The sequence below is a fragment of the Solimonas marina genome (assembly GCF_012241385.1).
Classification (GTDB): domain Bacteria; phylum Pseudomonadota; class Gammaproteobacteria; order Nevskiales; family Nevskiaceae; genus Solimonas; species Solimonas marina.
Genome location: NZ_JAAVXB010000016.1, coordinates 1 through 86,372, shown reverse-complemented (window position 1 = coordinate 86,372; position 86,372 = coordinate 1). Strand labels below are relative to the sequence as shown.

Sequence of the window (86,372 nt, the reverse complement as noted above, 5' to 3'; positions counted from 1 at the left end):
CCAGCTTGGCCATCGATCACCTCCTCGACGAATGCGTCGAATCTTGAGGTGTTGCATTGACCGGTTGAACCCACCGCCGCTTCGCGCAAAAAATCCCGCTCCTTGGTCACACGCGCCAGCTCGCGCTTCAGGCGGGTGACTTCCTCGTCTCGCGCCGTGCCGGTGCCGACGAATGCGGCCTTCGCCGGACTCGTCAGCTCGCGCTTCCAGCGCGTCAGCAAGTTGTCTCGAATGCCCAACTCGCGTGCCACCTGCGCGCAGCTCACGCCGGGCTGGCGTGCCTGCTCAACCGCCCCACGCTTGAACTCCGCGCTGAACTTCCTTCGCTTCGACATGAACACTCCTTTCGGCCATTGTCGGCCTTCTCGTAAGTGTCCGTGCTATCGGGGTAGAACCCCCCGCCTATATTTCGGATGTCCGGGTGCCATCGGGGACTAGAATGCAAGCTGGCGTGATTGGGCCGCAGCCGAACTTCGGACTCTATGTGGACAGCGGCTTTCAATATCAGTTGCTTGAGCAGATTCCGAGCTCCAGCTTCTACAACACGAGGCCCTTGGTCGGACAATGACAAAGCTCACTTCTGCGCAAGTAGACCTAATTGAAAAGCGGCTGGAGGTTGATGGGGCGCGCTCGATCGTCTTGCTTGACGTAGGCGGTAGAAAGGATGTGCCGGATCATGAATACAACGCCAACGTTTACTGCCTGGATGATCATGGCAATGTGGTCTGGCAGATTTCTGCCCCGTTATCTGCCAACCCTAGAGATTCGTTTGTTTCGCTTCGAATCGATGGCAAGAAGCTATGCGCCGACAGGTTTTTTGGTACCGAGTACGTCGTCGATTTGGACACTGGTGAGGCTTTGAAGAGTGGATGGCATAAATAGTTTTTCTAGACCCAAAAAATGGGACAGATTCTGAGGTATCCCCACGAAACCCCGAGATGAATCAGGGCATTAAGCTGGATTGAATCGAACGAGACGCGCATGACGTGGTCTGCCCTCACGGTCACCACACCAAGAGGAAGTACGCCATGCGCGCCACAGGAGTATTGCAGAAGTGCCTGTCGTCGCCGTTGCGGTCGATGCACACGGCGAGAGCACAGGTCCTGCTCCGATCAGTGGAAGCGTCGATTGCCGGTCGACGGCTGACGCTGATGGACTTGGCCCGTGCATGGCCGGGCGCGATGAAAGTCCGCGCTCCACTCAAGGCCCTGGACCGGCTGCTGACAACGCGCACCTGCATATGCCGAGCGGGCGCCGATCTATGCCGAGATGGCGCAGTGGCTTTGTACACTGTTTGTCGCAGAAGACTATTGCTTCACATCCAGCCTAGAATCGACACGCACGATCTCCAACAACTTCTCCCATATGTCTCTAAAGGTCGAGTACAAATCCTCCTTTTCTGCCTTGGAGTGAGCCCTTTCGACGGCCGCTGAAAATGTGCGGAAGCTAAGGGAGTCCAACGGCTTGGCAGAAATGAATGGCATTCCGCCAACATCATAGGGGAAAAATACTTCATCCCTGCAGGACTCCTCACCCTGTTGAAACGAAACACGAATTCTGTCGGTTAGATAGTCAAATTGTATGCTGCTGACTGGCAACCGAAGATTGTCTGTGATGATGACTGATCCGGCCATGGGAGTTATTTAAACAGAATAATTTTCGCCTGCAACTCTGGGGGTAGATTGCCTATAGAACCCTTTAAAAGATTCACGTTCTCCGGAGTGAGGAAGCGAGTATCTATAGGCACAATGTCAGCGCCGTTAACGTGATCTAGCAATGTGCTGTTGAAGCCTTCAAGGTTCTGCGAGAAATATTGATTTATACCGTTGGCTCGAGCTGCACTGTCGGGAGTTAGCAAGAAATCAACAGACTTTCCGGAATTCACTCCAGAATTACTATCGAATATAAAGTCCACGCCCGACTCACCGGGCGCTCGCTGAAGTGTTCCTCCTAGGTAATTCTCCAGTTCTGCTGCAGCTCCAGCCTCTCCTGGCCGGAGTTTTCCAATAGCCGGATCAGGGACGTTGAGGCGCGAGAAGTCTCCCAAATCAACTGCGTCCCTGGCATATATTGTGGTTGGCCCTCCCGCTACACTGTTTGCTGCGAGCGCAAGCTCTCTCTCCGCATTCGAAGTCGCGCCGACAATTCTACTGCCACCACCCACTCCGACCAACCCCAATGGATCGCCGTTAGCGACCGCCGTAGTGGTCACCGCGATCCGTGCGATACCGGAGAGCAATGTGTTTGCGGCGAGGAAACCAGCCCCGGCTGCCACAGCATCCAGCTTCGCGAGGTCACCTAAAGCCTCTCCCATCCAGTTCGGATTCAAAGACGGAAAGAGTGGCTGTTGCTCCGGAGCCGTGACCGCTCCAGTGGTCACAAACTCCGGAAATTCGTAAATCGGAGTGCCGTTGTTAGCGTGGCCAATGAGCGTTCCGGAGATATTATTTTGCTCCGTTGCTTGCGCGGCGTTGAGCGCCTCGACTTCACCATTACTCCGCAACGTTTCCGGTGAAATGTCGAGCTGCAAGCCCGCTACGTCGCTAACCAGACCGTTCACGTCGATGGACGGCGTCGCAAAGTCGCCTGCCGCCAACGGCGTGAAACTCGCGGCGTTCGAAGACGATGGGGAGCCTAGCGGCTGCTCAATTCCCTGATAGTCCTGCGCATACGTCAGGGCCTGCTGCGGCGTGTAGCCGCGTTGCAGCACATTGTCGTAGGCCTGCTTGGCACCCGCACTCAGGCTGTCGAGCCGGTTGTCGAAGTCTTGTTGCTCGAGCGCGCCTACGATGGAGTTTCCGAGCGCATTGCCAAATGCGTTCGGTACTCAAGCGACACCCTGTAGTGCATCAATAACAGTAGTTTGGGAGCGCCGCGTTGGTCGGCGTCTTCCAATGGCGCATCCGGCCACGCCGCCGGGCAGGCCGTCTGAGCGGAGCGTGGCGCAGTGTGCAGGCACGTCATGGCGCGCACAGCGCGATGCGATGCGTCCGCTGGTCGATCATCAGCACGAAACCCTGCAGCGCGTGCGCGCCGACCAGCAGTTCCGGATAGCGCTGCGAAACGCGCACCTCGACGTCGGACAGGCTGACGGCACCGATGCGGAACGGCCCATGGACCAGAGCGCTGCGGGTTTCAAGCCGCGAATTCGTCAGCGTGCCGACATGCGTGGCGCCCAGCACACGACCTGCCACCCTTGCGTAAAGCGATTGCGGCAGCACGAAGCTGACGTTCGCGCCGGTATCGAGATTGCCCTGCAGCGTTGTCGTCCCGATTGAAACCGGCACGCGAAACGCCCGTGTATAGGGCAGGACATCGGGCCCGGCGGGAAGCGTCATCTTCGTGCTGAAAGACAGTGTCTTTTTCGGGTAGTCGATCACCAATAACCCGTCGCCGAAAAACGCGCGGCCGAGAATGCCGGAAAAGCGCGCGTCGTCGGCCATCTGGCTGCCGTAATCGCGCGCAATGACATCGACGCCGTGCCGTGACAGGCCGCCAAGCGCCAACTCGTCGAGATGCACCGTGTCGACCGTCACCGTGCGGATGCCGTCGGACGTCCGTGCCGGTGCGCGTCCCCGCAACCCCAGTGCCGCGACCAGGCTCACGTCGGCGCGCCCGATGCCGCTGGCGCCAGTGTCGACCGCGAAGCGGTAGGGGCCGCGACCGTCAACCCGCACCTGCACGTAGATGCGACCGTCGACGACCGAAAACGGCACCTGCATCGCAAAGTCCGCGCGCGGGGCCTGTGCAAGCTTGCAAGCCGTGGGCAAGGGGCCGGCCTGTGCGGCGCCAGCCGCGAAGCCCAAGCCCGTAGAGAGCAACAACAGCAGCGCAGATTCGCGGATGAAATACATCATGACTCCCGTTCGTGAGCATCGGGGCAACTTGAACGAGCGCATGGCGACGAAAATCCTGCGAGAACCGGCCGGGCGCTCATGTCTTTAGATGCGCCGGGCGTAGAAAGCGGATGCATGCATAGCGCCGGCTTGCGACTGCCGGCGATCGTTCCGACAACCGGGGTTGCCCATTCCGCGAGACGCATTGTCCGATCCGGCGCGGTTTGCCCAAGGTTCATGAACATGCATCATCATGTCGGTCTCCCCCATCCCATCGGAGCCCCCCATGACCGCTGCTCTCGGCTATGCCGCTGAATCCGCCAAGGCCCCGCTGACGTCGTTCGCCTTCGAGCGCCGCACGCCCGGCGCGCACGACGTCCGCATCGAGATCGCCTATTGCGGCGTCTGCCATTCGGACTTGCATCAGGTCCGCGACGAATGGGGCGGCAGCGTGTTTCCGATGGTGCCCGGCCACGAGATCGTCGGCCGGGTCGTCGAAGTGGGCGCACACGTCAAAGGCTACAAGGTCGGCGATCTGGCCGGCGTCGGCTGCATGGTCGACTCGTGCCGTAGCTGCCCGTCCTGCGCCGAAGGCCTCGAACAGTATTGCGAACAGGGCTTCACCGGCACTTACGGCGCCAAGTCGCGCGTCGGCGACGGCATCACCTACGGCGGCTACTCGAATCACATCGTCGTCGACGAGGCCTTCGTCCTGCGCGTTTCCGACAAGCTCGACCTCGCGGCGGTCGCGCCGCTGCTGTGCGCTGGCATCACCACGTACTCGCCGCTGCGGCACTGGAAGGTCGGCCCCGGCCAGAAGGTCGGCATCGTCGGCCTCGGCGGTCTCGGCCACATGGCGGTGAAGTTCGCCAAGGCCTTCGGCGCGCATGTCGTGCTGTTCACCACGTCGCCGGGCAAGGGCGAGGACGCCAAGCGCCTCGGCGCCAGCGAGGTGGTGATCTCGAAGAACAAGGACGAAATGAAAGCGCATGCGCGCAGCTTCGACTTCATTCTCGACACGGTCTCGGCACCGCACGACATCAACGCCTATCTGGCGCTGCTCAAGCGTGATGGCGCGATGACGCTGCTCGGCGTGCCGGATACGCCGCCGATGCTGCAGTTCCAGCACCTGATCTTCTCGCGGCGCCAACTCGGCGGCTCACTGATCGGTGGCATCCAGGAGACCCAGGAAATGCTCGATTTCTGTGCCGAGCACGGCATCGTCTCGGACATCGAGCTGATCCCGATGCAGCAGATCAACGAAGCCTACGAACGCATGCTCAAAAGCGACGTGAAGTACCGCTTCGTCATCGACATCGCGACGCTGAAGCAAGCTGCCTGAGCACGCCATCGATGTTCGACGCGCTACGCCGCAACTGGCGCCTGCTCAAGCAGGCGCCAGCCGGCGAGCGTTTCCAGCGCTATCACGAGCACCGACAGCATGCGCGGCGCGGACCGGCGCGGCGCATGCTGCAACTCGGCGGCGGCGCCGTGATCACGGTGATCGGCGTCATCATGATGCCAGCGCCCGGCCCAGGCACCTTGGTCGTGATTGCCGGCGCGGCCCTGATGGCCGGCGAGTCACGCAGTGTTGCGCGTGCCCTCGACGGCACCGAGCGGCGCATCCGCCGCCTGCTCAAGCGTTGAGTAACACGGCAGGCTACGCGCGCGACACGCCGTCCGTTAGGCTGGACGCCCCAATGCCGAGCAAGGAAATGCTGCCATGACGACTCCCGTACCGGCGCCACCGTCATCGCCGCGCAGCGCGCTGCTGGTCATCGACGTGCAAAACGACTTCATGCCCGGCGGCCGGCTCGCCGTTACCGATGGCGACGCCGTCGTGCCGCTGATCAATCGCCTGGGTTCGTTGTTCACCCACATCGTCGTCACTCAGGACTGGCACCCGGCCGATCACATTTCATTCGCCAGCCAGCACGAGGGTCGCGCGCCATTCAGCACCATCACCCTGCCCTACGGTGCGCAGACGCTATGGCCGGACCACTGCGTCCAGGCATCCGCCGGCGCCGCGCTGCACGCCGATCTCGACCTGCCGCAGACGCAGCTGATCATTCGCAAGGGCTGCAATCGCACGATCGACAGCTATTCGGCCTTCGTCGAGGCCGACCGGCAGACGCGCACCGGCCTCGCCGGCTACCTGCGCGAGCGCGGCATCGACACGGTTTACGCCTGTGGTCTGGCGCTCGACTTCTGCGTGGCGTGGTCGGCGCTCGACGCACGCGCCGCCGGCTTCGCCACTGCCGTGATCGACGATGCCTGCCGCGCCATCGACCTCGATGGCTCGTGCGCGCGAGCCTGGCAGCAGATGACCGAAGCCGGCGTTCAGCGCCTGAGGAGCGCGGCGCTACTCGGCTGAGTGCCCGGCAATCAGAGCTTCAGCGCGTCGCCGAAATACTCGCGCAGCTTGTCGACCTTCGGCAGGGCGACGGCGGCGATATACGGCTGGCCCGGATGCAGTTCGGCGTAATTCTGGTGATAGTCCTCGGCCTCGAAGAACGCCTGCAGCGGCTGCAGCTGCGTGACGATCTTGGCCGAGTACACATCGGCTGCGTCGAGCTGCTGGATATACGCTTCGGCGACCTGCTTCTGCGTATCGTCGGCGTAGAAAATTGCCGAGCGATATTGCGTGCCGATGTCATTGCCCTGCCGGTTGAGCTGGGTCGGATCGTGGGCGACGGCGAAGAAAATGCGCAGCAGCGCGCCGAAGCTGGTACGCGCCGGATCATAGGCAATCTGCACAACTTCAGCGTGTTCGGTCTCGCCGGTACAGACGGTTTTGTAGTCGGCCGTCTCCTGGGAGCCGCCGGCATAGCCCGACGTCACCGACAGCACGCCGTCGAGCTCACGGTAAACCGCCTCGACGCACCAGAAGCAGCCGCCGGCGAGCACCGCAAGTTTCGGACTGCCTTCCTCGCGCGGGTCGAAGCTTGCGGCCGGAACCTGCTTCGGGCTGACCTTGAGCCCGCCGCCGAAAAAACTGCCTGCCATCTTTCGCTCTCCGGTTTCGAGGGCGGAAACGATACTCTTAATGGGCCGCCGCTGTCGCGGCATTCGCGTCCGCACGAGCGGCCTTTTCGCCCACGCTGTCCGCCCCCCTGATTTGCAGCGCACCCGTGACCGCCGAAACCAAGCTCCTGCCGACGCCCCGCCCGACATTGTTCACCGACGAGGCCTTCCTCGCTGCGCTCGAGACGAACGACTGTGCAGGCGTTGCACAGGGCTGGCTGCCACGGCATCTGCAAACGGCCGACGGCCGCGTGCCGTGTTACGAGAAATCGCACTCTTGGGGCGAGTTCGTCTTCGATTTCGAGATCGCGCGCGCCTACCGTCAGTACGGACTGAATTACTACCCCAAACTCGTCGCCTGCGTCCCGTTCACCCCGGTTCCCGGTGCGCGCCTGCTGGGCGCCGATGACCGCGCGCGCCTCGCATTGGCGTCGATGTTGCGCGAACGGGCTGCCGATGGCGGTTGTTCGAGCGCACACCTGCTGTTCGTCGACCCGGCCGAACGCGATCTGCTGACCAGCCAGGACTGGATCGCCCGTGCGCAATCGCGTTACGTCTGGCACGCGCGTGGCGCCACGGATTTCGACGGCTTCCTCGCGCGCCTGTCGAGCAAGAAGCGCAAGAACATCCGCGCCGAGCGACGCAAGCTCGGCGCGTTCGCGATCGAATGGCGCGCGGCATCGACGCTCAACGACGACGAGTGGCTGCGCGTGTTCCGCCTCTACGGCAGCACCTACGCGATGCGCGGCCAGGAGCCCTATCTGACATTGGCCTGCCTGCGCCAGTGGGCCACTCACTACGGGGAGCGCTTCTGGTTTTGCCTGGCGCGACTCGACGAGCGCATCGCGGCGATGGCGTTCTTTTTCGAGGACGGCGACACGCTGTACGGCCGCCACTGGGGCGCCGAAGCCGACTTCGACGGCCTGCACTTCGAGCTGTGCTACTACCAGGGCATCGAACGCTGCCTGCAGCGCGGGCTGCAGCATTTCGACGCCGGCGTTCAGGGCCAGCACAAGCTGGCCCGCGGCTTCGAACACGAGTCGGCGTGGTCGCTGCACTGGTTTGCGCATCCCGGCTTCCACGAGGCCATCAGCCAGGCCTACGCACAAGAGCGCGCGGCGCTCGAACGACAGATTTCAGGACCGGCCGCTGGTGAACTTGGCGCGTCGTCTGCAGACTAAGCAATAAGCCTCACACCCTTGCCCACCAGGAGTTCCCGATGCGTCTGCGCCTCGCGTTGCTCGCCAGCCCCGTTCTCGCCTGCGCCGTCGCGCACGCGGCCGATGCGCCGCCGCCGTCGAACACGGTCGTCAAATACATCCACCCGGAACACTTCGTCGACGCCGCCGACAGCGGCTTCGGCGGCACCGCCAGCCCGGTCGTGCTCGCCGAAATGACGTCGGTCTTCCAGGACCTCGGCGCCCAGTACATTTCCGCCGGCGAGCAACTGACGCTGGACGTCACCGACATCGACCTCGCCGGCCGCTACCAACCGGGGCCGAACGCCGGCGACTGGACGCGCGTGATGACCGATGCCGACTGGCCACGCATGAGTCTGCACTACACGCTGACGCAGGATGGCAAGGTGCTGTCGCAGGGCGATGCCAGCATCAGCGACATGAGCTATCTGAGTCACGCCGGCAAGCGCTCGAATTCCAGCGACGACAAGTTTTATTACGAACGGACCATGCTCGATCGCTGGTTCAAGAAAACCTTTGCATCGAAATAGAGGCGTCGACGACCTTACCGTTCAGTAGTGCGGCGGAACCTCGTCTTCCGCAGAGCCTTTGTGCACGTCCTGGCCGATACGCGCGACGCGCTCGGCCAGCTGCCGGCAAAGATTCTCCAATTCGCCGATGCGCTTGGACTGCTGGGCAATCACGTCGTTGAGATCCTGCAGCGTCGCCTCCTGATAGGCGAGCCGTGTCTCCAGGTTGATCAGGCGTTCGTCGTCCACGGCTTCAGAACGAATAGGAAACCAGCAGGGCTGTTGCCAGCGGATCGATGTCGATCTTGGTCGTGCTGTGCGACAGCCGCGTGCCGTCGGCGCTATAGATATTGATCGACGACGTGGTCTTCAGATCGACGTAAGACACCGACAGCGCGACGCCCCAGTGCTGGTCGTACGCGTAGTTCAGGCCGACGTTGGCGATCGGCGCCCAGTCCGGCGACGACTTGGCCTTGACCTTGGTGTCGTCGATCGGGAAGTTCAGGTTCGCCAGCGCCAGACTGCGGCCGAAGGTGTCCTTCAGATCGTTCTTGAAGTCCTGGTTCAGCGTCACCTGCGTGAAGAACGTATATGTGACGCCGACGCCGACGATCGGCCGCCAGCGCGCGGTCGGCTTGCCGAAGTAGTACTGCAGCAGCAGCGCCGGGCTCCACTGCCGAGAGCTGGCGATCGGGTTGTTCTCCTTGCTGCCCAGATCGACACTGAGCGAACTCAAGGCGGCGCTGGGCTGCACCACACCCTTGCCGCGCAAATAGAACTTCGGCGGAATACCGCCTTCGGATTTGATCGCCAGATGATCGGTGACGAAATACGACATCGCGACTTGCAGCGTCGTTGTATTGCTGACGGTTGCCGAGGTGCCCGGCGAATCGAAACTCTCGGGAATGCCGATCAGCGCACCGAGACCGGGCTTGAGGTCGGTGTGCAGCGGGGTACTGCTGTCCAATGTGGTGCCGTTGAGTAGGCCGACGTGCAGGACCGTCGTGCCGCGGCCTTCAGCATGGGCAGGTGCAGTCGCCAACCCGAACATCACGGGAAGCGCCGGAAGGATCCACTTGTACATCGTCTCTCCGAAATCGTTGTGGCGGCCTAGGCTCGCGTTAGTGCAGAGGGTCCGGCGCTTCCCCCGGCACGCCGCGGCGATAAATAACACTTGCAACGACAGACTGTCACGGACAAATGTGCTTGCCATCAGATTCGCAACGTTCGGTTCAGAGTGGATTCATCGCCGCGACCTAATGTGGAAATCGTTCCAGGAGGTCTGAACGATGAAAAAGCTGATTGCAGTTGCTGGTCTGGCACTCGTCGCGGTCGCCCCGCTACCGGCGCTGGCACACTCGAATGTCTCGCTGAGTATCGGCCTCGGCGTACCGGCTCCGGTCTATGTCGCACCGGCACCGGTCTACTATGCTCCACCGCCACCACCGCCACCGGTCGTGTATTACAGCCCGGCGCCCGTGGTTTACAGCTATGGCCCGTACTACCGCGGTGGGCGCGTCGTCTATCGCGACAACCACTACGACGGCCGGCGCGGATATGACCACGGTCGCAGCTATCGCGCCGATTACGACCGCCATCACCATTAAGGCATGAGGGCGTGACGACAAAAGGCCGGGCATCGCCCGGCCTTTTTCGTAACCGCCATTTCCCAAGCAAAAAAATGCCGCCTCAAAGGCGGCATTCTTGCGCTCGAAAAGCGGCGATTACTTGATCTTCGCTTCCTTGAACGCCACGTGCTTGCGCGCCACCGGATCGTACTTCTTGAACTCGAACTTATCCGGGGTGTTCTTGCGGTTCTTCGTGGTCGTGTAGAAATAACCCGTGTCGGCAGTCGACACCAGGCGAATCTTTTCGACGTCTTTCTTCTTGCCAGCCATCGTTTAGCTCCTGGGCCTTAGACCTTTTCGCCGCGAGCACGCAGCTCGGCGACAATCACATCGACGCCTTTCTTGTCGATGATGCGCATGCCCTGCGCGGAAACGCGCAGCGACACGAAACGCTTCTCGGATTCGAACCAGAAACGATGCTTGTGCAGATTCGGCTCAAAGCGGCGGCGGCGCCTGTTGTTGGCGTGCGAAACCGTGTTGCCGGTGATCGGCCGCTTACCGGTGACCTGACAGACTTTCGACATGACACAAACCCTGGAAAAAAAGGCAGCACGACCCGCAGGGGGCCGCGAAAGGGGCGCAATTGTGCCAGCACGTCCCGCCAAGGGCAAGGGGTCATGACGACACCCCCATTTAAGGGCGTTTTCGTGACCCAGTACCGGATCGGAATATTTCCGATAGGGAATACTCGGCATATGCAGCAGGAACAGATCAGGGTTCGACTGACATCGGCGGCCAGGCGCCTGGTCGACATCGGCGGCGCGCGCGTCTCGGCCGATGCCGTCGCCCAGGCGGCGGCGCTGCCGCCACGCGCCATCCATCAGACCTACGGCGGTTTCGACGAACTGCTCTACGAGCTGCTCGGCCAATTGTATGGCGAGGCCCGCGACCGCGCGCTGCGCCTGACCGCCAACATGCCGGCCGGCCGCTCGCGCCTCAAACTGGCGGTCGACGGTTACCTGCATGCGCTGTTCGAGCGACCGGGCTTGCAGGCACTGGCACTGCAACTCCGCAGCCATCCGCGGGCGATTGCCGACTACCGCCGGCATCAGCACGGCCTGACCCTGATGCTCGAGATCGAGCTGCAGGGCCTGAACTGGTCGCAGCCGGCCGCCACGGCACAGCTTTGCGCGTCGGCCATCGAAGGCATCGCCGCGGCCGAAGCTGCGGCCGGCCGGCGCCTGCCGGAGCTGCGCGACAGCCTTTACCGTTACTTCGACGCCCCCCCGTGAACGCGCGCCTGCGCCAGCAGCTGTTCGACCATGCGGAGGCGCTGGCCACTCAGCTGCGCTACGAGGAGCTGTCGATTGCCCGCCTCTGCGAACTCGGCGGCGTCCTCCCGAATGTGTTCTGCGCTGAATTCCCGGACGTCTTGAGCTATCTGTCGGCGCTGCAACAGCATTTCCTTGGCGAAATCCGCAGCCGCGTCATCAAGGTCACCGACGGCGCGCCGCTGGGCCTGCTGCGCATCCGTCTGGCATCCGAGAGTTATCTGGCGTACTGCCACGAGCATATGCATGTCCGCGACTGGCTGGTCGCCGCACGCCGCCATCCGCAGATCGAGCGCGGCTTGCAGCAGCAAAATCACAGCTACGCGCTGGTGCTCGGCTCCGAGTTCGAAGCGATCGGTCGCACCGACACCTTCTCTGCGGCACACCTTTACGTGGGCATGCTCAACGAAGTCGCCAACAGAGAGCACCGCGCCCGCGCCAAACAGCCGGCGCTACGCGAAGCGCTTTGGCATTTCCTCGAACACGTCGGCACCGCAGACGCGCCGGCCAGCCCGCAACGCCAGCGCTCATAACCAACCACGCGCGGCAAAACTGGCCGGAACCCCCTCGCCGATCACCAGGTGATCGAGGACGCGCACGTCGATGGTCGCCAGCGCCTGCCGCAAGCGTTCGGTCAGCGCCCGATCGGCCGCACTCGGTTCGACGACTCCGCTCGGATGGTTGTGCGCGAAGATCAGCGCCGCGGCGTGATGCCGCAGCGCTGCCTTGACCACTTCGCGCGGATACACGGCGGCGCCGTCGATCGTGCCGTGCGCGAGCACCTCGAAGGCCAGCACGCGATGTTGGGCATCGAGGAACAGCGCGGCAAATACTTCGTGGTCGAGATCGCGCAGCCGCGCGCGCAGGAAGCGCTCGGCGGCCAACGGATCGGATAGCGCATCGCCACGCTGCAGTTCTTCGGCCAGGTGGCGGCGCGCCAGTTCGAGCACCGCCTGCAGTTGCGCGTACTTGGCGGGCCCCAGTCCACGCGCCGCCGAGAAGCCGGCCAGATCAGCGCGCAACATCGCGCGCAGACCGCCGAAATCGGTGATCAAGTCACGCGCCAGCGCCACCGCACTTTTGCCGGCGACGCCGGTGCGCAGAAAGATCGCCAGCAGTTCGGCGTCGCTCAGGGCACCCGCGCCCTGCGCCAGCAGTTTTTCACGTGGCCGCTCGGCGGCCGGCCATTGACGGATCGACACCACGCACTCTCCGTTCATGCTCGCTCGTCCCACGGCGCGAAACTTCCGTGTCGCGGGACTAGAATGTTGCGATGAATGCAGCCCTGCCGTCTGTGCCCAATCTCACAAATCGCCGCATTTTGCTCGGCGTCAGCGGCGGCATCGCCGCGTACAAGGCCGCCGATCTGGTGCGTCGCCTCAAGGAGGCCGGCGCCGAAGTCCAGGTCGTGATGACCGCCGGCGCCCAGGAATTCGTCACGCCGCTGACCTTCCAGGCGCTGTCCGGCCGCGAGGTCCACACCTCGCTGCTCGACCCCAAGGCCGAGGCGGCAATGGGGCATATCGAACTGGCGCGCTGGCCGGATCTGATCCTGATCGCGCCGGCGTCGGCCGACGTAATGGCCAAACTAGCGCACGGTCTGGCCGACGATCTGCTGAGCACGCTGTGCCTGGCCACCGACAAACCGATCGCCGTCGCGCCGGCGATGAACCGCCTGATGTGGGCCCACCCGGCGACGCAGGCCAATGCCGCGACGCTGGCGGCACGCGGCATCCAGCTGCTCGGCCCCGGCGCCGGCTCGCAGGCCTGCGGCGAAGTCGGCGATGGCCGCATGTGGGAGCCGCTGCAGATTCGCGAAGCCGTGGCACAGCGCTTCGCCGACGGCCCGCTGCGCGGCCTGCACGCAGTCTTGACCGCCGGGCCGACGCGCGAGCCTATCGACCCGGTGCGTTACATCAGCAATCGCTCGTCCGGCAAGATGGGCTATGCGCTGGCCGCATCGCTGCAGGCCCTCGGCGCGCGGGTGACGCTGATCAGCGGCCCGACCAACCTGCCGACGCCGGCCGGCGTCGCCCGCGTCGACGTCGAAACCGCCGCAGATCTGCTCGAACACTCGCTGCAACTGGCGGCCGACGCGCAAATCTTCATCGGTGCCGCCGCGGTCGCCGACTACCGCGTCGACGCGCCGGCCGACGAGAAGATCAAGAAGAACGACGCCGCGATGTCGCTGGCGCTGAGCCGCAATCCGGACGTCATCGCCGCCGTGCGCGAGCGCTACCCCGACCTGTTCGTGGTCGGCTTCGCGGCCGAAACCGAAAAGCTCGCCGAACACGCGCGCGGCAAACTCGAACGCAAGAAGCTCGACATGATCGCGGCCAACTGGGTCGGCCGCGGTCGCGCCTTCGACCGCGACGACAACGCGCTGAGCGTGTTCTGGGCCGGCGGCGAGCGTGAGCTGCCACAGGCGTCGAAAGCCGCCATCGCGCGCGATCTCGGCGCGCTGATCGCCGAACGCTACGGCGCCCGCGCCTGATTCCATTTCCGTCCTCGATGCGGCCGGCAACCCGGCCGCCGGTCATCGCATGAAACAGAACATCCGCCTGAAGATTCTCGACCCGCGCCTCGGCACCGACCTGCCGTTGCCGGCCTATGCCACCGACGGCGCCGCAGGCCTCGACCTGCGCTGCCTGCTCGACGAACCGCTGACGCTGGAACCGGGCGCGAGCACGCTGCTGAAGACCGGCCTGGCGATCCATATCGGCGACCCCAATCTCGCCGCGGTGATCCTGCCGCGCTCGGGGCTCGGCCATAAGCACGGCATCGTGCTCGGCAATCTGGTCGGCCTGATCGATTCGGACTATCAGGGCGAGTTGATGGTGTCGTGCTGGAACCGCGGCCGCGACGCGTTCACGATCAACCCCGGCGAGCGCATCGCGCAGCTGGTGTTCGTGCCGGTCGTGCAGGCTGAATTCGAAATCGTCGACGACTTCGCCGCCAGCGCGCGCGGCACCGGCGGCTTCGGCCACACCGGCCGCCACTGAACTTCCGACTCCCCCGAACCATGACCGTCGACCTCACCAACGCCCAGACCACGGCCCGCGTCCTCACCGAGGCGCTGCCGTACATCCGTCGCTTCGCCGGCAAGACCATCGTCGTCAAGTACGGCGGCAACGCGATGAAGGACGACACCATGATCGCGTCGTTCGCGCGCGACATCGTGCTGATGAAGCTGGTCGGCATGAACCCGGTCGTCGTGCACGGCGCCGGCCCGCAGATCGGCGCGCATCTGGAGAAGCTCGGCAAGAAGAGCGAATTCATCGACGGCATGCGCGTCACCGACGACGAGACCATGGACGTCGTCGAGATGATGCTCGGCGGCCTCGTCAACAAGGCGGTCGTCGCGGCGCTGAACCTGCAGGGCGGCCGCGCGGTCGGCCTGACCGGCAAGGACGGCGGCCTGATCCGCGCGCGGCGCATGCTGATCAGCAACGGCGATCTCGGCCAGGTCGGCGAGGTCGAGCGCATCGATCCGCGCGTCATCACCCACCTCGAAGCCGGCGGCTTCATTCCGGTCATCGCGCCGGTCGGCGTCGGCGAAAACGGCGAGGCCTACAACATCAACGCCGATGTCGCGGCGGGCAAGCTGGCAGCCGTGCTGCAGGCCGAGAAGATCATCTTCCTGACCAACGCGCCGGGCGTGCTCGACAAGCAGAACCAGGTGCTGACCGGCCTCAATGTGCCGCAGGTCGAAGGACTCATCGCCGACGGCACCATTTCCGGCGGCATGGTGCCCAAGGTTCGCTACGCGCTCGACGCCGTCAACAGCGGCGTCAAGTCCGCGCACATCATCGACGGCCGGCTCGACCACTCGGTGCTGCTCGAACTGTTCACCGACCGCGGCATCGGCACGCTGATTCACGGCTAGGCCGCGGCGGCGGGCGATGCGGACGCCTTGACGCGCCCCGCATCGCACGGCGCGTGTCCATGGCATCCCCGCTCCTCAGGAGACCTCCATGAATATCGGATTCATCGGCCTCGGCGGCATGGGCCGCGGCATTGCCGCCAACCTGCTGCGCGCCGGACATCGCGTCCAGGTCTGGAACCGCTCGCCCGGTCCGGTCGACGAGCTGGTCGCGCTCGGCGCCGAACGCGCCGCCGGCGTCATCGACGTCCTGCAGAACGACGTGTTGTTCTCGATCCTCGCCGACGATTTGGCGCTGCGCAGCGTGCTGCTCGACGGCGAACCGCTGCGCAGTGCCAAGGCCGGGCTGATCCACATCAACCTCGCCACCGTGTCGGTGCGCTTTGCCGCGGAACTGGCGGCGCTGCACGCGTCGCTGGGACAGGGCTATGTCGCCGCGCCGGTGTTCGGTCGCGTCGACGTCGCCGCCGCCGGCAAGCTCAACATCATCGCCGCCGGCGCGACCGCGACGCTCGACACCGTGCAACCGCTGCTCGACGTGATCGGCCAGAAAACCTGGCGGGTCGGCGACGAACCGACACGCGCCAACGCAGTGAAGATCGGCGGCAATTTCATGATTGCCGCGGCGATCGAGGCGATGGCCGAAGCCTCGACGCTGGCCGACGCTCATGGCGTCGAGCCGGCGCAGTTTCTCGAGATTCTGACCAGCACCTTGTTCGCCGCGCCGGTCTATCAGGGCTACGGCAAGCTGATCGCCGAGCAGCGCTATGCGCCTGCCGGGTTTGCGCTGCGCCTCGGCCTCAAGGATGTGCGTCTGGCGTTAGAAGCCGGTGACGCGAGTAACGTGCCGATGCCCTTCGCCAGCGTGCTGCGCGACGGCTTCCTCGATGCGGTCGCGCAGGGCGACGGCGATCTCGACTGGGGCGCTTTGGCGAAGGTCGCGGCGCGACGCGCCAACCGCTGACGCCGGCGACGCCGCGCTACTCGGCGCCTGCCGCGCTGCCGTGCAGCTCCCGGTAGCGCGCCAGATCGGCGTTGTATTTGTCGGTGACCTGCTGCTTCTCGCTGACGAAGTTCTGCAGCGCCTTCTGGTTGTCGACCAGCGACGCCTGCAGATCGGCGAGTTTGTCGGTCAGCGCCTTGCCCGGCGTGTGGCCGCCGCGTTTGACGACGTCGATGCGTGATTGCTGCTGTTCGATGGCCTTCTGATTGTCGGCGACCGTCTTCTCGGTCAGCGCACGCCGACCCTCGATCATCGCCACGCGCTCGTCGCGGGCACGTTCGATGTCGGCGGCGCTGTCGTAGGTGCTGAGCAGGAAGTGGTCGTAGTCGCGCTGTTTCTGCTCACGCACTGCCTTGGCAGCTGCATCGTGCGCCGCCTTCTCCTCGGCGGCGACTTCATCCGCGGTCTTCTCGCGCGGCTTGACCTCACGCACACGGCCCTGGTCGTCGTAGACCTCGCGCTGCTTTTGCGCGTACTGCGGCGGCACTGCATCGCCGCAAGCGCGGTGTCCTTGATTGTCGGTCCAGCAGGTGAAGCGCTTGCCGCTCGACGATGGCGCCGCCTGCGCCGCCATCGCCAGCAGCGACAAGGCCGCACCCGCCGCAGCGTAGACCGGAAACCGCATCACCATCAGCTTGCTCCTGCGCGGCTTACGCGCTGACCCCGTACTGCGCCTGATAGGCACGAATCGCAGCCAGCGTCGCATCATCCGCCGCCCCTCCGGAGAGATAGGCCAGCATCGTCTGCACCGTCACCAGCGGCACGACGCGAATATTCGCATCGCGCTCCATCTCCTGGACCGCCGACAGACCGGAGGGGCCTTTTTCCTGACGATCGAGCGCGATCACCGCCGCCACCGGTTCGGCGCCCGCATCACGGATCAGTTGCACGGCCTGACGCAGCGCGGTGCCGGCGGTCAGCACGTCGTCGACGATGACGACACGGCCCTTCGGCGGCGCGCCGACCAGGGTGCCGCCCTCGCCGTGATCCTTGGCTTCCTTGCGGTTGTACGCATACGGCACGTCGCGGCCGCCTTCGGCGAGCGCGCAGGCGATCGCCGTCACCAGCGGAATGCCCTTGTAGGCCGGTCCGAACAGCATGTCGTATTCGATGCCCGACGCCGCCAGTGCCTGCGCGTAGGCGCGGCTCAACGTCAGCATCGACGCGCCCGACGAAATCTTGCCGAGGTTGAAGAAGTACGGCGACTGACGCCCGGACTTGAGCGTGAACTGGCCGAACTTGAGCACGTCGTTGGCGAGCGCGAGCTGGAGGAATTCGGTCTGGTAGGCGGACAGGGACATGGCGGAATCGGGCGTCAGCGGCAAATTCGGGCCGTTATGATAAGCCCTCGCCCACCCTGACCGGCCGCATCGCGGCGCTCACCACAGGACTTCCTCCCTTGCGCGTCATCTCGCTCAACGCCAATGGCATCCGCTCCGCCGCCCGCAAGGGCCTGTTCGACTGGTTGCCGCAACAAAAAGCGGATTTCCTGTGCCTGCAAGAGCTGAAAGCCCAGCTGACCGATATCGAAGCCGACGAAACCTTTGCGCCGAAGGGCTGGCATGCCCACTTCAGCTGTGCGCAGAAGAAGGGCTATTCGGGCGTCGGCATCTTCGCCCGTCAGAAACCGGATGCGGTGCTCGACAAGCTCGGCGCTGCCGAGTTCGACGACGAGGGCCGCTACATCGAACTGCGCTACGGCAAGCTGTCGGTGGTTTCGCTGTACGTACCATCCGGTTCGGCCGGCCCTGAGCGGCAGGCGAGCAAGGACCGCTTCCTCGAATTCTTCCTGCCGGTGATGCGCGACTGGCTCGCGTCGGACCGCCAGTACATCGTGGTCGGTGACTGGAACATCGCGCACCGCAACATCGACCTGAAGAATTGGCGCAGCAATCAGAAGAACTCCGGCTTTCTGCCGCACGAGCGCGCCTGGATGGACCAGTTGCTGGGCGTTGAACCGGCAGCACCGGGCTGGGTCGACGCCTACCGCCACCTGCACCCCGACACCGAGGGTGAGGCCTACACCTGGTGGAGCAACCGCGGCCAGGCCTGGGCAAACAACGTCGGGTGGCGCATCGACTACCAGATCATCACGCCGAACCTGGGCAAAGCGGTCCAGCGCGCCGCCGTCTGGAAGGACACGCGCTTCTCCGACCATGCGCCACTGACGATGGATTACCAGCTGTGACGCCGCGCTGGGTCGCGGCGCTGCGCGTCTACGCCGATCCGCGCGTCCGCACGATGCTGTTCCTCGGCTTCTCGGCCGGCCTGCCGTTCCTGCTGGTGTTCTCGACGCTGTCGGCGTGGCTGACGCAGGCCGGCGTGTCACGCACGACGATCGGCTACTTCAGCTGGGTCGGCATGACCTACTCGCTGAAGATCTTCTGGGCACCGGTCGTCGATCGCGTACCGCTGCCGCTGCTGACCCATTGGCTGGGCCGCCGCCGCAGCTGGATGCTACTGGCACAGTTGGGGATCGCCAGCGGCCTGGCGCTGATGGCGTTCAACGATCCCGGCGCCGATCTGGCGCGCACCGCACTGCTCGCCGTACTGGTGGCGTTTTCATCGGCGACGCAGGACATCGCGCTCGACGCGTTCCGCATCGAGGCCGCGCCGACCGAGAAGCAGGGCGCGCTGGCCGCCGCCTATCAGCTCGGCTACCGCGTCGCGCTGATCGCCGCCGGCGCCGGTGCGCTGTTCGTCGCCGCCGAGCACGGCTGGGTGGCCTCATATCTGTGCATGGCGGCGCTGGGCTGTGTCGGCATCCTCACCGTGCTGATCACGCGCGAACCCGACCATGCGACCGAGCGACCGCCGCAGGAAGCGCGCGTACAGACCTTCCTCGACACGCACCCGCACTGGCCGAAACCGGCGCGGCATTTCATCGCCAATTTCGTCGGTGCCGTGGCCGGCCCGGTCGTCGACTTCTTCGCGCGCAATGGCTTTCGCCGCGCAGCGTTGATCCTGTTGTTCATCGCCGTCTACCGCATGCACGAATATGCGATGGGCGTGATGGCCAATCCGTTCTATCTGGACATGGGCTACACGCTCGAACAGATCGCGGCGATGTCGAAGGTGTTCGGCATCATCATGACCATGGTCGGCGTCGCTGTGGCCGGCGCGCTGGTCGCCTGGCAGGGCATCGCGCGCACACTGTTCGTCGGTGTGCTGGTGATCGCCTGCGGCAATCTGTTCTTCTCGTGGCTAGCGCGTCTGCACGATCCGGGCATCGCGCAGCTGGGCATCGCGATCAGCGTCGACAACGTCGGCATCGGCATCGCCGGCACCGCGTTCGTCGCCTATCTGTCGAGCCTCACCAACATTGCCTACACGGCGACGCAGTACGCGCTGTTCGGCTCACTGTTCCCGCTGCTCGGCAAGCTCATCGCCGGCTTCTCGGGCGCCGTCGTCGACCACGTCGGCTACCCGCTGTTCTTCCTCTACACGGCGTCGCTGACGCTGCCGGCGCTGCTGCTGTCGATCTACTTCATCCGCCGGCCGCTGCACGAAGCGCTCACGGACACGCCGCCGGCGTCCCGCTGATCGTGAACGGACTCGACACCGCCTCGTAGGGTTGCGGGTCGGCATCGGCCGACAGGCGATAGACGCCGTCGTGGCGGATGCGGTACGTGCCGGCCGGTTCGTCGGCCGGGATGTCCCACTTCGCCTCGACGGTCGAACGGTTCGACAGGCCGATGTAGGTATCGATCAGCGTCGGATTCGAATTCCAGATGAACAACAGTTCCGGGTCCTTGTCGGTGGCGACGACGTCCCAGCCGCCGGCGTCGTTCCGGCGCTCGACGTACAGATACGACGCCCCCAGCTTCAGATCGTTGCCCGGATAGCCGGATACGAAACTGACGTCGACGGTGTCGCCCTGCGTGTAGCCGGCATCGGCGTCGACGGCGACGCTGCCGAAGTCGTCGGGACTGTCGATCGTCGTCGGCACGCCGGCACCATCGGCATCGAGATCCGGCGCGCCGACGCCCTCGTCCGGCGACGGTTCGCCACCGGCCATCGCTACGGCGAGCTTGCGCGAGGCCTGCTGCGCGGCGGCGAGCTGCCACGGCCCGGCAACGGTGAAGCCGCCCTCGAACATCTGCGCGGTGTACTCCTCGCGCGTCGTCATGTAGTTCGCGTAGGCGTTCGACAGCCCGGCGATGACGACCGTATCGACACCGGCCGGCGCCAGCGCGTCGAGCACGGTCTTGCGCAGCCGCCGCCCGGCCATCGTCGTCGCCTCCCACGGAATGCCGAGAATCGCCAGATTGCCGATGCGGAACAGCTGGATCGGCAGCGGGTCGCCGCCGTATTCGAGCAGCACCGGCTTCTCCGCCTGGCAGCCGTACTGCGGCAGCTGCGACTGCGTCAGGCACAGCGTCGTCGACAGCGCGCCGATCAGCGCCACGTTCGGGATCGGCACGCTCAGCTCCGAATCGTGACCGAGCTGAAGCACGCCGGAGCCGTTGTACAGTCCGTTGTAGCCGAAGCGGATCCGCTGGCTCATGTCGTTCGGCATGTCGTTGGCACAGACGAAGCCGGCGGCACCGGGATCGAGACCGTTCGGCCCGCCGTTGGTGATCGCCGTGCCGAGCGCCTGCGTGCACGTCGTCTTGTCACCATCGTACAGACTCGCCGGCAGGTCATCGTATTTGAGGCCGGCGAGGATCACCGGATCGGTGATCGCCTTGTCAGTGAAGTCCGTGTAGAAGAAACGGTAGTCGACCGGCCCGCGCAGCGCCGTGCCTTCGGCGAACTGTTTCAGCGACTGCGCGAGCTGTTTGATGCCGGAATCGGCCGTCGCCTGGCGCATGCCGAGACGGTAGCCGTCCTGATCGTCGAAGTACGGATCGTCGGTGCCGAAGCGCTTGTCGTACGGCACGCCCTGACCGGGTCCGTTGCCGCCGTCGACATCGGCATCGAACACGAACAGGTCCGGAATCGAATCGCCCTCGTCGTTCTGCGCGAACGCGGCGACGAAGTTGTCGGCGCCCTCCGGACCGTCGGCACCGTCCGGTGCGTAACTCGTCCCCATCATCCGTTCGAACTCGATGCCGGCCCAGCCCTTGCTGTCGGACGAGATCAACCGCGTATGGTTGCCCATCGCCGTCGGGTGCACGGCGAACCAGTTCAGCACGCCGACGACGCTGCCGTCGTCGCGCACGAAGTTGAGCTGCACGAAGCGCTTGTCGACGTTCACCTCGTGGCCATTGTCGTCGACGTACTGCGCCCGCTCGCTCGGCGAGTCCTGCGCGTAGGCCGGCTGCGCGCGATTGACGTTGGCGTTGAGCAGCTCGCCGACCGACAGCTTGATCGTCGCCGCCTGCGGATGCGCTTCGAGATTGGCGTGCGCACGGCGGATTGCCGCGACAGTGCCGGACACGATGGTGTCGAAATTGTCCTTGTCGAAACCCGAGCTGCTGATCAGCAGCGTCTCGAGCCAGGTCGCGGTCTGCGTGACGACGTCCGGGATGTCCGGATTCGACGCTTCCTCGAAACCACCGCCGGCCTCGTGCGTGTGCGTGCCGGACAGCATGACGTTGTCGGGGCCGTAGTAGGCGGACAGTACCGGATCGGCGGCGATGCGCTTGAGCACTTCCTGGCGAACCAGCGCCGGCATCTGCTGGATGTCGTCGGAGACGAACACCACGCGCTTGCCATTGCACGACGACGCGATCGCGAACGCGCGCGAATACAGGCGCGTGTGGATGCCCATCGTGATCTGCGGCGGCAGGATCATGCCGTACAGATCGGCGTGGCCGGTCGGGCTGCCGCCGACCGGACCGGTGATGTCGTAGAGCCCGCTGCCGAACAAAAAGCCCTGGTTGCCGGCACAGGCGCCCATCGCCGTGCCAACGTCTTCGCGCGGAGTTTCCAGCGGCCCTGGCGCGTCCGGCTGATGCGTCAGCGTGTACGGAGTGCCGTCAACGCTCATGGTACTGCTGGCCCCGATCGCCAGACGCGGACTGTCCATTACACAGGCCGCCGCAGCCGGTAGCGTCGGCGTCGATGATGCGCCCCCGCTGCCGCCGCCACGGCCATCGGATGCGGAATCCGGACTCGACGACCCGCAACCCTGCAGAATCAGCAGCAACAGCACACCCGACAGCACCCGTTCACGCACGGCAATCCCCCGATTCCCGGCGGCAGACGCCCATGCGGCGGGCACAATGCCGCTGATCTCATGTCAGGAAAACGGTAACGAAGTGCGCAGCGCGCCGGCTTGACATCCGGCGCCAGGCCGCACGCGCAATGAGATTTTCCTACGGGCTTGCCGAGCGCACGATCAGGCCGCGAGCGCCTCGCTGTGCTGCAGGCGCACGAACACATCGGCGAAGCGGCGGCCGATCTCGTTGCGGTCCGGCACGTCGCGCGCACGGTGATAGACCGGCAGCTCGAGCCGGTCGATGTTGTCGGCGCGGCCGGCATGCGTGGCGCCGAGCAGCTTCAGGTGGCGAATCACACGATCGTTGTCACTGGCGACGTCGTAGTAGAACGTGCGGATACCGTTGCGCCACGCCGTCAAATGCAAACAGGCCTGCAGAACGAAACCGGCGCCGCGGCCCTGATACTCGTCGAGGATGGTGATGGCCACGTCGGCAGCTTGCGGCTCGCCGTTGAGACGCACATAGCGCGCGAGGCCGATGCCCGGCTCGTCCGGCTTCTCGATATTCGCCGCGCCCCAAGCGGCGTGATTGATCTGATCGATGTGTACGAGCTTGGCGAGCTGCACTTCCGAGAGCTGATCCGGATCGCCGTTCGGGAAGCGCCGCCGCCGCGCGAGCTGTGACAGCCGTTGAAAGCCCTGCTGGATGCGTGGCGCGTCATCGACGCGGATCGGTCGGACCAGGATCGGCAGGCCGTCATCGAGTGTGTACTTGAAGACCGCGGGCAACTGTGGGGTACGCCATGTTCGCAACATTTCGCAACTCCTCGTCGTGGGCTTGCGGCACCGCGCGATTCAGCGGGCTGAAACCCGTCGCCGACATCGGCGACTCCTGCTGATTGCGCCGCGGCAGCCGGCTTGTCGCGACCGATACACGGGGCTCAGGTCCGGTCGCGCAGATCGAGAAAATCGAGCGGATCGCGCCAGCGTCCGGCGCTAGACGACGAACGCTCGTCCTGCGGATCGTCGTCATGGTCATAATCGAAGGCGCCGGACACATCTTCGGGCGCGGCGCAGGGCCGTGCGGCAAGCGCCACCCAGGTATCGAATTCGAAATCCTCGAGCGTGCCGTCGTAGTGCTGCACGAGAACGACTTCGCTGTCGGCGTCGATGCCGACGATTTCGAACGGCTCGCCGTCCGTTACAAACCAGCGACCGACGGCCAGTTCACTGAGCCACTGCGCCATGATTCACCTCCCGGGCGCCGCAGGCACGACACCGGTTCCATTTCTACGCCGCTCACGCAGCTGCATCAAGCGCCGACGCCAGGAAGATTGCGCAAGCGCTTGAATGGCGGCGCTTTCGCGCCGCCGGCCAGACCGCCGGCGCTACGGGCAGGGAATGGTGTGTTCGCGATGCAGCTTTTCGAGGCTGCGCAGCACCGACGTCGGCAGCTGCAGCGCCGCGCTGGCGATGTCCTGCCGCAGCTGCGCCAGCGTCGTCGCACCGATGATCGTCGAGGTCGTGAACGGCTGCTCGGTGACGAAAGCCAGCGCCATCTGCGCCGGATCGAGGCCGTGCTCGCGCGCCAGCTCGACATAGGCACGCGCCGCCTGTTCCGCCTGCGGGCCGTTGTAACGCGTGAACCGGGTGAACAGCGCCATGCGCGAACCTTCCGGCTTGGCGCCGTCGAGATACTTGCCGCTGAGCACGCCCATCGCCAACGGCGAATACGCCAGCAGACCGACCTGCTCGCGCAGCGACACCTCGGCCAGGCCGACCTCGAAGCTGCGGTTCAGCAGGCTGTATGGATTCTGGATGCTGGCAATGCGCGGCAGCCCTTCGTCGCGATGCAGGCGCAGATATTCGCCGACGCCCCAGGGCGTTTCGTTCGACACGCCGATGTGGCGAATCTTGCCCTGCTGCTGCAGCTCGGCGAGCGCACCCAGCGTCTCGGCGATCGGCACGCCGCCGTCACCGCCGTCGCGGTCATAGCTCAGGCGCCCGAAGTAGTTTGCCGGACGCTGCGGCCAATGCACCTGATACAGATCGATGACGTCGGTGCGCAGACGCTGCAGGCTGGCCTCGCAAGCGGCGATCACCGACGCGCGATCGAGACGCGGGCCGCCGCGTATGTAGGGGAACGCACCGGGACCAATGACCTTGCTGGCCAGCACGATGTCCTGGCGGCGGCCGGTCTTCGCCAGCCAGCTGCCGATGTATTCCTCGGTGCGGCCGTAGGTCTCGGCACGCGGCGCGACCGGATACATCTCCGCGGTGTCGACGAAATTGATGCCTTCGGCGAGCGCCAGATCGAGCTGTCCGTGCGCATCGGCTTCGCTGTTCTGTTCCCCCCAGGTCATGGTGCCGAGACAGATGGCGCTGACCTGCAGGCCGGTCTGGCCGAGCGGGCGGTACTGCATGCGAACTCCTTATTCTTGCCAAACGCCAGGGGCCGTTCAGGCCGCGCGACGACGATCCATCAGCGCGGTGATCGCCGGTTTGAAAATCAGCGCCATCGCGTGTTCGACCTGGGTGCCGGGCACCACCAGCGTCTGCGCATGCGACTGCATCGCCCCCGGCACCTCGCGCAGCAGCATGCCGAAATCGGCCTGCACGCGCGAGCCATCGTTGAAATGGATGACGACCAGGCTTTCCTCGGCCAGCGGAATCTCGCGCAGCGCGAACGGATTGCTGGTATCGACCAGCGGCACGCGCTGGAAATTGATGTCGGTACGCGAGAACTGCGGCACGATGTAGTTCACGTAGTCCGGCATGCGGCGCAGGATGGTGTGCGTGACTTCCTCGGGGTGGTAGCCGCGCTCATCGGTGTCGCGCTTGAGCTTCTGTATCCACTCGAGGTTGATGACCGGCGTCACGCCGATCAGCAAATCCATGTGCGCGGCGATGTTGACCTCGTCGCCGACGAAGCCGCCATGCAGCCCTTCATAGAACAGCAGATCAGTGTCCGCCGGCAGCCGTCGCCATGGCGTGAACGTCCCCGCCGCCAGGCCCGCTTCCTGCGCTTCCTCGTCGCTGTGCAGGTAGTGGCGCGTCATGCCGGTACCACGTTCGCCGTATTCGCGCAGCAGACCTTCCAAGCGCTCGAGCAGGTTCGCGCCTGGCGAGAACAGCGAGAAACTCTCGCTACGGATGCGCGCCCGCTCCAGCGTCTGCCGCAATTGCGCCCGATCGTAGGCATGGAACGCATCGCCCTCGACCAGCGCGCCGCGCAGGCCAAGCTCGTCGAACAGGTGCATCAGCGCTCGCACGGCGGTGCTGGTTCCCGCCCCGCTGGCGCCGGTAATGCCGATGATCGGATGTTTTGCGGACATGACGATCCAGAGTAGCCGTTTCTCGATGGCGCGGGAATGTCCGCGCCGTCACTGGCTCAGCGGCGCGCGAACGCGAGGTCGAAGACCTCGTGCCCGAGCCGCTCGCCACGCGCCTCGAATTTGGTCTTCAGCCGTGTCGCCGGACGCGGCACATAAGTGCCGGTTTCGCTGAGGTTGCGCAGACCCGGTTCGGCGTTGAGCACGTCGAGCATGTGCTCGGCATACGGTGCCCAGTCGGTCGCCAGCGACAACAAGCCGTCCGGCTTGAGCTTGCGCACCGCCAGCGCCGCGAACGCCGGCTGGATCAGGCGTCGCTTGTTGTGCCGTGCCTTGTGCCAGGGGTCTGGAAACTGAATGACGATCTCGTCGAGCGCAGCGTCCGGGATACCGTCACGCAGCAGGACAACGGCGTCGTCGCAGGCGACGCGCAGATTGCGCGCACCGGCGCTCGCAACCCGATGCAGCAGACGGCCGACACCGGGACGATGGACCTCGACGCCGAAGAAGTCGCGCTGCGGCTCGGCGACGACGCGGCTATGCAGGTAATCGCCCATGCCGAAGCCGATCTCGAATACGCGCGGCGCATCGCGGCCGAACAGCGCAGTCAGGTCGAGCGGCGCGGCCGGCATCTCGACGCCGTACTGCGGCCACAGATCATCGAGGGCGCGCTTCTGCGCATCGGTCATGCGTCCTTCACGGCGCACGAACGAGCGAATCTCACGGCGAAACGGCACATCCGGCTGTTCAGCGGTCTCAGTCATGGTCATGCTTCTGCATCCAGTCGGCCACCGCGCGCTCCTGCCCATCGCCAACGGCGAGGGCGGCGATGACGCCCGCACGATCGGCCGGCGTGCGGTTCTGGCTCATCTTGAACTTGGCGTCGATCCGCTCGATCGGCATTCGGAACGCGACGATGTACGGCAGCAACGCGTCCAGCCGCTCGGGCGCTGTGGTGAATTCCGGGTCGTAACGCACCACCGTCGCCATCAGCAGCTCGCGCGCCGCGGCCTCGCCGAGCAGCTCCGGACGGACAGCCATGTGCACGACCGCGTAGTTCCAGGTCGGCACATGTCGTTCCGGCTCGGCATACCAGCGCGGCGACACGTAGGCGTGCGGACCATGAAATATCGCCACCGTGCGCCCCTCGGCAAAGCGCTGCCAGTGCGGGTTCGCGCGCGCCATATGCCCCCACAGCGCGTCTTCCCGCCACTCCAACGGCAGGTGCGTGACCAGCGGCTCACTCGCATCGACGTTGGTGATCAACGTCGCGAATGGCTGATCGGCCACCAGCTTCAGTGCCAGCGCCCGCTCACGCCCCTCGAACGGACGCGGCGTATAAAGCGTCATTGCGCAATACCGGGCGAGGTGCCGCTCAGAACGGCAGACCTTCGATCGGCGACGACGCGCTGGCGAAGCGGCGGCGCGGCATACGCCCGGCCAGCCGCGCCTCGCGGCCGGCCTCGATCGCCTTCTTCATCGCGCCGGCCATCAGCACCGGATTCTTGGCCTCGGCGATCGCCGTGTTCATCAGCACGCCGTCGCAGCCCAGCTCCATCGCGATCGCCGCGTCGCTGGCGGTGCCGACGCCAGCGTCGACGATGATCGGCACCTCGGCGTTCTCGATGATCGTCAGCAGGTTGTACTTGTTCTGGATGCCGAGCCCGGAACCGATCGGCGCCGCCAGCGGCATCACCGCCACGCAGCCCATTTCCTCGAGGCGCTTGCAGATGATCGGATCGTCGCTGGTGTAGACCATGACGTCGAAGCCGTCCTTGACCAGCGTCTCGGCGGCTGCCAGCGTCGCCGGCACGTCCGGATACAGCGTCTGCGCATCGCCCAGCACCTCGAGCTTGACCAGCTTGTGGCCATCGAGCAGCTCGCGCGCCAGCTGACAGGTACGTACCGCGTCCTCGGCGGTGTAGCAGCCGGCGGTGTTCGGCAGGATCGTGAACTGCTCGGGCGGCAGCACGTCGAGCAGATTCGGCTCGCCGGCGTTCTGGCCAATGTTCACGCGGCGCACCGCAACGGTGACGATCTGCGAGCCGCTGGCGACGATCGCGCGGCGCGTCTCGTCGTGATCCTTGTACTTGCCGGTACCGACCAGCAGACGGGAGTGGTACGCCTTGCCGGCGATCAGCAGGGCATCGGAAGCAGGAGCGGACATGGCTTTCCGGAAGGTCGCGGCCGGCCGCGCCGGGCGCCGCCGAACCAGGAAGATGGAGCGGGTGATGGGAATCGAACCCACGCTATCGGCTTGGGAAGCCGAAGTTCTACCATTGAACTACACCCGCGCTGTGGACGGCTATTGTAATTCAGGCGGGCGCCGATGCGGTAAATCTCATTTCAAGCATGATCGCCGGCCGTATCCGGCTGGCCATGATCGGCAGTGTCTCGACCGCACATCGGCCGCCGCCCCGACGCTCGAACTCGGCAGCGTCAAACATGCACAGTGATTCGATATCGGCTGGAATGATTATCCTGTAACTGAAAGCTCGTACCTGCATTTCACGTGGCTGCTGCTCCTATGTAGGACATACAAGCGATAACCGCGACGCTCAAAGCTTTCATTTGGCCATGGATACATCAAGCTACGGCAAAATTGCGCGAAGTCCTTACCCCAATTGGAATCCCGGGGCAGGTCAAGCCCGACGGCGCGCCCGTGGCGCCAAACTGCATTGAACAGATTTGAAAGCGAAAACCTGATTACAGGAGGAGTGCTTTCAAGGTCAACTTCGCACTGACAGTGCGTTAAATTTGCAAGCACCGCAGTGTCTTTAGCAACAACTCCGTCAAGAACGAAGCCGGTGAAGTGCTCAATGAGCACAGCTGTGTATTCCTTGCGGTTCATCACGTCAGGCCACCTCACCCCTCAATACGGCCGCATATACACGACAGTAACTGCGCCTAAGCATGCCGCAATCCAGTCGCTTTTGCCTCAGGGGGTTCTCCTACTGTCTTGAGTGCCTGCCCCCACTCCTCGTGAGGCGTCCGAATATTCCCCATGGCACATCCCACACAGCAGAGCAGAGCAGAGCAGAGCAGAGCAGAGCAGAGCAGAGCAGAGCAGAGCAGAGCAGATTTGGACAAGTGAATCGTGGATCGTTCGACAGTCTCGATATCAGAGATGCTCTGACAGTCACGTGAGCAGGGGCCAAGTGAATTGGAGGGTTCCTTATAAACATCCCGAAATCACTTATCTCCGATCGGAGATACAGAAGACCTGACCCTCATCGGATTTGGCCCTCAGTCAGATTCATGAATGGCGATTACCACGAGTTCCAATCATCAATCGAAGTAGGAACTGCCCCAGATGGGACCGTTCGACTGGCGTCAGCTCGAAAAGGTCAGATGCCTAATGCCGTACGCCAATCGTGGACTCATCACGAGCCCAAGTCCTCGGTACTTCGGATCGTATTCCGTAATGCGCGTCACGATGGGAATTTTGTAGCACCCACGAGGAACGGGCTCCGTTGGGTATTCCTTGTGCGTGAGGGTCGATGCACTTGGGACTTCGAAGTATCGCATGCCATCAGCCCCAGCGAATAGCCGAGGCCTGGACTCAACAGTCCCAACGGTTGGGACTATGGAGTACGAATGTCCCGTAGCCTCATCGATGACGAGCACGATGTGCCCACCGTCTGATGGAATTTCTCGGCATCCTTCAGGAATTTGAGCGATGGGGACAAGCAGGATGTCGCCCTGATTCACGATACCCATACGGCAAGCCATTTCACGGAGCCCTGCTTCGGCATGAGAGTTGGCCGCTCGAAGGTCCTTCAGTCGCTGGGTGGTGATCGCGACGAGTTCCGACCACCAATCGAAAGCAGGAACTGCCGGCAATAGGCCGCTTCGAGTTGACCGATCAACGAGACCGTTCGAGCGGTATCGAGCGTGAAGACGTGAAGCGCGCCTTCGTCCGTCTCGATGCACAGCATGACCTGCGAGGCCAGGCTGACCGCATTCGTCCTGATGACCGCACCCGATGATGGGTGTTCATTAACGTCCATGTAGCCCCCAACCTGGTCGGTCGCACCTGCCTAATACCGACAAATAGTCCTGTTTTTCATATTCTCGTTTGGACTATAGCTTGGCCTGCCCTGGACGGGCAAGGCTATGCCGAGATCACGAAAATCGCGGTACGCACCGGAATACCGGACGCTGATTGATCTGCTGATCGAGCTTCGCAACGAAGCCGATGTCACGCAGGTTGAGCTTGCCAAGCGCATGGGCACCAGTCAGAGCGTGCTGTCGAAACTCGAACGTGGCGTCGTGCGCATGGACCTGATGGATGTCCTCGACTATCTCGATGGAATCCACGCTGATCCGAGGCAGTTCCTCGATATCTTTCTTGGTCGTATTGAATTCGGGAGCGCTTCTCCCGCACCGGCCGTCGAGCGCCACTAAACCTCTCGCACCCCTGCTGCATCTATCCGTAGCAGCTGCCGCATCTGATTGATGCGGCACGCGCCGCCATCGGGCGTCATGCCGAGTCACCGGCAGATCGCATTCAGGAATCTGCGTCGCCGCTTTGCGCGCCGCACCCGTACCACGAGAGGGGAATCGCTATGAAATACGCAACATCGATGACACTGAAATCGGCAATGACGGCGATGTTGCTGCTGCCGTTGTGCGCGATCAGCAACCTGGCCTTTGCCGACGGCAGCACAGATGCAGCCGGCACGCCCACCCGTGGCATGATCTCCGCAGGTGACGACCATTGCATCGCCCTGCACACGCGATACCGCCTGCTGCATGGCGACCAGGCAACGGCAACGCTGTTCAATCGCTGCGACTACCCCGTCGTCGTGTCGTACTGCGTCGATGACCCCGCCGCAGGACCGCGTGCCTGTGGCGCCGCCGACACACAGGTGCCGACCATGCAGGTGCTCGCACCGCGTACGCAAATGCCGGTGCAGTTACACGACGCGAAAGCGGCCGGCACGGATGTCAACTGGATCGCCTGTCGGTCGACGCCAGGGATGACGAGCCGTTTCCGCGCAGACAACACAATCGGCGAGTGTGCAACGCCGGGTAACACGATGCAGGCGCGCAGCGAAACCGATCAGCTGCAACGCTGAAGTTTTCGGCGGGCGGACGTAAGTGCCGCCTTTCGACCCGAACCGGGCGTCCGGTCCTTGCGCAGCCACAACGACAGGTCCGCACCGACATCCCGTCTCGGCCCCAAGGTTCAAAACCCGGTTCCGGGAAGACAATGGAAACATTGGATTTCCTCAAAGAAGCCAGCAGATATCGCAAGCAGCAGAGCCACGAAAACGGCACCGCCGCCTGCCGCGCCAGGATTGGCTCACTTCTCGCCAATGCCCGTCTTGTCTTGAAGGCGTCTTGACGGGCGTCACCGCCTCACCCGATCGTGGCCGGTATCTTGCAGGTCAAGCAAGGGGCGGGGAGCCGGCGATGATTGACGATTTCGACTCGATTCTGCTGCGGATATACGAGGCCGGCGTCGATCCGGAGAAATGGGAAGGTGCACTGCACGCGCTCAACGCTCTGATCGGCGGCCAGTACATTCATTTTTACGCCAATAACCTCTCGTCCGGGGCGGATGCTGTTGCAGTCCATTCGCGTGACCTCGACCTCCACGAGGCATATTGCAACGATTATTTCCCTCAGGACATCCGCATCCCTCGCATCATGGACGCGCCGGTCGGGAAAATTCTGCATGGCGACATGCTCTGGTCCGACGAAGAGCGGGAAGCCAGCGTTGTCTATCAGGAATGCTTTCGTCCCCTGGGCCTGTTCAACGTCACCGGCGCACAACTCGGGCTGGATGGACACGTCAGCTGGCTGGGCTTTTCGACCCCATCGCTTGCACCGTTCGAGAAAGGGAGCATCGCCCTGCTCGAGCGCGCGTTCCCGCATGTCCGTCAAGCGCTTCGTCTGTGCATTGAGATGCAACGCGCCAAAGGGCAGCTTGTAGCGCTTGAAGATCTGCTGTCGCGCCGTGGGCGTGCGCTGGTGGTGCTGTCGATCGAAGGCAAGGTCTTGCGCACGAATGGCTTCGCCGAGGATCTGGTGCAGACGCGGCTGGTGTCACTTCGACATGGCAGATTAGTGTTCCGCGAGGCCACAGCGAATCGAGTGCTCAATATGGCACTTGCCGCGCTGGGCTCCATGCAGGGCAGCGAGGAAAGCGTCGCCCTGATGGAAGACCGGGCCGGCAATCAGTACGGCGTCCGCTTTTCTCCAATTCCCGGGCTCGGCGCCGCGCTTTCGATGCTGATGGTGCAGATCGTGCCATTGTTCAATGAGGCGCCGCCGAACGAATACGAGATTCAAAAATTCGCCGGCCTGTTTTCACTGACGCCGAGCGAAACCGATACGCTCGGGGCATTGGTCAGCGGCATCAGTCTGGCAGAGCACGCCGAAACCCGCGGTGTGGCGCTTGATACCGTGCGCAAGCAGATGAAAAGCGTGCTCTCGAAGACGAACGGCCTGAACCAGAAGAACTTGCTCAGGATGATCGAGCGATTCTGTTTCGTTCAACTGCGCTGAGGCGTGGAAGTACCGTATCACGCCGCCGACGGCGTGAACGGAAAATATCGAACCCGAGCGCTGCACCGGAGGCTTCGGACTCGGGCGGCTTGATCAGCGCGCGGCGAAGGGCACCCGATCGGCATCACTCGAAGCTGCCCGAAGACAAACCAGAACCAGGGACCGATGCTGGCTGCGGGTTCGGGCAGCCGCCACCTGGAAGTCCTCCTACACCCTCCCGCCCGATTCGGGCGTCACAATCTGGGGAAGCTTCTCAAAGCGTCGCACGATGCGCGTTGGCGATCGCTTCGGTGCGGCGGTGCACACCAAGCTTGCCGTAGATATTCCGCAGATGATACTTCACTGTATCTTCTGAAACGTGAATCGCTACGGCGATCTGGCGGTTCGACAGCCCCTGCTGCAACAGGCGGAGCACATCGAACTCGCGCCGCGACAAACGTTGACCGACATGCGCCTGATCAGCAAACCGCTGCGGTCCGCGTGTCCGTTCTTCGAGCGCGGCGGATTGCTCGACCATATAGCCGCGCATCACTGCCTCGCTCATCAGATCGAAGTGGTAGAGAAAGAAGCTGGAAATTTCGTAGAAGACTTCATCGGTCAGCGCCGGATCGCGCCGCCCGAGTTCGAGCAGATCATTCCAACAGAAGGCGGCGCCCACGCGAATCGCCTGCATCAGGGCGCCGAGCGATGCACCGATCCGGTATTTTTCTGCGCCCATGCGCGCCACTTGCCGCAGATCCACTACGGTAAAACTGCGCCCGCTGAGCAGCGCGTGATACCACGTCAGGATCGCCATGTTGCAATGCCGTCGCAGCTGCTCGCCATGGACGGTATTGCGCAGCATTGCGTACTCGGGAACTCACGCGTGATCGCCGCCAGCAGGCGCCGCGTCACGGCATGTTCCTGCTCGGCCCATCGCCGCACCTGCATCCGCAACCCCGGCGACAGGCGCAGCTGATCCCCGACCGCGTAACGACGACGTACCTGCAACGAATCGAACATGGGGGCTCCCCCTCTTCCCGATCGGCCTGACCATCTCTGCGACGAGTCCGGCCAGATCTATCCGAGGCCGCTCGACTTACCGTCCCGCCGGCCTAGCCATGATCATGCCGCGTGCCGTGCTCGACCGCTATCGGCATCGGCTTACAGGGGCCTGCGCTCATGTCAGCCGCGGAGCGTCTGCAAAAAGCGCAGCAGGATGGCAGCACTCACACGCCGCCCACACTCATCGCTGGCCGATAGCACGCCGGTGCTGTTTGTGGCACGAGCACGAGAAAACCCCAAAGCATCGATCTCTCCACCTCGGGCCGCTAGCAATAGGGAGATCGGCGGTGAACCGCATGCCGCGTCGCAGAACGCTGACAACGCTGGCGCCAACAGCGCGCAGGCACAGTGGAGCGCGTGCACGCTCGCTACGGTATCGCTTTCACTCCGTGCGTGGTGCCGAAGCGCAACACGATCGCGCAGACGCCAGCGCAGCCTATGGATGCCCGAGACGATCCACGCCGCCACCGCCGATCCTCCACGATCCACCGCCTACGCAGCCATCCTCCCCATACCTCTGAAGTCTCGGGTCTCGAGACGGACACTTCCGACGCCTAGAGTTGGCACCCCGTAACCTCGGCGGCACGAACGACAAAATCTTCCGCATCGCAGGCGAGCGTCTTCGGCACTTCGGCCGAATCGCCGTAGCAACTGGCCTCGCCGTTGCTGACGATATTGTGCAGGACGCCTCGGTGAACGATTGTGCTGCTGTTGGGACACTGCACCGTGAAGTGCACGTCGACACACTCGACCTCGGTCGGACGAATCTTCGGCAGCGCTCCAGCAACGTACTTTCCGCCATAACAGCTCATGCCCCGCAAGCGGGCACCCTGTTTGAGCTGCGCCAGATAGTTCGCTTTGCGCTGCTCCTTCTCGGCCTCCTGCTGCTGCCGTGCGAGTTCTCGCGCCTGTTGCTCACGTTCTCGGGCCTCACGCACCTGCCGGGCGGCCAACTCACGCTTCTGCTTTTCCTCAGCACGCCGGCGCGCCAACTCCTGCTGCTCGCGCATGCGTTTGAGTTCGGCTTCCTGCTGTTCGGCGGCAGCGGTCTGCTGCTGACGCTGGCGTTCAATCTGCCGGCGACGCTCCTCCTGGGCCTGCTCGCGCTGACGCCGCTGCTCGGCAAGCATCTGTTGTTGCTGCTTGAGCTGCGCCTGCTGCTGCGCGAACGATTGCTCCATGTTCTGCTTCATGCCGATCAGGGCGGAATTGAGCATGTCCAGCGTGCTCGGCCCCTGATACTGCTGCTGCGGTTCGTCGCAGCTGTGCGGCGAGCGGTTTCCGTTGACGCACTGCTTGTATTCGCGAGAGATTGGACAGCTGTCGGAGCACTCACTCATGCGCTCCTGCATCGCCACCCGCTCTTTCTCGTCCTTCATGAACTGATACCGCTCGCTGCGATACTTCGACGCCTGCGCCAGCGATTGCTTGGCGGCATCGTCGTAGACCAGCGCGCCGGCCCGCTTGAGCTGCTGATCGGCGCACTTGAAATCTTCCTTGTCCGAGCACTGGTAGACACGCTCGATCGCGGCATCGAAGTCGCTGCGGTCCGTCTTGTCGAGCTGATCGAGCTGGTCGAGCAGTTGCAGCATGTTCTGCTGCCCGTCCTGGGCCTGCGGTTCGGCAGTGGCGGGCTCGGTGTCGGCGAGCGCGGCATGCACAGCCAGCGTGGCTGCGACCAGCGCCACAGAAAACATCGTCCTTGCGTTCACATCAACCCCTTGAGCATCGAGATATTGGCCAGCGTCAGATCGATCTGGCGACCGATGTCACGCAAGGCGATAAAGCCCGGCTCGATCTGCTGCATGCGCGCAGCGACCAAGCCGGACACTTTCAGGCGCTCACCGATGTCATTGCAGTCGACGGCCTGCCGGTAGTGCGCGTCGAGAAAAGCGTCGTCCGGAATGCCGTCGGCGCGTGGCAGCTGCCGATGCAACGCTGCCAGCGGTTCGAGATAGCACTGCGTGAAGAATTCACGTTCCGGCGCCGGCCCTAAATCCGCCGCCAGGTCCGACAGCCCGGCGACGACGTCATGCCTGGACAGCAGCTCGATCGTGCGCTGCGTCAGCATGCTCTGCAGCTGCATCAGCGTGTACTCCTCGAGCAGTATCTGCGCGTCGAGTACATGGGCGTCCTTGGCGAACGCCTCCTTTAGACGCACATCGGAAAGAATGTTCTGTAGCCGCAGTTTGGCCGGTGTCGAGGCATATTGGTCGAGCGTCGCCGCTGGCGAATCCTGCGACGCCGCCGCAATCAGCTCACGCGCCTGCCGGTAGTACGGTCGGTTGCTCGGAAAGTAATAGCCGCGCGCCTCGGCTTCGGCCGGCTTGTCGAGCCAGCGTGCGTCGACCAGCGGGCTGTGGCGCAGCGCGGCAAAGAAGGTGTCGGGGCGCAGATAGCCGCGCGCCAACTCGTCGTCGCTGGCGTAGCCGGCCACCATCTGAGCCAACGCGTCCTGCAGCAGCGTCGCGCAGTTGTTGGTGAAGAACCGGTAGTCGCCCCGATAGCGCCAGTGCACTTCGGACAGCTCGCGAACGATCTGTTCGACCTGCGCATGATCCATCTTCAACGGCACGGAATACAGATTGCGGTCGTCCAGCAATGTGTTGGCGCGATACGCCTCCATGAAGCTCATGCCTTGCAGACGTGCGGCATAGCCGCCGACCATGCCCTTGAGCGGGTTGATCTGCAGGCCATCGACACGCGCCATGTAGCCGAGCACCACGTGCTCGAACAGATTGCGCTCGCAGCGTTCGGCCGTGACCGGCCCGTCCGGACAGACGATCAAGCGCAGCGACACATGGCCAAAACGCGACGCCAGGCTGTCGCCGCCGGACGAGAACATCACGTGAATGCTGCTGACGTGGTCCGGACGGATATGCACCAGCCGCCCACCCTGCTTGCGATCAAACAGGAAGAACGGGACGCTGTCGCTGCACGCACCATAGCTGACGCTGCTGCCGTAGCGCTGAGCGAAGTAGTACGCATACGCCGGATGCCGGCACGGGTAGTCCGCCACGCTCAGAAAGCCGGCAAGTTCGCGCGCATAGGCGGCGCGATCGTGCGGCGCATCACCGGCGACGAGTTGCTCGACCTGATCGAAGCGTGCGTCCGGCTGTAGCGCATCGACCTGCATGATAGCCGCGTAGAGCCGATCGGCTTGTTCGTCAGCAGCCATGCTCGCCCCTGCTGGCGCCGACGATGAGCAGGCACGTGCCTGCGGCTGCAGCAGCACACGCATGCCATCCGGCGTGGCCGGCCATGCCAACAGTTCTGCCGCCGAGGCACAGCCCGCAACGGCGCGCGATGGCGCCGCCGCTGGCTGCCAGGTCGAACATCCGGCCAATGCCAATAAGGCCAGGAGGCCGGCGAAGCGGCGCATCACGATACCGCCCCGCGCGTCACTTGTCGGCGTAGGCTTTGCCGACCAGCGCCGATGGATTGGCCCACCGCGCGGCATGCGTCTCCAGCTCTTCCATGTTCTTGTAGATATCGCGACGCGTGCTGTAGACGGTCGGCACGCTGATCAGATCCATGACCGTCGCGAACGGCAGCAACGTGACATAGGTCGAAGCCCCTTCGGTGAGCCGGTTCTCCAGCATCCACGGCGTCAGGCGCACGTAGTGAAAGTAATCGTTTTCGTCGAGCCGCTGCTGCAGCGCGGCGAGCTTCTTCTGACGGTCCTTCTCCTTCTGCGCGGCATCGGCCTTCTGCTGCCACTGCTTGGCCAGCTCTGCATCGGCAGCGACGCCGTTACCGTCGGTGTAGCGGCTGGCCAGGCTGCGCATGGCGCCGATGTCACCGCTGGCGGCTTTGTTCTGATCGGACTCGACCGCAAGCTGGAGCTTGCGCTGGCGCTCCTGCTCCTGCGCAAGGCGCGCCGCTTCCTCGCGCTTCTGCTTCATTTCAACGCCGTAGGCGGTCAGCGTCGCCGCCGGCAGCGTCACGCGCACGCGCTGCGGCACGCCGGTAGCGAGCGTCAGCGTCTGTGTGAAGATCTGTTCGTGTTCATCGTCGATCGGCTTGACCACGCGCAGCGTGTGCGTCCCGGCCGCCACCCCGATCGGCTCCTTGCGATAGTCCGAGCAGTCGAAGCGGTATTCGTCGTCGAGGTAGACCTTGGCCCCCTCGGTCTGCTCCATGCAGTCGACACGCAGAATGGAATCGTCAGCCTGCGCCAGCGGCGCCGCCAGCAGCAGAAACGGTGCAACCCAGAATCTCATTGATGAACCCCGAAGACAGTGTCATGTCTCGACCCATCCGGGACCAATGCCAGCGTCGCATCGGCAAGCGAGGTGCCGGCAACATCGGCCTGCTCGAGCCGGGACACCCGCCGTCGGAGGTGTGGATTTCAGATCCGGCCGCCGCTGCGCGCGAAACGTCTTGAACAGTACGTCCGCTGCATGAACCGGCTCCTCGGTTGCGCAGGGGCGTCTCCCGTTACCAAACCCCGTGTGTGGCGGGTCGAGTTCCTCGGACATCCGGCGTCGCGTCCCGGCGTTGCGGCGTGTCCGGGCATAGCGTCCAGGATCGGGGAGCGAAGCCTCAACCCCAATTTTGGGGGTGCCGAATGAAATTCAGCGCCCCAGAGCATCACTTAACGCTCCAGTGCCGCCAGAAAGCGCGCCAGCGCTTCATTATTGGCCGGAGCCGGGCGTGAGACTCGCAGCGTAGCCGGCTCCGCACATGGTGGCCGGTTCGGCATGCGGCAAGCGCTGCACCCATTTCGCGCCCGAAGTCGAAGGTAACAGCGACGTCCGAATCGCTATCGCAGCGACTTCACTTTATCCCTGCGAAGAACGATGGGCTTCCCCCGAATCGACAACACCATTGCTCTCCGGAGCTTGTCGGCTGCCGACGTCGACACGACGCGGCGTGCCTTGATGATCATGATCGACAATCTCGCGCAGGATGCCGGCGCCAAGGTCAGCAGGGAGCGTGGCGGCGGCAGCCGGTGATTGTGCAAGACGGTCCGTCCGCCCGCATCCTTCGCCGGATCGGCGAAATGGGGCCGATAGTGGCATCAAACCCGCGCCGTCGGTTCGGGTGACCGAAGTTCTCCCGCGCAAGCGCATCCGCGCATATCGGCACTGCCGCTCGGGCCGCCGCCGATGCAGCAAATCGATGCTTGGCGCGCTTCGTGCCTCTTGTCGCCCATGGTGATCGTGATGAGCCTCAAGCCACGTGGCCGCCCGATCGGGCACCGCTCTCTTCACCGGGCGTCGATCCTGCTGTCTGCCGTCCTGTGTCTGTGCGCCATGCGGACGGAAGCACAGGCACCGACGACGACGCTTGATTATTCGCGGATTCCGTCGCAGTGGCGTTATCACATCGAGCGAATCGTTGCTGCCGAGCAGCAGCCGGACGCGCTGGCGCGGTGCATTGCGCACCCGCCGCCGCTGAAGTCGATGTGGCCGGACGGACTGGCGAAGGCCTATTGCGAGCAGATCCATGACGACAGCACGCCGAAGCTGGCCGCCATCGAGGCTGCGCTGAAGGCCGGCCAGGCTGGCGATCTGGACGCGCGGTTTGCCGGCATGGTGGCCGCCATCGCACGCGATCCCTTTCAGCGCGATCGGACGATCTTCTCGTACCGCTCCGTCGAATCCGCCGACGGGCGCGGCCTGACCGCGGCGCAGGAATGGCTGAAGCGGACCCCGGACAGCCCATACGCCCTCGCCGCCCGCGGCTTCGCCTATCTGGGCCTCGCAGAAAAAGCTCGCGGCACGGGCTGGGCACGCAACATGTCCGATGCGCAGATGCGCGGCATGCGGGAAAATCTGAAGCTCGCCGTCTCCGACCTGAGTACCGTCGCATCGCGCCAGCCGAAGATGATTTCGACCTACGTCGGCCTGATGAATGCCGCACAGCTGGACGGTGACTTCCGGGAACAGGGAGCTGCGGCGGTGCAGTCCGCCCTGGAGATCGCGCCGCGCAACTGCACCGTCTATCTGGCACTCTCTTACAGTGCCCAGCCCAAATGGGGCGGCTCGATCAAGCAGCTGCGCGCCATTGCCCGGCTCGCCAATCTGCATGTCCGAGACAATCCGCTGCTCGCCCGGGTGCGCTCCTACCCGGTCGGATACGCGGCATACGAACGGATGCGCGGCAGCGACGACGCGACGCGGCAACGGCTTCTGCCCGTCCTCGAACGCGCCTTCCGGCTCGGGCCGGACGTTTCCTATGCGGAAAGAATTGCCAGAACCACGTGGCGGAAAGAACCCGCCGCGTCGCTCGCATACTGGTCGCAGGTGGCGCGCTTCGACCCCGGCGAGATCGATGCCTGGATCAACCGCGGATTTTCCTGGACACGCGTCTTCGGCGCCGCCGGCGCCGATCTCGGGATCAGTGACCTGCGACACGCGCTTTCGCTGGATGGCGACAACCGCGACGCCCATATCGATCTGGCCAATGCATATGCGCTCAAGCGTGAGCCGGCCAGGGCCGAGGAGCAGCTCCAGGCCGTCATCAAGCTCGACGCCGGCAACGCACGAAACCTTCAGGCGGATCGCCGCATGCTGGCAGGGATCGTCACGTTCGGCCATCGCGACCCGGTGCGCGCCCTGCAATTGGTGAACGGCCTGCTGCAGGAGGATGCGGGCTGGACCTTCGGCCTGTATCTGAAAGCCGTCGCGCTGTGGGAAAGCGGAAATCGCTCGAAGTCTTTCGACACACTGACCCTCTTCGTCGACAAGGCCGACGCCTCGGATCCCTCGCTGCGTCCCTACGTCGAAGCGGCACGCAAGCTCATCGCGCAAATCTCGGCGCCCATCGAGAGAGGACCGCAGCGGCAGGCGAAGCCCGAGCAACGGAAGCGGTCAGCGGGAACCCGGTAGCCGCCTTCCGGACCTGCCCGCGCTCCGCTGCGGGGCGGGCGGTCGATTCATTTTGTTGCGCCCGACAGAAAAAGGTCCCCGGATGTGATCCGGGGACGAACGCCCTCCCACCAAGGAGAGGGCGGGAGACACGAGCCTGTCCCGGATTGGACGCGGAGTGCTTCCAGTGTTTGACGCTCCATGCCTCTCAATGACGCTCCCGCAGATGCGCGTGCGAACCGGTTCAGGCGGTCGCCGCTCCGAGCTCGCACGATTCCGCGACCGGCGACGGCGCCTCCGCGGCCACCGGCATCCGCCCCAGGATCATGTCGACCGCTTTTTCGGCGATCATCATCGCGGGAGCATTGGTGTTGCCGCCGATGAGCGTCGGCATGATCGAAGCGTCGACGACGCGCAGCGCCTCGCAACCGTGGACGCGCAGCTGCGGATCGACGACCGCCATCTCGTCGATCCCCATCTTGCAGGTACCGACCGGGTGATAGACGGAATCGGCCCGGGCGCGGATCACGTCGGCGATCTGCTGGTCGGTCTTCACGCCGGCGGTGAACAGATCCTTGCCGACGACGCCGGACAGCGCGGGCGCTTCCATCAGCCTGCGCGTCAGCTTGAATCCTTCCACCAGATCCTGCAGATCACGGGGATCCTTCAGGAACGCCGGATCGATCAGCGGCGCGTCGGCAGCGTCGGCCGAACGCAGGCGGACGCTGCCGGTGCTGCGCGGCCTCAGCAGGCAGACGTGACACGAGATGCCGTGCCCGAGATGCAGTTTGCGCGCATGGTCGTCGACGAGCGCGACGACGAAATGCAACTGCACGTCGGGCGCCGGCAGTTCCGGCCGGGTCTTCAGGAAACCGCCGCCTTCCGCGAAATTGGACGAAAAGGCACCGCGGCCCGCACGCCGGAACCGGAAGAATTCGCGAATCATCCTCAGCGCGCCCATCAACGAAAGACCCATCGCATAGCGATACGTGCTTCGATACCCGAAGACGAAGTCCGGATGATCCTGGAGGTTCCGGCCGACACCCGGCAGATGGTGCACCACGGGAATGCCGTGACGCTGCAATTCTTCACGATCGCCGATACCGGAAAGCATCAGGAGTTGCGGCGACTGGAAGGCACCGGCCGAGACGATCACCTCGCGCCGTGCCCGAACCACGTGTTCGACGCCGTTCAGCCGGACCGAGACGCCGATCGCACGACGGCCTTCGAAGAGAATTTTCTGCGTGTGCGCGCCGGTGAAGGCCGCCAGGTTCCGCCGCCTGCCCAGATGCGGAAACAGGTAGGCGCGCGCCGCGCTGCACCGCCGCCCATCCTTCTGGGTCACCTGGTAGATACCGACACCCTCCTGGTCGGCGCCGTTGAAATCGTCGGTGATCCGGAACCCGACCTGTCGAGCCGCTTCCAGATAACGAGCGTGGACCGGATTGTCGGTACATACATCGGCGACGTTCAGGGGCCCCTCATTGCCATGCCATCGATTGCGAATCCGCTCGTTGCCTTCGTTTCGAATGAAGTACGGCAGCACCTCCCGATACGACCAGCCGGCATTTCCCAGCGCGCTCCAGCGATCGTAGTCCGACTGATGACCGCGGATGTAGACCATCGCGTTCATCGCAGACGAACCACCGAGATTCTTCCCGCGCGGCTGATAGCCCCGACGCCCGTTGAGGCCGGCCTGCGGCTGCGTCTCGAAGGCCCAATTGCCGATTTTCGTGGGCATCATCGCGACCGTGCAGACAGGAACGTTGACGAACACGTTGTCGCCGCTCCCGCCCGACTCCAGCAGGCAGACCGAAGTCTCAGGGGTCTCCGTCAGACGGCTTGCCATCACGCACCCGGCCGAGCCGCCGCCAATCACGACGTAGTCGTATTCCTTTTCCAGCGTCTGACTCATCACATTTCTCCTCGATTTCCCCACGCCGTGCGACACGGCCCGCGCCGTCCCGTCGTCGGGCGGATCAGGCTCCGCTTCCGCCGTTGACGCTTCTGTCGTCGCGCAGCTGACGCGATCGCTGTCCCATTCTGGAACACGTCCCCCGATCCTGCGCCCGTTGTATCTCCAGGTCCATGAGAACCAGCAGATAGACGCGGCTCCCGGCGATGCGCCTGTAAAAATTCATCGATCCTCCGCACCGCCATCGGCGGCTTCCCGCACAGATTCCCGATATCCGGGACAGCAGCAGCCCGACAAGTCTCGAACTGCGCGGATACCTGCCGCGCCATGCTTCCACGAACCGCGCATCGCGCCGACGTTGCCATTCGCTTCAAGCCATCCGCCGGCGCATGAAAGGCTCGGGCGACACCGCAAACGCTCATGCCGCCTGCGACGAAAGCTATTCCTTCTGATCGACAAGACCCGGCTCGCCCGCCAGTACGAGACCGGACGGCGTTGCAGCGACGGACGTCCACGTCCCCGACCCGTCGGACTGGCCGTGCGCCGTGCCGTCGAGCAGATGCCCGTCCGCGGCAATGTGAATCTCGGTTCCGTTTGCGCCGACCAGCAGCACGCCTCCGTCGTCGAGCGTCATGCCGCCGAAGATCGAGGATTCCGGGCCACCGTCCAGCTTTTTCCATGGGCCCGAGACGACGTCGTCGGTCATATAGATATTGCCCAGCAGACCGTAAGCGACAGCGCCATGCTCTCGCCACGGCAATACGCCGAAGAGCGGACCATCGTAGATCGCATCCAGCTTCTTCCAGCTCTGTCCGGTGTCGTCCGATACCCCCATGAGCCCGGCTTCGCCGACCGCGAACAGTTTTCCGTCGCGAAGGCGCGTGACGGCGAACAGGTGATATTTGCCGGTCGTGAGCTCCGGCGCCTCGACATCCGACCAGTGTTCGCCGCCGTCGGCCGTCCGCTTGAGGAGACCGAATGCACCGACGGCGATCGCGGTCTTCGCGTCCAGGGCCACGACGGAAAAGATCGGCGAATCCAGCGACGGCTGGAAATTCTGCAGCGACCAGCTGTCCCCTCCGTCCGCGGTATGAAGAATCACCGCGTCGTGACCGACCGCCCAGCCGTCCGATCCGCCGGCAAATGAAACCCATGTAAGCGCGGTGTCGACGGGGCTGGCGATCTGCTGCCAGCGCTCGCCGTCCGCCGAGCGCAGGATCACCCCATGCGCGCCGACCGCCACGAAATGGCTGCCGGTCCGCTTGACGTCGAACATCACGGACCGCTCCGGATGGGCCACGAGCAGGGCCGGGATCGGCTTCGCCGGCTGCGCACTGCCGGCAGACACCGATTCCTCCGCGCCCGCCGTCGGCAGCGCACAAGCCATTGCGGCGACGGCCGCACAAGCCACGAATCCCGCTTTGAGTCGCAGATGCCGGCGCTTCATTGTGCTGTCGCTCCCTCGGTCAACGTCATGGTCTTCGCCTTCATCAGGAACGCGGAAAAAGCGGGCAGCATGACCAGGGCCGCGACCGCATTCGCGGCGAACATGATCGTCAGCAGGATGCCCATGTCGACCTGGAACTGAAGGCCGGACAACACCCACGTCGCGACGCTGGCCGATAGCGCCAGCGCGGTCACCACGACTGCCTTGCCCGTCTGGTGCAGCGTGTCCGCATACGCCTCGCGCAGCGGCATGCGCTTCACCTTCACGTTCTCTTCGAGCACGCTGAAGATGTAGATGCCGTAGTCGACGCCGATACCCGCAGCGAACGCGGCGACCGGCAATGTGGCAACCGTTTCGCCGATGCCGAGGAACACCATGATCGCGTAGGTGTAGACGGATACGGCCGCCAGCGGCACCAGAATGCAGATCAGGCCGACGATGCCGCGGAACGACACCACGACGCACAGCGCGATCGCCGCGTACAGCCAGAACAGAACGGTGTACTCGGTATCCTTGATGACATCGTTCGTCGCGGCCATGACCCCGACGTTGCCGCCCGCAAGCGCCAGCGTCAGGGACGCATCATCCGGGCTGGTCTTCTTGTAGTCCTTGATCGCCGAAATGATGGTGTCGATCGTGGTCGCACGATGGTCCGACGTAAAGACGTAAGTCGGCATCACGCTGCAGTCGTCGTTGAGCAGCCCCGTGGACGTCGTGAACTGCTGGCCGGACAGGATCAGGCCGTCCTGAGACCGCGGCAGCTCCATCCAGCGCGGATTGCTTTCGTTGTATTGCGCCCATACCACCTTGTCCAGCGTCGCCATCGACGTCGTCGACACCACGCCCGGAACGTTCTCGAGATACCAGTTGAAGCGCGAAATGCGATGCATGATGTCGTAATCGATGCAGGCGTTCTTCTTCGTCTCCCCATAGATCTGAAGAACGTCGACGCCGATCGAATAGTTGTTCGCGATCTTTTCCGAATCGAGGTTGTACGTCGACGTCGGTTTCAGTGCCGGCACACCGGCATGCAGTTCGCCGATCTGCAGATCGCGCGCGACCAGATGCGCGCCGAACCATGTCACGCCCGCGAGCAACAGCACGACGAAAGCGACCGGTCTGTTCGTCAGGCCCGCCATGCGGTTCCAGATCGGCTGAAGCCTTTCGTCGCGACGCTGCTGATACGCACGGAAGGCATGCGGATCCCTGACCTTGACGTAAGACAGCAGGCACGGAAGCAGGACCTTTTTGCAGACGATGACGGCGATCAGGCCGAACATCGCGTTGATCGCCATCTCGCGAACGATGCCGATCGGAATCAGCAAGATCGTCCCGAACCCGATGATATTCGTGATGAGCGCCGTGATCCCCGGGATGACCAGACGCCGATAGGTGGCGCGCGACGCCGCGAGACTGTCGAGCCCTCTGTCGGAGACTTCGAGCAGCCAGAAGCTGGTGATCTGGATGCCATGCGAAACACTGATCGCCAGCACGAGGAACGGCACCAATATCGCGAAGGGATCGAGCGCATAACCTGCCAGATGCAGAATGCCGAGTTCCCAGACGACGGCCAGCAAGCCGCAGCTCAGCGGATAGAGCGACACCCGGAACGATCCCATGTAATACGCGAGGACCATCCATACCAGGAAGACCGTCAATGCGAAGAAGCTGACGACTTCGATGGAAGCGTCGGCGACGTCGCCGATGACTTTCGCGAAGCCGATGATCTCCACGTCGATGTCCGGGTTGTAGTCCGGATTTTTCTTCTTCTCGACACTGAGATCGCGAAGCTCGAACGAGCGTTCGACCGTCTCCCCCTTCGGCGTCACCAGCGTTGCGTCGATCGTCTTGAAATAGGACAGCAGTCCGCGCGGATCGCGATACTCGGTGGTCACCACCGTGCCGGCCGGAAACGGAGCGTCCTCGCGCTTGAGCTTCAAGGTATACATGTCCGGCGTCGTCAGACGCTGACGGATTTTCTCGAAGAGGTGCGAGGTCTTGATGTAGTCGAGCTGTTTGTGCGTCCGCGGATTCTGGTCGACCAGTTCGGATGTGATCATCGCCGAGGTCTGGTCGTTGGAGACCAGACGTCCGATGATTTTCGCCTTGACGACGTTCTGGTGAACCTGCGCCAGTGCCTCCGGAGTCGGCTTGAAGCCGGACGGGATCACATTCCCGCCCCTGAAGCCCCCCTCGACCGACTCGATATAGCGGACATTCGGCGTGAACAACGAACTGATTCGCGTACGATCCACGCCGGGCAGGAAGAATACGGCGTCGGTCGCCGTCTTCAGCGACGCAAGGAAAGCACCGTTGTAGATATCGCCCTTTCCGGTCTTCTGCGAGACTGCGACGAGCATCGTATTGCCGCCGCCGAACTGACTCTGATATTTCTTCAGAATCTTGATGTATTCATGATTCTTCGGAAGCTGTTTTTCGAATCCTGAATCGAGCTTCAACTGCGAAGCCTGATATCCGAAAAGCACCGTCATAAGCCCAATGACGACCAGCGTGATCGGCCGCTTTGAAAATATCAGCGGTTCGGTGATGCGGACGAAAAGCGTCGCGAACCAACCACGGGAATCGCCGTGCATAGGAGCACCCTTAATGAAAACCGGCCGACGGCGTCCGCCGGCAAAGAACTCGCATCGCCGCGAGCATGGATCCGCTCCGCTCCCGCCGACGGCACGGGAGCGGAGCGGTCAGCCAGTACGACTCGTCGGTCCTACCTCGTCGCACGCTGCTGTACGGCCTGCGCGGTGAAGTAGCCCTGCGGGAACTTCGCGGCGTAATCGTTGGGGCGCCCCTGGGCCTGCAGCGCGGTCACGAAATAGCGTCCGGAATCGAAGTGATAAATGATCTCCGGCACCGTGAACACCGTCAGGACGTTGGACTGCGGCGTCAGCATTCCTTCCTGGAAATTGAAGAGCGCGCCCTGGGCGTCGTAGCAATCGACCATCACGATGTCCCAGCTGTCCTCGTCGACATAGAAGACGCGCTTGGCGTAGGTATGGCGCTGGCCCGGGCGAAGGGTCGCCTCGACGACCCAGACGCGATGATATTCGTAGCGCGGCAGATCCTGATTGAGATGGTTCTGATGCGCCAGATCGTCGTATTTCGCGCGCGAGATCTTGTAGTTGTCGTAGGGCACGATCATCTCGCGCTTGCCGAGAAGCTTCCAGCTGTAGCGCTCGAGCACGCCGTTGAACATGTCCACCTGATCGTAGAACTGCTGGCCGTCGGTCCCCTCGTACGGATTGTCGCAGCACACGGCCGGTGCGCGGCGGATGCGCTTGAGGGCCGGGGCGTAGAGCCATGCGGAACGTCCGGTAGCGCCGGTACCCGCACTTTCATGCACCAGAATCATCGTGCCCGCACTGCGCGCCGGCGACATGATCTTGGAAAGGTAGTACAGGAACAGGCCCTTGCCCTTCTTCAAGGGGACCGGATTTTCCTTGTTCGCGTAGAGGAACTGCACTTCCTCGACGAGCTGGGCGAGCTGATAGTGACCGTTCGCGTCAACGATCATCTGGTCGTTGTTGCGAACGACGTTGTCGCCTCGCCACTTCAAGCGATGATTCCAGATGACCTCGGCACCATTATTGGGAACCGGATACGGAAATCCGAGCTCGCAGTTGTCCGGATCGTCCGTTCCTTCGAGCGTGCAACTGGTCGCGTTCTTGGCGGTCGCCTTGTAGATGAAATCCGGCCAGGCCACGTTGCGGTGGCTGGGATAGACGTTCATCTTGTAATCCTTGAACGTCTTCAGCAGATATTTGTGGCCCTCGCTGAGATAGTCGGCGTACTTGTCCATGTTCGCCGACGTAATCGTGAACATCGGCTTTTCGGCCTCGACCGCAGGATCCTTGGCATATTCGCCGGACAGCTTGCCGTGCTGCGTTCCCGGCGTCCAAGCCGGCACGAGACCGTCCTTGCTCGCCGCCTTCTCGGCGCCGACCGGCGTCAAGTCCTTCCCCAGCCGTGCGGCCTGATCCGCCGTCGTCTTCGCCAGCGCGCTGCCCGTCACGACAGCCAAGCCCAGCATGGCCACCGGTCCCCATTTTTTCGATATATGCATTTCAAAATCTCCTCGGTACATCGGGTGAATGCGCCCTGACGCAAATCAGAACGAATACTTCAAGAACAATCTGGCGGAATCGCGGTCCTGAAAGAGATTGGCGTCTCCGCCGCCCGCCCACATCTGATAGCCGAGCGTCATGCTGATGTTGTTCCGATACCGGAATTCGATATTCGTGTCCCAAAGCAGGCGTCCCTTGACATAGTTCGAGAGGTAGCCGGGCGAATGCCCGAAGACGTCGTACTTCAGAATGATCTGCGGATCGATGCTGATATCGGGAAGGACATCCTCCCAACGGATCAGAATCACGGAGCCGATGCCGCCCGACCATTTGGTCGGATACAGACCGAGCGGCGCCTGGTGCGGATTGAAGCGCAGGCCGTCCGGACCGTACGTGCACGCAGCGTTCGTGGAGCACGCCTGTCTCGATCCGTCGGCACCGGAACCGTCGGCGCCTGCCGTTGGGCTCGTGTAGGTCCCCGGAACCGCAAGCGCGAGCTTGTCCAGCGGCGGCAGATTCAGGATGCCGCGCGCTCCGGCCTCGAACAGCCAGATCACCTGATCGGCACCGATCATGCGGGGCGTGAAATCCGTATTGCCCTCGACGTAGGTGGCGCCCAGGTCCAGCGACAGCGTCTTGAAGTATTCCCAGCCGCGGATGTACGAATTGGCGGGATTCTGGCCGATCGTGCCGCCGCGATACGGGGTGATGAAGTTCGGAAACGAGCGGCCCGAGCCCGGCAGTTGTCCGACGATGAGATCGAACGTGTCGCGAAACTTGTCTGCGCCGTCGGCAGGCTTGAAATTGCTGCTTCCGTATATGCCGACGGAGCCGTCGGGTTTGGTGCCGAGCCCCACCGTGCTGCCGGCGCAGCCGGGCGGCTGGTCGCAGCTCGTCAGCGAGGGCCCCAGGCCGGCAAATGCGAGATCGACGATATCGACCTGCAGCGGATCCCGGGGACGATAGGCGACTTCGCCCTGCATCGACACCGCACCAAAGCTGGTGTTGAAGCTGAAGCCGTACATCTTGATGTTCTTCGGATACTGAAACTGGAACTTCAGACCGTCCAGTCCCAGTGCCGAATCCTTCGGACCGTTCGGGTCGTTGGCGCCGCCGAGAATCGAATGCAGAAGCGGAATATCCGGACACGCCAGCAGGAATGCCACGGTATTGCGTGCGTGCTTGCCGCAGCTTTCGTACGTCGACCAGAAACTGATCATCGGCGTCCGCGACGTGTAATTCGCGAAGTAAAAGCTGAGGTTGGTCCCGTTATTGAGCCAGTTGGCCTGGTAGCTCAATTTGACGCCGTAGTTTCCCTTTTCCCCGTTGGGCTCCTGATCCGGCACCCGGACGGCGCGGGATCCCGTATTGGTGATCAGCGTCAACGGACTGTCGAGCAGGCGGCCGACGTTGTCGGGATCGGGCGTCGTATTGCCGAAGCCTACCGTCAGATAGTCGGGCCCTCCGTTCTTGGTCCCCAGATTGACGGGCGAATAGAAACCGCCTTCCGCCGGCAATTCGATCGGCTCGAATTCCAAGGCATACCAGCCAGATGCCGACAGCGTATCGCTCAAGGTCGTGCCGAGCGAAACAGCGTTGATCGGCTGGTAGAAGTCGTCGAGCCCGTTTCCGCCGAGACGGAAAAAGTTATTGAGATTCGGCGCATTCATGACGTTGATGGAGTCGAAGAACTCCAGCGTCGATTCGCCCCAGATGACCTGCTGACGCCCCACGCGGACATGCAGGCTGCGCTGCGCGCCCAGCGGGATGTCTCCGGTCAGATTCAGGTCGAGCAGCTGCAGCCCGAGACCGATCTCCCGCAGCGTCTCCTTGTCGCGCCGCTTCGATCGCACGACACCGCCGCGCCCGTAAACGATGCCGCACGGCTCCCCGGAAGGATTTCGATTCGCCGGACACGGCGTGGAGTCGCTGCGCACGCCGAAGCCCGGAACGGCCAGAGGGTTCGAGAGCAGCTGCGTTACGATGTTGTTGCCTAGCGGCAGCGCCGAAATCAGCGGACTCAGAATGGACAGATTCTGCCCTGCGCGGATGATTTCCGTGCCGGTCGTCGACAGATAGCCGACCTGCTGATAGTTCGAGCGGGTTATCTCGTTGGGATGATATTCGGTGAAATTGTCATTCACCGGATCGTAATAGGCGATCGCTTTCGCGAACAGCGTCCATCCCTTGTAGGTCATCTGCAGATCCTGATTGATCCGCAAGCCGCTCTGCGTGATGTCCCACTGCTTGTAGTTCAGATCGCCGTGATCGAAATTGTCGCTGAACTGGCCGGGCGCATCGGCCAGATGCTGCGCCATGAAAGTCTGATCCCGGAACAGGCCCTGGCAGTCCTGATACCAGACCTTTCCGTCAGCGGTTCGCCCGCATACGTCCGGATTGAGATTGTTCTTTCCGATCGAACGGGTGCGCTGCTTTTCAGTGCGAACGGACAGACCGGTGATGAACGTCGTGTTGCTGTGTATCTGCACCACGTCGTCGAACAGGTCGAAGTTCGTGGATGCGGCAAGCCCCGCAAGAGGCAAGCAAGCCATGTAAGCAGCAGTCATCCAGCGCACCGCCGTGCCTAGTGCACGCGGCACTCTTATTTCGCATCGCATACTTCTCCCCCAATCGGCCTTCCGGCTCTATCTTTCTAAAAAACTTGCGCGCCCCTGTTCCCCGGGGTCACGTCTCTCTGTTCTCCTATCGGATCGGATCTCCGGGCATCACCCGAATGCCAGGGCGCCTGCCGGATCGGCAGTCCTTTCGACGGGAACGAAATCCACCTTGTCGCGGACCGCGCAGTCCGGACAGCTCCAGTCATCCGGCACCCGGCGCCAGGCGGTTCCCGCGGGAATCCCCTCGGACGGACACCCGGACGAAGGATCGTAGGTATAGCTGCAGTTCGGGCACCGGTAGGACGCGGTTTCGGAAACTTTCTGAACGCCGGAACACGCTGCGGACCGCCGGGCCGGCGCCATGACGGGAACCGTGGACTTCGCGTCCCCCATCCACTTCCGGATCAGTGCCTCGCGACGTGAAGGCAGGAGATTCGCCCTCGTCAGATCCCCCTCGTAGTGCGCCACGACCAAGGGATCCATGATGCGGAACCACAACGGCGGCAGATAGGCGACCAGCAGCATCGACGCGTAGCCCGAAGGCAATTGGGGGCAATTGTCGAAATGCCTCAGCGCCTGATAGCGCCGTGTGGGATTGGCGTGATGGTCCGAATGCCGCTGCAGCTGATACAGCACCAGATTCGTCACGATGTGATTGCTGTTCCAGGAGTGCCACGGCCGGCAGCGCTCGCGACGGCCGCTGGCTTCGAGCTGCCGCAGCAGGCCGTAATGCTCGAGATAGTTCACCACCTCGAGCAATGTGGCGCCGTACAAGGCCTGCGCAAACAGGAACAGCAGTACCCAGGGGCCGAGCCATATCGCAAGCGCGCCGAACAGAGCGACGGACATCATCCAGGCCTGCAGGTTTTCGTTGTCGAGCGACCATGCCGACCTGCCCTTTCGAGCCAAGCGCAGCTTTTCGATCGACCACGCCGAACGCAGGCTGCCGATCATGGTTCGCGGAAGAAACCGCCAGAAAGTTTCGCCCATCTTCGAGCTGGCCGGGTCATTCGGCGTCGCCACGTTCTTATGGTGGCCCTTGTTATGCTCGATAAAGAAATGTCCGTAGGCCACCGGCGCCAATGCGACCTTCGCCAGCCAGCGCTCTGCGGAGCCGGTCTTGTGTCCGAGTTCGTGCGCCGTGTTGATGCCGATGCCGTTGACCATGCCGACCGAGACGACGAGCCCCAGCATTTCCCACCAGAGCAGACCGCCGTTGACGGCAAGCCACGCGCCGAAAATCGTGACCGCGTACTGGCTGGGGATATAGGCGTAGATGATGATGCGGTAATAACGGTCCGCGACCAGTTGCGTGACCGCCGCTTCCGGAGGATTGACCCGATCGGTACCGATCAGGAAATCGAGCAGCGGAACCAACGCATAGAAGACGAAGAAGAAGCCCCAGTACAGGACGCCGGCATCGAACTCGTATGCCAGGAAAAGCAGGAGCGCGCCCAGAACCGGCAGGGCCGGACTCAGCAGCCACAGCCGACGTTTACCGTCCTTCCAGCTGAGCGATCCCTCCCCACTACTCGCCGCAGCGGCGCCAAGGCTCATGGTCTCCTCCTTATAAAGGCTCATGGTCTCCTCCTTATATGTGTACCGCTGCGGCACATCCTAGAGACGAGACGGAAGACACCCGTTATCTTTTTTTGACATTATGTATTCATAATCTGCCAAACCAATCTGCAACTGCAGCCGTCCAATGGCCAGACAAGATCTCTTGGTACCGGCGCGCTACTACCAGCGCCTCGACGACGTACTGATCCGGCATGGGTTCCGGCTGCGCGACGCGCTTGCGCAGATGTCACTGACGCCGGACGCATTTGACGCGCCGGATTCCAATTTGCGCTATTCGCAGGTCGAGCGCCTGATTACGGTTGTCGAACGACTGACGGGACGGTACGACCTCGGCTTCGAGCTCGGAGAATTGCTGACGCTCAGCACTCACAGCATCGTCGGCTTCGGCATGCTCGCCAGCCCCACGATCGAGGACGCCATCCGCTTCGTCGCTCGATACTTTCGTCTGGTGATGCCGAGCTTCAAGATGAAATACGTCGGCAAACCGGACCGCGGCGAACTGCACTTTCGCCCTGTGATCGCGATGAGCCACCGTGCCCTCGCCTTCCACCTCGAAGTGATCGCGATGGCTGCGCTTCGGGATGTCAAAGACATGATACAGGGCGGTGCGCCGCCGCTCCGCATCGAATTCTCCACTGAAGAGCCGCGCCATGGAGAACGCTACCGATCGCTTCGCGACGTCAAATGCTTCTTCGGCGCGTTGCCGGAGCCCGGCGTGTCGCTGATCTTCGGCGCCGATTTCTGCCGTTATCGGATGCCCATGTCGGACGCCAACGCACTCAAGGTCGCCGAAGAGCGCTGCCAGGCCCGCCTGCCTCATCTGAGCAGCGAAAAGCGATATTCCGAATGGGTGACGATGACGCTGCGCGAGGTCGGCAACGGCGGCCCTTCTTTGGACGAAATGGCAAGGCTTCTCAATCTTTCTTCGCGGACTCTGGCGCGATATCTCCAGCACGAAGGGACGGCGTACCGGGATCTCGCGGCAACAGTTCATTACGAACTCGCCTGCGCCCGGCTTCTGGGCGGAAGCCAGAGCGTGACGGAGATCGCCTATTCCCTCGGCTATACCAGCCTTTCCAATTTCACGCGCGCCTTTCGCGTACAGGCGAACTGCAGTCCGAGCGAATTCCGCGAACGCGTACGACGGCCCCCCGTCGGAAGCAGGCACTGAACGGCGGACAGCAAGTACGTGCCAGACCTCACTTCGGAGGTCGCCGGCCATCTGCCCATCAAGTCTTGACGACTCCAGACGCGGGATCGTGCCGCGCGTTCGTCATCGGCCTGAGGAAGACAGGCGCTGCCGATCAGTCGTCCAGCGCCTCCAGAAAGCGCAGGATCGCGGCATTCACCGGCTGCGGATTCGTGAGATTCGCCGCGTGACCGGCGCCCGGCACGACGACCAGTTCCGCGTCCGGGAGGCGGCCGGCCATATCGCGCGCGCGATCGAGCGCGATCGCCGCATCGGCTTCGCCATGGACGACCAGCGCCGGAACCTCGATGTCGCGCAGGCGGTCACTGACGTCGTCGCGCGAGACGAGCGCCTGGAAGCAGCCGAGCAGATTGTGCGGCTGCCAGCCGCGCCATTTGTCCTGCCAGACCGCAGCGCCGGCCCAGCCCGCACCCAGAATGATCTGCGCGATCGTGTCGGCGACCGGCTGCGGCAGGCCCTGTTGTGCCCAGACGTCGATCATCTGCCGGTAGCCGGCCGTCTTCGTCGCGTCCTCCGTCTGCGCCTGCGTGTCGATCAGCACCAGCGCCCGCACGCGCTGCGGATGCCGCAGCGCACAGCGCAGGGAAAGATAGCCGCCCTGGCTCATGCCGGCGAGCACGGCGGATTCGATGCCGAGATGGTCGAGCAGCGCGACCAGATCGTCGGCCGAGTCGTAGTACGAGAACGGCGCGAGCGTCCCGCCGGCCGTCAGCCCGTGCCCGCGCTCGTCCCAGACGATGCAGCGATAGCGTTCGCGCAGCGCGTCGACCTGGGGAGCGAACATCTCGTGATCCATCAGCAGGCCGTGCGAGAACACGACGACGGGCCTCGTCGATCCGCTGTCCTCGTAGTACAGATTCTGGCCATTGACGGCGGCATACGGCATCGGACTCTCCTCGTTCTTGTTCTGATCTCAGCGTTCAGCATAGCCGCTCGGTCCGCGTGCCGGAACATCGCGACCCGGCGCCCCGCCACGGATGCCTTGGCACGGGAGAGGTTAACGGCCGATTCAGAGCCTATCGTTCACCATGACGTTGCCTTCAATTCCCGGCGGAATCCCGTTTCCGGGATTTGCGCCGTCAACCGGAGCAACGCCATGGACACCAATCAGGCCAAGCGTGAAACACAGTCGGCGGTCGATCAGGCACGTCACAGTGCCGAGGCCGACCGCGCGCGCGGCAAGACCAAGCAGGTCGCCGGCAAGGTACGTGAGAAAGTCGGCGATGCCATCGACGACCGCGAAATGGCCGCCGAAGGTACCCGCCAGCGTGCCGAGGGCCGCGCCGAAGAGGTCAAGGGCAACGTGAAAGCGAAGATCGACGATGCCGCCGACACCGTCAAAGGGGCGGCCGAAGCGATCCGCGAGAAATGGCAGGACGTCCGCAAGCACTGAGCCGCCGCCGTCCTCCGGCTCCTGAAAAGCCCCGCCGCGGCGGGGCTTTTCGCTGTCCGGGCCGCCGCCCCCGACGCTCCCGACGTTGAAGTGAACGGCGCAAGCGGAGACCATTGGCGCCCCGATGCCTGAAAATGGACCTATGTCGAGCGCACCGCAAATCCGCGTCAACGGCGAGCCCCGGCCCCTGCCGGCCGCGATGAGCATTTCGGCGCTGCTGCAGGCGCTGGATCTGGCCGGGCGCCGGGTCGCGGTCGAGGTCAACGGCGACATCGTGCCGCGCTCAAGACATACCGAACCGTCGTTGAAGGCCGGCGACGAAATCCTGATCGTGCAGGCCATCGGCGGCGGCTGAGGCCACGTTCATCGTCAAGTCGATCTTTTTCCCTACACTTGTGGCTGCTTCGCGCGAGAACCGGCCCTCCATGAGACCCCGCCCATGGCCAAGCCTCTGAAAATCGTCCTGCTGGTCCTCGGCAGCCTTGTCGTGCTGGTGATTGCTGCGCTGATCGCCGCGGTCATGATCTTCGACCCCAACGACTACCGCGGAAAGATCCAGGACGAGGTCAAGCAGGCGACCGGTCGCGAATTCGTGCTCGGCGACATCAAGCTGAGCGTCTTCCCGTGGCTCGCGGTCCAGTTGTCCGACGCCAGGCTCGGCAACGCTGCCGGCTTCGGCGACACGCCGTTCGCCGAAGTCCATCAGGTCCGCGTCGGCGTCAAGCTGCTGCCGCTGCTGTTCGACAAGCAGATCGAAGTCGACGGCGTGGCCCTCGACGGCCTGCACGTGAATCTGGCGAAGAACAAAAGCGGCGTGACGAACTGGCAGGACCTGATCGACCGTCAGAAACAAAAGCCCGAACAGGCGCCGGTGGAGGCGAAAGCCAGCACCCAGTTCACGTTCGACGACATCAATGTCGGCGGCATCACCGTCGATGACGGCGCGGTCGTCTACGACGATGCGCAGGGCGGCGCACATTACGAGCTGCAGAAGATGCACCTGAAGACGGGCGCACTGAACATGCACGACCCGTTCGACATCGACATGTCGACGACGGTGATCTCGAAAGCGCCTGCCGCGCAGGTCGACATCGCGCTCGGCGGCACGTTCAAGCCGGACTTCAAGACGCAGAAGCTCGACACCGACGGCCTGAAGCTGACGGTCAAGGGCAAGGCCGCCGGCCTCGACCTCGACACGACGGTGAAGACGCGTCTCGTCGCCGATCTGGCCGCGCAGGTCTTCAATCTCAACGCGCTGACGATGGAAACGACCGTCAGCGGCGATTCGATTCCGAACGGCAAGCAGACCGTCACCTTCGGCGGCGAAGTCGCGTACAACGCGAAGGACGGCACGTTCGGTCTGCAGCACGGCAAGCTGCAGGCCGCCGACCTGACGCTGGCGACCAACATCAAGGGCAGCGGCCTGGCCGGCGGCAAGCCGCATTTCCAGGGACCGATCTCGGTTTCGGCGTTCAGCCCGCGCAAGCTGCTTGAAACGTTCGGCGTCAAGCTCAACACGGCCGACCCGAAAGCGCTGTCCGAGGCGAGCATGAACGCACAGCTCGACGCGACGGCGAACAGCGCGAGCCTGCAGAATCTGCTGATCACGCTCGACCAGACGAAGATCAAGGGCCAGGTCGCCGTCACCGACTTCAAGACCCAGGCCGCCTCGTTCGGCCTGCAGATCGACAACCTCGACGCCGACCGCTACCTGCCGCCGCCGGCGAAGGAGGACGGCAAGGTGCAGACGGCGTCCGGCGAGACCGAGAACATCAACGACATCGAGCTGCCGGTCGATGCGCTCAACAAGCTCAACGTCGACGGCACGGCCGATCTCGCGAGCCTGAAGATCAAGAACCTCAAGCTGTCCGACATCCGCCTCAAGCTGTCGGGCCACGGCCTCTCCGCCGTGAAGGCGCAGAGCCTGAGCGCGAAACTCTATGGCGGCAGCGTGTCGCTGAGCCACCGCTATACGCCGGGCGCGTCGCCGGGCTTCGCCGTGACGACGAAGCTCTCGTCGTTCCAGGCAGGACCGTTCCTGAAGGACTTCACCGGCAAGGACTCCATCAGTGGTACGGCCGATTTCAGCGCCGATCTCGTCGCGCACGGCAAGACCGTCGGCGCGCTGCGCAAGACACTGGACGGCAGTGTTGCTGCGTCGGCGAAGAACGGCGCCGTCAAGGGCTTCAACCTCGGCTACCTGATCCGCAAGGCGCAGGCGGCGCTCGCCGGCAATCTCAACTACACCGAGGACAGCGCGCCGGTTACCGACTTCGCGTCGATCAGCGTCAGCGGCAAGCTCAACGACGGCGTGCTGCACAGCGACGATCTCGATGCCGCGAGCCCGCTGTTCCGCGTCGGCGGCAGCGGCGACATCAACCTCGTCACCGAAACGCTCGACTACACGGCCAAGCCGTCGATCGTCGAGACCAGCAAGGGTCAGGGCGGCAAGGATCTGTCCGATCTCAACGGCGTGACGATCCCGATCCATCTGACCGGCAGCATCTGGAAGCCGAAATACAAGATCGACCTCGCCGCCGCAGTGCGCGAAAAAGCCAAGGCCCGCGTCAACGAAGAGATCGACAAGCACAAGGACGAGATCCAGAAGAAGCTCGGCGAGTTCCTGTTCGGTAAAAAGAAGTCATCGAGCGACGACTCGTCGTCGAACGGCAACTGAAGTACGCGCAGCGATGCGGGTTGGCGCTGCTGCTGGGCCTGATGGCCGCAGCGGCTTACGCCGAGAGCGTCGAACAGCTCGACGTCGGCCACGCGGACGGGCGCTACAGCATCGAGTTGCAAGCCACACTGAATGCCCCGCTCGACGACGCCTACGCCGTCTTCAGCGACTTCAACAATCTGCCGAAGATCAATGATGCGATCGAATCGGTCGAGGCCTTACCGGAACCGACCGACGGCCTCGAACGCTGGCGCACGAACGTCCGCGTCTGCATCAGCTTCTTCTGCACGCACCTCAAGCAGGTGCAGGACGTTCGCAAATGGCGTGATGGCGCGGTCTACCAGCTCAGCGCCGACGTGATTCCCTCGATGAGCAACCTGCGCTATGGCACTGCACAATGGCAGCTGTCGAGCTGCGGCTCGCAGACCTGCCTGCACTTCGCGGCAACGCTGGAACCGGATTTCTGGGTGCCGCCGCTGATCGGCCCGTGGGTCATTGAACGCGTCATGCGCCGCCAGGCACACAGCACCGCCGCCGGCATCGAACGGCTGGCCCTCGCCCATCACGACACCGCAAGCCCATGAGCCCCTTCGCCGACCGCCTGCTGTCCTGGTTCGACGAACACGGCCGGCACGATCTGCCCTGGCAGCACCCGCGCGCGCCCTACCGCGTCTGGCTGTCGGAGGTCATGCTGCAGCAGACGCAGGTGACGACCGTCATTCCGTACTTCGCGCGCTTCCTCGCGCGCTTTCCCGACGTCGCCAGCCTCGCCGCGGCACCGCTCGACGACGTGCTCGCGCTGTGGGCCGGCCTCGGCTACTACGCCCGCGCGCGCAATCTGCACCGCTGCGCGCAGGTCGTCGTCGCCGAACACGACGGCGAATTCCCGCGCGACTTCGACGCGATGGCCGCACTGCCCGGCATCGGCCGCTCGACCGCCGGTGCGATCCTCGCGCAGGCGCACGGCCAGCGCCACGCCATTCTCGACGGCAATGTGCGCCGCGTGTTGGCGCGGCACGCCGCCATCGGCGGCTGGCCCGGCGTCCCAGCCGTGCAGAAGCAGCTGTGGACGCTCGCCGAGCGCCTGCTACCGCACGAGCGGCTGGCTGATTACACGCAGGCGCTGATGGACCTCGGCGCGTCGATCTGCACCGCGCGCAAGCCACGTTGCCTGCTGTGTCCGGTACAGGCCGATTGCCAGGCGCGCATCGACGGCACCATCGCGCAATACCCCGCGCCGAAACCGGCGCGTGCGCGCCCGCAGCGCCGCACGCAGCTGCTGCTGGCTTACGACAGCGCCGACCGCCTGCTGATGGAACGCCGTCCACCGAGCGGCCTGTGGGGCGCGCTGTGGTGCCCGCCGCTGCTCGCCGATACCGACCCATCGCTGGCGGACTGGCTGGCCGCGCAAAACCTCGACGCAAGCGCGATCGAAACGCTGCCGCCGTTCTCGCACAGCTTCACGCACTTCGACCTCGAATTGCAGCCGACCCGGCTGCGCGCGAGCGCCGGCGCCGCCGCCGTTGCCGAATCGCGCTGGCAATGGATAGACGCCGACCGCCTGGCAACCTTGGGCCTGCCGGCGCCAATCCGTAAAATGCTCGACTCGCTCCACGCCAAGACATCCTCATGAGCCGCACCGTTCACTGCATCAAGCTCGGCACCGACGCCGAAGGCCTAGACCGCCCGCCCATGCCGGGCCCGCTCGGCAAACGCATCTACGAACAGGTTTCCAAGCAGGCCTGGCAGATGTGGCTGCAGCATCAGACGCGCCTGATCAACGAGTACCGCCTGGCGCTGGCCGACCCGCAATCGCGCAAGCTGCTCAGCGAGGAGATGGAGAAGTTCTTCTTCGACGGCGGCGAGCTGACGCAGACCGGCTTCGTGCCTCCGGAAACCAAGCCAGAGTGAATTCGGCTTGACGTTCACCGTTCGCGCCGCTTTAATACGCGGCCTCGCACGGCCGGCCGGGTAGCTCAGTCGGTAGAGCAGGGGATTGAAAATCCCCGTGTCGGCGGTTCGATTCCGTCCCCGGCCACCATTTATACGTCCTGCGAGGTCCGAAGTAGTCCAGATAACCGCGCTTTTGCGCGGTTTTTCTTTGGTTTTCTGTTTTTCGACGTCCAGCGACGTCCAGCAGCATCCGGCGCTTGCATCGGGTAACTCGTCGGGTAACTTTGGCGCAAATCCGCTCATCGGGTAACACCTCGCGCCATGCTGACCGACATCCAGATTCGCAACGCCAAGCAGAAGGACAAGCCTTACAAGCTCCCCAAGGAACTCGGCCTGTTCGTCCTCGTCAATCCGAACGGCTCGAAGTGGTGGCGCTTCTCGTACAGCTTCGGGGGCAAGGAAAAGAGCATCAGCCTGGGGACCTACCCCCTGATTCCCCTGAGCTTGGCCCGCCAGCGCCGGGATGAGGCGCGCCGGCTGGTCGCCGAAGGGGTTGACCCCAGCGCACACCGCAAAGAAGCGCGGGAGGCCCAAGAAGCCACTGTGGCGGACGCTTTCGCGGCGGTCACCGATCGCTGGGAGGCCGACGAGATGTCGGCGAACTCCGACGAATATCGCGCGTCGGTCCGCCGCCTGCTGGATCGCGACGTGCTGCCCTATCTTGGTGCGCGACAGATCACGGAGATCAAGACCCGCGATCTGATCGCGGTTTTCGATCGGATTCGCCAACGTGGTGTCGATGAAACCGCCCGCCGGGCGCGGACCATCGTCGGACAGATCTTCCGCTACGCCATTCGGCGCGGCATTGCGGAAAACGACCCAACCCTCGCGCTGAAGGGCGAGCGCCGGATCAAGCCGGTCAAGCACTTCGCAGCCTTCACTGATCCTGACGACGTCGGCCGGCTCATGCGCGCGATCCACGACTACAAGGGCACCCCTGAAGTCCGCGCAGCCCTCAAGCTCTCCGCCCTGCTCTTCCAGCGCCCGGGCGAGATCCGCCAGATGCAATGGCCCCAGCTCGACCTGGAGGCCGCGCAGTGGCGCTACGTCGTCAACAAGACCAAGCGTCACACCGGAGCCAGCCACATCGTTCCCCTGCCCGCCCAGGCGGTGGCGATCCTTCAAGAGCTCTACCCGCTGACCGGCCACAGCCTCGGCTTGCGCCCGGATTCCCCTCGTTATGTCTTCCCAACGCCCAAAACGCGGCTGCGACCGCTCTCCGAGAATGCGGTGCGCCAGGCACTCCGCAATATGGGCTTTACCAATGAGGAAATGACCGCCCACGGCTTCCGGGCCATGGCGCGGAGCCTACTGGCCGAGATGGGCTGGAAGCCCGACGCGATTGAGCGCCAGCTGTCGCACAAGGCTGCCGGCCCACTCGGCGCGGCGTACGACCGTGCGGCATTCCTCGAAGAGCGCAAGGCGATGATGCAAGCCTGGGCTGACTATCTGGACACAGCGCGCGAACGCCGCAAGGTCGTAGCGATGCGTGCCGCCTGACAAGTTCGACGGCATTCTTGGTCGAAGGCGCGCCTATTGAGGGTACTCGTCACTCAAATTCCGCCCCATCTGGCTTATCAACTCCAAAGCAGAGCGCGGCACGAAGGCATCATCGATTGGCTTAATCGCTGCAACAAAAACAGCCCAATGCTCAATGCAGTGCCTTCGGATTATGAACGGAGTTGCCTCTTTGCTGCGCATGAGCTTTCTGACTTGACTGCGAGAGGTCGTTCGCCCCGGCCTAGATGTTGAGGCTCCGTGAGTAAATAGGACGAATTGCTTTCGCCGTGACTGCGCGGACTGCAAAGCGCCTAGAGAGCGCACCCAAACTAGCTGCATTTTCTCCCAATAAGGGAGATGCCTCGTCTCGTGATCATGCGGGCCGTAATGGAAGTCGACCTCTAGTAAATCCGGCAACCTCCTGTATTCAATCCAATTTCGACTCTCATATGCAAACTTAGTCCCCACAGTCACCTCTCGGCAATATCTTTACGCCTTGAACTCCACGCTGAACTTCCTTCGCTTCGATATGAACACTCTTTGCGGCCAGCATCGGCCTTCTCGAAAGAGTCCGTGCTATCGAGGTAGAACCCCAACGCAATCTGCGATATGTGATCTGCGTCACAAAAATCTCGAGCTTGCCCTGCTTACATGTCGATGACAATCAAAACACGAATCGCAGCCATTGCAAAAGATCACAGATTTTTCGACGCAAACACAAAATACAGCGGCCTGCCGCCTCGTGGGTTAGCATGGAGCCAAGACTGGCGGCCGCCTATCTCGCGGCTGGGGAGCTTGGGTTGGTTCCGGAAAACCGCACCGGCCTTTTTTATGCCCATGCGCCGCCCTAATTGAACCGATTCGAGGCGACCGGCATGTCTACGCGCAATATGGAGCTGCCCTCTGGTAACGACCGTAGGTTAGGAGAGGAGCAGTTTGCGCAGCGGATGATCGCCCAGCGTAATACGGGCGAGACGGCGGAAGCCACGCTTCACACGGACGACCGTGTCATGGCGCGGATAACCGACGGTATCTATCGGCAACCATCGTCGGCACTGCGCGAACTGATCTCCAATGCCTACGATGCAGACGCGACCGAAGTTTTCATCGAGACGGACGTGCCGCGTTTCTCCCAGATCCGCATTCGGGACAACGGTGCGGGAATGGACGAGCAGATGCTTGCACGCCTCGTGTATCACATTGGGGGAAGCTCCAAGCGGACCCGATTCGGGAAAGCGCTCGGCACTACCAGCGCAGAGAGTCCTGAGCTCACCCCGAAGGGCCGCCGACTCATCGGAAAGATCGGAATCGGACTGTTCTCGGTGAGCCAGCTGACGTCGCACTTCCAGATCATTACGAAAATGAAGGGAGCGAGTCACCGGCTCATCGCTGACGTAATCCTGCGCACGTATAGCGAGGACATTGACGAGTCCGGTGACGTCCCGTTCGAGAGTGGCAGCGTGAAAGTGTTTTCCGTTCCCGCCGAGGACGAAGAGGTGCAGGGCACTGAGATCATTCTACTCTCAGTGCGCCCGCGCGCCCGCGACATCCTGCGCAGCAAGGATCGCTGGCTGCGATGGGCGGAGGAGGAGGTACTGCTGCCGGAGAAGCGTGACCCGAAGGCGAGTCCACCTTCCTGGCACGTCGGATTTTTGCTGCAGGAATCCAAGGAAGGTGCTGTTGATGCGACCTACCAATACGCACCCAAAATTCCCTGGGACGGTGGCGATGCGCCGCTTAGCCGTTTCCGCAAACTGTTCGCCGCCGTGGCCGACCAAGTTGGGACGACAACCGAGCGGCCGGACCTTGCGGGGACCCTTGATACCTATCTCGCGGCGCTCTGGTCCCTCAGCCTCTCTGCACCTCTCGACTACATCGATAAGCACCCGTTCGACCTGACAGGTAAGGACGACGTTCTGCTTTACAAGCTGCGCAACTCAGGACGTGGAAAGGCAGACCCTGTCCAGCTTGGCGAGAATCAAACCATTCGTGAGGCGCTTAGCCTGTCCAGTGGCGCGGCGGATCCGGCAGGTGGCTTTCGCGTCTTTGTGGACCAGGTCGAACTGCGCCGCCCGATAAAGTTCGCATACTGGCCGCAGAAAAGGACTTCGGTTGGTAAAGCTATGATGTTCGTCGGAGCCTATAGGCCCGACCTGTCAAAAGTCGCAGCGCACGTGCGGGGCGGTACTCTGGAGTTCGAGGGCTATCTTTTTCTCAACTCCAAGGTGGTGCCCAAGGAAAACAACGGCGTCCTGATCCGCATTAACGGATCAAGCGGGGCACTGTTCGACGATCAGTTCATGAAATACCAGATCTCCGAACAAACGCGCCTTCGGCAGATCACATCGGAAATCTTCGTCTCCAGCGGTCTCGACGCGGCGCTCAACATTGATCGGGAGTCGTTCAATTTCGCGCACCCACACTACCAAATTCTGTCGAATTGGCTTCATTTGAGCCTCCGGCAGCTGGCGAACACACATAAGGCCCTAGGCGATGCCGTGCGCCAAGCACTTACCACACAGGAGAGAGCCCGCACTGCTCAGAAGCTAGAGCAGTTCGCCCAGGAAAGCTGGATGCGCGCCCGGCGGGAAGATTTGGAACCGCCGCCGGAAGTCCAAGTAACGGACAAGCCGCTCGAAGCAGAATTCCTCAGGAAAGCGGGGGCCATCGTTTACGAAAAAGCGCTAGTCCCAATGCTTATCCGCTCTGAACGCGAGACTAAGTTGTCAGCGGACGACCGGTCGCGACGCGAGCAGGTACTCAAGGCGATCGCTACCGTGCTCGATGGGTATGGCGTACTGAGCGACATGCCTTATGCCAAGCAGCATGAGTTGCTCGACGCGCTGCTTGTCATCTACTTCGAGAACAACTTGAAATGATCGCGCAGCCTGACGCTGGCGACAGCGAAAGCCTTGAGGGCGTATACGAAGAAGGGGTCCCACAGCACAGCGAGCAACTGCGCCGCAAGACCGAATTCCAGGCCTGGCATCACCCGCGCAAGCACTACGTCCGCATACATCAATGGTGCCACGAGGTGCGCGCCTTGCTGGATGACCTGAACTTGCCGGAAGGATCACCCTTCCTGTACCTGACGCTCCCTGGCAACGAGCTCCTGGATGTGCGCACGCTTCATGGTGTGCTCGCGCGGCACAGGCGGCCACTACGATATCTGGGATTCAACAACGCTGGCCCTAGAACCGCAGACGAGCAGGAGCTGAACCTATCGCAGAACGAGGTCCGTTCGCTAGAGTGGGTCGATCGCTTCTCGCGCGTCCGCCAAGAACGCCTCGAGGCTTTGGCCTTCGAGCGCAATGCTGCGCATGGGGAGGTTCTGCGGCACGGCCCTTTCCATGCAATAAATCTCGATCTCTGCAATTCGATCTGCAGCCGTGACCCTGACGATGCAGATGGAAGCCACCTCGGTGCGCTCCGCAAGCTGCTCGAGCTTCAGCTAGGCAGCACTTCACCGTGGCTGCTTTTCATCACTACAAGGGTCATTCCAGACGAGATTTCCGCCCGCAATCGCGCAGGCTTCATGCGTGCGATTGCCAGCAACCTCGAGGCAAGCGACGAATTCCGCCAGGAACTCGCAAAGCTGTTCGATTGTGAGGCGGCTGATGTCGAGGGCAGCATAGAAGCTGGCTGGGGCAGGGCCGGCGTAAGTCTTGTGCGCCTGTTCTGCACTGGGATCGGAAAATGGCTCCTTTCGATCCTGACGAACGCAGCCCCACCGAGGCAACTCGGACTTCAGAGCGCCCTTTACTACTGCGTCGGCGGCGCCGCACCCGACATGGTGTCGATCGCACTGCGGTGCGATACGCCGAAAGTTGACGTCCACGATCCGCACGGAATATTCGGCGTGGCAGCGCAGGCCGAGGCGCTCTCCGAAACGTCAATCGCTGTCCAGCTGGCCCGGAGCGTAGCGGGATGCATCGATGTCGATCGCCTTCTCGCAGCGAACGCCGAGGCTCGAGACAGAGTCATGCGCCAGAGCACGGACATTCTCGCATCGGCTCGCTTTGAACGGGAGCGATACGCGGATTGGGCAGCTGCTCAGCTGGCTGCCACACCGCCGCCGAACGCTCAGGCCGGCTGATTCCGGCAGAGCGCTAGCTTGACCGCGTTGGCAATGCTTCGGGCCAGCGGCGGCGGGACAGCATTAGAGACTTGTTCTACCTGCTCGGATAAGTTGCCCTTTATCACGAACTCAGGCGGGAATCCCTGCAGGAGCATCGCCTCGTAAATGCTCAGCCGCCGCCGCCCAGAAGGATGCACATGGATTTCGCGGTGACCGTAGGCGACCGTCGGACTAACTAGCTCCCACCGCAAACGCTTAAAGCTACGGCCGTCGCCAGTGCTTTCCTCCGGCTTCTCGAAGCGGGGCGACTTGGGCATCATCGTCCAATGATTTTCGTGAACCGGATTGAGCGCCTGCTGAGCACCGCGCACGAAGTAGGTGGGCTCCCGTTCGATGTGCCCAATGGCTGCCCTCACAGTATTCGGTCCACTGCGCTTGCGCGGGACCACCATTCCGTAGCCCTTATTCTTCCGAAGCCCGGAAACCAGGATTCGCCGACGGCTCTGCGCGACGCCAAAGTCCGCGGCACAAAGCTCCTGATCGGTCACAGCGAAGCCGAGGGCATCCAGCGACTTTTTTAGTTCAGTAAAGTGATGCTGGTGCTTCTTATCTCGGATCCCGAGTACATTCTCGAAGAGGACGAACTCAACCTTGTACATTTTCTTGAGCTCCTCCACGGCGTTCACGTAGAGGCGCGGAAGGAGATTGCGCGGGTCGTCGGAATCCGCCCTGGTGTTGGCTCGCGAAAATCCCTGGCACGGCGGCCCGCCAATTACGCCGATTCTAGACCCTGGCTGGATCGACTGCTTGACGAGGGCGACGACGCCAGCGGCCTTGATCTCGGCCAGATCGGCACGGTGGCAATCCGAGCTTGGGAAATTGTGGTGGTGTGTCCTTACAGCCGCAGCTGAGATATCCAAAGCGATACAAATCCGGAATCCAGCTTGCTGGAATCCCAGGTCCAGCCCCCCCGCCCCACAGAACAGCGAAACGATGTCTGGAAGCGCGACTTGGGCTTTCCGCCGGTGCCGGCCGCGATGAAAGGCCGGTTCGTCTTGGGGTAGTGGGAGCGCTTTTTGGCCTTCGAGGGTCACGGAGAATACCGGATCAGGGCGTTAGGGACTGATATCCGTTCTGCTCGAGGGCGTCCTGGCGAGCGAAAAGCTCGCTCCTCGGCTCCCCGCGCGCAAAATTCTACCGATTCCAGCCGCCACAAGAAACCCCATGGGCGGCGGACCTCCAGTTGTCTCGCCGCCCGCCGCGCAGGCGTTGCGAATATGCTCGTAAGTCCCCAAAAGCAGGCTCCCCGAGCGCGCGGGCTTAGAGCATGATGTTTAGGCTGCGGCTTGAGGGTCCGCGGGCAGCGCGACAACGTTCTCGACCCCAAACCAAGCCGAAATTCGCGCCATAGCATTCTGAGAGAGCACCTGCGTGAATAGCAGAGCCAGCCGGATTTTTGGCCGGGAGCATGCCACGTAGAACAGGTTGCGATTGTTCTCGAAGAACTCAACCCTATCGGCGGGGGGGCCGGGCTCCATCCATTCGAGCATCTGGCCGAAATTGTACTTATTCCATCCGCGGCCGACGATCACCAGTACGTTCTCAAACTCCGCGCCCTTGACGCCGTGCTTTGTGGCAAAGGGGGTATGCCCATCGATGAAGCGGTCGAGGGCGATCAGTTCCGCATAAGGGACTGCACGCAGCTTCCGAAGTTGGGTAACGCGGCGCGCCTCTCCTTCCACCGGCTCAAGGCCAACATCAGCGAGTCGCCGCTCGGCTTCTTCCACAGGCTCAGGAAGGCGCATGTGCGGCTGAGCGGCGATGAAGTCGACAACCTCACCGATCGTCCCAGTTGTTCGCAGCCCGATCAGGGCGGTCATGATCTGCGTCCACGCCATCTTGTCCGCGTGCTTGTGGATTTTGGGCGTCCCAGTTCCGAAGAATCCGAACATTTCACCGTAGCGCTTTGCCTCGAAGGCGGCACAAGCTGGCTCTAATTGGTCGGCCAAGAACTTGATGTGAGGATCGTCCTTCTTCAGCCAAGGATCGTTGAACTGGCCGTAGATAGGCGGGATGCTCGCATAGCCCTGTTCGCGCGCAAGGACGCTGTGGCTAAGCATGAGAATCTTGGTTTTCCCGACCGCGAGGTCCCAGCCCTCGGCCGCAAGTCGATGCATGATGTGCGAAAAATATGCCTTGGCCGCCTCAGGGCTTGTATCGCCGGTCCAGTGCCCGCCGCCTTGTCCGGTTCGCCTAACGCCGGGCCAGAGATTGGTATGAAACACGCGCGCTTCGCCCAGCACGGCAGGACTATGCGCCATTTGAGGCAGTGCCGGTCGCATTCGGTTGAGAACCTGGACGATCGGGTCGGTGGATCGGAAATTCGCGTTCTTGTCGATTACTTCCAGCGCCGCGTGCTCGACCAGACCGCAGCCCCCGCCATAGATCTTTTGCCAGTGATCTCCAAACAGGCCGAGTTGCGGACCTTGGCCCGTGTTCAGGAACCACGCCCTGATCGCATCGACGAAGTCCGCGTCAGTGTCCTGATATTCGTCGATGAGCAGTATGGGATAACGCGCCGTAAGGACCGAGCGGAACTTCGGATACGTTAGCGCCTGCATCATGAGCGCCAGAACATCTTCATGCCGTAGTGTCACCTGCTGGTCGCCGACGCTAGGGTATCCCAGTTCGTAGTGGACACGGCGCGCTCCAATACCACCAACCGGTTCGAGACGCTCGGCCCAGCCATTAAGAGTGGGCACAAGCGTGCGGAGTATCGATTGGAAGTCCTGGAGGATGGACCAGCAGAAGCCGTGGATTGTCTCGGGACGCACGGCCGGATGGGCCTGGATGCGGGAGATGATCTCGTCCTTGGCCACGTTGGTGTAAGTGATGCAGCCGACTTGCTGGCCGCGACGAAGAAACTCGGGGCCCCTGCGGTCGATCAGGCGTCTAAGCGCTTTGTCGAGAGAGTATGTCTTTCCAGCGCCAGCGCCTGCCTCCAGACGAAAGCTGCGCCCCTCGTCGAGACAAGCAAACATCCGCTCAAGGGCAACGCGTCCGGCAGCGTCTGCGGGATTTTCCGCTTCCTCAGTCATTGTCGCCAACCTCGGCCACGTTCACCGCGAAACCTGCGGCGTCAGCAACGATCTCCACCGCGACCGGCGGAACCAGCTTCGTGGGGGCAGGATTGCCTTCCGCCAGCCAGCGCAGCCCCTCGGCAATATATTGGGGAACATTCCATTCGGTGTGCTCAATCGCGTGCTCTAACGCGAAGGTAGACTTCTTCTGATCACCAGCGAGCGCATAGGCCGCAAGGGCGCGATCGCCATCGCCAAGGGGAAAACGCGCAGGGTTGGCTAGGATAAAAGCGTCCTCGAAGCTGCGGCCGCACGGTCCGTCCTGGTCTTCTGGAATCTGAAAAGCGATGCGCCGAATGCCAGTTGTCTTCTCGGCCGCAGTCTTCCCCAATAGAGCCTGCGGCGAAACGTCGTCACCGAACAAGGCCTTCAAGCACCCGTTGCTGGTGAATACGCCCTCCGCCACGGGCACGGCGATGCGCCTCCCGCCATCGTTCGGCTTCACCGCGTCAATGTCGGTGATGATGAGGGTACGAATTTCCAGGAAGGATAGGAGATCGAAAAAGCGGTGCGCATAAGCGCCGCCGACCTCCATCACCGACAGATACTGGCTTCCTAGCTGCGGTTGACCAGCGGCGGCGCTGTCGATTTTGCGAATCATTGCGGGAAGCAGAATCCGCTCTGCCGTGCCCTCAATCAGAACCGCCTTGTCGGCAAAGAACAGATCACACCGCGTCAGAGTCAAATACTGATGCAGAAATTCGCGATCAGGCTCGGTCGCGCCATCCATGCCCTTGCGCAAATCCTTCACGATCGAACGGCGCATGCCTTCTCCGTCCGGAATAGAGAGGAAATAACGCATGGCCTCGAAGCGCGCTTCGTTCGCCATATGCGGAGAATGGGTGGTTACGACAAACTGGACCGGCCAAGGCCTGTTCTCATTGAGCTGGGCAACGAAGGCGCTGGCAATCTGATCGAGCTGCCGGATGAAGACCTCCTGCATCTGAGGATGCAGGTGCGCTTCCGGTTCCTCGATAAAGATCAAATGCACGCCAGCGGCCGTCGGCGCGGCCTGATACTCGCGAAAGAACCGCAGCAACTGGAGCAGCATGTAGACCAAATTGCGCACGCCGAGCCCGTTGTATGTTTCAGGCAGAGTCATGCCGTTGACGCCGACGTAGCGAACCTTGGTGTGATCGCTCAGCAGCTTATCGACATCGAAGCTCGTCTCGGTGACGAGGCCGGGATCGGAGAGTCCGGGATAACCGAACAGGTCGAACGTCGGCAGAAGCGAGGTGAGCTTCGCGTTGAAGCCGGCATGCAGATCACCCTGAATTTGCTCAACAGCCGCCTTGAGCTGCTCGGCCGTCGTCCGCTTCTCGGGATCGACGGGATCGGTGAGAGCCGATTGAAAGAGCACCTCCACGACTTTGCCGAGAACGTCTCGCTCACGATGTGTGTCGTCGTCGAGGCCTCGCTGCGCATTAATGAAGCCGCCCCTGACTAGCGCGGTGAGCGTTTTCGGCTCGAGCGACTTTCGATTGGTCGGGTCATTGGGATCGACCGCCTCCAGCGATGCCGCATAGGCACCTGACACGCGACTACCCAATGCCCGAAACAAGATTGACCGCTTGACCGCCATATCCTCGCCGACCGCGAGGTCAGCGAAAAGCATGGCCGGCGCGGTCGGCTGAGGGCTATACGTGAGGACAAGCCTTGCCTCGCTACAGTTCGGATCAAGATCGACGATGCAATCGCTCAGCAGGCCGAGATCTGGAGCATTGACGTCATAGGCTATGTCGATGGATACCTTGATCGAGGGGAGGAGTGCGACGATGTCTGAAGCAACAGCTCCCGCTAGGAAGGCTTCGAACGCCGTCCAGAAATGCTCGTGGCAACCAAGAGAAAAATCCTCCACCTTGAATGATGGTGACCTCTCACCGAGGACGCGTCGGAACAGCTCTGCAATCGAGGTCTTGCCGCTATTGTTCCGCCCTACGATCAGCGTAGTACGATCTTCCAAACCGACTGCGACGTCTCGCAAAAGTCGGAAATTTTCGATCTCGACTCCCTTAATGCGCACAATATCCCCCTGGTGAACTTCCCCCACAGCGACAGACAAGCCGGCACCTCACAAAGCGGCTCGTTCAAAGGCCTCGGGACTGAGGCCACCCAGATGGCTGTGATGTCGGGTTCGATTGTAGGCCGGTAATGCCTACTCCAGCAGGGGAAGTCCACGGTGAAGTGCGTTCGCGCATCGATGCGAAACCCCCTCCCAGATTTTCTCAACCCTATATACCTCACTTGAGCCCGCATCCCAGCGTGCTTGGACAGCGCTCGCTCGTCCTTCTTCACTGTGAGGTGACGCATGAGTTCCACCCTGACCTGCCCTCGGTGCGGTGCCACCGAGATCCTCTCCCGTAACCATGCCCGCAAAGCGGGTTGCATCATCGGTGCTGCCGCCGGCGCCACCAGCAGCTTCGCGGCTGCCCTGGGCGGCGCCGAAGTCGGTGCCGCGATGTGCTTCATCGCCGGTCCACCGGGCGTCATTCTCGGCAGCATCGGCGGCGCGATGATGGGGGCTTTGCTCGGCGGTGCCGCGGGCTGCGCCACAGGCGCCATCATCGGCAGCACGATCGATGACGAGGTACTCGACAACTACCAGTGCGAGCGCTGCAAGCACGCCTTCGGCAAGCGGCACTTGGACGTTTGCCAGATCTGAAGCCCCTACCCCGCTGATCTATCCATACACGACGCCTGCAGCCCTTCGGGGCTGCGGGCGCTTTTGTTTGCCCCACTGTCTGTAAGGAGCAGTTATGCACCTCGTTCAATCGATGGCCTACGCCAACGAAACCCCGTGGCACGGCCTCGGTAATCGCCTTGCCCCTCATCAACCGCTCGACGTCTGGGCTCAGCAGGCTGGTATGGACTGGCAGATCGAATCGGCCGACGTTCAATACACCGACAACGGAAGCGGCACGCTTCACGCCTTTCCGGATCAGAAAGTCCTGTACCGCTCCGATACCCAGAGTCCGCTGTCCGTGGTGTCGAAGCGCTTTCGTGTGGTGCAGCCCGCCGAGATTCTGGAGTTCTACCGGGATCTGACGGAGGTTGGTGGCTTCGAGTTGGAGACCGCTGGCGTACTCAAGGAGGGCCGCAAGCTCTGGGCGCTGGCCAAGACCGGCCACAGCGCTCGTCTCAAAGGGGGCGATGAGGTCAAAGGCTACCTGCTGCTGGCCACGGCCTGCGACGGCACGCTCGCGACCACGGCGCAGTTCACGTCGATTCGGGTGGTCTGCAACAACACCTTGGCGATTGCGCTTGGCGACAACGCCGGCGCCGTGAAGGTCGGTCATCGCAGCCAGTTCGATGCGCAGGCGGTGAAACGTCAGCTCGGTATCGCTATCTCAAGCTGGGACGCCTTCATGACCCGGATGAAGGCGCTGGCTGCATGCAAGCTGTCCGACGCTTCAGTCGAGCGCTACCTGCAGCGCGTGCTGACGGAGCAAGCCCAAGGCGCCAACGATCCGGCGCCGGCCAATGCGCGTGCGTTCAATACGGTCGCGACGCTCTTTTCCGGCAAGGGGATGGGATCACAGCTCACCTCCAGTGCCGGCACCGCCTGGGGACTGCTGAACAGCGTCACCGAGTATGTCGACCATCACCGCCGCGCTCGCAGCAGCGATCACCGTCGCGACGGCGCGTGGTTCGGACAGGGGGCATCACTGAAGCAGAAGGCTTGGGACGAAGCCCTGAAGCTGGTGGCTTAAGAGAACAACAAGAGCCGTTGACGACGTTAGGGGGCTCAAAAAACTGCAAACGTCGTGCACCACTGGGCGCGCCGGTCTCGGACCGGTGCGCCATTTTCATGCTTCCTACTGCACCCGCGAATACCCAACCCTCGCCCCACCACTACCGGCCCGAGCGCTTCGGCCCGCATGCCCCCACTCACCGGAACGGGAAGTCCGGCGCAGTCCATCGTCGCACCGCATTTCAAGGAAGGCTTCAGCGGCGTCGAGTCGAGTGTCGCTGACGGGCTCGGTGGAGAGTTGAATGAGCCGTGGCAAGTCCGAGCGCACCTGGTGCTTCGGACACGGTCGGCAAGTGAAAAATAATTCGTCGAACGACTCATGGTGTGGAGAAAGCGTTCGCGACGAACGCCTTCATCGAATCCTACGACTCGGAATCATCGACCATGAAACCTTCCCGCTTCACCAACGAGCAAAAGACCAAGATTGTTCAACAGCTCAACGCCGGCACCCCACTGCTGACGCTCTGCTGTGAGAACAAGATTTCCGCCAGCACGATCTATATCTGGCGCAAGTTCCAGCGTCAGCAGCAGGCCGAGTTGGACCCACCCGCCACCGATCCGATGCGCCGCTGATTCGCGACTCGCGTTTCGTTTCTTTCCCATCACCACAGCCCGACAGCGCTTCTGCGCTGTCGGGCTTTTTTTGTTCTGGAGATCATCATGCCCTCTACCCCTCAGACCTCACGTTCACAGCCCCGCGCGGCACTGCGCTTGGTCAGCACCCTCAATCTCGCACGCGGCGATTGGCTCGACGTGCGCCGCAGCGGTATTGGCGGCTCGGACGCCGCCGCGGCCGTCGGGCTATCCCCCTACAAGAGCGCCCTCGAACTCTGGATGGAGAAGACCGGCCGCGATGCCGGACTCGAAAAGCCCGATCCGACCGATACCACCCATCCGACTTACTGGGGCTCGCTGCTCGAACCGGCGGTGTCGGTGGCATACATGCAGCGCACCGGCTGTCGGGTACGTCGTGTAAACGCGGTCCTGCAGCATCCCCAGCATGTCTTCATGCTGGCCAACCTCGATCGGGAGGTGGTCGGCAACCCCGACGTCCAGATTCTGGAGTGCAAGACGGCCGGCGAGTTCGGCGCCAGGCACTGGAAGGATGGGGTCCCCGAGTACGTCCAGCTACAGGTTCAGCATCAGCTGGCGGTGACCGGCAAGCGGGCCGCGGATGTGGCGGTACTGCTCTGCGGTCAGTCGCTGGAGATTCACCGAATTGAGCGCGACGACGAGCTCATCGATCGGCTCATCACCCTGGAGGCCCGGTTCTGGCGCTACGTCGAAACCGACACGCCGCCACCGGCAGACGGCTCGGAGTCGGCGGGACGAGCGCTGCGTTGCCTGTATCCAGACAGTGGACCCAGCGTCGATTTTTCCGACAACGCGGCGCTGTCCGAAACCTTCGCCGAGCTAGTTGCCGTGCGCGAACGCTTGGCCCTCGAAGAGGCCCACGCCGAAGCCCTGCGTCAGACCCTGCTGCAGGCGATGCGCGAGGCGGGCGAAGCGACCTTCAAAACCGGGCGCATCACTTACAAGCGCTGCCGCGACGGTCTCGTCGTGAACACCGATCGGCTATGCGCCGAGCACGCGGAGTTGGCGGCCCGGTACGCCCGGGTCAAGCCCGGAACACGGCGCTTTCGGGTCTACGACGAGCGCTGACTCTCTCTCATTTTTCTATAGGAGCATCACCATGCTGAAAGGTTTGGCCATTACGCCGCCGGTCATCGGGCGGATTTCGATCGGACGCGTCGTCGAGAGCAAGGGCCGGCGACTGCCGGAAAAAGACGATCAGTTCACGCTGACCACGCAGGTTCAGAACCGAGAGGGCTGGGTTTTGCATCCACTCGACGAGGCCTTGCGCAAGACGGCCGGCGCCAAGCTGCGTGCGATCCCGGTCCACGTGCCATTCAACGATCCCGATCTGAATCTGCGAGCGCAGTTCACGGCCTTCGATCGACAGACTGGACGGCCGCTGTGCGTCGGGGACGGCGAGACGTGTCGGCGCGTCACGGAAAACGGAATGCAGGACCTGCCTTGCCCGACGCCGGAGGCCTGTGCATTCGGGGGCGGGTACTGCAAGCCGTATGGGCGACTGAACGTCGTGATCGGCGATGAGGACGAGATCGGTACCTTCGTATTTCGCACGACCTCGTTCAATTCGATCCGCACGCTGACGGCGCGACTGCAGTATTACCAGGCCGCTTCCGGAAATGTGCTGGCATCGATGCCGCTGGAGCTGAAGCTGCGTGGCAAGTCGACGACCCAGAGCCATCGGGCGCCGATCTATTACGTCGATCTGGTCATCCGCGCGGGGCTAAGCCTGGAGGCGGCGGTGGCGCAGGCTCGGGAGCTGGACGGACGGCGAAATGCAGCCGGGTTCGATCAGCAAGCGCTCGACGAAGCGGCGCGCCGGGGCTTTGCCGGTGGCGCGTTCGAGGATTCCTCAGAAGAAGCTCTGGCAGTTGTCGAGGAGTTCTATCCGGGTGAGGCGCAGCAAGCGCCATCTGACGCGGAAGGCCCTACGGACCTGAAGGAGAAGCTGCGGGAAAGGATGTAGGGCTCAGTTCGTCCCAACAGAATGGCCCGGCTCACTCGTTCAGTGTGGCCGGGCCTCTTATTCGTTGCAGGCTTGTGGAGCCTCTGCGCTCTCGAAAATGGTCGCGAACCGCCACCAGAGCAAGCCAGCCAATCTAGTTTGCGCTTCCTCTGCCTAACTTCGGGTCGAGCAAGTCGACGGGGTCCGTCCCCAGCGCGACGGCGAACTGATCCACAACGTCAAGGGACGCTGTGATCGTGCCTGATTCGATTTGACTGACGTAGGACTGATCCCGGCCCAGCCGATGCCCGAGCTCTTCCTGCGTTAGGCCTTGCCGGGTTCGCTCCAAGCGAACATTCATTCCGAATATTTCCTTGAGAGCCTTGGGTTTGCGCTTTGTCGCCATGCGACAAGCGTCCGCTCCGGGCAAGGTCATGCACCATTGCCTGTGGATTATATTTAATAAGTTTGGCTAATATTCATCTACGAGAGCTGCCCTGATTTCGCAGCGCGGCCTGATACGCCTAGAGCCTCAGCGCCACTCGTGAAACCAGATCCAGGGGGATACATGAAGGCGTTTACCTGTGAGTGCAGGCAATTGGGGTGTGCGTGTGATCGATTCTTGGTCGCGGCGACAGAGCGAAGCGCTTCGATAGCTCGAACTTTCGCTGCGGTGTTCGCCTTAATCCTGATCCACGTCTCCGTGGCGTCAGCCCAGTCCGCTACTTTCACCCCGCTCTACACCTTCAGCGGCGGCCAGCACGGCGCGACTCCTCGCGAGCTGGTCGTCGGTAGCGACGGCAATTTCTACGGCACGACCACGGACGGTGGCGCGAGCGGCCAGGGCTCGGTCTTCAAGCTGACGCCCGCGGGCACCCTGACCACGCTGTACTCGTTCACGGGTGGTGCCGATGGCGCCAGCCCCTACGCGGGTCTGGTGCAAGGCAGCGACGGGACGTTCTACGGCACCACCGATCTCGGTGGCACCGGATACGGCACGGTCTTCAGCATCACCGCCAGCGGCGTTCTCACCACCTTGCACCGCTTCGCCAAAACCGCTGACGGTGCCTCTCCGGCATATGCGCGGCTACTACTGGCGCCGGACGGAATGCTCTATGGCACGACCAGCAGCGGCGGCGGTTCGCAAGGCACCGCATATGGCACGGCCTTCAAGCTCGCGGCTGACGGTACGTTCACCACCCTGCACACCTTCATCAATAACGGTGACGGGCAGCAACCGCTCTTCGGCTTGACGCTCGGGGCAGATGGCGCCTTTTACGGCACCACCAATGGCAACGGCACGACAGGAACAGCGTTTCGGATCACCTCCGACGGCACGTTCAAAACGCTTTATGCCTTCGGCACCGGCGATCCCTCGCCGAGCCGGCTGACGCTGGGCAGCGACGGCAAGCTGTACGGAGCCTCCGGCGGCGGCGCGGGCTATGGAGCGATTTTTAGCCTGCAGCCCGACGGCGTCACCGGGAGCAGCAATCCGGTCTTCAGCCGGCTGTATAGCTTCACTGGCGGGGCGGACGGCGCCTACCCTGGCGGCCTCAGCCTCGGCGACGATCCGCGCTTCTACGGCGTCACGAGCTCGGGCGGCAGTGGCTACGGCACTGTGTTCCGAGTGGCGGCTGACGGCACGCAGACCACCCTGTACACCTTCGACAGCAGCGTCGGCGACGGCAACAGCGAACGCTCGCCGCTGGTCCAGGGCAGCGACGGCGCCTTCTATGGATCGGCGTCTCAGGGTGGCGCCAACGGACTTGGCCTGATCTACAAGATCGTGCTGCCGGCGGCCGCGACGCCCAGCTTCGATCCGGTCGAGGGGACCTACGTCGGAACGCAGTCGGTGACGATCACTGACAGCACCGATGGTGCGAGCCTGTATTACACGACGGACGGCAGCGCGCCGACCACCGATTCGACGCAGGTCACAGGCCCGATCTCGATCAGCGAGACCACGACGCTCAAGGCCATCGCCGTGGCCAGTGGGTATTCGACCAGCGCCGTGGCTACTGCGAGTTATACGATCGAATCGCCGGCGGCGACGCCGACCTTCAGCCCGGCAGCCGGCACCTATACAAGCGCCCAGTCGGTCACGATCAGCGACAGAACCCCAGGCGCAACGATCCACTACACAGTCGACGGCAGCACGCCGACCGCGGCGTCCACGACGTACAGCGCGCCGATCACTGTAAGCCAGACCACGACCATCAAGGCCATGGCCGTCGCCAGCGGTTATGGAAACAGCGCGGTTGCCAGCGCCCAGTACACCATCACGCCACCGGCAGAGGCGCCGAGCTTCAGTCCAGCGGCAGGAACGTATACGACGACACAATCGGTAACGCTGAGCTCGCCGACCACCGGCGCCAAGATTCATTTCACGATTGACGGCAGCACGCCGACGGCCACGTCGCCGACGTATTCCGGACCGATCAGCGTGTCGGAGAGCAAGACGATCAAGGCGATCACGGTCGCCAGCGGTTATGCCGACAGTTCGGTCGCCACGGCCAAGTACACGATCACCCCACCCGCCGACACGCCGACGTTTTCGCCAGCGGGCGGAACGTATACCGCCACTCAAAGCGTGACCATCTCGGACAGCACCACCGGTGCCACGATCCACTTCACGACGGATGGCAGCCAACCGACGGCCAACTCCTCGACCTATACCGGCCCCATCTCGGTCACGAAGACCACAACACTGAAGGCCATCGCGGTGGCCAGCGGGCATTCGAGCAGCGCGGTCGCGACGGCGACGTACACCATCGAGACCCCGGCTGCGGCGCCGACCTTCAGCCCGGCCGCGGGAACCTACACCAGCACGCAATCGGTAACGATCAGCGACAGCACGGACGGCGCAACGATCCACTACAGCATCGACGGCAGCACGCCCACGAGCAGTTCGGCGACGTATACCGGCCCCATCACGGTGTCGAGCAGCGTGACGCTCAAGGCCATCGCCGTCGCCAGCGGACACACAGCGAGTGCGGTCGCGAGCGCGCCCTACACAATCACGGCGCCGGCCGCTACGCCGACCTTCTCACCGAGTGGCGGGACTTACACGAGCGCCCAGAGCGTCACGATCAGCAGCAGCACGTCCGGCGCGGTGATTCGGTACACGACCGACGGCAGTACGCCCAACGCGAACTCGGCCCAGTACGCAGGGCCGATCACGGTCTCGTCTTCGCTGACGCTGAAGGCCATCGCCACCGCATCCGGCTACAGCAGCAGTGCGATTGCCAGTGCGACCTATTCGATCACCCCACCCGCGGCGACGCCGAGCTTTAGTCCGGGGGCGGGGACGTACCAAGACGCGCAGTCGGTAACGATCAGCGACAGCACGCCGGGCGCGACGATCTACTACAGCGTCGATGGGAGCCAGCCAGGGACGGACTCGACGCCGTACAGTGGACCGATCGCAATCGCCTCGACACAAACCCTGAAGGCCGTTGCGGTGGCGCCGGGCTATGCCGCCAGTGCCGTCGCCAGCGCCCGATACGTCATTACACCGCCCGCGGCGGCGCCGACATTTTCACCGTCCGGCGGAACCTACACCGGCGCGCAAACGGTGACGATTGCCGACACGACGCCCGGCGCCTCGATTCATTTCACCGTGGACGGCAGCACGCCAACGACCGCCTCAGCGGTCTATAGCGCCCCGCTGTCCGTCGACAGCACGACCACGATCAAAGCCATCGCCACGGCGTCCGGGTACGCCAGCAGCCCTGTTTCTACCGCCAAGTACGTGATTTCGGCCCCCAGCGACGGCTCGGATGAATCCTCGGGTGGCGGCGGTGCGACGGATTCTTCGATGCTCGGTTTGATGGCATTGGCGGCAGCCCTGAGGCGGCGCAAGTCGCTGCGGGATCGAATCCAACAGCGCTAAACCCGCGACCTCAGGCACTTCAACCATGGCTCAGTTACTCGTGGCACTGATCGGCTGCTGCGTTTTCGTATGGGCGCTGGGGTTCTGGTGGGCACTTGGCCTTGCGGGCCTGTGGCTGCTGATCCAGCTCTCGAATAAACGCCCATGAGCTTCGATCGTCCCCATCACGGCAGGAGCATTTCTTGAAACTCCGAATTTTCGCGGTCATCTTCGGGCTATCCGTTATCGCGATGACCGACCCCGATATCCGCCAACTGCTCACTGAAAACTCAGAGGTGAATCAAGCAGCGCAGTGCATGGTGGTCGCGAACTACGTTGACTGGCCTGGGCTCAGAGAAGCGGCGGAGGATCGCTTCAACACGTTGTCGAAATCACGTGCCAAGGCATGCATTCGCGATAGCGGCAACGGTACCGAGTCCCAGGTCAAAAACAGGATCATCTCCTGCATTCAGCGCCCGTATCAGGAAGCCAACATCAAAGCGTTCCCGGATGGGGACTTCTACAATAAAAGTACGCTCAGGAAGTGGGCCAGCTCGGGCTACTGTCAGGCATTGGTGAAGTCTTATCGACTCAAGCAGGAGGCACTGGCGACCGACACGCCGGAAGCAGCATCGCCGTCCGCCAGCACTCAATCAGCATCTGAACCCGCGCCAGTGAGTGCACCTGCGGGTGAAGACGCACAAACGTCCGCGAGTGCTAGTGCAGCTGATGACGCTGCACGACCAGACGAGCCGTCCGCCGGCTTCTCACCCAGCTTTGACTGCAGCAAGGCTTCCTCGCCGCAGGAAGCGCTCATCTGCTCTCATCGGGACCTCGCTGAAGCAGACGTTACCTTGTCGCGGACATACAAAGCCGCGCTTCTCGCCTCGCAGAATAAAGCTGCCCTGAAAGACGACCAGCGCAACTGGATACACACCGTCCGCGACGTCTGCTCAACGGCAGAGTGCTTATCGCAGGCCTACCGCGCCCGTATCGACCAGCTCTCCCAGTAGCATCATGAAGAGGAGGCCGAAAGCTTGCGCCTACCCTCTCAGAAACCTCTCCAGACCATCCCAGGAGCCCCGGGACGCAGAGCGTTCTCGGGGATCAGAAACGCCCACTTCCTCTAGAGAATAGCCACCGCGGCCGAAGTTGCAGGCGGCGCATGCCAGGACGATGTTTTCGAGATCATTAGTTCCGCCCTTTGCATGTGGCACAACATGATCGTACTGAGCCCACATAGCCTGAAATGCCGAGTGCTGCTCTGCTTCTCTGCGCCCCCAACGTACTGTCGCCGGATACGTCCGCGCCATGCCTACACGAACCTCTGGCCGGATAACCGGCATACCGCAGAAGCGGCAGCTATATCCGTCTCGCTGATGGATTTTTAGCTTTTCTTCGGTCGTTGGCATGCGCGCCTTGACCCTGAGTTCCTTCGGCACGGCGAGCTGGCCATGCTTCAGCGGAGCAACCAGATGGGCTTCGCTTTTAGCCCAGATTGGCTTCAACCAGCTGTAAATTTCCGGCATGTCAGCAGCGCGGATCAGCTCCTCAGCAAGCCCACGCTTGCCTTGAAGATGCGCGGTAACGGCAGCGTCTAAGTATCGTGCCGCATCCAATATCTGCGGGACAGGTTCGCTGATGCAGGTGCGGAATTGGCTGACCAACAACCTCCCCACCATCTAACGCTCAGCCTCACCGGCCGCCCACGAGCGCAGCCAACAAGACGCTGTGTGGACGCAATGACTAGCCGTGGTCAAAGAAGTTCTTCTGCCGATGGAGGCCGGACAAATTGTTTACGCCGCTCGCTCGAAGCGCCGAACGCTTTGTAATTTTCGCGCGCCTGAGCCAGGCTGAGGCCTCCATTTGGACCTCCCCAGACTTCAGTTGCCTCGGCTTCGTCTTGTCCGTCATCTTCCCAGAAACATACGGGGCAGATCTCATAGGCCGCGCGCTCGATGAGCGTTTTGTAACCGCAACAAGGACAGCGTAGCGGCAAAGTCATGCCCCTCACTCTCAGTTATTCCGAAAACTCTACCCTATCGGGTTAACTGCCAGACGACGCACTGAATCTTTAGTTAAATTGCAGCACGATCAGCAACCAGCAGCCTAGGCGGTCTCGATCTGGCGCAGACCGTACCGCCAGGCTCGAAATGCACCCGCGAGCGCGTCCGCTTCGGTCGGGTACAAGCTCTCGGTATCACACCACTCTTGGCCGCCATCACCGCCCAGTCCGCAGAGCCACGCACCGTCGCTGACCTTCGCGGTCAGCAGCGGCACGGGAACCCCATCAACGTCATAGCGACGCCAATCAATCGTCGAGCCCACAGCAATATCCGTTTGCGTTCCCCGGTGAGGATAGTGCGCCGCCGGAAGAAAGGCGTCTGTGACGAAGTGCTCAATCGCGAACGGCCACAGGGCGCTGGGTTGGCGCCGCACGTCAGGCACGCCTCGACAGATCACGACGGCCGCTCTGGAACGAGGGGCCCAGTGGCATCGCCCGAGACCAGCACGGATTTACTGCCCATTGTCAGAACATACTGAATTTCGTTTCACGGGGGACTCCACACTCACGGGCGTGCCGGATTATCTAGTCGTGTTAGATAGCCAAGCCTCTTTCCACATCAGAGATAATCAAAAGCAACAGAGTGAGTTATGCGGTCTCTGGAAACCTGGCAATCCACCCGATGCCCGATATTAATATTTATATAATAGATCGCGAGCAATGCCCCTACCGCCAACCTTCTACCGAATTACCCTGTCGATGTAAATCTTCTCCACGTGAGCGCCGCACCCTGAGCCGGAACAAGATAAAAAATTTGACGCTCCGGCGGTTATCTAGAATAACGTATGAATATATCTTCCCTCCGTCGACGCGCATAGCCAATCGAACACCGAGACCTCTGCATAACCGCACGGAACTTGCTGTACGGATCGGGTGTAGACATGCGAGAGACTTGAAGCGATCCGGGCGTCGCTGAAGGGAATTTATCAGCGCGAGGTGTCGGGCGCCGGCGGGCCGGCGCCCTACGATCCCGTCTCGATGTTCCGGCTGATGCTGCTGGGGCAGTGGCATGGCCTGTCGGACGGCGAACTGGAGAAGGCGCTGGCGGTGCGGATCGATTTTCTGGTGTTCTGCGGGTTTGACGTGGGCGAGGCGCTGCCGGACGCGACGACGATCTGCCGGTTCCGCAATCGCCTGGCAGATCGGTGCCTGGACCAGAAGCTGCTGCGACAGGTGAACGGGCAGCTGGAGGCGCTGGGGCTGAAGGTAAAGGGCACGCGCGGCGCGATCATCGACGCCACGATCATCCAGAGCGCCGGGCGACCAAGGAACACGATCGACGCCACGAAGGACGGGATCATCGAGGATGTCAGTGCCTCGGCGGATCGAGAGGCGCGCTGGGTGAAGAAAGGAAACGAAGCCTTCTTCGGATATCGCGGCTTCATGGCGGTGGACACGGAAGACGGCTATGTCGAAGCGGTGCGTGGCACGCCAGCCAATGCGGCGGAAGTGACGAACCTCGAAGCCCTGCTGGATCGTCTGCCGGCGCAAGCCCACGATGCTGTCTTCGCCGACAAGGGTTATCACTCGAAAGCGAACCGGGCACTGCTCAAGGCGCGCGGTCTGCAGGATGGTATCCAGTACAAAGCAGCGCGCAACCGGCCGCTGCAAGCCTGGCACAAGCAGGTCAACGCGCTGATCGGCCTGATCCGCTACAAGGTCGAACGTGGCTTCGGGACGATGAAGCGCAAGTTCGGTCTGCATCGCGCGCGCTACTTCGGCCTGCGCAAGACTGAAGCGCAGATGACGTACGCGGCGATCAACCTGAACCTGCTCAAGGCGGCGAACAAGATTGTGCAGATGGTGCCAATACCGAGGCCGCTACCGCAGGGGCGGTGCGTCTGATGGACGGGAATCGAGCGAGGGCCGCTCGAGATCAGCCAATGAGGCCGGTTGCTCGGCATCTTGGTGATCCTGAAAAGCAGTGACGGCACCTTTTGAACAAACGGGCACCCAAGCGCGCCATTTATCAATGAGTTACGCAGAGGTCTCACACCAGTAGCGTCCACGCAAGAGAATCGTTTAATTAATCAAACAGGCAGTTGGCTCGTTCCAAAAAGTCGGCAGTGAGGATTATCACGAGACCCGACCATCTGATCGCTTTTGGCTAGATAACCCATGACTCTACTGAGCGATTCTCTTTTTTCTAAATCATTTCTGTCCACCTGCCCCGTTGCATTACCCCATGGAAGGCCGGCGTAATATTCTTTTCGAGCATTACTATTCCAATACGCTCCCCGGCCACGCGTTACCACATTCTCCCAATACTCACCAATCAATCGAGCGATATAAACATCCGCGCGGCAATCTCCAGAATAAAAAATCAATAAATGCAAGTGTAACCCGCCGCCAGCATCTCCCTCCTCGATTTTCCACACGTAGGCATTAATTCCCCTAAGTGTCTCATTTGATCGAAAGTTATTTAAAAACCTGTCACGATCCTTGCGCAAGCACTCCAACGTTACACCTGCAGAATATTCCGGTTTATAGCTAAGCGTCAGCACAAGGATCAAGTGCCGAGACCGCCAATCAAACATACTATTCTGCACATCCTCAACTCTCTTTAGATTCCTCTGGGACCTCCTCTGATTGGCTTTATTTTCTTTCTTACCCCTGAATGCCCATCCATCATCAACCTGCTCTTCGTCAAACATCTTCACCACCCCTTCGATAACCATTCCACTGGCAAAATAAATAACAGACTCCATGCTCCGTCAGTCCACATGCCCCCTCAATTTTAATTGAACCTTGAAAGCAGCTCCTTCATTTTCATAAGGGATCGTTTGACATCAGTTATTCACTACAGCCTCCCTCTCCTCCTGATAAGTTAGTTAATTAAATTAATTCCATAAGAAGCAATCGGCAGCCGCCTCGAATCACACGAGAAGTGCCCTCCAATAAAAAAAACTATCGAGAACGTGAGGCAAGTAATGCGCTCCATGTAATACGGAGATACGTCGCTTTTTTCGGACCAACATCCAATGAGCATCACCCGCCCCCCAGGGGCGGAGACGAGCTCAGGCGCGCCTACCACCCAAGCGGATCATCAGCGACAAGCCTGCCGAGCAGGCAGAAACGCGCTAATCGCGCTACCGATTAGCGCGATTAGCGTGGATTTCATAAGAGAGCATGTGCCGCCGAGGGCACGGCCGGCACGGCCCCAGGTCAACCCCGAGGCAAAGAAAAGCCCGGCCACCTTGCGGCGGCCGGGCCAAGAAAGGCCGGAACTATCGGGACAGGGAGGTATTAAACCGCTCCAAGTTCAAACGAATCCGTCGTTTATTGTCGGGCCCGTGATAGACGGACAAAATGCCTTCGTCCTGCATATGGGAGATCACATTGCGAAAGCGCTGATCGTTCCCACGAATTTTAGGCGAACTACACCGTTGCACGTACACATATTCGTAGTCAGACTGTCCCATTTCAATAAGGCGACGATTGAAATAGGCCCACATTACCTGGGCATCTAAAATCACCGCAGGCGTTGCGAACTCGCGCTTCCATTCGATAATAAAATGCCAACCGAGACAATAGGCGCTATCGAGGATTTCCAGACCAATCTTGCCTTCGCGCTGCGACATAATGTGAAGCAGCGCAGCAATACGCGTAATATTGTCCATTGCCCGAAGCGCCAAAAACGGCACGTCACTAAGGTATCCATTTTTCTGCGCAAGATACCGGAGCGAATTCGAATAATAAAACCAGCGATTGCGCGCCTCGTCGGTGAATTCAAGCACAACTCGATCTTGCCCCCACAGCTCTAGGAGTTGGCGCATTCGCTTATAAATAATGTCCCAAGCGGGATTTTTATGGCTCTTCTCCTCGAACTGAGGATTGAAGTCTTGCACCGGTTGCACCCGAAAAGCCAAAAGGCGCGGGAGAAAGCCGACGTCCAGCATGGCGTCGCCGTGCTTCTTCATATGGCGTTCCAGCGGACCAGACTGAATCATTAACGTGAGCGTTACGCGTGGATTGATAAAATCGACCGTTTCATTTTTATAATCAAACGAATCCGATTCCCCATCCCACATCTTGTTCAGCAGGCTAACGAGCTCCATAAAGTCGCGATCGAGAAGGAGCTTCCCCTCATCCGCAACCAAAGCGAGAGCCTGGTGATCCTCACTGAAGCTATCGGCAAGGGCGCGCTTGGAAACCCTGGACATAATAATGCCCTTCTGTCGACCCTTTTGGGGCTTGGCATACTCATGCGCAGCAATCTCCTTTTCAAGCTCATAGCGCGCATCGAGTGCGCCGGCATTTCCCGACCACATTTCGGACGTGATCTGGCTGAGAAGAGACTTTAACTTGCCTGCCCAGATATGCTGGGTGGCTTTTCTAGATGCCTCGAGGGCTTTGCGCTTTTCTTTATTGGAATCCCAGAATTCCCTGATCGGCTCATTGATCATACGAGCTACCGCGGACTTCTTATCTGCCGGTTCCGCGATGATCAAGGAATAAATAGTGGTCGGGCTCTTTACCCCTCGAGGATCAAGAACATCAAATAGGGGAGCGCACACCGTCGAAAAGGACGTCAGCATCGTGAGCAGCACCATAGTCGAATTCACGTCAAGCTCCGCCGCAACTTCTAAGACAGCCTTTCCCACCTCGGGTGGGCACTCATGAGCCGGCAGCGGGTAGCGCAGAGCTGGTCCCGAGAGCACGTGGAAATCGGCAATGGGAGCCTGCACGCCCATTGCCGGGATCGCGGGCGGCGCGACATGCTGAGTGACGTTATCCCACCCCTGATGGGGTGCGGTGAAATTGGAGCTCGGGTACTCCCTGAATGATGCCTGGTGGCTTGGCACCTCGCTGTCGTCGTTAATCATTGCGCACCCCCAATGACACGTTGAGCCGCTTTGCTCTCGATCCACGCCTCGAGTTCGTCCTCTTTCACCACGACTGCACGCCCACCCGGCGTCAACGAAAATGCCGTCGGATACGTTGGGTCGCTCTTGCGCAGCGCGTAGTAGGTCGAGCGCTTTAGGCCAAGACGCATCCACTGCTCACGGGGGCGCAGAAGAGCCCCGCCTGACGACTGGCGTTTTTTTGAATCAGAAGACTGCATTTGTTAACCCTCAATCACAGGCGCGCCGATCGTTTAATGGTGATCAGCACGCAAATGCCCGATGTGATTGCCCATCGAAGCTACGATGCGGGGTCAGCAAAGCGCGCAGTTATGCTGCGAAAGCTGACATGCTCGAGCTGTTTGGGAACGCTGCGGGGGGGGCTGCCAAAGCCTTGCAAGGCGCAAGTACGGTCGACTATAGATTGAACTACAAGTCGTTTGGCATATAGGGTGTCTTACATCTACAACTCATATCGGGCAGATCAGAGTTGCGTAGCAAAGCGTAGGGTTAGTAAGAGAATTAGCTTACTGAAGACAAAGCGCAGAGTCAACGACTAAACGAATTCGCCAGCATGCCCGCGCTCAAGTATCAGCGCCCGAATGGCCTCAGCCGCTGAGGCTGCCTTAACCAGGCCCAGGTGTGAAACCGACTTGCCAAGTACCTCAAGCGTTTCATCGTGGAAAGAAACGAGCCAATGCCTTACGCCGTGGAATGGGTTGTGTGCGCCCGGAAAGATGGCCGTGTTGCGCGCTGTGAGGTCACGAACTTGCGGTGAGCCCAAGACCTCATTGAACGCATAGAGTTGAAGCCCGACACCATAAAGTGGATGCCCAGCCAAAGCTTCATCATTTGGGTAGCCGAAAGTGTGCTGCAGCACGCCCTCAAACACTACAACGGAGTACTCATTTCTGTTCGGCGTCTCGTACGCGACGAAGAGCCGACTATCCGACCAATAGATGGCGGGCATCGGTGCGCCGATGGTCATCTGTGGAGCCGCCAACCACTCAACGACATTGGTCTTCATGCCGTCCAACGCCGCGGTTAACGCGCGGAGCCGCCAGAGGCGGGGCCGTCGCTTTGAACCGCCTGTTGGGCGGCGCTTTTGCGAGCAAGGTAGCGCTTGGCCCTGAACTCCTTGACCTGCTCGCTGCGCCCCATGACTTCTGCTGCTTTCTTTAAGAGATGCCAGAAGTGTGTATCGACATTTTGATGAGCTGCATCAGCAGCTAGAGTATCTAGCGCGAGTCCGAATTCGTTGTAGCCTATGTAGTCCATGCACTCAACGAATCCTGCTGAATCTTTGACTTGCAAAGCAGCTTCAGAAAGAAGCTTCTCTGTTATCGCCCACCGTTTTAGAAGACGCTCATTCATGTCGTGCCGCCCAACGCCGCGGTTCACTCGCGGCCCTGACGACGCGAAGCGGCGGCAGGAACGTCGAGTGGAACCGATGGTTGGGCGGCATGCAGGTACGGTCGGGACACATAGGTAACAGGATAGTCGCCAGACATGGGTAACAGTCTGACGATAACGGAGCGCTTTGAC

At 62.5% G+C, this 86,372-nt stretch carries 84 protein-coding genes, 2 tRNA genes and 2 pseudogenes; 41 read left to right on the top strand and 47 right to left on the bottom strand.

Annotated elements, in window-relative coordinates:
* Positions 1–335 (bottom strand): transposase (locus G7Y82_RS19895; protein ID WP_436286684.1); only part of this gene is annotated, 335 nt, incomplete at its 3' end.
* A gap of 229 nt (positions 336–564) precedes the next feature.
* Between G7Y82_RS19895 and G7Y82_RS19890 the strand changes: the two genes are divergently transcribed.
* Positions 565–882 carry a DUF7957 family protein gene (locus tag G7Y82_RS19890; protein ID WP_168149880.1) on the top strand — a complete coding sequence of 106 codons (318 nt, stop codon included), beginning with the start codon at positions 565–567 and terminating at the stop codon, positions 880–882.
* A 146-nt stretch (positions 883–1,028) separates the two neighbouring features.
* A pseudogene (locus G7Y82_RS21615) lies at positions 1,029–1,284 on the top strand (IS4 family transposase); the annotation flags it as partial.
* A 355-nt stretch (positions 1,285–1,639) separates the two neighbouring features.
* Here G7Y82_RS21615 and G7Y82_RS21250 read toward each other — a convergent pair.
* Positions 1,640–2,710 carry a hypothetical protein gene (locus G7Y82_RS21250; protein WP_206370922.1) on the bottom strand — a complete coding sequence of 357 codons (1,071 nt, stop codon included), beginning with the start codon at positions 2,708–2,710 and terminating at the stop codon, positions 1,640–1,642.
* Positions 2,711–2,960: 250 nt separating this feature from the next.
* A complete protein-coding gene (locus tag G7Y82_RS19880) occupies positions 2,961–3,857 on the bottom strand; it encodes an aspartyl protease family protein (protein WP_206370921.1) in 897 nt (298 codons plus the stop codon).
* Positions 3,858–4,122: 265 nt separating this feature from the next.
* Here G7Y82_RS19880 and G7Y82_RS19875 point away from each other — a divergent pair, with 265 nt between their 5' ends.
* The 3 genes from G7Y82_RS19875 (at position 4,123) to pncA (ending at position 6,210) form a co-directional block, all read left to right on the top strand.
* On the top strand, positions 4,123–5,178 hold the full coding sequence (locus G7Y82_RS19875; RefSeq protein ID WP_168149879.1) for an NAD(P)-dependent alcohol dehydrogenase: 1,056 nt from the start codon (positions 4,123–4,125) through the stop codon (positions 5,176–5,178).
* Between the two features lie 11 nt (positions 5,179–5,189).
* Positions 5,190–5,483: a PGPGW domain-containing protein gene (locus tag G7Y82_RS19870; RefSeq protein WP_168149878.1), complete on the top strand. Its 294-nt coding sequence runs from the start codon at positions 5,190–5,192 to the stop codon at positions 5,481–5,483.
* Positions 5,484–5,559: 76 nt separating this feature from the next.
* A complete protein-coding gene (gene pncA / locus G7Y82_RS19865) occupies positions 5,560–6,210 on the top strand; it encodes a bifunctional nicotinamidase/pyrazinamidase (RefSeq protein WP_168149877.1) in 651 nt (216 codons plus the stop codon).
* An 11-nt stretch (positions 6,211–6,221) separates the two neighbouring features.
* Here the strand turns inward: pncA and msrA are convergent, their stop codons facing one another.
* Entirely contained in the window at positions 6,222–6,842 is a 621-nt protein-coding gene (gene msrA / locus G7Y82_RS19860) for a peptide-methionine (S)-S-oxide reductase MsrA (protein ID WP_168149876.1), read from the bottom strand.
* 125 nt (positions 6,843–6,967) lie between these two features.
* On the opposite strand from msrA, the gene G7Y82_RS19855 reads away from it, so the two are divergent.
* A complete protein-coding gene (locus G7Y82_RS19855; protein ID WP_168149875.1) occupies positions 6,968–8,041 on the top strand; it encodes a GNAT family N-acetyltransferase in 1,074 nt (357 codons plus the stop codon).
* 38 nt (positions 8,042–8,079) lie between these two features.
* Complete coding sequence (locus G7Y82_RS19850) at positions 8,080–8,589, top strand: DUF3016 domain-containing protein (protein WP_168149874.1); 510 nt, start codon at positions 8,080–8,082, stop codon at positions 8,587–8,589.
* 21 nt (positions 8,590–8,610) lie between these two features.
* Here the strand turns inward: G7Y82_RS19850 and G7Y82_RS19845 are convergent, their stop codons facing one another.
* Positions 8,611–8,817: a SlyX family protein gene (locus G7Y82_RS19845; protein ID WP_168149873.1), complete on the bottom strand. Its 207-nt coding sequence runs from the start codon at positions 8,815–8,817 to the stop codon at positions 8,611–8,613.
* Between the two features lie 4 nt (positions 8,818–8,821).
* Complete coding sequence (locus G7Y82_RS19840; RefSeq protein WP_168149872.1) at positions 8,822–9,652, bottom strand: OmpW/AlkL family protein; 831 nt, start codon at positions 9,650–9,652, stop codon at positions 8,822–8,824.
* 205 nt (positions 9,653–9,857) lie between these two features.
* Here G7Y82_RS19840 and G7Y82_RS19835 point away from each other — a divergent pair, with 205 nt between their 5' ends.
* Positions 9,858–10,175, top strand: a complete 318-nt coding sequence (locus tag G7Y82_RS19835) for a hypothetical protein (protein ID WP_168149871.1) — start codon at positions 9,858–9,860, stop codon at positions 10,173–10,175.
* A 117-nt stretch (positions 10,176–10,292) separates the two neighbouring features.
* Here the strand turns inward: G7Y82_RS19835 and rpmG are convergent, their stop codons facing one another.
* Both rpmG and rpmB read right to left on the bottom strand, forming a co-directional pair.
* Complete coding sequence (gene rpmG / locus G7Y82_RS19830; RefSeq protein WP_168149870.1) at positions 10,293–10,466, bottom strand: 50S ribosomal protein L33; 174 nt, start codon at positions 10,464–10,466, stop codon at positions 10,293–10,295.
* 17 nt (positions 10,467–10,483) lie between these two features.
* Entirely contained in the window at positions 10,484–10,720 is a 237-nt protein-coding gene (gene rpmB, locus G7Y82_RS19825; RefSeq protein WP_168149869.1) for a 50S ribosomal protein L28, read from the bottom strand.
* 171 nt (positions 10,721–10,891) lie between these two features.
* Between rpmB and G7Y82_RS19820 the strand changes: the two genes are divergently transcribed.
* Both G7Y82_RS19820 and G7Y82_RS19815 read left to right on the top strand, forming a co-directional pair.
* The gene (locus G7Y82_RS19820; protein WP_168149868.1) at positions 10,892–11,428 is read left to right on the top strand and encodes a hypothetical protein; all 537 of its coding nucleotides are present in this window, start codon (positions 10,892–10,894) and stop codon (positions 11,426–11,428) included.
* Positions 11,425–12,000 (top strand): hypothetical protein, encoded by a 576-nt coding sequence (locus G7Y82_RS19815; protein ID WP_168149867.1) that lies wholly within the window; start codon positions 11,425–11,427, stop codon positions 11,998–12,000. Before G7Y82_RS19820 ends, G7Y82_RS19815 begins: the two co-directional genes overlap by 4 nt.
* On the opposite strand, the gene radC is transcribed toward G7Y82_RS19815, so the two are convergent.
* A complete protein-coding gene (gene radC / locus G7Y82_RS19810) occupies positions 11,995–12,669 on the bottom strand; it encodes a RadC family protein (protein WP_168149888.1) in 675 nt (224 codons plus the stop codon). The two genes, G7Y82_RS19815 and radC, sit on opposite strands and share 6 nt — an antisense overlap.
* A gap of 71 nt (positions 12,670–12,740) precedes the next feature.
* Between radC and coaBC the strand changes: the two genes are divergently transcribed.
* From coaBC to G7Y82_RS19790, 4 genes are all read left to right on the top strand, one after another.
* Positions 12,741–13,961 (top strand): bifunctional phosphopantothenoylcysteine decarboxylase/phosphopantothenate--cysteine ligase CoaBC, encoded by a 1,221-nt coding sequence (gene coaBC, locus G7Y82_RS19805; protein ID WP_206370919.1) that lies wholly within the window; start codon positions 12,741–12,743, stop codon positions 13,959–13,961.
* A 49-nt stretch (positions 13,962–14,010) separates the two neighbouring features.
* Positions 14,011–14,469, top strand: coding sequence for a dUTP diphosphatase (dut, locus tag G7Y82_RS19800; RefSeq protein WP_168149866.1), 459 nt, complete (start codon positions 14,011–14,013; stop codon positions 14,467–14,469).
* A gap of 20 nt (positions 14,470–14,489) precedes the next feature.
* Positions 14,490–15,353 carry an acetylglutamate kinase gene (gene argB / locus G7Y82_RS19795; protein ID WP_168149865.1) on the top strand — a complete coding sequence of 288 codons (864 nt, stop codon included), beginning with the start codon at positions 14,490–14,492 and terminating at the stop codon, positions 15,351–15,353.
* An 88-nt stretch (positions 15,354–15,441) separates the two neighbouring features.
* Positions 15,442–16,314, top strand: a complete 873-nt coding sequence (locus G7Y82_RS19790) for an NAD(P)-dependent oxidoreductase (RefSeq protein ID WP_168149864.1) — start codon at positions 15,442–15,444, stop codon at positions 16,312–16,314.
* A gap of 16 nt (positions 16,315–16,330) precedes the next feature.
* Here G7Y82_RS19790 and G7Y82_RS19785 read toward each other — a convergent pair whose 3' ends face one another.
* A complete protein-coding gene (locus G7Y82_RS19785; RefSeq protein ID WP_168149863.1) occupies positions 16,331–16,984 on the bottom strand; it encodes a hypothetical protein in 654 nt (217 codons plus the stop codon).
* Positions 16,985–17,003: 19 nt separating this feature from the next.
* A complete protein-coding gene (gene pyrE / locus G7Y82_RS19780; RefSeq protein ID WP_168149886.1) occupies positions 17,004–17,648 on the bottom strand; it encodes an orotate phosphoribosyltransferase in 645 nt (214 codons plus the stop codon).
* Between the two features lie 104 nt (positions 17,649–17,752).
* Between pyrE and G7Y82_RS19775 the strand changes: the two genes are divergently transcribed.
* Entirely contained in the window at positions 17,753–18,541 is a 789-nt protein-coding gene (locus G7Y82_RS19775) for an exodeoxyribonuclease III (protein WP_168149862.1), read from the top strand.
* Positions 18,538–19,896: an AmpG family muropeptide MFS transporter gene (locus G7Y82_RS19770; protein ID WP_206370918.1), complete on the top strand. Its 1,359-nt coding sequence runs from the start codon at positions 18,538–18,540 to the stop codon at positions 19,894–19,896. Before G7Y82_RS19775 ends, G7Y82_RS19770 begins: the two co-directional genes overlap by 4 nt.
* Here the strand turns inward: G7Y82_RS19770 and G7Y82_RS19765 are convergent.
* From G7Y82_RS19765 to G7Y82_RS19715, 12 genes are all read right to left on the bottom strand, one after another.
* Positions 19,868–22,477, bottom strand: a complete 2,610-nt coding sequence (locus G7Y82_RS19765) for a neutral/alkaline non-lysosomal ceramidase N-terminal domain-containing protein (RefSeq protein ID WP_168149861.1) — start codon at positions 22,475–22,477, stop codon at positions 19,868–19,870. The genes G7Y82_RS19770 and G7Y82_RS19765 overlap by 29 nt on opposite strands.
* Positions 22,478–22,639: 162 nt before the next feature.
* Positions 22,640–23,275 carry a GNAT family N-acetyltransferase gene (locus tag G7Y82_RS19760; protein WP_168149860.1) on the bottom strand — a complete coding sequence of 212 codons (636 nt, stop codon included), beginning with the start codon at positions 23,273–23,275 and terminating at the stop codon, positions 22,640–22,642.
* Positions 23,276–23,400: 125 nt separating this feature from the next.
* On the bottom strand, positions 23,401–23,706 hold the full coding sequence (locus G7Y82_RS19755; RefSeq protein ID WP_168149859.1) for a DUF6763 family protein: 306 nt from the start codon (positions 23,704–23,706) through the stop codon (positions 23,401–23,403).
* Positions 23,707–23,847: 141 nt separating this feature from the next.
* The gene (locus G7Y82_RS19750) at positions 23,848–24,882 is read right to left on the bottom strand and encodes an NADP(H)-dependent aldo-keto reductase (protein ID WP_168149858.1); all 1,035 of its coding nucleotides are present in this window, start codon (positions 24,880–24,882) and stop codon (positions 23,848–23,850) included.
* A 36-nt stretch (positions 24,883–24,918) separates the two neighbouring features.
* The gene (locus tag G7Y82_RS19745; RefSeq protein WP_168149857.1) at positions 24,919–25,794 is read right to left on the bottom strand and encodes a phosphoribulokinase; all 876 of its coding nucleotides are present in this window, start codon (positions 25,792–25,794) and stop codon (positions 24,919–24,921) included.
* Between the two features lie 56 nt (positions 25,795–25,850).
* Entirely contained in the window at positions 25,851–26,561 is a 711-nt protein-coding gene (gene trmB / locus G7Y82_RS19740) for a tRNA (guanosine(46)-N7)-methyltransferase TrmB (protein ID WP_206370917.1), read from the bottom strand.
* Positions 26,548–27,141 (bottom strand): FMN-binding negative transcriptional regulator, encoded by a 594-nt coding sequence (locus G7Y82_RS19735; RefSeq protein ID WP_168149855.1) that lies wholly within the window; start codon positions 27,139–27,141, stop codon positions 26,548–26,550. The genes trmB and G7Y82_RS19735 overlap by 14 nt, the downstream gene beginning before the upstream one ends.
* A 25-nt stretch (positions 27,142–27,166) precedes the next feature.
* On the bottom strand, positions 27,167–27,958 hold the full coding sequence (locus G7Y82_RS19730) for a thiazole synthase (protein ID WP_168149854.1): 792 nt from the start codon (positions 27,956–27,958) through the stop codon (positions 27,167–27,169).
* Between the two features lie 53 nt (positions 27,959–28,011).
* A tRNA-Gly gene (locus G7Y82_RS19725) sits at positions 28,012–28,085 on the bottom strand.
* Positions 28,086–28,267: 182 nt separating this feature from the next.
* Positions 28,268–28,642 (bottom strand): hypothetical protein, encoded by a 375-nt coding sequence (locus tag G7Y82_RS19720; RefSeq protein WP_168149853.1) that lies wholly within the window; start codon positions 28,640–28,642, stop codon positions 28,268–28,270.
* Positions 28,643–29,124: 482 nt separating this feature from the next.
* Positions 29,125–29,511, bottom strand: a complete 387-nt coding sequence (locus G7Y82_RS22040) for a DUF8820 family protein (protein WP_494546253.1) — start codon at positions 29,509–29,511, stop codon at positions 29,125–29,127.
* A gap of 59 nt (positions 29,512–29,570) precedes the next feature.
* On the bottom strand, positions 29,571–29,801 hold the full coding sequence (locus G7Y82_RS19715) for a hypothetical protein (protein ID WP_168149852.1): 231 nt from the start codon (positions 29,799–29,801) through the stop codon (positions 29,571–29,573).
* Positions 29,802–29,907: 106 nt separating this feature from the next.
* Here G7Y82_RS19715 and G7Y82_RS19710 point away from each other — a divergent pair, with 106 nt between their 5' ends.
* The 4 genes from G7Y82_RS19710 to G7Y82_RS19700 all read left to right on the top strand — a co-directional run bounded on the left by G7Y82_RS19710 (position 29,908) and on the right by G7Y82_RS19700 (position 32,307).
* A complete protein-coding gene (locus tag G7Y82_RS19710) occupies positions 29,908–30,198 on the top strand; it encodes a helix-turn-helix domain-containing protein (protein WP_168149851.1) in 291 nt (96 codons plus the stop codon).
* Positions 30,199–30,359: 161 nt separating this feature from the next.
* Complete coding sequence (locus G7Y82_RS19705; RefSeq protein ID WP_168149850.1) at positions 30,360–30,872, top strand: hypothetical protein; 513 nt, start codon at positions 30,360–30,362, stop codon at positions 30,870–30,872.
* Positions 30,873–31,006: 134 nt separating this feature from the next.
* On the top strand, positions 31,007–31,141 hold the full coding sequence (locus G7Y82_RS21795) for a hypothetical protein (RefSeq protein WP_277346367.1): 135 nt from the start codon (positions 31,007–31,009) through the stop codon (positions 31,139–31,141).
* A gap of 68 nt (positions 31,142–31,209) precedes the next feature.
* Positions 31,210–32,307: a helix-turn-helix transcriptional regulator gene (locus G7Y82_RS19700; RefSeq protein ID WP_168149849.1), complete on the top strand. Its 1,098-nt coding sequence runs from the start codon at positions 31,210–31,212 to the stop codon at positions 32,305–32,307.
* Between the two features lie 253 nt (positions 32,308–32,560).
* On the opposite strand, the gene G7Y82_RS22035 is transcribed toward G7Y82_RS19700, so the two are convergent.
* The 5 genes and pseudogenes from G7Y82_RS22035 to G7Y82_RS19680 all read right to left on the bottom strand — a co-directional run bounded on the left by G7Y82_RS22035 (position 32,561) and on the right by G7Y82_RS19680 (position 37,574).
* Positions 32,561–32,824 carry a response regulator transcription factor gene (locus G7Y82_RS22035; protein WP_494546254.1) on the bottom strand — a complete coding sequence of 88 codons (264 nt, stop codon included), beginning with the start codon at positions 32,822–32,824 and terminating at the stop codon, positions 32,561–32,563.
* A pseudogene (locus tag G7Y82_RS22030) lies at positions 32,798–33,154 on the bottom strand (RsbRD N-terminal domain-containing protein); the annotation flags it as partial. The pseudogene G7Y82_RS22030 and the gene G7Y82_RS22035, both read right to left, overlap by 27 nt.
* A gap of 751 nt (positions 33,155–33,905) precedes the next feature.
* Positions 33,906–35,039: a DUF1682 domain-containing protein gene (locus G7Y82_RS19690; protein WP_168149847.1), complete on the bottom strand. Its 1,134-nt coding sequence runs from the start codon at positions 35,037–35,039 to the stop codon at positions 33,906–33,908.
* A gap of 20 nt (positions 35,040–35,059) precedes the next feature.
* A complete protein-coding gene (locus G7Y82_RS19685; protein WP_168149846.1) occupies positions 35,060–36,529 on the bottom strand; it encodes a lipoprotein N-acyltransferase Lnb domain-containing protein in 1,470 nt (489 codons plus the stop codon).
* Positions 36,530–36,752: 223 nt separating this feature from the next.
* Positions 36,753–37,574, bottom strand: a complete 822-nt coding sequence (locus tag G7Y82_RS19680) for an SEL1-like repeat protein (RefSeq protein ID WP_168149845.1) — start codon at positions 37,572–37,574, stop codon at positions 36,753–36,755.
* 579 nt (positions 37,575–38,153) lie between these two features.
* On the opposite strand from G7Y82_RS19680, the gene G7Y82_RS19675 reads away from it, so the two are divergent.
* Positions 38,154–38,309, top strand: coding sequence for a hypothetical protein (locus tag G7Y82_RS19675; protein ID WP_168149844.1), 156 nt, complete (start codon positions 38,154–38,156; stop codon positions 38,307–38,309).
* 153 nt (positions 38,310–38,462) lie between these two features.
* Positions 38,463–40,187, top strand: a complete 1,725-nt coding sequence (locus tag G7Y82_RS19670) for a tetratricopeptide repeat protein (RefSeq protein WP_168149843.1) — start codon at positions 38,463–38,465, stop codon at positions 40,185–40,187.
* A 223-nt stretch (positions 40,188–40,410) separates the two neighbouring features.
* Here G7Y82_RS19670 and G7Y82_RS19665 read toward each other — a convergent pair whose 3' ends face one another.
* From G7Y82_RS19665 to G7Y82_RS21980, 6 genes are all read right to left on the bottom strand, one after another.
* Positions 40,411–42,069, bottom strand: a complete 1,659-nt coding sequence (locus G7Y82_RS19665; RefSeq protein WP_168149884.1) for a GMC family oxidoreductase — start codon at positions 42,067–42,069, stop codon at positions 40,411–40,413.
* A 451-nt stretch (positions 42,070–42,520) separates the two neighbouring features.
* Positions 42,521–43,528, bottom strand: coding sequence for a YCF48-related protein (locus G7Y82_RS19660; RefSeq protein ID WP_168149842.1), 1,008 nt, complete (start codon positions 43,526–43,528; stop codon positions 42,521–42,523).
* Positions 43,525–45,987, bottom strand: coding sequence for an efflux RND transporter permease subunit (locus G7Y82_RS19655; RefSeq protein ID WP_240954445.1), 2,463 nt, complete (start codon positions 45,985–45,987; stop codon positions 43,525–43,527). Before G7Y82_RS19655 ends, G7Y82_RS19660 begins: the two co-directional genes overlap by 4 nt.
* Positions 45,988–46,253: 266 nt before the next feature.
* Positions 46,254–47,606 (bottom strand): DUF1329 domain-containing protein, encoded by a 1,353-nt coding sequence (locus G7Y82_RS19650; RefSeq protein WP_168149840.1) that lies wholly within the window; start codon positions 47,604–47,606, stop codon positions 46,254–46,256.
* Positions 47,607–47,651: 45 nt separating this feature from the next.
* A complete protein-coding gene (locus G7Y82_RS19645) occupies positions 47,652–50,174 on the bottom strand; it encodes a DUF1302 domain-containing protein (RefSeq protein WP_168149839.1) in 2,523 nt (840 codons plus the stop codon).
* A 159-nt stretch (positions 50,175–50,333) separates the two neighbouring features.
* On the bottom strand, positions 50,334–51,806 hold the full coding sequence (locus G7Y82_RS21980; RefSeq protein WP_168149838.1) for a fatty acid desaturase: 1,473 nt from the start codon (positions 51,804–51,806) through the stop codon (positions 50,334–50,336).
* A 124-nt stretch (positions 51,807–51,930) separates the two neighbouring features.
* On the opposite strand from G7Y82_RS21980, the gene G7Y82_RS19635 reads away from it, so the two are divergent.
* The gene (locus G7Y82_RS19635) at positions 51,931–52,977 is read left to right on the top strand and encodes an AraC family transcriptional regulator (protein WP_168149837.1); all 1,047 of its coding nucleotides are present in this window, start codon (positions 51,931–51,933) and stop codon (positions 52,975–52,977) included.
* A gap of 133 nt (positions 52,978–53,110) precedes the next feature.
* Here the strand turns inward: G7Y82_RS19635 and G7Y82_RS19630 are convergent, their stop codons facing one another.
* Positions 53,111–53,902 (bottom strand): alpha/beta fold hydrolase, encoded by a 792-nt coding sequence (locus tag G7Y82_RS19630; protein ID WP_168149836.1) that lies wholly within the window; start codon positions 53,900–53,902, stop codon positions 53,111–53,113.
* Between the two features lie 210 nt (positions 53,903–54,112).
* Between G7Y82_RS19630 and G7Y82_RS19625 the strand changes: the two genes are divergently transcribed.
* The 10 genes from G7Y82_RS19625 (at position 54,113) to G7Y82_RS19580 (ending at position 64,635) form a co-directional block, all read left to right on the top strand.
* The gene (locus G7Y82_RS19625) at positions 54,113–54,409 is read left to right on the top strand and encodes a CsbD family protein (protein WP_168149835.1); all 297 of its coding nucleotides are present in this window, start codon (positions 54,113–54,115) and stop codon (positions 54,407–54,409) included.
* 142 nt (positions 54,410–54,551) lie between these two features.
* Entirely contained in the window at positions 54,552–54,764 is a 213-nt protein-coding gene (thiS, locus tag G7Y82_RS19620) for a sulfur carrier protein ThiS (protein WP_168149834.1), read from the top strand.
* A gap of 84 nt (positions 54,765–54,848) precedes the next feature.
* Positions 54,849–57,086 (top strand): AsmA family protein, encoded by a 2,238-nt coding sequence (locus G7Y82_RS19615; RefSeq protein ID WP_168149833.1) that lies wholly within the window; start codon positions 54,849–54,851, stop codon positions 57,084–57,086.
* 20 nt (positions 57,087–57,106) lie between these two features.
* On the top strand, positions 57,107–57,670 hold the full coding sequence (locus G7Y82_RS19610) for an SRPBCC family protein (protein ID WP_168149832.1): 564 nt from the start codon (positions 57,107–57,109) through the stop codon (positions 57,668–57,670).
* Complete coding sequence (gene mutY / locus G7Y82_RS19605; RefSeq protein WP_168149831.1) at positions 57,667–58,719, top strand: A/G-specific adenine glycosylase; 1,053 nt, start codon at positions 57,667–57,669, stop codon at positions 58,717–58,719. The genes G7Y82_RS19610 and mutY overlap by 4 nt, the downstream gene beginning before the upstream one ends.
* Entirely contained in the window at positions 58,716–58,997 is a 282-nt protein-coding gene (locus G7Y82_RS19600; RefSeq protein WP_168149830.1) for an oxidative damage protection protein, read from the top strand. Before mutY ends, G7Y82_RS19600 begins: the two co-directional genes overlap by 4 nt.
* Before the next feature lie 54 nt (positions 58,998–59,051).
* Positions 59,052–59,127: transfer RNA gene (locus G7Y82_RS19595), tRNA-Phe, on the top strand.
* A gap of 173 nt (positions 59,128–59,300) precedes the next feature.
* Positions 59,301–60,539, top strand: coding sequence for a tyrosine-type recombinase/integrase (locus G7Y82_RS19590; protein WP_168149829.1), 1,239 nt, complete (start codon positions 59,301–59,303; stop codon positions 60,537–60,539).
* An 875-nt stretch (positions 60,540–61,414) separates the two neighbouring features.
* Positions 61,415–63,418, top strand: a complete 2,004-nt coding sequence (locus tag G7Y82_RS19585) for an ATP-binding protein (protein ID WP_206370915.1) — start codon at positions 61,415–61,417, stop codon at positions 63,416–63,418.
* Positions 63,415–64,635, top strand: a complete 1,221-nt coding sequence (locus G7Y82_RS19580; RefSeq protein WP_168149828.1) for a PP_RS20740 family protein — start codon at positions 63,415–63,417, stop codon at positions 64,633–64,635. The genes G7Y82_RS19585 and G7Y82_RS19580 overlap by 4 nt, the downstream gene beginning before the upstream one ends.
* On the opposite strand, the gene G7Y82_RS19575 is transcribed toward G7Y82_RS19580, so the two are convergent.
* From G7Y82_RS19575 to G7Y82_RS19565, 3 genes are all read right to left on the bottom strand, one after another.
* Positions 64,623–65,711 carry a DNA cytosine methyltransferase gene (locus G7Y82_RS19575; RefSeq protein WP_168149827.1) on the bottom strand — a complete coding sequence of 363 codons (1,089 nt, stop codon included), beginning with the start codon at positions 65,709–65,711 and terminating at the stop codon, positions 64,623–64,625. The genes G7Y82_RS19580 and G7Y82_RS19575 overlap by 13 nt on opposite strands.
* A gap of 240 nt (positions 65,712–65,951) precedes the next feature.
* Positions 65,952–67,715, bottom strand: a complete 1,764-nt coding sequence (locus G7Y82_RS19570) for a UvrD-helicase domain-containing protein (protein WP_168149826.1) — start codon at positions 67,713–67,715, stop codon at positions 65,952–65,954.
* Positions 67,708–69,780, bottom strand: coding sequence for an ATP-dependent nuclease (locus G7Y82_RS19565; RefSeq protein WP_168149882.1), 2,073 nt, complete (start codon positions 69,778–69,780; stop codon positions 67,708–67,710). Before G7Y82_RS19565 ends, G7Y82_RS19570 begins: the two co-directional genes overlap by 8 nt.
* A 285-nt stretch (positions 69,781–70,065) precedes the next feature.
* Between G7Y82_RS19565 and G7Y82_RS19560 the strand changes: the two genes are divergently transcribed.
* The 5 genes from G7Y82_RS19560 to G7Y82_RS19540 all read left to right on the top strand — a co-directional run bounded on the left by G7Y82_RS19560 (position 70,066) and on the right by G7Y82_RS19540 (position 74,068).
* Positions 70,066–70,419 carry a hypothetical protein gene (locus G7Y82_RS19560; RefSeq protein WP_168149825.1) on the top strand — a complete coding sequence of 118 codons (354 nt, stop codon included), beginning with the start codon at positions 70,066–70,068 and terminating at the stop codon, positions 70,417–70,419.
* A 94-nt stretch (positions 70,420–70,513) separates the two neighbouring features.
* Positions 70,514–71,467: a DUF932 domain-containing protein gene (locus tag G7Y82_RS19555; RefSeq protein ID WP_168149824.1), complete on the top strand. Its 954-nt coding sequence runs from the start codon at positions 70,514–70,516 to the stop codon at positions 71,465–71,467.
* 365 nt (positions 71,468–71,832) lie between these two features.
* On the top strand, positions 71,833–72,081 hold the full coding sequence (locus G7Y82_RS19550) for a transposase (protein ID WP_168149823.1): 249 nt from the start codon (positions 71,833–71,835) through the stop codon (positions 72,079–72,081).
* A gap of 87 nt (positions 72,082–72,168) precedes the next feature.
* Positions 72,169–73,170 carry a YqaJ viral recombinase family nuclease gene (locus G7Y82_RS19545; RefSeq protein WP_168149822.1) on the top strand — a complete coding sequence of 334 codons (1,002 nt, stop codon included), beginning with the start codon at positions 72,169–72,171 and terminating at the stop codon, positions 73,168–73,170.
* Positions 73,171–73,201: 31 nt separating this feature from the next.
* Positions 73,202–74,068, top strand: coding sequence for a recombination directionality factor (locus tag G7Y82_RS19540; RefSeq protein ID WP_168149821.1), 867 nt, complete (start codon positions 73,202–73,204; stop codon positions 74,066–74,068).
* A 133-nt stretch (positions 74,069–74,201) separates the two neighbouring features.
* On the opposite strand, the gene G7Y82_RS21975 is transcribed toward G7Y82_RS19540, so the two are convergent.
* Entirely contained in the window at positions 74,202–74,408 is a 207-nt protein-coding gene (locus G7Y82_RS21975; RefSeq protein ID WP_366515704.1) for a helix-turn-helix domain-containing protein, read from the bottom strand.
* Positions 74,409–74,750: 342 nt separating this feature from the next.
* On the opposite strand from G7Y82_RS21975, the gene G7Y82_RS19530 reads away from it, so the two are divergent.
* Together G7Y82_RS19530 and G7Y82_RS19525 are read left to right on the top strand one after the other, a co-directional pair.
* Complete coding sequence (locus G7Y82_RS19530) at positions 74,751–77,939, top strand: chitobiase/beta-hexosaminidase C-terminal domain-containing protein (protein ID WP_168149819.1); 3,189 nt, start codon at positions 74,751–74,753, stop codon at positions 77,937–77,939.
* A 182-nt stretch (positions 77,940–78,121) separates the two neighbouring features.
* Positions 78,122–78,931 carry a lysozyme inhibitor LprI family protein gene (locus G7Y82_RS19525; protein ID WP_168149818.1) on the top strand — a complete coding sequence of 270 codons (810 nt, stop codon included), beginning with the start codon at positions 78,122–78,124 and terminating at the stop codon, positions 78,929–78,931.
* A 30-nt stretch (positions 78,932–78,961) separates the two neighbouring features.
* Here the strand turns inward: G7Y82_RS19525 and G7Y82_RS19520 are convergent, their stop codons facing one another.
* The 3 genes from G7Y82_RS19520 to G7Y82_RS19510 form a co-directional block, all read right to left on the bottom strand.
* Positions 78,962–79,600, bottom strand: a complete 639-nt coding sequence (locus G7Y82_RS19520) for an HNH endonuclease (RefSeq protein ID WP_168149817.1) — start codon at positions 79,598–79,600, stop codon at positions 78,962–78,964.
* Between the two features lie 74 nt (positions 79,601–79,674).
* Positions 79,675–79,923: a CPCC family cysteine-rich protein gene (locus tag G7Y82_RS21970; RefSeq protein ID WP_168149816.1), complete on the bottom strand. Its 249-nt coding sequence runs from the start codon at positions 79,921–79,923 to the stop codon at positions 79,675–79,677.
* A gap of 104 nt (positions 79,924–80,027) precedes the next feature.
* On the bottom strand, positions 80,028–80,357 hold the full coding sequence (locus G7Y82_RS19510) for a hypothetical protein (protein ID WP_168149815.1): 330 nt from the start codon (positions 80,355–80,357) through the stop codon (positions 80,028–80,030).
* 526 nt (positions 80,358–80,883) lie between these two features.
* Between G7Y82_RS19510 and G7Y82_RS19505 the strand changes: the two genes are divergently transcribed.
* Complete coding sequence (locus G7Y82_RS19505; protein ID WP_168149881.1) at positions 80,884–81,828, top strand: IS5 family transposase; 945 nt, start codon at positions 80,884–80,886, stop codon at positions 81,826–81,828.
* Between the two features lie 185 nt (positions 81,829–82,013).
* On the opposite strand, the gene G7Y82_RS19500 is transcribed toward G7Y82_RS19505, so the two are convergent.
* From G7Y82_RS19500 to G7Y82_RS19480, 5 genes are all read right to left on the bottom strand, one after another.
* Positions 82,014–82,691 (bottom strand): inovirus-type Gp2 protein, encoded by a 678-nt coding sequence (locus G7Y82_RS19500; RefSeq protein ID WP_168149814.1) that lies wholly within the window; start codon positions 82,689–82,691, stop codon positions 82,014–82,016.
* A gap of 519 nt (positions 82,692–83,210) precedes the next feature.
* Complete coding sequence (locus G7Y82_RS19495; RefSeq protein WP_168149813.1) at positions 83,211–84,809, bottom strand: DUF3987 domain-containing protein; 1,599 nt, start codon at positions 84,807–84,809, stop codon at positions 83,211–83,213.
* A complete protein-coding gene (locus tag G7Y82_RS19490) occupies positions 84,806–85,048 on the bottom strand; it encodes a helix-turn-helix transcriptional regulator (protein ID WP_168149812.1) in 243 nt (80 codons plus the stop codon). The genes G7Y82_RS19495 and G7Y82_RS19490 overlap by 4 nt, the downstream gene beginning before the upstream one ends.
* Positions 85,049–85,383: 335 nt before the next feature.
* Positions 85,384–85,854 (bottom strand): hypothetical protein, encoded by a 471-nt coding sequence (locus tag G7Y82_RS19485; RefSeq protein ID WP_168149811.1) that lies wholly within the window; start codon positions 85,852–85,854, stop codon positions 85,384–85,386.
* Between the two features lie 17 nt (positions 85,855–85,871).
* Positions 85,872–86,201 (bottom strand): hypothetical protein, encoded by a 330-nt coding sequence (locus G7Y82_RS19480; protein WP_168149810.1) that lies wholly within the window; start codon positions 86,199–86,201, stop codon positions 85,872–85,874.
* Between the last annotated feature and the right edge of the window lie 171 nt (positions 86,202–86,372).

Bases quoted from the DNA above. Each gene is read 5' to 3' on its own strand.
- G7Y82_RS19590 (WP_168149829.1), top strand. From the start codon at position 59,301: ATGCTGACCGACATCCAGATTCGCAACGCCAAGCAGAAGGACAAGCCT.
- G7Y82_RS19660 (WP_168149842.1), bottom strand. From the start codon at position 43,528: ATGAAGCGCCGGCATCTGCGACTCAAAGCGGGATTCGTGGCTTGTGCG.
- G7Y82_RS19730 (WP_168149854.1), bottom strand. From the start codon at position 27,958: ATGTCCGCTCCTGCTTCCGATGCCCTGCTGATCGCCGGCAAGGCGTAC.
- G7Y82_RS19890 (WP_168149880.1), top strand. From the start codon at position 565: ATGACAAAGCTCACTTCTGCGCAAGTAGACCTAATTGAAAAGCGGCTG.
- G7Y82_RS19700 (WP_168149849.1), top strand. From the start codon at position 31,210: ATGATTGACGATTTCGACTCGATTCTGCTGCGGATATACGAGGCCGGC.
- G7Y82_RS19755 (WP_168149859.1), bottom strand. From the start codon at position 23,706: ATGGCGCAGTGGCTCAGTGAACTGGCCGTCGGTCGCTGGTTTGTAACG.
- msrA (WP_168149876.1), bottom strand. From the start codon at position 6,842: ATGGCAGGCAGTTTTTTCGGCGGCGGGCTCAAGGTCAGCCCGAAGCAG.
- G7Y82_RS19545 (WP_168149822.1), top strand. From the start codon at position 72,169: ATGCCCTCTACCCCTCAGACCTCACGTTCACAGCCCCGCGCGGCACTG.
- G7Y82_RS19875 (WP_168149879.1), top strand. From the start codon at position 4,123: ATGACCGCTGCTCTCGGCTATGCCGCTGAATCCGCCAAGGCCCCGCTG.
- G7Y82_RS21975 (WP_366515704.1), bottom strand. From the start codon at position 74,408: ATGAATGTTCGCTTGGAGCGAACCCGGCAAGGCCTAACGCAGGAAGAG.
- G7Y82_RS19650 (WP_168149840.1), bottom strand. From the start codon at position 47,606: ATGCATATATCGAAAAAATGGGGACCGGTGGCCATGCTGGGCTTGGCT.
- G7Y82_RS19710 (WP_168149851.1), top strand. From the start codon at position 29,908: ATGCCGAGATCACGAAAATCGCGGTACGCACCGGAATACCGGACGCTG.
- G7Y82_RS19840 (WP_168149872.1), bottom strand. From the start codon at position 9,652: ATGTACAAGTGGATCCTTCCGGCGCTTCCCGTGATGTTCGGGTTGGCG.
- G7Y82_RS21795 (WP_277346367.1), top strand. From the start codon at position 31,007: ATGGAAACATTGGATTTCCTCAAAGAAGCCAGCAGATATCGCAAGCAG.
- G7Y82_RS19760 (WP_168149860.1), bottom strand. From the start codon at position 23,275: ATGTTGCGAACATGGCGTACCCCACAGTTGCCCGCGGTCTTCAAGTAC.
- G7Y82_RS22040 (WP_494546253.1), bottom strand. From the start codon at position 29,511: ATGGGTATCGTGAATCAGGGCGACATCCTGCTTGTCCCCATCGCTCAA.
- G7Y82_RS19495 (WP_168149813.1), bottom strand. From the start codon at position 84,809: ATGATTAACGACGACAGCGAGGTGCCAAGCCACCAGGCATCATTCAGG.
- G7Y82_RS19540 (WP_168149821.1), top strand. From the start codon at position 73,202: ATGCTGAAAGGTTTGGCCATTACGCCGCCGGTCATCGGGCGGATTTCG.
- rpmB (WP_168149869.1), bottom strand. From the start codon at position 10,720: ATGTCGAAAGTCTGTCAGGTCACCGGTAAGCGGCCGATCACCGGCAAC.
- argB (WP_168149865.1), top strand. From the start codon at position 14,490: ATGACCGTCGACCTCACCAACGCCCAGACCACGGCCCGCGTCCTCACC.
- G7Y82_RS19680 (WP_168149845.1), bottom strand. From the start codon at position 37,574: ATGAGATTCTGGGTTGCACCGTTTCTGCTGCTGGCGGCGCCGCTGGCG.
- G7Y82_RS19750 (WP_168149858.1), bottom strand. From the start codon at position 24,882: ATGCAGTACCGCCCGCTCGGCCAGACCGGCCTGCAGGTCAGCGCCATC.
- G7Y82_RS19745 (WP_168149857.1), bottom strand. From the start codon at position 25,794: ATGTCCGCAAAACATCCGATCATCGGCATTACCGGCGCCAGCGGGGCG.
- rpmG (WP_168149870.1), bottom strand. From the start codon at position 10,466: ATGGCTGGCAAGAAGAAAGACGTCGAAAAGATTCGCCTGGTGTCGACT.
- G7Y82_RS21970 (WP_168149816.1), bottom strand. From the start codon at position 79,923: ATGACTTTGCCGCTACGCTGTCCTTGTTGCGGTTACAAAACGCTCATC.
- trmB (WP_206370917.1), bottom strand. From the start codon at position 26,561: ATGACCATGACTGAGACCGCTGAACAGCCGGATGTGCCGTTTCGCCGT.
- G7Y82_RS19490 (WP_168149812.1), bottom strand. From the start codon at position 85,048: ATGCAGTCTTCTGATTCAAAAAAACGCCAGTCGTCAGGCGGGGCTCTT.
- G7Y82_RS19585 (WP_206370915.1), top strand. From the start codon at position 61,415: ATGTCTACGCGCAATATGGAGCTGCCCTCTGGTAACGACCGTAGGTTA.
- G7Y82_RS21980 (WP_168149838.1), bottom strand. From the start codon at position 51,806: ATGAGCCTTTATAAGGAGGAGACCATGAGCCTTGGCGCCGCTGCGGCG.
- G7Y82_RS19520 (WP_168149817.1), bottom strand. From the start codon at position 79,600: ATGGTGGGGAGGTTGTTGGTCAGCCAATTCCGCACCTGCATCAGCGAA.
- G7Y82_RS22035 (WP_494546254.1), bottom strand. From the start codon at position 32,824: ATGGTCGAGCAATCCGCCGCGCTCGAAGAACGGACACGCGGACCGCAG.
- pncA (WP_168149877.1), top strand. From the start codon at position 5,560: ATGACGACTCCCGTACCGGCGCCACCGTCATCGCCGCGCAGCGCGCTG.
- G7Y82_RS19485 (WP_168149811.1), bottom strand. From the start codon at position 85,854: ATGAAGACCAATGTCGTTGAGTGGTTGGCGGCTCCACAGATGACCATC.
- G7Y82_RS19675 (WP_168149844.1), top strand. From the start codon at position 38,154: ATGGGCTTCCCCCGAATCGACAACACCATTGCTCTCCGGAGCTTGTCG.
- G7Y82_RS19645 (WP_168149839.1), bottom strand. From the start codon at position 50,174: ATGACTGCTGCTTACATGGCTTGCTTGCCTCTTGCGGGGCTTGCCGCA.
- G7Y82_RS19670 (WP_168149843.1), top strand. From the start codon at position 38,463: ATGCAGCAAATCGATGCTTGGCGCGCTTCGTGCCTCTTGTCGCCCATG.
- G7Y82_RS19790 (WP_168149864.1), top strand. From the start codon at position 15,442: ATGAATATCGGATTCATCGGCCTCGGCGGCATGGGCCGCGGCATTGCC.
- mutY (WP_168149831.1), top strand. From the start codon at position 57,667: ATGAGCCCCTTCGCCGACCGCCTGCTGTCCTGGTTCGACGAACACGGC.
- G7Y82_RS19570 (WP_168149826.1), bottom strand. From the start codon at position 67,715: ATGACTGAGGAAGCGGAAAATCCCGCAGACGCTGCCGGACGCGTTGCC.
- G7Y82_RS19705 (WP_168149850.1), top strand. From the start codon at position 30,360: ATGAAATACGCAACATCGATGACACTGAAATCGGCAATGACGGCGATG.
- G7Y82_RS19480 (WP_168149810.1), bottom strand. From the start codon at position 86,201: ATGAATGAGCGTCTTCTAAAACGGTGGGCGATAACAGAGAAGCTTCTT.
- G7Y82_RS19785 (WP_168149863.1), bottom strand. From the start codon at position 16,984: ATGGTGATGCGGTTTCCGGTCTACGCTGCGGCGGGTGCGGCCTTGTCG.
- G7Y82_RS19735 (WP_168149855.1), bottom strand. From the start codon at position 27,141: ATGACGCTTTATACGCCGCGTCCGTTCGAGGGGCGTGAGCGGGCGCTG.
- G7Y82_RS19685 (WP_168149846.1), bottom strand. From the start codon at position 36,529: ATGGCTGCTGACGAACAAGCCGATCGGCTCTACGCGGCTATCATGCAG.
- thiS (WP_168149834.1), top strand. From the start codon at position 54,552: ATGTCGAGCGCACCGCAAATCCGCGTCAACGGCGAGCCCCGGCCCCTG.
- G7Y82_RS19580 (WP_168149828.1), top strand. From the start codon at position 63,415: ATGATCGCGCAGCCTGACGCTGGCGACAGCGAAAGCCTTGAGGGCGTA.
- coaBC (WP_206370919.1), top strand. From the start codon at position 12,741: ATGAATGCAGCCCTGCCGTCTGTGCCCAATCTCACAAATCGCCGCATT.
- G7Y82_RS19555 (WP_168149824.1), top strand. From the start codon at position 70,514: ATGCACCTCGTTCAATCGATGGCCTACGCCAACGAAACCCCGTGGCAC.
- G7Y82_RS19835 (WP_168149871.1), top strand. From the start codon at position 9,858: ATGAAAAAGCTGATTGCAGTTGCTGGTCTGGCACTCGTCGCGGTCGCC.
- G7Y82_RS19615 (WP_168149833.1), top strand. From the start codon at position 54,849: ATGGCCAAGCCTCTGAAAATCGTCCTGCTGGTCCTCGGCAGCCTTGTC.
- G7Y82_RS19600 (WP_168149830.1), top strand. From the start codon at position 58,716: ATGAGCCGCACCGTTCACTGCATCAAGCTCGGCACCGACGCCGAAGGC.
- G7Y82_RS19720 (WP_168149853.1), bottom strand. From the start codon at position 28,642: ATGAACCGCAAGGAATACACAGCTGTGCTCATTGAGCACTTCACCGGC.
- G7Y82_RS19635 (WP_168149837.1), top strand. From the start codon at position 51,931: ATGGCCAGACAAGATCTCTTGGTACCGGCGCGCTACTACCAGCGCCTC.
- G7Y82_RS19850 (WP_168149874.1), top strand. From the start codon at position 8,080: ATGCGTCTGCGCCTCGCGTTGCTCGCCAGCCCCGTTCTCGCCTGCGCC.
- G7Y82_RS19630 (WP_168149836.1), bottom strand. From the start codon at position 53,902: ATGCCGTATGCCGCCGTCAATGGCCAGAATCTGTACTACGAGGACAGC.
- G7Y82_RS19880 (WP_206370921.1), bottom strand. From the start codon at position 3,857: ATGATGTATTTCATCCGCGAATCTGCGCTGCTGTTGTTGCTCTCTACG.
- G7Y82_RS19625 (WP_168149835.1), top strand. From the start codon at position 54,113: ATGGACACCAATCAGGCCAAGCGTGAAACACAGTCGGCGGTCGATCAG.
- G7Y82_RS19870 (WP_168149878.1), top strand. From the start codon at position 5,190: ATGTTCGACGCGCTACGCCGCAACTGGCGCCTGCTCAAGCAGGCGCCA.
- G7Y82_RS19820 (WP_168149868.1), top strand. From the start codon at position 10,892: ATGCAGCAGGAACAGATCAGGGTTCGACTGACATCGGCGGCCAGGCGC.
- G7Y82_RS19715 (WP_168149852.1), bottom strand. From the start codon at position 29,801: ATGGACGTTAATGAACACCCATCATCGGGTGCGGTCATCAGGACGAAT.
- G7Y82_RS19560 (WP_168149825.1), top strand. From the start codon at position 70,066: ATGAGTTCCACCCTGACCTGCCCTCGGTGCGGTGCCACCGAGATCCTC.
- G7Y82_RS19500 (WP_168149814.1), bottom strand. From the start codon at position 82,691: ATGGAGTCTGTTATTTATTTTGCCAGTGGAATGGTTATCGAAGGGGTG.
- dut (WP_168149866.1), top strand. From the start codon at position 14,011: ATGAAACAGAACATCCGCCTGAAGATTCTCGACCCGCGCCTCGGCACC.